This is a genomic window from Acidimicrobiales bacterium, from assembly GCA_040219515.1.
GTDB lineage: Bacteria > Actinomycetota > Acidimicrobiia > Acidimicrobiales > Aldehydirespiratoraceae > JAJRXC01.
In genome coordinates this window covers 115344-230686 of record JAVJSI010000010.1, presented here as the reverse complement: position 1 = coordinate 230686, position 115343 = coordinate 115344, and the positions used below count along the sequence as shown (strand labels likewise).

General features: G+C 68.5%; 109 protein-coding genes, 1 tRNA gene and 1 pseudogene (2 of these 111 cut by a window edge). 47 read left to right on the top strand and 64 right to left on the bottom strand.

Annotation, left to right across the window (positions count from 1 at the left end):
- From rho to RIB98_09545, 3 genes are all read right to left on the bottom strand, one after another.
- Positions 1 to 1005, bottom strand: partial view of a transcription termination factor Rho gene (rho, locus tag RIB98_09555; GenBank protein ID MEQ8841216.1) — the 5' portion only. 603 nt of this gene lie to the left of the window's left edge; 1005 of the gene's 1608 nt are visible here — the first part of the coding sequence; the start codon lies at positions 1003 to 1005; its stop codon lies off the left edge, out of view.
- 164 nt (positions 1006 to 1169) lie between these two features.
- Complete coding sequence (gene thrC / locus RIB98_09550) at positions 1170 to 2561, bottom strand: threonine synthase (protein ID MEQ8841215.1); 1392 nt, start codon at positions 2559 to 2561, stop codon at positions 1170 to 1172.
- Between the two features lie 2 nt (positions 2562 to 2563).
- Positions 2564 to 3865 (bottom strand): homoserine dehydrogenase, encoded by a 1302-nt coding sequence (locus tag RIB98_09545; GenBank protein MEQ8841214.1) that lies wholly within the window; start codon positions 3863 to 3865, stop codon positions 2564 to 2566.
- A 99-nt stretch (positions 3866 to 3964) separates the two neighbouring features.
- On the opposite strand from RIB98_09545, the gene RIB98_09540 reads away from it, so the two are divergent.
- Positions 3965 to 4702 carry a hypothetical protein gene (locus RIB98_09540; GenBank protein ID MEQ8841213.1) on the top strand — a complete coding sequence of 246 codons (738 nt, stop codon included), beginning with the start codon at positions 3965 to 3967 and terminating at the stop codon, positions 4700 to 4702.
- Here RIB98_09540 and RIB98_09535 read toward each other — a convergent pair.
- Genes RIB98_09535 through RIB98_09520 form a run of 4 tightly spaced genes read right to left on the bottom strand, consistent with a single transcriptional unit; the run spans position 4602 to position 8833 of the window.
- A complete protein-coding gene (locus RIB98_09535; GenBank protein ID MEQ8841212.1) occupies positions 4602 to 5675 on the bottom strand; it encodes a nucleotidyltransferase family protein in 1074 nt (357 codons plus the stop codon). The two genes, RIB98_09540 and RIB98_09535, sit on opposite strands and share 101 nt — an antisense overlap.
- Complete coding sequence (locus RIB98_09530; protein ID MEQ8841211.1) at positions 5672 to 5950, bottom strand: PqqD family protein; 279 nt, start codon at positions 5948 to 5950, stop codon at positions 5672 to 5674. The genes RIB98_09535 and RIB98_09530 overlap by 4 nt, the downstream gene beginning before the upstream one ends.
- Positions 5951 to 5954: 4 nt before the next feature.
- The gene (lysA, locus tag RIB98_09525) at positions 5955 to 7220 is read right to left on the bottom strand and encodes a diaminopimelate decarboxylase (protein ID MEQ8841210.1); all 1266 of its coding nucleotides are present in this window, start codon (positions 7218 to 7220) and stop codon (positions 5955 to 5957) included.
- Between the two features lie 5 nt (positions 7221 to 7225).
- Positions 7226 to 8833, bottom strand: a complete 1608-nt coding sequence (locus RIB98_09520; GenBank protein MEQ8841209.1) for an arginine--tRNA ligase — start codon at positions 8831 to 8833, stop codon at positions 7226 to 7228.
- Positions 8834 to 8946: 113 nt separating this feature from the next.
- Between RIB98_09520 and RIB98_09515 the strand changes: the two genes are divergently transcribed.
- The gene (locus RIB98_09515; protein MEQ8841208.1) at positions 8947 to 9807 is read left to right on the top strand and encodes a hypothetical protein; all 861 of its coding nucleotides are present in this window, start codon (positions 8947 to 8949) and stop codon (positions 9805 to 9807) included.
- A gap of 38 nt (positions 9808 to 9845) precedes the next feature.
- Positions 9846 to 9917: transfer RNA gene (locus RIB98_09510), tRNA-Arg, on the top strand.
- Position 9918: 1 nt separating this feature from the next.
- Here RIB98_09510 and RIB98_09505 read toward each other — a convergent pair.
- Complete coding sequence (locus tag RIB98_09505) at positions 9919 to 10398, bottom strand: hypothetical protein (protein ID MEQ8841207.1); 480 nt, start codon at positions 10396 to 10398, stop codon at positions 9919 to 9921.
- Positions 10399 to 10409: 11 nt separating this feature from the next.
- Between RIB98_09505 and RIB98_09500 the strand changes: the two are divergent.
- Positions 10410 to 11189: pseudogene (locus tag RIB98_09500) on the top strand (metal-dependent hydrolase).
- Positions 11190 to 11279: 90 nt separating this feature from the next.
- On the opposite strand, the gene RIB98_09495 reads toward RIB98_09500, so the two are convergent.
- Both RIB98_09495 and RIB98_09490 read right to left on the bottom strand, forming a co-directional pair.
- Positions 11280 to 12158, bottom strand: coding sequence for an RNA polymerase sigma-70 factor (locus RIB98_09495; GenBank protein MEQ8841206.1), 879 nt, complete (start codon positions 12156 to 12158; stop codon positions 11280 to 11282).
- Entirely contained in the window at positions 12155 to 13435 is a 1281-nt protein-coding gene (locus tag RIB98_09490; GenBank protein ID MEQ8841205.1) for an FAD-dependent oxidoreductase, read from the bottom strand. Before RIB98_09490 ends, RIB98_09495 begins: the two co-directional genes overlap by 4 nt.
- Before the next feature lie 93 nt (positions 13436 to 13528).
- Between RIB98_09490 and RIB98_09485 the strand changes: the two genes are divergently transcribed.
- Positions 13529 to 14704: a Coenzyme F420 hydrogenase/dehydrogenase, beta subunit C-terminal domain gene (locus RIB98_09485; GenBank protein ID MEQ8841204.1), complete on the top strand. Its 1176-nt coding sequence runs from the start codon at positions 13529 to 13531 to the stop codon at positions 14702 to 14704.
- Here the strand turns inward: RIB98_09485 and RIB98_09480 are convergent.
- Positions 14688 to 16001, bottom strand: a complete 1314-nt coding sequence (locus tag RIB98_09480) for a cytochrome P450 (protein MEQ8841203.1) — start codon at positions 15999 to 16001, stop codon at positions 14688 to 14690. The genes RIB98_09485 and RIB98_09480 overlap by 17 nt on opposite strands.
- Before the next feature lie 85 nt (positions 16002 to 16086).
- Between RIB98_09480 and RIB98_09475 the strand changes: the two genes are divergently transcribed.
- A complete protein-coding gene (locus RIB98_09475) occupies positions 16087 to 16656 on the top strand; it encodes a hypothetical protein (protein ID MEQ8841202.1) in 570 nt (189 codons plus the stop codon).
- 13 nt (positions 16657 to 16669) lie between these two features.
- Here RIB98_09475 and RIB98_09470 read toward each other — a convergent pair whose 3' ends face one another.
- From RIB98_09470 to RIB98_09455, 4 genes are all read right to left on the bottom strand, one after another.
- Positions 16670 to 17902: an aminotransferase class V-fold PLP-dependent enzyme gene (locus tag RIB98_09470; protein ID MEQ8841201.1), complete on the bottom strand. Its 1233-nt coding sequence runs from the start codon at positions 17900 to 17902 to the stop codon at positions 16670 to 16672.
- Between the two features lie 16 nt (positions 17903 to 17918).
- Positions 17919 to 18278, bottom strand: a complete 360-nt coding sequence (locus RIB98_09465) for a hypothetical protein (protein ID MEQ8841200.1) — start codon at positions 18276 to 18278, stop codon at positions 17919 to 17921.
- A 26-nt stretch (positions 18279 to 18304) separates the two neighbouring features.
- Entirely contained in the window at positions 18305 to 18580 is a 276-nt protein-coding gene (locus RIB98_09460) for a hypothetical protein (GenBank protein ID MEQ8841199.1), read from the bottom strand.
- 102 nt (positions 18581 to 18682) lie between these two features.
- Positions 18683 to 19399 (bottom strand): uracil-DNA glycosylase, encoded by a 717-nt coding sequence (locus RIB98_09455; GenBank protein ID MEQ8841198.1) that lies wholly within the window; start codon positions 19397 to 19399, stop codon positions 18683 to 18685.
- A gap of 27 nt (positions 19400 to 19426) precedes the next feature.
- Here RIB98_09455 and RIB98_09450 point away from each other — a divergent pair, with 27 nt between their 5' ends.
- Genes RIB98_09450 through RIB98_09440 form a run of 3 tightly spaced genes read left to right on the top strand, consistent with a single transcriptional unit; the run spans position 19427 to position 21296 of the window.
- A complete protein-coding gene (locus RIB98_09450; GenBank protein MEQ8841197.1) occupies positions 19427 to 20074 on the top strand; it encodes an MSMEG_4193 family putative phosphomutase in 648 nt (215 codons plus the stop codon).
- Positions 20071 to 20562 (top strand): DUF3090 domain-containing protein, encoded by a 492-nt coding sequence (locus RIB98_09445; protein MEQ8841196.1) that lies wholly within the window; start codon positions 20071 to 20073, stop codon positions 20560 to 20562. The genes RIB98_09450 and RIB98_09445 overlap by 4 nt, the downstream gene beginning before the upstream one ends.
- Positions 20550 to 21296: an SCO1664 family protein gene (locus tag RIB98_09440; GenBank protein ID MEQ8841195.1), complete on the top strand. Its 747-nt coding sequence runs from the start codon at positions 20550 to 20552 to the stop codon at positions 21294 to 21296. Before RIB98_09445 ends, RIB98_09440 begins: the two co-directional genes overlap by 13 nt.
- A gap of 368 nt (positions 21297 to 21664) precedes the next feature.
- Here RIB98_09440 and RIB98_09435 read toward each other — a convergent pair whose 3' ends face one another.
- Complete coding sequence (locus tag RIB98_09435) at positions 21665 to 22639, bottom strand: electron transfer flavoprotein subunit alpha/FixB family protein (GenBank protein MEQ8841194.1); 975 nt, start codon at positions 22637 to 22639, stop codon at positions 21665 to 21667.
- A gap of 11 nt (positions 22640 to 22650) precedes the next feature.
- Positions 22651 to 23430, bottom strand: a complete 780-nt coding sequence (locus RIB98_09430) for an electron transfer flavoprotein subunit beta/FixA family protein (GenBank protein MEQ8841193.1) — start codon at positions 23428 to 23430, stop codon at positions 22651 to 22653.
- 92 nt (positions 23431 to 23522) lie between these two features.
- Here RIB98_09430 and RIB98_09425 point away from each other — a divergent pair, with 92 nt between their 5' ends.
- On the top strand, positions 23523 to 24467 hold the full coding sequence (locus tag RIB98_09425) for a diacylglycerol kinase family protein (GenBank protein MEQ8841192.1): 945 nt from the start codon (positions 23523 to 23525) through the stop codon (positions 24465 to 24467).
- Here RIB98_09425 and RIB98_09420 read toward each other — a convergent pair.
- Positions 24464 to 25147 (bottom strand): glycerophosphodiester phosphodiesterase, encoded by a 684-nt coding sequence (locus tag RIB98_09420; protein ID MEQ8841191.1) that lies wholly within the window; start codon positions 25145 to 25147, stop codon positions 24464 to 24466. The two genes, RIB98_09425 and RIB98_09420, sit on opposite strands and share 4 nt — an antisense overlap.
- Positions 25148 to 25351: 204 nt before the next feature.
- On the opposite strand from RIB98_09420, the gene RIB98_09415 reads away from it, so the two are divergent.
- A complete protein-coding gene (locus RIB98_09415; GenBank protein ID MEQ8841190.1) occupies positions 25352 to 25633 on the top strand; it encodes a WhiB family transcriptional regulator in 282 nt (93 codons plus the stop codon).
- On the opposite strand, the gene RIB98_09410 is transcribed toward RIB98_09415, so the two are convergent.
- Genes RIB98_09410 through RIB98_09400 form a run of 3 tightly spaced genes read right to left on the bottom strand, consistent with a single transcriptional unit; the run spans position 25630 to position 28581 of the window.
- A complete protein-coding gene (locus tag RIB98_09410) occupies positions 25630 to 27156 on the bottom strand; it encodes a histidine kinase N-terminal domain-containing protein (GenBank protein ID MEQ8841189.1) in 1527 nt (508 codons plus the stop codon). The two genes, RIB98_09415 and RIB98_09410, sit on opposite strands and share 4 nt — an antisense overlap.
- Before the next feature lie 30 nt (positions 27157 to 27186).
- Positions 27187 to 27414 carry a DUF3107 domain-containing protein gene (locus RIB98_09405; GenBank protein ID MEQ8841188.1) on the bottom strand — a complete coding sequence of 76 codons (228 nt, stop codon included), beginning with the start codon at positions 27412 to 27414 and terminating at the stop codon, positions 27187 to 27189.
- Positions 27415 to 27441: 27 nt separating this feature from the next.
- The gene (locus RIB98_09400; GenBank protein MEQ8841187.1) at positions 27442 to 28581 is read right to left on the bottom strand and encodes an Mrp/NBP35 family ATP-binding protein; all 1140 of its coding nucleotides are present in this window, start codon (positions 28579 to 28581) and stop codon (positions 27442 to 27444) included.
- 17 nt (positions 28582 to 28598) lie between these two features.
- Between RIB98_09400 and RIB98_09395 the strand changes: the two genes are divergently transcribed.
- The gene (locus RIB98_09395) at positions 28599 to 29333 is read left to right on the top strand and encodes a helix-turn-helix domain-containing protein (GenBank protein MEQ8841186.1); all 735 of its coding nucleotides are present in this window, start codon (positions 28599 to 28601) and stop codon (positions 29331 to 29333) included.
- Here the strand turns inward: RIB98_09395 and RIB98_09390 are convergent.
- The 3 genes from RIB98_09390 to RIB98_09380 all read right to left on the bottom strand — a co-directional run bounded on the left by RIB98_09390 (position 29323) and on the right by RIB98_09380 (position 31431).
- Positions 29323 to 30198 carry a putative capsular polysaccharide synthesis family protein gene (locus RIB98_09390; protein ID MEQ8841185.1) on the bottom strand — a complete coding sequence of 292 codons (876 nt, stop codon included), beginning with the start codon at positions 30196 to 30198 and terminating at the stop codon, positions 29323 to 29325. The genes RIB98_09395 and RIB98_09390 overlap by 11 nt on opposite strands.
- 8 nt (positions 30199 to 30206) lie before the next feature.
- The gene (locus RIB98_09385; GenBank protein ID MEQ8841184.1) at positions 30207 to 30704 is read right to left on the bottom strand and encodes a hypothetical protein; all 498 of its coding nucleotides are present in this window, start codon (positions 30702 to 30704) and stop codon (positions 30207 to 30209) included.
- Between the two features lie 109 nt (positions 30705 to 30813).
- Positions 30814 to 31431: a sulfite oxidase-like oxidoreductase gene (locus tag RIB98_09380; GenBank protein MEQ8841183.1), complete on the bottom strand. Its 618-nt coding sequence runs from the start codon at positions 31429 to 31431 to the stop codon at positions 30814 to 30816.
- A gap of 60 nt (positions 31432 to 31491) precedes the next feature.
- Between RIB98_09380 and RIB98_09375 the strand changes: the two genes are divergently transcribed.
- Positions 31492 to 31956 (top strand): phosphoglycerate mutase family protein, encoded by a 465-nt coding sequence (locus tag RIB98_09375; GenBank protein ID MEQ8841182.1) that lies wholly within the window; start codon positions 31492 to 31494, stop codon positions 31954 to 31956.
- Positions 31957 to 31959: 3 nt separating this feature from the next.
- On the opposite strand, the gene RIB98_09370 is transcribed toward RIB98_09375, so the two are convergent.
- Positions 31960 to 33132 carry a DUF3179 domain-containing protein gene (locus RIB98_09370; protein MEQ8841181.1) on the bottom strand — a complete coding sequence of 391 codons (1173 nt, stop codon included), beginning with the start codon at positions 33130 to 33132 and terminating at the stop codon, positions 31960 to 31962.
- A gap of 72 nt (positions 33133 to 33204) precedes the next feature.
- Here RIB98_09370 and RIB98_09365 point away from each other — a divergent pair, with 72 nt between their 5' ends.
- A complete protein-coding gene (locus tag RIB98_09365) occupies positions 33205 to 34170 on the top strand; it encodes a hypothetical protein (protein ID MEQ8841180.1) in 966 nt (321 codons plus the stop codon).
- Positions 34171 to 34272: 102 nt separating this feature from the next.
- Here the strand turns inward: RIB98_09365 and RIB98_09360 are convergent, their stop codons facing one another.
- The 10 genes from RIB98_09360 to ccmA all read right to left on the bottom strand — a co-directional run bounded on the left by RIB98_09360 (position 34273) and on the right by ccmA (position 43468).
- Positions 34273 to 36429 carry a YceI family protein gene (locus tag RIB98_09360; protein ID MEQ8841179.1) on the bottom strand — a complete coding sequence of 719 codons (2157 nt, stop codon included), beginning with the start codon at positions 36427 to 36429 and terminating at the stop codon, positions 34273 to 34275.
- A gap of 88 nt (positions 36430 to 36517) precedes the next feature.
- Positions 36518 to 37633, bottom strand: coding sequence for a hypothetical protein (locus tag RIB98_09355; GenBank protein MEQ8841178.1), 1116 nt, complete (start codon positions 37631 to 37633; stop codon positions 36518 to 36520).
- Positions 37634 to 37641: 8 nt separating this feature from the next.
- The gene (locus RIB98_09350; GenBank protein ID MEQ8841177.1) at positions 37642 to 38106 is read right to left on the bottom strand and encodes a cytochrome c-type biogenesis protein CcmH; all 465 of its coding nucleotides are present in this window, start codon (positions 38104 to 38106) and stop codon (positions 37642 to 37644) included.
- Complete coding sequence (locus RIB98_09345) at positions 38103 to 38693, bottom strand: redoxin family protein (GenBank protein ID MEQ8841176.1); 591 nt, start codon at positions 38691 to 38693, stop codon at positions 38103 to 38105. The genes RIB98_09350 and RIB98_09345 overlap by 4 nt, the downstream gene beginning before the upstream one ends.
- A complete protein-coding gene (locus RIB98_09340; GenBank protein MEQ8841175.1) occupies positions 38690 to 40696 on the bottom strand; it encodes a heme lyase CcmF/NrfE family subunit in 2007 nt (668 codons plus the stop codon). The genes RIB98_09345 and RIB98_09340 overlap by 4 nt, the downstream gene beginning before the upstream one ends.
- Positions 40693 to 41238, bottom strand: coding sequence for a cytochrome c maturation protein CcmE (locus tag RIB98_09335; protein ID MEQ8841174.1), 546 nt, complete (start codon positions 41236 to 41238; stop codon positions 40693 to 40695). Before RIB98_09335 ends, RIB98_09340 begins: the two co-directional genes overlap by 4 nt.
- Positions 41235 to 41384 carry a hypothetical protein gene (locus RIB98_09330; protein ID MEQ8841173.1) on the bottom strand — a complete coding sequence of 50 codons (150 nt, stop codon included), beginning with the start codon at positions 41382 to 41384 and terminating at the stop codon, positions 41235 to 41237. The genes RIB98_09335 and RIB98_09330 overlap by 4 nt, the downstream gene beginning before the upstream one ends.
- Positions 41381 to 42139 carry a cytochrome c biogenesis protein CcsA gene (gene ccsA, locus RIB98_09325; protein ID MEQ8841172.1) on the bottom strand — a complete coding sequence of 253 codons (759 nt, stop codon included), beginning with the start codon at positions 42137 to 42139 and terminating at the stop codon, positions 41381 to 41383. Before ccsA ends, RIB98_09330 begins: the two co-directional genes overlap by 4 nt.
- Positions 42140 to 42156: 17 nt before the next feature.
- Positions 42157 to 42825, bottom strand: coding sequence for a heme exporter protein CcmB (locus RIB98_09320; GenBank protein ID MEQ8841171.1), 669 nt, complete (start codon positions 42823 to 42825; stop codon positions 42157 to 42159).
- Entirely contained in the window at positions 42815 to 43468 is a 654-nt protein-coding gene (ccmA, locus tag RIB98_09315) for a heme ABC exporter ATP-binding protein CcmA (protein ID MEQ8841170.1), read from the bottom strand. The genes RIB98_09320 and ccmA overlap by 11 nt, the downstream gene beginning before the upstream one ends.
- A 79-nt stretch (positions 43469 to 43547) precedes the next feature.
- On the opposite strand from ccmA, the gene RIB98_09310 reads away from it, so the two are divergent.
- From RIB98_09310 to RIB98_09300, 3 genes are read left to right on the top strand one after another with little or no spacing between them, the layout of a single operon-like run.
- A complete protein-coding gene (locus RIB98_09310) occupies positions 43548 to 44666 on the top strand; it encodes a sortase (protein MEQ8841169.1) in 1119 nt (372 codons plus the stop codon).
- A gap of 18 nt (positions 44667 to 44684) precedes the next feature.
- Positions 44685 to 45305 (top strand): hypothetical protein, encoded by a 621-nt coding sequence (locus tag RIB98_09305; GenBank protein ID MEQ8841168.1) that lies wholly within the window; start codon positions 44685 to 44687, stop codon positions 45303 to 45305.
- A gap of 9 nt (positions 45306 to 45314) precedes the next feature.
- Entirely contained in the window at positions 45315 to 45983 is a 669-nt protein-coding gene (locus tag RIB98_09300; GenBank protein MEQ8841167.1) for a DUF5317 family protein, read from the top strand.
- Here the strand turns inward: RIB98_09300 and RIB98_09295 are convergent.
- The gene (locus tag RIB98_09295) at positions 45956 to 47161 is read right to left on the bottom strand and encodes a hypothetical protein (protein ID MEQ8841166.1); all 1206 of its coding nucleotides are present in this window, start codon (positions 47159 to 47161) and stop codon (positions 45956 to 45958) included. The genes RIB98_09300 and RIB98_09295 overlap by 28 nt on opposite strands.
- On the opposite strand from RIB98_09295, the gene RIB98_09290 reads away from it, so the two are divergent.
- The 3 genes from RIB98_09290 to RIB98_09280 are packed head-to-tail and all read left to right on the top strand — an operon-like array spanning position 47160 to position 49106.
- On the top strand, positions 47160 to 48218 hold the full coding sequence (locus tag RIB98_09290; GenBank protein ID MEQ8841165.1) for a glycosyltransferase family 4 protein: 1059 nt from the start codon (positions 47160 to 47162) through the stop codon (positions 48216 to 48218). The two genes, RIB98_09295 and RIB98_09290, sit on opposite strands and share 2 nt — an antisense overlap.
- A 5-nt stretch (positions 48219 to 48223) precedes the next feature.
- On the top strand, positions 48224 to 48493 hold the full coding sequence (locus RIB98_09285; GenBank protein MEQ8841164.1) for a hypothetical protein: 270 nt from the start codon (positions 48224 to 48226) through the stop codon (positions 48491 to 48493).
- Between the two features lie 28 nt (positions 48494 to 48521).
- Positions 48522 to 49106, top strand: a complete 585-nt coding sequence (locus RIB98_09280) for a TetR/AcrR family transcriptional regulator (protein ID MEQ8841163.1) — start codon at positions 48522 to 48524, stop codon at positions 49104 to 49106.
- On the opposite strand, the gene RIB98_09275 is transcribed toward RIB98_09280, so the two are convergent.
- Positions 49107 to 49619, bottom strand: coding sequence for an NUDIX domain-containing protein (locus tag RIB98_09275; protein ID MEQ8841162.1), 513 nt, complete (start codon positions 49617 to 49619; stop codon positions 49107 to 49109).
- Positions 49620 to 49629: 10 nt separating this feature from the next.
- Complete coding sequence (locus RIB98_09270; GenBank protein ID MEQ8841161.1) at positions 49630 to 50445, bottom strand: thioesterase family protein; 816 nt, start codon at positions 50443 to 50445, stop codon at positions 49630 to 49632.
- 60 nt (positions 50446 to 50505) lie between these two features.
- Here RIB98_09270 and RIB98_09265 point away from each other — a divergent pair, with 60 nt between their 5' ends.
- Complete coding sequence (locus tag RIB98_09265; protein ID MEQ8841160.1) at positions 50506 to 51150, top strand: hypothetical protein; 645 nt, start codon at positions 50506 to 50508, stop codon at positions 51148 to 51150.
- A gap of 20 nt (positions 51151 to 51170) precedes the next feature.
- Here the strand turns inward: RIB98_09265 and RIB98_09260 are convergent, their stop codons facing one another.
- Entirely contained in the window at positions 51171 to 51503 is a 333-nt protein-coding gene (locus RIB98_09260) for a hypothetical protein (protein ID MEQ8841159.1), read from the bottom strand.
- A 59-nt stretch (positions 51504 to 51562) separates the two neighbouring features.
- Between RIB98_09260 and RIB98_09255 the strand changes: the two genes are divergently transcribed.
- Positions 51563 to 52987: a lytic murein transglycosylase gene (locus RIB98_09255; GenBank protein MEQ8841158.1), complete on the top strand. Its 1425-nt coding sequence runs from the start codon at positions 51563 to 51565 to the stop codon at positions 52985 to 52987.
- Here RIB98_09255 and RIB98_09250 read toward each other — a convergent pair.
- Positions 52968 to 54155 (bottom strand): crosslink repair DNA glycosylase YcaQ family protein, encoded by a 1188-nt coding sequence (locus tag RIB98_09250; GenBank protein ID MEQ8841157.1) that lies wholly within the window; start codon positions 54153 to 54155, stop codon positions 52968 to 52970. The two genes, RIB98_09255 and RIB98_09250, sit on opposite strands and share 20 nt — an antisense overlap.
- Positions 54152 to 54880: an HAD family hydrolase gene (locus tag RIB98_09245; GenBank protein MEQ8841156.1), complete on the bottom strand. Its 729-nt coding sequence runs from the start codon at positions 54878 to 54880 to the stop codon at positions 54152 to 54154. The genes RIB98_09250 and RIB98_09245 overlap by 4 nt, the downstream gene beginning before the upstream one ends.
- 54 nt (positions 54881 to 54934) lie before the next feature.
- On the opposite strand from RIB98_09245, the gene RIB98_09240 reads away from it, so the two are divergent.
- Both RIB98_09240 and RIB98_09235 read left to right on the top strand, forming a co-directional pair.
- The gene (locus tag RIB98_09240) at positions 54935 to 56353 is read left to right on the top strand and encodes an MBOAT family O-acyltransferase (GenBank protein ID MEQ8841155.1); all 1419 of its coding nucleotides are present in this window, start codon (positions 54935 to 54937) and stop codon (positions 56351 to 56353) included.
- On the top strand, positions 56353 to 57477 hold the full coding sequence (locus RIB98_09235) for a hypothetical protein (protein MEQ8841154.1): 1125 nt from the start codon (positions 56353 to 56355) through the stop codon (positions 57475 to 57477). Before RIB98_09240 ends, RIB98_09235 begins: the two co-directional genes overlap by 1 nt.
- 14 nt (positions 57478 to 57491) lie before the next feature.
- Here RIB98_09235 and leuS read toward each other — a convergent pair whose 3' ends face one another.
- Entirely contained in the window at positions 57492 to 60320 is a 2829-nt protein-coding gene (gene leuS, locus RIB98_09230; GenBank protein ID MEQ8841153.1) for a leucine--tRNA ligase, read from the bottom strand.
- Between the two features lie 156 nt (positions 60321 to 60476).
- Between leuS and RIB98_09225 the strand changes: the two genes are divergently transcribed.
- The 5 genes from RIB98_09225 to RIB98_09205 are packed head-to-tail and all read left to right on the top strand — an operon-like array spanning position 60477 to position 65093.
- Entirely contained in the window at positions 60477 to 61175 is a 699-nt protein-coding gene (locus RIB98_09225; protein MEQ8841152.1) for a B12-binding domain-containing protein, read from the top strand.
- Entirely contained in the window at positions 61172 to 61783 is a 612-nt protein-coding gene (locus RIB98_09220) for a DUF1638 domain-containing protein (protein MEQ8841151.1), read from the top strand. The genes RIB98_09225 and RIB98_09220 overlap by 4 nt, the downstream gene beginning before the upstream one ends.
- Positions 61780 to 62127: a virulence factor gene (locus RIB98_09215; GenBank protein MEQ8841150.1), complete on the top strand. Its 348-nt coding sequence runs from the start codon at positions 61780 to 61782 to the stop codon at positions 62125 to 62127. Before RIB98_09220 ends, RIB98_09215 begins: the two co-directional genes overlap by 4 nt.
- Positions 62124 to 63035, top strand: a complete 912-nt coding sequence (locus RIB98_09210) for a dihydropteroate synthase (GenBank protein ID MEQ8841149.1) — start codon at positions 62124 to 62126, stop codon at positions 63033 to 63035. Before RIB98_09215 ends, RIB98_09210 begins: the two co-directional genes overlap by 4 nt.
- Before the next feature lie 27 nt (positions 63036 to 63062).
- Positions 63063 to 65093, top strand: a complete 2031-nt coding sequence (locus tag RIB98_09205; GenBank protein MEQ8841148.1) for an ASKHA domain-containing protein — start codon at positions 63063 to 63065, stop codon at positions 65091 to 65093.
- A gap of 104 nt (positions 65094 to 65197) precedes the next feature.
- Here the strand turns inward: RIB98_09205 and RIB98_09200 are convergent, their stop codons facing one another.
- Positions 65198 to 66484: an MFS transporter gene (locus RIB98_09200; protein MEQ8841147.1), complete on the bottom strand. Its 1287-nt coding sequence runs from the start codon at positions 66482 to 66484 to the stop codon at positions 65198 to 65200.
- The gene (locus RIB98_09195) at positions 66481 to 67632 is read right to left on the bottom strand and encodes a glycine cleavage T C-terminal barrel domain-containing protein (GenBank protein MEQ8841146.1); all 1152 of its coding nucleotides are present in this window, start codon (positions 67630 to 67632) and stop codon (positions 66481 to 66483) included. The genes RIB98_09200 and RIB98_09195 overlap by 4 nt, the downstream gene beginning before the upstream one ends.
- A 73-nt stretch (positions 67633 to 67705) precedes the next feature.
- Here RIB98_09195 and pabB point away from each other — a divergent pair, with 73 nt between their 5' ends.
- The gene (gene pabB, locus RIB98_09190) at positions 67706 to 69493 is read left to right on the top strand and encodes an aminodeoxychorismate synthase component I (GenBank protein MEQ8841145.1); all 1788 of its coding nucleotides are present in this window, start codon (positions 67706 to 67708) and stop codon (positions 69491 to 69493) included.
- Between the two features lie 71 nt (positions 69494 to 69564).
- Here the strand turns inward: pabB and betA are convergent, their stop codons facing one another.
- On the bottom strand, positions 69565 to 71211 hold the full coding sequence (betA, locus tag RIB98_09185; GenBank protein MEQ8841144.1) for a choline dehydrogenase: 1647 nt from the start codon (positions 71209 to 71211) through the stop codon (positions 69565 to 69567).
- A gap of 17 nt (positions 71212 to 71228) precedes the next feature.
- Complete coding sequence (locus RIB98_09180) at positions 71229 to 72125, bottom strand: DMT family transporter (GenBank protein ID MEQ8841143.1); 897 nt, start codon at positions 72123 to 72125, stop codon at positions 71229 to 71231.
- A 49-nt stretch (positions 72126 to 72174) separates the two neighbouring features.
- Between RIB98_09180 and RIB98_09175 the strand changes: the two genes are divergently transcribed.
- Both RIB98_09175 and RIB98_09170 read left to right on the top strand, forming a co-directional pair.
- The gene (locus RIB98_09175; GenBank protein ID MEQ8841142.1) at positions 72175 to 73428 is read left to right on the top strand and encodes an MFS transporter; all 1254 of its coding nucleotides are present in this window, start codon (positions 72175 to 72177) and stop codon (positions 73426 to 73428) included.
- Between the two features lie 42 nt (positions 73429 to 73470).
- Entirely contained in the window at positions 73471 to 73962 is a 492-nt protein-coding gene (locus RIB98_09170; GenBank protein MEQ8841141.1) for a VOC family protein, read from the top strand.
- An 8-nt stretch (positions 73963 to 73970) separates the two neighbouring features.
- Here the strand turns inward: RIB98_09170 and alr are convergent, their stop codons facing one another.
- The 6 genes from alr to RIB98_09140 are packed head-to-tail and all read right to left on the bottom strand — an operon-like array spanning position 73971 to position 81561.
- Positions 73971 to 75050: an alanine racemase gene (gene alr / locus RIB98_09165; GenBank protein MEQ8841140.1), complete on the bottom strand. Its 1080-nt coding sequence runs from the start codon at positions 75048 to 75050 to the stop codon at positions 73971 to 73973.
- A gap of 44 nt (positions 75051 to 75094) precedes the next feature.
- The gene (locus RIB98_09160) at positions 75095 to 75922 is read right to left on the bottom strand and encodes an EamA family transporter (GenBank protein ID MEQ8841139.1); all 828 of its coding nucleotides are present in this window, start codon (positions 75920 to 75922) and stop codon (positions 75095 to 75097) included.
- Between the two features lie 8 nt (positions 75923 to 75930).
- Positions 75931 to 77043 carry an acyl-CoA dehydrogenase family protein gene (locus RIB98_09155; protein ID MEQ8841138.1) on the bottom strand — a complete coding sequence of 371 codons (1113 nt, stop codon included), beginning with the start codon at positions 77041 to 77043 and terminating at the stop codon, positions 75931 to 75933.
- A 36-nt stretch (positions 77044 to 77079) separates the two neighbouring features.
- Positions 77080 to 77934, bottom strand: a complete 855-nt coding sequence (locus RIB98_09150; GenBank protein MEQ8841137.1) for a 2Fe-2S iron-sulfur cluster-binding protein — start codon at positions 77932 to 77934, stop codon at positions 77080 to 77082.
- On the bottom strand, positions 77931 to 79685 hold the full coding sequence (locus tag RIB98_09145) for an NAD(P)H-dependent oxidoreductase subunit E (protein MEQ8841136.1): 1755 nt from the start codon (positions 79683 to 79685) through the stop codon (positions 77931 to 77933). The genes RIB98_09150 and RIB98_09145 overlap by 4 nt, the downstream gene beginning before the upstream one ends.
- On the bottom strand, positions 79678 to 81561 hold the full coding sequence (locus tag RIB98_09140; protein ID MEQ8841135.1) for a molybdopterin-dependent oxidoreductase: 1884 nt from the start codon (positions 81559 to 81561) through the stop codon (positions 79678 to 79680). Before RIB98_09140 ends, RIB98_09145 begins: the two co-directional genes overlap by 8 nt.
- 268 nt (positions 81562 to 81829) lie before the next feature.
- Here RIB98_09140 and RIB98_09135 point away from each other — a divergent pair, with 268 nt between their 5' ends.
- The 3 genes from RIB98_09135 to RIB98_09125 all read left to right on the top strand — a co-directional run bounded on the left by RIB98_09135 (position 81830) and on the right by RIB98_09125 (position 86832).
- On the top strand, positions 81830 to 83221 hold the full coding sequence (locus RIB98_09135) for a DUF1800 family protein (protein MEQ8841134.1): 1392 nt from the start codon (positions 81830 to 81832) through the stop codon (positions 83219 to 83221).
- A gap of 71 nt (positions 83222 to 83292) precedes the next feature.
- Positions 83293 to 85098 (top strand): S-layer homology domain-containing protein, encoded by a 1806-nt coding sequence (locus RIB98_09130; GenBank protein ID MEQ8841133.1) that lies wholly within the window; start codon positions 83293 to 83295, stop codon positions 85096 to 85098.
- A 27-nt stretch (positions 85099 to 85125) separates the two neighbouring features.
- Entirely contained in the window at positions 85126 to 86832 is a 1707-nt protein-coding gene (locus RIB98_09125) for a proline--tRNA ligase (protein MEQ8841132.1), read from the top strand.
- Here the strand turns inward: RIB98_09125 and RIB98_09120 are convergent.
- A complete protein-coding gene (locus RIB98_09120; GenBank protein MEQ8841131.1) occupies positions 86829 to 87728 on the bottom strand; it encodes a hypothetical protein in 900 nt (299 codons plus the stop codon). The genes RIB98_09125 and RIB98_09120 overlap by 4 nt on opposite strands.
- A gap of 77 nt (positions 87729 to 87805) precedes the next feature.
- On the opposite strand from RIB98_09120, the gene RIB98_09115 reads away from it, so the two are divergent.
- The 3 genes from RIB98_09115 to RIB98_09105 all read left to right on the top strand — a co-directional run bounded on the left by RIB98_09115 (position 87806) and on the right by RIB98_09105 (position 91710).
- Positions 87806 to 89128 (top strand): phosphotransferase family protein, encoded by a 1323-nt coding sequence (locus RIB98_09115; protein MEQ8841130.1) that lies wholly within the window; start codon positions 87806 to 87808, stop codon positions 89126 to 89128.
- A gap of 132 nt (positions 89129 to 89260) precedes the next feature.
- Complete coding sequence (locus RIB98_09110; GenBank protein ID MEQ8841129.1) at positions 89261 to 90469, top strand: NAD(P)-dependent oxidoreductase; 1209 nt, start codon at positions 89261 to 89263, stop codon at positions 90467 to 90469.
- Positions 90466 to 91710 carry a DUF1015 family protein gene (locus RIB98_09105; protein MEQ8841128.1) on the top strand — a complete coding sequence of 415 codons (1245 nt, stop codon included), beginning with the start codon at positions 90466 to 90468 and terminating at the stop codon, positions 91708 to 91710. The genes RIB98_09110 and RIB98_09105 overlap by 4 nt, the downstream gene beginning before the upstream one ends.
- Before the next feature lie 27 nt (positions 91711 to 91737).
- Here RIB98_09105 and RIB98_09100 read toward each other — a convergent pair whose 3' ends face one another.
- The gene (locus tag RIB98_09100) at positions 91738 to 92628 is read right to left on the bottom strand and encodes a bifunctional 5,10-methylenetetrahydrofolate dehydrogenase/5,10-methenyltetrahydrofolate cyclohydrolase (GenBank protein MEQ8841127.1); all 891 of its coding nucleotides are present in this window, start codon (positions 92626 to 92628) and stop codon (positions 91738 to 91740) included.
- Positions 92629 to 92732: 104 nt separating this feature from the next.
- On the opposite strand from RIB98_09100, the gene RIB98_09095 reads away from it, so the two are divergent.
- Together RIB98_09095 and RIB98_09090 are read left to right on the top strand one after the other, a co-directional pair.
- Complete coding sequence (locus tag RIB98_09095) at positions 92733 to 94478, top strand: ABC transporter ATP-binding protein (GenBank protein ID MEQ8841126.1); 1746 nt, start codon at positions 92733 to 92735, stop codon at positions 94476 to 94478.
- Entirely contained in the window at positions 94475 to 95629 is a 1155-nt protein-coding gene (locus RIB98_09090) for a glycosyltransferase family 4 protein (GenBank protein MEQ8841125.1), read from the top strand. The genes RIB98_09095 and RIB98_09090 overlap by 4 nt, the downstream gene beginning before the upstream one ends.
- Here RIB98_09090 and RIB98_09085 read toward each other — a convergent pair.
- Positions 95575 to 96429: a glycosyltransferase family A protein gene (locus RIB98_09085; GenBank protein MEQ8841124.1), complete on the bottom strand. Its 855-nt coding sequence runs from the start codon at positions 96427 to 96429 to the stop codon at positions 95575 to 95577. The two genes, RIB98_09090 and RIB98_09085, sit on opposite strands and share 55 nt — an antisense overlap.
- A gap of 81 nt (positions 96430 to 96510) precedes the next feature.
- Between RIB98_09085 and RIB98_09080 the strand changes: the two genes are divergently transcribed.
- The 4 genes from RIB98_09080 to RIB98_09065 all read left to right on the top strand — a co-directional run bounded on the left by RIB98_09080 (position 96511) and on the right by RIB98_09065 (position 101932).
- Positions 96511 to 98391, top strand: a complete 1881-nt coding sequence (locus RIB98_09080; protein ID MEQ8841123.1) for a glycosyltransferase — start codon at positions 96511 to 96513, stop codon at positions 98389 to 98391.
- Positions 98388 to 99287 carry a methyltransferase domain-containing protein gene (locus RIB98_09075; protein MEQ8841122.1) on the top strand — a complete coding sequence of 300 codons (900 nt, stop codon included), beginning with the start codon at positions 98388 to 98390 and terminating at the stop codon, positions 99285 to 99287. Before RIB98_09080 ends, RIB98_09075 begins: the two co-directional genes overlap by 4 nt.
- Positions 99288 to 99320: 33 nt before the next feature.
- A complete protein-coding gene (locus tag RIB98_09070) occupies positions 99321 to 100928 on the top strand; it encodes a DEAD/DEAH box helicase (protein MEQ8841121.1) in 1608 nt (535 codons plus the stop codon).
- A 101-nt stretch (positions 100929 to 101029) separates the two neighbouring features.
- The gene (locus RIB98_09065; GenBank protein ID MEQ8841120.1) at positions 101030 to 101932 is read left to right on the top strand and encodes an enoyl-CoA hydratase-related protein; all 903 of its coding nucleotides are present in this window, start codon (positions 101030 to 101032) and stop codon (positions 101930 to 101932) included.
- Between the two features lie 60 nt (positions 101933 to 101992).
- On the opposite strand, the gene RIB98_09060 is transcribed toward RIB98_09065, so the two are convergent.
- On the bottom strand, positions 101993 to 102502 hold the full coding sequence (locus RIB98_09060) for a PPOX class F420-dependent oxidoreductase (protein MEQ8841119.1): 510 nt from the start codon (positions 102500 to 102502) through the stop codon (positions 101993 to 101995).
- A 93-nt stretch (positions 102503 to 102595) separates the two neighbouring features.
- Between RIB98_09060 and RIB98_09055 the strand changes: the two genes are divergently transcribed.
- Positions 102596 to 103441, top strand: a complete 846-nt coding sequence (locus RIB98_09055) for a phosphate/phosphite/phosphonate ABC transporter substrate-binding protein (GenBank protein MEQ8841118.1) — start codon at positions 102596 to 102598, stop codon at positions 103439 to 103441.
- Here RIB98_09055 and RIB98_09050 read toward each other — a convergent pair.
- The 6 genes from RIB98_09050 to RIB98_09025 all read right to left on the bottom strand — a co-directional run bounded on the left by RIB98_09050 (position 103327) and on the right by RIB98_09025 (position 109741).
- On the bottom strand, positions 103327 to 103791 hold the full coding sequence (locus RIB98_09050) for a DUF3293 domain-containing protein (protein ID MEQ8841117.1): 465 nt from the start codon (positions 103789 to 103791) through the stop codon (positions 103327 to 103329). The two genes, RIB98_09055 and RIB98_09050, sit on opposite strands and share 115 nt — an antisense overlap.
- A gap of 32 nt (positions 103792 to 103823) precedes the next feature.
- Complete coding sequence (locus RIB98_09045) at positions 103824 to 104624, bottom strand: hypothetical protein (protein MEQ8841116.1); 801 nt, start codon at positions 104622 to 104624, stop codon at positions 103824 to 103826.
- Positions 104625 to 104674: 50 nt separating this feature from the next.
- Positions 104675 to 107056: a 5'-nucleotidase C-terminal domain-containing protein gene (locus tag RIB98_09040; GenBank protein ID MEQ8841115.1), complete on the bottom strand. Its 2382-nt coding sequence runs from the start codon at positions 107054 to 107056 to the stop codon at positions 104675 to 104677.
- A 129-nt stretch (positions 107057 to 107185) separates the two neighbouring features.
- Positions 107186 to 107602: a GNAT family N-acetyltransferase gene (locus RIB98_09035; protein MEQ8841114.1), complete on the bottom strand. Its 417-nt coding sequence runs from the start codon at positions 107600 to 107602 to the stop codon at positions 107186 to 107188.
- Between the two features lie 13 nt (positions 107603 to 107615).
- A complete protein-coding gene (locus RIB98_09030; protein MEQ8841113.1) occupies positions 107616 to 108335 on the bottom strand; it encodes an alpha/beta hydrolase in 720 nt (239 codons plus the stop codon).
- Positions 108335 to 109741, bottom strand: a complete 1407-nt coding sequence (locus RIB98_09025; GenBank protein MEQ8841112.1) for an ABC transporter substrate-binding protein — start codon at positions 109739 to 109741, stop codon at positions 108335 to 108337. The genes RIB98_09030 and RIB98_09025 overlap by 1 nt, the downstream gene beginning before the upstream one ends.
- A gap of 139 nt (positions 109742 to 109880) precedes the next feature.
- Here RIB98_09025 and RIB98_09020 point away from each other — a divergent pair, with 139 nt between their 5' ends.
- Both RIB98_09020 and RIB98_09015 read left to right on the top strand, forming a co-directional pair.
- Positions 109881 to 110885: a hypothetical protein gene (locus tag RIB98_09020; GenBank protein ID MEQ8841111.1), complete on the top strand. Its 1005-nt coding sequence runs from the start codon at positions 109881 to 109883 to the stop codon at positions 110883 to 110885.
- Between the two features lie 194 nt (positions 110886 to 111079).
- A complete protein-coding gene (locus RIB98_09015; protein ID MEQ8841110.1) occupies positions 111080 to 113398 on the top strand; it encodes an EAL domain-containing protein in 2319 nt (772 codons plus the stop codon).
- Here RIB98_09015 and RIB98_09010 read toward each other — a convergent pair.
- Both RIB98_09010 and RIB98_09005 read right to left on the bottom strand, forming a co-directional pair.
- A complete protein-coding gene (locus tag RIB98_09010) occupies positions 113377 to 114483 on the bottom strand; it encodes a ResA-like WAxxUGC motif-containing protein (protein MEQ8841109.1) in 1107 nt (368 codons plus the stop codon). The genes RIB98_09015 and RIB98_09010 overlap by 22 nt on opposite strands.
- A gap of 272 nt (positions 114484 to 114755) precedes the next feature.
- Positions 114756 to 115343, bottom strand: the end of a protein-coding gene (locus RIB98_09005) for a S9 family peptidase (GenBank protein ID MEQ8841108.1). 1461 nt of this gene lie beyond the right edge of the window; only the last 588 of its 2049 coding nucleotides appear in the window; its start codon lies off the right edge, out of view; the stop codon is at positions 114756 to 114758.

Here is a 115343-nt window from a genome sequence, read left to right as displayed (position 1 = left end):
CTCGTCGAGCAGGAGGACGAGCAGTTCGAGGTCGGGATGGTTCGTCTCGATCGACCGAATGAGGTGCTGGAGGATCGTGGTCTTGCCGCTGCGGGGCGGACCGGCGAGCAGGGCCCGCTGGCCGCGACCGATCGGCGTCAGCAGGTCGATCACCCGAGCGGTGGGATCGGCCGGCTCCTGCGAACCGGCGAACACGATCATCTCGGTCGGGTACACGGCCGGGAGTGCGTCGAAGTCGCCCCGGTCGAGGGTGGCCGCCGGTTCACCACCGTTGACCGATTGGATCTCGATCATCGCCGGGTTCTTCTCGTTGCGGTTGGCGGGACGCGAGGTGCCCGTCAGGTGGTCGCCCTTCCGGAGGCCGAACTGGCGCACCATCTTGACCGGGACGTACGCGTCGTCCTTCGACGGCAGGGCGCCGTCGACGCGCAGGAAGCCGTAGCCCTCGTTGCGCAGCTCGAGGTGGCCGGCGACCGGGATGGGCTCGCCGTCCCATTGCTCGTTGTTCTGACCGTCCCCACGCTCTCGGGTCTCGCGATCGCGATTGTTCTCGCGCTCGCGGCCACGACGGCGACGCTTGCGTCCACCGGACTCGCCGTCGTCGTCGGTGTCGTCACCACTGCCGCCGGAACCGCTGCTGCCGGTCTGCTCGGAACCGCTGCTGCCGGAATCACTCTTGTCGGACCGTGCACGGCCGTTGGTGCCGCGACCGTCGCCGTTCTTGTCGGTATCGCCCTCGGTCGTGTCGGCATCGGTGTCGCTCGAACCCGACTCGTCCGCGCTCGCCTCGCTCGAACCGGTCTCGGTCGTCTCGCTCTCCGTCGCCGCCTCGTCGGTGGTGGCCGTACTACCGTCGCCGCCGGCGGCGAGATCGAGAATCAGGTCGATGATCTCACCCTTCCTCGCACGGGACGCGGGCTTCTTGCCGAGCGTGGTGGCGATCAGCGTGAGTTCTTCGCGGTCCTTGCGTTGCAAGGTGGACCGGCGCATTTCCGCGGTTTCCACGGACGAGCTCCTCGTGTTGGGAGAGTTGGAGGGACTGTCGCGTCACGGAGCGGGACCAGGGTTGACACCCGATCAGGCCGCGCCCCGACACTGACTGGGCGACTGCGGTCAGGCTACGGACAACAATCCCCGTCAGCAACCAATCCCGGGTGCGCAGCGAAGGCTCATCGCCGCACGCCGTCGACATAGTCCTCGACCGCGGCCAGGTCGTTGGACAACACCTCGAAACGCTCGTCACGGGAGAAGAGGCCGTCGAGTCTGCCCGGCAACGACGGCCGCACGCCGGTGGCCTGCTCGACGGCATCGGGGAACTTGGCCGGATGGGCGGTCGACAGGGTCACCACCGTCTCACCGGGCCGACGTAGTCGCCTCGCCGCACCGACGCCGACGGCGGTGTGCGGATCGATCAGCAGACCGTGCTCACGATGGACGTCGGCGATGACCGCCAGGGTCTCCTCGTCGTCGAGTCGGGCGCCGGCGAACTCGTCGCACAGCCGCTCGTGCTGCGCAGGCGACAGCGCCGCACGGCCGGTGGCCCGGAACGTGGCGAGGAGCTCGGCCGTCGCCGGACCGTTGCCGTCGTGGAGTTCGACCAGAAGGCGCTCGAGGTTCGAGGAGATCTGGATGTCCATGCTCGGCGACAGCGTCGGCACGACCTCCTCGGCGACCATCTCACCGGTGTCGATGAGACGGGTGAGGATGTCGTTGCGATTGCTGGCCACGATGAAGCGCTCCACGGGCAGCCCCATCGCCGCGGCGACGTGGCCGGCGAACACGTTGCCGAAATTGCCGGTGGGTACCGAGAACGTGGTGGGCGTCGAACGACTACCGAGCTGTTGCGCGGCCCAGACGTAGTAGACGATCTGCGCCATCACCCGCGCCCAGTTGATCGAGTTCACCGCGGACAGCCGGTTGCGGGCCCGGAACGGCTCGTCGGCGAACATGGCCTTGACGAGATCCTGGCAGTCGTCGAAGGTCCCCTCGATGGCGACCGCGTGCACGTTCTTCGCGCCGAGGGTCGTCATCTGGCGGCGCTGCACGTCGCTGGTGCGACCGTGGGGGAAGAGCACCACGATGTCCACGCGGTCGCTGTCACGGACCGACTCCATCGCCGCCGACCCGGTGTCGCCCGACGTTGCCCCGACGATCATCACCCGCTCGTCGCGCCGCGTGAGTTCGTAGTCGAAGAGGCGGCCGACGAGCTGGAGGGCGATGTCCTTGAACGCGAGCGTGGGACCGTGGAACAGCTCGAGGAGGTGATGTCCTTCCTCGAGCTCGATCATGGGGACGACGTCGGGGTGATCGAACGTCGAGTACGCCGCACCCACCATCTCGGCGAAGTCGTCGGCGGGAATCGAGCCGGCGACGAACGGCGCCATCACCGCCGCCGCGAGCGACGCATACCCGGAGAGGGACCGGTCCTCGGGCGCGGCATCGGTGAGCGACGGCCACGTCGCGGGAAGGTAGAGGCCACCGTCGGGCGCGAGACCGGTCAGCAACACGTCGGCGAACGGCAGGGCCGCCGCCCTCCCCCGCGAGCTGTGATACTCCAGCACGATCAGCTCTCGCCGCCGATGACCCGGATGACCGAGTTGATGTCGGTGACGATGTCGAGGCTGCGGAGTTCGGCCAGCGTCGCCTGCACCTCGGCTTCGAGGGAGACGTGGGTGATGAAGATCAGCACGGCCTCGTCGTCGAGTCCGTGTTGCTCCATCGACCGGATGGAGACGCCGTGGCGCCCGAACACGTCGGTGACCTTCGCCAGCACGCCCGGTCGATCGACGACGGCCACCCGCAGATAGAACGCCGATGACGACTCGGCGATCGGGCGCACCGTGGTGGGGACCAGAGCGCCGATGCGGGCACTGGTGCCACGGACACGATTGACGGCGGCGTCGATGACGTCGCCGAGTACGGCACTGGCCGTCGGGGCGCCGCCCGCACCGCGCCCGTAGAACATGAGGTCGCCGACCGCTTCGCCCTCCACGAAGATCGCGTTGAAGCTGTCGCGTACCGAGGCCAGCGGGTGATCGAGCGGCACGAGGGCGGGATGCACACGCACGGAGATGCGAAGGTCGCGGTCGCTCGTCTCGCCCTCGACGACCGCGATCGCCTTGATGGCGTAGCCGAGTCGCTCGGCCACCTCGATGTCGGCGGGGGTGACCGAGGAGATCCCCTCGTGGTGGACTTCGTCGTGCGCCACGACGGCCCCGTAGACGATGGTGGCGATGATCGCGGCCTTGGCGCCCGCGTCGTAGCCCTCGACATCGGCCGTGGGGTCCTCCTCGGCGTAACCGAGCGCCTGGGCCTCGGCCAGCGCTTCCTCGTAGGACGCACCGGCCTCGGTCATGCGGGTCAGGATGTAGTTCGTCGTGCCGTTGATGATGCCCATCACCCGGGTGACGGGCTCGCCGATCAACGACTCGCGCAGCGGCCGCATCAGGGGGATGCCACCGGCGACCGCGGCCTCGAACAGAAGATCGACGCCCGCGGCGTCGGCGACCGCGTACAGCTCGGCGCCGTGAGCCGCGAGGAGGGCCTTGTTGCCGGTGACGACCGGCTTGCCCAGCTCGAGGGCTCGGCCGATGAGTTCACGGGCCGGGTCGATGCCGCCGATGAGCTCGACGATCACATCGACGTCGGCGGCCTCGACAACCGCTCGGGCGTCGGTGGTGAACGCCTCGATCGGCACGGCGACGTCGCGTGCCTTGGACAGGTCACGCACGGCGATGCGGGTGATCTCCAACCGCACGCCCGTGCGGGCGACGATCGCCTCCCGCTGGTCTTCGAGCAGTCGGGCCAGCGCACTGCCCACGGTGCCGCACCCCAGGAGCCCGAGCTTCACGGTTGTCGTGTCCACGGGCGCCGAGCGTATCCGCCAAACCCGACGAGGGGCGGTGGGTTCCCCGTTCGTGATGTCTTCTTGCGTATCAATGCATTCCAATGCATTCTGTCAATCGTGAGCACCACACCGTCCGAGACACACGACGCTGGCCACCACCGCCATCCGTCGCGACGCCGCGCCCGTTCCGGCGGCCACGGCCTCGCCCTCGTCTCCGAAACAGCCGTGGACGAGTGCAGCAGGGTGTCGGTGGCAGATCTCCTGGCCGCGAACGGACCACTGCCCGAGGCCGAGGCCCGCGGCGTCGGCGCCTGGCTGGCGGCGTCGCTCGCCGCGCTGCACGCCGTCGATGTCGTCCACGGTCGCGTCACGTCGGATGCCATCCGGTTCTCCCCCGACGGCGAGCCGACGCTCACGGGAATCGGTCGGTCCGATGCTCCCAGCCCGGCATCGCCCCGCGTGGAGGGCGAGACCGCCGATGTGATCGCAACCGTCATCGTCGCCGTCGAATGCGCGACCGGCGTCGTCATCGACGGCGCCGCCCGCTGGACCAGCGACGACCTCGTGGTGCTCGGATGCCCGCCGGCGCTGGCGATCGACGTCGCCGCGATCCTGCGCGACAGACCGCACGCCGCCCGGGCGGCCGGGATCCTGCAACGCCACGACGATCGACTCCCGCTGTCGCTCGGGCGAGGGGTCGCCGACGGTCGGCGGGCACCGACGGTGGCCATCCCCTCGGTTGCGATCGCCGGCCTCAGCCCGGTGGGCGACGACCACCCGGGCCCACACCTGTCGACGGCGCCCCGGCCCGAGCGGCGCGGTTGGCGGCGCTGGGCATCAGCAGGGCGCGGGTGAACGCGATGCGGTCCCGCCACCCGAGCACCTGCCACGACGCCACGGCCTGTCGCCGAAACCGTCCGTCCCGACGGGCGTAGGCCTCGAGGCGGCGGCGGTCCACGGCGCTGATCTCGTGGTCGTCGGCCCATCGCTCGACCGCCGTACGCGTGTGGCCCAGGGGGCGGGTGGCCCGCAGCCCCAGGGCGAGGGGGGCCGCACAACCCCAGCGCTCGGCCGTGGCGATCACCCGGTCGACATGGACCGAGGGACGGGCGGCGAGCATCGCGAGGTCCCGGACGTTGCCGAGCCGGGGGGCCACGTCACCCAGGGCGACGTGAATCGCGCCGTGCAGCAGATGGAGTTCGGCCGACAGGGTGTGGACGACGCGACCCGCGAGGATCAGTTCGACCGGATCGGTGAAGAGGTCGTCGAGTCGGATCAGATGTCCGTACGGACCCGGCGCCAGGGTCCGGTGCAGGTCGAGTTCGGTGTTGCCGTGCCAGCCGAGCGTGACCGACTTGGCGAAGCGGCGATCGAACGAGGCCGAGATGGGCGGCACCGGCCGAGTGGCCCCGGCGCCGGCGAGGACGGCCACCGCCGCGTCGACATCGGTGTTCGCCACGAGGATGTCGTTGTCGCCGAACACGCGGGCCGCCGGGTCCGGATACACCATGTGGGCGAGGGCGGCGCCCTTGAGCACACGCCCGTCGATACCGGCGGCGGCCAGCGCCTCGCTGGCCTGCAGCAAGACGTCCTCGAGCAGGAGCACCTCACCCATGGCCTTCTCGTGGCGAGCCGCGACGAGGTCGCGGTCGTCGGCGTCGACCGTCAGCGCCTCGTCGCCGATCGCCATTGCCAGCGTCCCGATGAGCTTGTGCCGGTCGATGTCGCCGAGCAGGTCGCCGAGCGGGGTGGGCGGCGATGCGAGCACCGAGGGCGCGCCGGGCAGGCCGAATCCGGCGAGCGCGGTCAGCCAGTCCGTGTCGTTCATCCCACCTGCTCCACGACACCCCGCTCGACGAGGTCGTCGATCACCGGGGCGAGGTCGGCGGCGACGGTCCCGACTTCGGCGTCGTGCATCTGAGCCAGGGCCGAACACACATCGTCGAAGGACGACGGCTCCTCGAGCGCGGTCCACAGGGCCCCGCCGGTACCGGCCAGCTTCGTCACCTCGTCGGCCCCCGGTGGACGGATCAGCACTCCGTCGAGTGTCGAGCGCCACAACACCTCGGCGCGCCGCAGGATCCGTCCTTCGGGCGACGGCATCGGCTCAGACGTCGAGCCGGGTGAGGTCGTCGTAGGTCTCGCGACGAACCACGAGGCGGGCGTCGCCGTGGGCCGCGAAGACCACCGGCGGACGCAGCACCTTGTTGTAGTTGGAGCCCATGGAGTGACCGTAGGCCCCGGTGACCGCAGTGCCCAGGATGTCGCCCACCTCGAGGTCGTCGGGCAACGACGCGTCGCGGACCAACACATCGCCGGACTCGCAGTGTTTGCCGACGATCGTGGCGGTGGCGGGTCGATCGGCGCCGACCGATCGGGGCAGGAACGCCTCGTAGCCGGAGCCGTAGAGCACCGGGCGGGGGTTGTCGCTCATCCCGCCGTCGACCGACACATAGGTGCGGATGCCGGGGATCGTCTTGATCGTGCCGACCTCGTAGAGGGTGACCGCAGCTGCGGCGGCGATGCATCGACCGGGCTCGGCCGAGACCCGGGCCGTGACGCCGGCGGCCGCGCACGCGTCGAGCACGGCCGTGCCCCATTCGGTGATCGACGGCGCCCGTTCGTCGGCCACGTACGGCACGCCGAGGCCACCGCCCACCGAGATCTCGGCCAGGTCGTAGGGCGCCGCGACATCGGCGATGACGGCCGCGGCCTTGGCGAAGGACGAGACGACGAAGACCTGACTGCCGATGTGGGCGTGGACCCCGACCAACTCGACGGAGTCGGCGTTGCGGGCCCGCTCGATCGCCGCGGCGGCCGCACCCGAGGACACGGTGAAACCGAACTTCGAATCGTCGTGGCCGGTCGAGATGTAGTCGTGGGTCTCGGCCTTGATGCCGGGCGTCAACCGCAGGAGCACCTTCGGGGCCGCACCGGTTTCGCCCGCGAGCGCATCGAGCCGGTCGAGCTCGTCGAACGAATCGACCACGACACGACCCACGCCGGCCTGACGGGCCATGCGCAGCTCGGCCATCGACTTGTTGTTCCCGTGGAGCACCAGGCGGTCGGCCGGCACCCCCGCCCGGAGGGCCACCTGGAGTTCGCCGCCGGTGGCAACGTCGAGGTGCATCCCCTCTTCGTGGGCGAGGCGAGCCATCGCCGTGCACAGGAAGGCCTTGGTTGCGTACGCCACGCCGTCACCGAAGACGGCGACGGCCTCACGGCACCGATCGCGCAGGTGCTGCTCGTCGTAGACGAACAGTGGGGTGCCGAACTCGGCCGCGAGGTCGATCAGGTCGCATCCGCCGATGCGCAGTCGGCCGCCGACGACCTCGGCGGAGTCGGGCAGGAGGCGGAACGGGAACGGCTGCATCAGCGCTACATCGACTCCGGTGCCGAGACACCGAGAAGGTCGAGCGCGATGCGCAGCCCGATCTGCGAGGCCGCCACGAGCGCCAGTCGGGCCTGGGTGAGTTCGTCGCTGACACCATCGCCCATGACGTAGCAGTCGTGGTAGAAGCCGTGCAGCGCCGCGGCCTGCTCGCGCGACCAACCGGCGATGCGATGCGGAGCATCGTCGAGACACGCGATCTCGACGATGTCGGGGAGTTGTTGCAGCGAGCGCAACACCTCGAGTTCGCGCTCGTGGGTGAGCAACGAGAGGTCGACCTCGGCGAGCGGGCGGCGAGCCACACCGGCCTCCGCCGTCTTCGTCATGATCGAGCAGATACGGGCATGGGCGTATTGCACATAGAAGACCGGGTTCTCCATGCCCTGGGTGGCGACCTCGTCGAGATCGAACGTCTGGCGCGAATCGACCGACTGCATGAGGTAGGTGAATCGAGCGGCGTCGGCTCCGACCTCGCCGACCACGTCGTCGATGCTGACGAACTCGCCGCTGCGACCCGACATCGCAACCTCCTCGCCGCCGCGCTTCAGGTCGACCATCTGGGTGATGGCGATGTGGAGTTCCTCGGGGTCATGACCGAGGAGGTACATGGCCGCCTTCATCCTGGGGACATAGCCGTGGTGGTCGGCCCCCCACACGTTGAACAGACGATCGGAGCGCAGGAACTTGTCGCGGTGATAGGCGATGTCGGGCGTGAGATAGGTGAGGTCGCCGTCGGACTTGATCAGCACCCTGTCCTTGTCGTCGCCCTGGTCCGTGCTGCGCAGCCAGGTGGCGCCCTCGGCCTCGTACACCGCGTCGTGGGCACGGAGATCGGCCAGGGTCTCGTCGATCGCGCCCGAGGCCACCATCGACCTCTCACTGAACCAGACATCGTGATGGATGGCGAGCGATTCGAGAGTGGCGCGATGGCTGGCCAGCGCCCGCTCGTAGCCCCACTCGAGCGGGTCGGCGTCGGCCGGCATCTCGGCGGCCCATTCGATCAGGTACTCGCCCTTGTAGCCGTCGTCGGGGGGTTCCTCTCCCCGCTTGCGGGCCGCGAGCGACTCGGCGTACTTCGTCATCTGCACGCCGCGATCGTTGATGTAGTACTCGCGGGTGACGCGATAGCCGCACCGCTCGCGGAGGCGGGCGATCGAATCGCCGTAGCACGCGCCACGACCATGTCCGGCGTGGAGCGGCTTGTTCGGGTTGGCCGAGACGAACTCGACGTTGACGTGGAGTCCCTGGCCGAGATCAGGGCGGGCGAAACCGTCGATTCCGGCCTCGACCACGTCGACCAACACGTCGTGGAGCCAGGTGTCGGCCAAGTGGAAGTTGACGAAGCCGGGCCCGGCGATCTCGATCGCGGTGACATGGGCGGGCGGGCGGTCCCGCAGATGGTCGACCAGTTGCTGCCCGAGTTCGCGTGGGTTGCGGCCCGCGGACTTCGCCGTGGCCAGCGCCACATTGGACGACCAGTCGCCGTGCTCGGGGTTGGCGGGTCGCTCGAGCGAGATCTCGTGAGGGATCGAGTCGACGCCGACCACGGTCAACGCCGTCGCCAGGGCCGACCGAAGGTGTTCGCGAACATCCATGTTGTGCAGAGCCTCGGCCGGGAGAGTGCGAGCGGGAAGGGAGGGGCGAGCGACCGAGCCTACCGTCTCGTCAGACTCCTCAGAGTCGGATCGAGTCGGCCGATGAGTCCAACATGCGTTCTCGCGGACTGATCCTCGCACTCCTGGTTCTCGCCCTCTTCGGCACCGCCTGCGGGGGGGCCGACCCCGCCCCTCCGGCAGCCGATCGCGCCGTCGGCGAGAACGATCCGAACTGGGACGTGGAACAGGCGATCCTGCGCACCGTGCTCATCGAGGCCAACATGCAAGACGGTCTCAGCCGCGACGCCGCCGGCTGCATGGTCGATGCCGTGACCGCCGAGGACGCGTTCACGCTCGCCGAACTCGAGGGTGTGGACATGACCGCACGTGTCGGCTCGGGTGTCAGCAGCGACCTCGCCGCGGCCTTGGCCGATGCCCTGGTCGACTGTGGTCCCAGCCTGCGCGACCACCTCGAAACCGACATTCCTGGCGCCCTCGCCATCCCCGGCACCCATTCGGTCGAGGCCGACTGCGTCACCAACGCCTACGTGGAAGCATGGCGGGAGGCCTACGCGGCGCGTTTCCAGTCCCGGGTCGACACCGATGAGGAGCCCGTGGCCCCCGACGTGAGCGACCGTGTGGTCGGGATCATCGCCGGCTGCGACGCCGGCGGTGCTGTCATTCTCGGCGCGTCCAACGACGGTGACCTCGACACCTTCGCGCTCAGCACGCTCGAGTGGGAGTGCCTCGACTCCCGTATCACCCCCGACGAGTTCCTCCCGGCTTTCCCCTTCCCGGATGAGCCGGGCGACGCGCTCGACCGCATGGGCGGCGGCGTGCTCGCCGATGTCGCGTTCTGCGAAGCATGGGTGAGCGGCGACGACGTCCCCGACGGATCCGCCGACACCGACACCGGCAACGGCAACGGCAACGGCAACGAGAACTTCGACGAACCCGACGACGCGAACAGCTGATCGTCGGTAGTGTGACGGCCTGCCCGCTCGCGGGCATTGCCCTCGTAGCTCAGCGGATAGAGCATCGCCCTCCGGAGGCGTGAGCGCAGGTTCGAGTCCTGCCGAGGGCGCTCAGCGGCCGGTCGTGGCGTGAAACGCGTCGACGAACGGGCCCGGCTTGGCCGTCTTCACCACATCGAAGTCGATCGAGGTGCCGTCGGCGAACGACACCAGCAGCTTGCCGGTGAGCTTGCCGCTCTCGTGGGTGACGCCGGCGACCTGGTCGAGCGGGATCGCGGCGTTGAGTCCCTTCGGTCGGCCGGTCATGGCGCTGTGTCCGAACACCAACAGCCGTCGATCGGTGAGCCCGAGCACCGCCTTGCCCGGCGGGATGTCGATGACGATGCCCTCCTCGGCAGTGGGGGTCTCGTTGGCCCGCTTCTCGCCCGCCTTCTGGCTGACGACCGCGCCGATCACACCGCCGATCGCGCCATAGGCGACCTGGCGGCGGATCGCGCCGGCCGGCTGCACGAAGGTGCCGGCCAGGACGGTCTCGCCCGGTTCGAGGTCGTCGCCACAGCTCTTGGTGATCTTCTTGCCGAAATCGATCATGGGGAGATCGTATGGGTCGTCCGACCTACAGATCGGCGATACCCGGCCGATGGGGTGAGATGGCGCAGCCGACCCATCGCCGCATTCGTCTCGAATGGCCCGACGACACACGCGCCGCGTGGCAACCGGTCAAGCCGGAGTTCGCCGCGGCCGTCAATGCGCTCAGCCTGGGCATGCCCAGCGGCGAGCCCTACGTGATGGCGGCCGTGCGCGATGCCGCCGCCGGCATCGACGACCCCGTTCTCGCCGAGCGGGTGCGGGCCTACCTGGCCCAGGAGGGCGAACACGCCCGCCAGCACCGCCGCTTCAACGACATCCTCATCGCCCAGCACCCGGCGTTGCGCAGGGTCGAACGATGGCTGGCGGCGTCCTACGGATTCCTGCGACGGCGGGCCGGATCCCGTTTCGCCATCGCCTACGCGGCCGGGTTCGAGGCCACCGCGTTCGCCGCCGCCCGGTGGATGGACGCCCATCGCCACGAACTGTTCCGGGGCGCCGACGAGGTTCCGTCGACACTGATCCTCTGGCACCTGGCCGAGGAGGTCGAGCACAAGACCGTGGCCCACGACGTGTGGGCGGCGACCGGCGGGAGCCGTCTGCGCTACGCCGCCGCGATGGCGACCTGCTTCGCGATGCTGGTCTGGTTCATCTTCCTCGGAACGGTGGTGCAGCTCACGGCATGGCGTCGCATCCTGAGCCCGGTCGCCTGGTTCCGGCTCTGGAAGTGGGGCATCGGATTCGCGTTCGAGGTGCTGCCGACGATCGCCATCACCGCGCTGCCGAACCATCACCCGTCGCGCCAGGCCGACCCGTCGTGGATGACCCAGTGGCTCACGGGCTACGACCCGGCGACCGACACGATCCCCGCCTGGAACGCACCGCTAGCGGATGTGTTCGAGCTTGTCGGGATTGAGCACGGAATGGATCGCCCGGATGCCGTCGGGGCCGAGGTCGAAGGCCATCGTCATGAAGATCTCGCCGTCGGCGTAGGCGACGAACCCGGGCCCTCCGTTGACGCGGACGTGGTCCACCCGCACGTCTGAGTTCATGGCGTCGCGTCGGCCGGCGATGCCCTTCGCGAAGAGCGCCACCCGCTGACGGCCGAGAACCGGCCGGCGCGCCGCGTGCTGGTTGGCTCCCCCATCGCTCCACGCCACGACGTCCTCGGCGAGCACGTCGTGCAACCCGTCGAGGTCTCCGGTGATCGCGGCGGCCAGGAAGGAATCCAGCAGGCGCCGCTCCTCGTCGGGCCCCGGGTCGAAGCGGACCGGCCGGTCGGGACCGAGCCGGGCCTTGGCCCGGTGCACGATCTGGCGACAGTTGGTCGGCGAGCGGTCGATGGTGGCGGCCACCTCGTCATAGTCGTGGCCGAACACCTCGCGCAGGAGGAACGCAGCCCGTTCGACCGGGTCGAGGCGCTCGAGCATGACGAGAAAAGCGATCGACAACGACTCGGCCAGCACGGCGTGGTCGGCGGGTTCGTCGATCGACGTCACGATCGGCTCGGGCAGCCACGGGCCGACATAGGCCTCGCGGCGGACCTGGGCCGAGCGGAGCCGATCGATCGCGATCCGGCTCACCACCGTCGTCAGCCAGGCCCGGGGCCGATCGATGGCGGCGCGGTCGGTGCCGTCCCACCGTAGCCACGCCTCCTGCACGGCGTCCTCGGCCTCGGCGACGCCACCGAGCATCCGGTAGGCCACGCCGAAGAGATGGTGACGGTGCTCCTCGAACCGGGCCGAGTGGTCGAGCGCGGTCATACGATCGCCGCCCGCCCGGCGGCGCGACCGCTCGCCACCGACGCATCCACCAGCGTGCCGGTGGGGCCGACCCAGTCGCCGGCGACGAAGCGCCCGGGGGCGCCCGGAACGCTCACCGATGGCCGCGCCACGAGGCCACCACGTGCGGCCGACGGCTGGTCGGTCGCCGCGACGAGGTGAGGGCTGAACGACACGTGGTCGGCCGCATGTCGCCAGCCGGGTCGCACCCGTTCGAGCAGGGCTTCGCATTCGGCGCGGTCACGATCGCGGTCGGGCTCCTCGTCGTTCGGGAGGTAGCGCATCACGTGCACGAGGGTGTGGCCATCGGGCGCCAAGTCTGCCACCGGCGCGTGCACCGAGAGATACGTGGGCGTGTCGATGCCGAGCGCAAACGGGCGCAGACCCGACCAGGGGTCGGGAAAACCGACATCGAGCGACGCCACCGCGGCCGGGCGGGCGTCCTCGGCCCACGTCCGCACATCGGGTACGGCGGCACCGAGTAGCTCCGCCGCGAGTGCCGGTGACCCCGCGACGATCACCCGTCGCGCCCGCAGCTCGCCACCGGTGTGGACGACCACGTGATCGGACCCCTCGGTTCGGACCGAGGTGACCTTCGATCCGGGCCGGATCTCGACGCCCCGGTCGCGGTTCGCTGTCGCCAGTGTGTCGACCATCTGCTGCCATCCGCCGTCGAGGTAGAGGACCCCGCCTCGCAGCGACATCTGGAGTTGGGTCAGGCCGGCGTCGGCGCTCGTTCTCACCGGATCGTTGCCGTAGGTTCCGAGCCGAAAGAGCGCGTGGCCGAGTCGAGCGGCTCGCCCCGAACCCAGCCGTTCGCGGATGAGCGTGTCGACCGACCGGTCGGCGAAGCGGCCCGGACGCATTCGGGGCAGCACCGCGAGCAGCCGCGCCATCCGCAGACGGTCACCCTCGAGCAGACTCGTGCGCAGCAACGAGTGGGCCGACACCGGGAACACACCCTCGAGCTCGCCGTCGACGCCGATCCCTGCGCCCGCGTCAGGCACTCCCCCGGTGGGTTCGCGACCGAGCTCGCGCAGGAACGCCATCGCGGCGCCGTCGACATAGAGCGCGTGGGCCCCCTCGTTCAGCGAGTACCCACTGCGGTGCCGGGTGCGGGCCCGACCGCCGATGTCCCGGCGGGCATCGAGCAGCCTGACCGCGCCGCCGCGCGCCGCTTCGATCGCAGCGCTCAGGCCGGCGATCCCGGCACCGATCACCGCGACGTCGCACCGGTCCTCGTGAGCGTCGTCGTTCATCGTCATCCTCCTCGTCTGATTGCGGCGTGGTGCCGTCGCCCACATGACGAGACAGGTCGCTGGTTCGTGACAGTGGCGACTAGGTTCGGCGTCATGGCCGTCACCGACTCCACCCCCACCGCTCCGGCGAAGAAGGAACGTTGGACCTACCAGTGGAAAGAGCTGTTCGACGAGGTGATCACGAGTGGGCTGTGCACCGGCTGCGCCGGCTGTGTCATCTCGTGCCCCCACGACGTCATCGGCTACGAACACGAACCCGGCGCCTACACCCCGTTCCATCTCGAGGAGGAGCTCGGGCTGGATGATTGCGTCCACGGGCAGAAGGGCTGCACGTCGTGCACCCGGGCCTGCCCCCGGTTCCGGGCGTGGGAACCGGAAGCCGACCTCCACCTCTTCGGCCGCGAGCGCGAGCCCGAGGAGATGGCCGGGGTCTATTCCGACATCCTCCTCACGCGGGCCAGCGACGACTTCGTCTACGACATCGGCCAGGACGGTGGCCTCGTCTCGGCCATCCTCATCTGGTGCCTCGAGAACGACATCGTCGACGGGGCCCTCACATCCGGCGTGGAGAACCTGCCCAACGGCGACCCCGGATGGAAGGCGTTCCCCATGGTCGCCACCAATCGCGATGAGGTGCTCCGGGGCGCCGGCAGTCGCTACACGTATTCGGCCAACACGATGGGCTTCGACGAGGCCATGGAGAAGGGACTCGAACGTCTCGCACTGGTGGGCATGAGCTGTCAGACCTCGGTGGCGCCGGTCATGTGGCATCGCAAGATCGGCAAGGTCTCCAAGCCGATCAAGCTCAACATCGGGCTCCTGTGTTCCAAGTCGTTCGACGATTCGCTCTTCGATGAACTCTTCGAGGTCAAGTACGGCCTGAAGAAGGAGAACATCGCCAAGATGAACATCAAGGGTGTGTTCCAGGTGTGGACCAAGGACGGCGGCTACCACGAGATCAACCTCAAGGAATGCCACGCCTGGACCCGCGAGGGCTGTCACCACTGCCCCGACTTCGCGGCCGAGCACGCCGACATCTCCACGGGTGGGATCGGCGACGCCACCGACTGGACGCTCACGATCGTGCGCACCGAACTCGGTCGGGCGATCATCGACGCAATGGTGAAGGACGGCGTCATCGAGACCCGCCCCGGCGACGACGACCCCGGCGCCATCGCGCTCATGCACAAGCTCGCGCAGAAGAGCCGCGAGCGTTGGCCCGAATGGGCGGCCCCCGCCGCCCGAGTGGGTATCACCGCGAAGGCGTGACCGGGAGCACCACTGGCCCTCGCAGGACGGGATGCGCCTTCCAGACCACGGTCGACTCGTCGATCGTGTAGTCGCCGAACCGCTCGAGGAACGCTCGGAGTCCGATCCGCATCTGCATCCGGGCGAGCGCCGCACCGATGCAGTGGTGAATCCCGTGACCGAACGAGATCGGCCGGGGGTCGTCGCGGTCGAGGCGAAGGGTGTTGGCGTCGGGCCAGCGTCGCGGATCGCGGTTTGCCGCCCCGAGCACCACCATGATCCGCCGTCCGGCTTCGATGGTCTGTCCGCCGACCTCGAAGTCCTCGCGTGCGGCGCGGGGGTCGAGTTGCAGCGGCGCATCCCAGCGCAGGAGCTCCTCGACGGCGTTGGGCCACAAGGCCGGGTCGTCGCGGATCAGCGCGCGCTGGTCCGGAAATCGAGCGAGCGCCACCATCGCGTTGCCGAGCGATCCGCTGGTGGTCTCGTGACCGGCGAACATCAGGAACATCGCCATTGCGATCGTCTCGAAGCGCGACAGGCGGTCGTCGTCGTCCTCCACCGCGACCAGGGCGGAGATCAGGTCGTCTTGCGGCGACACACGCCGTTCCTCGATGAGGTCGTCGAAGAACTGCACGCCCCGGTTCAGGATCGCATCGGTCTCCACCGGATCGAAGTCGGGGAAGGGGTCGAGGTACGCGATGAGGGCGGCCGACAACTCGACGGTGAACGGCCAACGTTCCTCGGGGATCCCGAGCAGCACCGAGATGACGTGGATCGGGAGCGGTGCGTTGAATCCGGCGAAGAGGTCGGGCGCGGGCTGATCAGCGAGATCATCGAGCAGTTGCGCCGCGAGACGTTCGACCTCGGGCTCGATGCGCTCCATCTGCTTCGGCGTGAACGCCCGGCTCACCAACGAGCGCAGCCGCGTGTGGTCGGGCGGGTCGACGAAGAGCAGGAAGTGCCGGAACAGTTCCTTCGAGTTCCGGCTCATCGCCGAATGCGGCTTCACCGCGAGCATCACTTCGCGCTGGGTGGCCACCTCGACGGCAGGTGACGACAGCACCTCGCGAGCCTCGTCGTAGCCCGTCACGAACCACTGCTGGAACCACGGGTTCCAGGCCACCTCACCGTCGGCCCGCATCGGCTCGTAGGACGGGTACGGCCACGGTCGGTGCTCGAGCGCGAAGGAGTTGCCCCAGCGCGTCCGGCCGAACAGCGCTTCGGTCAACCGCGGTCGCCGGACGATGCTGCGCACCACCGGCAGCGAATACCGGTCGCTCGCCCGCACCCTGACCTCGGACGTTCCCGGAACAGCCACGGGGCAAGGCTCCCACATCGCGGCGGTACGCTGCCGAGTCATGGATCTCGAGTTCTGGGTCGACCCCATTTGACCGTGGTGCTGGGTGACGGCCCGTTGGGTCGTCGACGAGGTGGCACCGGCCCGTGACCTGAACATCACGTGGCAGCCCATCAGCCTCAAGCTGAAGAACGCACCCGAGCCCGACAGTTCGTTCTACGAACCCGTGGATCGGACCTACCGCCTCCTGCGGGTCATGGAGTCGGTGCGCGCCACCGAAGGCGAAGATGCCGTGTTTCGCCTCTACTGGGAGTACGGGCGCCGCATCCATCACGACAAGGCGTTGGACTTCGAGGTCGCCGAGGCCCTCGCAGCCGTGGGCCTTCCCGCCTCTCACGCCGTCGCCTTCGACACCGACGAATTCGATACCGAGATCCAGCGGCGTCACGATGCGGGTCTCGCCCTCACCGGCGACGACGTCGGCACCCCGATCATCGCGTTCGACGATCGCGACGGGGTCAAGCGGGGCTACTTCGGCCCGGTCATCACGAAGGTGCCGAACACCGAGGACTCCCTTGCGATGTGGGATGCGCTGGTGGCGATGATGAACGTCGACGGCTTCTGGGAACTGAAGCGCACGCGCACCGAAGGGCCGTCGGTCGGCGAACGTCCCTGACCTACGGAACGACTCAGACGAGCGGATCGAGCACTGAGAGGGCGCGGGCCACGTCCTCGGTCGAGTTGTAGTGCACGACCGACAGCCGGACGACGCCATCGTCGGGATCGAGCCCGAGCGCGGTGACCAGGCGATGGGCATAGAAGTGGCCGTGCCCACACGAGACCCCGGCGGCGATCAGCGCGTCGTAGACGGCGGCCGATGAGTGACGTTCGCTGGCGAACGCGATCGTGGGGGCCCGCACTGCGGCGTCGGCCTCGGTTGCGCCGATCACCCGCACCCCGTCCCGCTGAGCGAGCAGGCCGAGGAGCGGCGCGATGATCTCGGTCTCGTGCTCGCGGAACCGTCGACCCACGTCGCCGATGCGGGCGAGCGGGTCCATGGCTTCCCCACCGTGATGGGCGTGGACCGCGTCGTAGTAGTCGACGATGCCGGCCGAGGCGCCGATCACGGCGTGATCGGGGCCTGCGGGGGTCACGCGGGTCGAGAGTTTCGCTTCGTTGAAGAAGTGGCCCTGGTGCGCGAGCTGCGGCAGCAGCGCGCGGTCCACGTACATGAGACCGAGATGAGGGCCGTAGGTCTTGTAGCCGCTGTAGAGGTAGACATCGCAGCCGAGCGCACCGACGTCGACGCCGCCGTGCGGTGCGTAGGACACCCCATCGACCACCAGGTGTCCGCCGACGGCGTGCACCTTGTCGGCGACCTCGCGCACGGGGTTGATGGTCGCCGCGACGTTGGAGGCGTGGGTCATCGTCACGAGTCGGGTCCGCTCGGTGATCAGCGAGTCGAGCATCGCGGGGTCGAGCAGGCCGGTGGCCGGGTCGACGGTCCAGTCGCGCACGACGATGCCGGTGGCGGCCAGTCGTCGCCAGACGCCCGAGTTCGCCTCGTGATCCTGCTCGGTCACGACGATCTCGTCGCCCTCGTCCCACATCGGTCGCATCGCGTGCGCGAGGACGTAGGTGTTCTGACTCGTCGAGGGACCGAAGTGGACCTCGTCGGGCTGGGCGGCGAACGTCGACGCCATCGCCGTGCGGGCCCGGTCCATCGCCGCGGTGGCGACCTGCGACGGACCGAACGCCCAGGACGGCTGCACCTTGGCCGTGGAGAACAGCGAGGTCAACAGATCGATGACCTGACCGGCGGCGTAGCTCCCACCGGCGTTCTCGAGATGCGCCCACCGGCTCGTCTCGGGGTCGGCGAAGGCCGGGAACTGGGATCGGACGAACTCGAGATCGAGCGCCATCACCGGTGACCGGGGTTCAGGTGGCGAGATGGGTGGCGGCGCAGGCGACGATGATGGCGCTCACGTTGGGCGGTATCGCAGTCGGCTCGCTGCCCAGATCGCTGTTGACGGCGACGAAGCCGTCGAAGTCGTCGTCGTATTCCTCGCGCAGATCGTCGTAGCTGCACTGGCAGTACGCCTCGAGCGCATCGGCGTCGGCGGTGGCGCCGTCGTCGGCCTCGGCGCAGGCCCGAAGGAAGTTCTCTTCGATCTTGCCGGTTTCGTCGGCCTGTTCCCAGGTGTTGGGGTCGCTGCTCGAGCTACAGCCCGCACCGACGAGTGCCAACACGATCACACCCGCGGCAGCCGCGGAACGGAGATTCTTTCGAAGAGCCATGCGACGCCGACCTTATCGGCCCCGGGTCAGCCAGCGGTGCCGAAGATGGTGGCGAGGTGCCGATCGCCCGTCGCCCGGTACACGGCCAGATCGAACACGTCGCCCTTGGGCGTGTCGACCATCGGGCCGCTCACCGGCTTCAGCTGCAACGCCGACAGCAGATCGCGGACCCCACGCAGGTCCAGTCCGCCATCGCGCCGGTACGCCTCGTCCTGATCCGAACGCGCCGTGGCCGCCGCGGCAGCCATGCCGTCGAGGAGGGCGAGTTCGTCGGTGAGGTCGAGTACGTGCTGGGGGGCCATGTGAAGAGTGTCGTCGGCGACGGGAACCCGGCCAAGAGTCGATCGACCCAACCCGCCGGATTCGGTGCGCACGGCCCAGATTCGCAGGACAAAACCAGGCCATCAGTCCCGGTTTCTCGTGCGTGAACTGGTTCGACCGGCCCCCAACACCCTCGCCCGGGCGAACACCGCATCGAGCATCTCCTCGGTCAGCCGCCCCGTGAAGGTGTTCTGCTGGCTCACGTGGAAGCTGCACAACAGCGTGCGGTCGTCGTCCAACGGCACCTCGACCCCGTGGCCGAACTTCGGTCGGGGCGACACCCCGAGTTCCTGGCACGCAACCTGATAGCCGAACCCACCCAGCACCACGATCACCGTCACGTTCGTGAGCGCCTCGAGTTCGCGCGCCAGAAACGGGCGGCAGGCATCACGCTCGGCGGTCGTCGGCTTGTTGGCCGGGGGCGCGCACTTCACCGGCGAGGTGATCCACGCACCGTCGAGCGCGAGACCGTCATCGAGACCGGTCGACTCGGCTTGCGACGAGTACCCGGCCCGATGAAGAGCGCGGTACAGCCAGTCGCCTGATCGATCACCGGTGAACATCCGACCGGTCCGGTTGGCGCCGTGGGCGGCAGGAGCCAGACCCACGACCAGAAGGTGGGCGGCAGGGTCGCCGAACCCGGGCACCGCCCTGGCCCAGTACGTCTCGTCACGGTAGGCCGCCCGTTTCTCCCGCCCGATCTGCTCACGCCACTCGACCAGCCGCGGACAGGCCCGGCACGCCACCACGTCCTTCTCCAGCTTCGCCAGCAGGCGACGAGACCGATCGGGGTTTCCCATCGTCTGCAGGGTACGTTGGCGATCACGATGGCACGACGAAACGATCCGCCGAAGCCGACCCTCGTGCTCCTGGTTCGCCACGGGCAGACCCCGACCACGGGCGCCTCGTTGCCGGGACGAGCGCCGAATCTGCATCTCGCCGACAAGGGTGTCGCCCAAGCCGAGGCCGTGGCCGCCCGCATCGCGAAACTCGGCTCCGTCGCGGCGATCTACGCATCACCGATGGAGCGCACCCGCGAAACCGCGGCGCCGATCGCGAAAGCCCGCAAGCTCCGGGTTCGCCAGGCGAAGGGTCTCATCGAATGCGATTTCGGTGAGTGGACCGGCGAGAAGCTGGCCAAGCTGCGCAAGCTCCCCGAATGGCGCACGGTGCAGCGCTACCCCAGCGGGTTTCGCTTCCCCGGCGGCGAATCGTTCGCCGAGATGCAGAGCCGTTCGGTCGACGCCGTACACGATCTCGTTGCCGCACACCCGGGCGAAACCATCGTTGGGGTGTCCCACGCCGACGTGATCAAGGCCATCGTCGCGGCAGCCGCCGGCACCCACCTCGACCTGTTCCAGCGCATCGTCGTGTCGCCGTGCTCGATCACGGCCGTGCTCTACACCGCCGAGGGACCAGTCGTCCTCACCGTGAATTCCACCGGCGACGACCTGAGCGGATTGGCCCCGTCATGAGCGAATCGTTCGACTTCCGCGAGCCCGACTTCTTGACCGTCGGCACCCTCGGGCCGAAGGGCCAGCGCGAGTTCTACCTCCAGGCCCGGGCCGAGGGTCGACTCGTGTCCCTCAAGGTCGAGAAGCAGCAGGTGGCCGCCCTCGCCGATTATCTCGACCAGGTGCTCGACGATCTCCCGGCCGCTGAACCCGGGCCCGTTCCCGAAGACCTCGGCCTTCGCGAACCGGTGGTCCCGGCGTTCACCGTCGGCTCGCTCGGTATCGCGTACGCCCAGGACATCGATCGGCTGATCGTGATGGCCGAGGCGGCACCCGAAGGCGACGATGACGACGACCTCTCACAGGCTCGCTTCTCGCTGTCACGGGCGCAGGTCTTCGGATTGATCGAGCGGGCACGCGATCTCGTCGCCGCCGGCCGGCCGCCGTGTCCCTTTTGCAGCCGTCCCCTCGAGCCCCGCAATCGCGACTGGTGTCCGTGTCACAACTGAGTCCCTTCCGCGACCGTCCGCCGATCGCGACCGCCCGAGCACTCGATCTACTCCGGCACGGCACGCTCGACACGCTCGGCCGCATGCCCTATTCGTCGAACGCGACGTTCCTGATGGACGTGGAACACGACGGCCTCCGTGCGCAGGCGATCTACAAACCGCATCGCGGCGAGCGACCGTTGTGGGATTTCCCCAGTGGGCTCTACCAGCGCGAGGTGGCGGCATTCCTCGTCGCCGACGATCTGGGGTGGGACGTGGTGCCGCCCACCGTGGTACGCGAGGATGCCCCGCTCGACATCGGATCACTCCAGCTCTTCATGCCGGCGGCGTTCGAGGAGCACTACTTCACGATCCACGAGCAAAGTGACGAGCACGATGACGAGTTCCGCCGGATCTGCGCCCTCGACATCGTGATCAACAACACCGACCGGAAGTCGGGCCACTGTCTGCTCGGCAACGACGGCTCCATCTGGGCCATCGACCACGGCGTCGCGTTCCACCAACAGTTCAAGCTCCGCACGGTGCTCTGGGACTTCGAGGACGAGCCACTCCCCGATGACGTCCAGGAGACACTCTGGCGATTTCTCGAGCGCGGCCTCTCCGCCGCCGTCACCGAGTTGCTCGACCCGTTCGAGCGGGATGCGCTGCTCGCTCGCACCACTGCGCTCGCCACAGCAGGCCGGTTTCCGCGTGACGATTCCGGGGGGCACCGCTACCCCTGGCCCCTGGTCTGACGGCGTAACCAGCCGTTTGCCCGCCGTTCATCACGGCTTGGCGTTTTCTCGTCACCCTTCGTGTTCAACAGGTGTGGATGAACCTGTGGATAACTTCCGAAGGGTCGTTCGGGCTGGGGACAAGCTGCCGCTCGGGCCAGATTTTGGGGCGATTTCGAAGAAATTCCGAAATAACCCTCGTTTGCCCAGCATGGAAAAATCATCTGTGCTATGTTGGTTGTTAACGCATCGCCTCACCGGATCACCCGGTCGAGGCGATTTCTCGTTTTGTCCTCCCTGACATCGGTCCAGGGATACAACGAGAAAGGCCCCAGGGCGAACCCCGGGGCCTCTCCTCTGTACGTCGGTGTGTCAAGAGTGACGAAGGGTCAGCCCTTCGCCTTGAGTGCATCGATCAACTTCGGCAGCACCTTGTGGACGTCGCCCACGACGCCGAGGTCGGCGACCGCGAAGATCGGCGCCTCCGGATCCTTGTTGATCGCGATGATGTTCTTCGAGCCCTTCATGCCGACCAGATGCTGGGTGGCGCCCGAGATGCCGGCGGCGATGTAGACGGTCGGCTTGACGACCTTGCCGGTCTGGCCCACCTGCATCGAATAGGGCACCCATCCGGCATCGACGATCGCACGGCTGGCACCGGCGGCGCCGCCGACGGTCTTGGCCAGATCCTCGATCATGGCGAAGGCATCCTTCTCGCCGAGGCCACGACCACCAGAGACCACGATGGTCGCCTCGTCGATCTTCGGGCCGTCGGATTCCTCGACGAATCGATCGGTGACCTTGGCCGAACCCATCGCGCCGAGATCCGGCACGTCGAGGTCCTCGACGTCGGCTTCGGCCCCGCCCACGGAAGCAGCCGCGAACGACTTGGGGCGCACGAGGAAGATGCCGGGCTTGCCGGAGGTGTTCTTGGTCTTCACGTCGACCGTGCCACCGAAGATCGGCTCGTTGCCGAGCAGGCTGTCACCGTCGAGCTCGAGGCCGACCACGTTGGTGATGACCGGTGCGTCGAGCTTGACCGACAGGCGGGCGGCGACGTCGCGACCGTCCTGGGTGGTGCCGAGCATGAATGCGGATGGCCCATCGCCCTCGGCGACGACGGCAGCGACCGCGGACGCCACGGCGACGCCCTGCATGCCGCCGTCGAGATCACCGGTGGCGTAGACGGTTTCGGCGCCATGATCGCCGAGCTCTTCGGCGAAGTCGTCGCCGTCGCCCGCCATGAACACCTCGACGGTGTCGGCGAGTTCGCGAGCCTTGGCCAGCATTTCCAGGGTGATGGTGGCGACGGCATCGCCGTCGGCGTTGGATTCGCCGAACACCCAGATCTTGTCGAGTCCCATGTCAGCCTTCCTCAGAGAACCTTGAGCTCTTCGAGGAAGGAGACGATGCGCTCGTGCGCGTCGCCCTCGTCCTCGATGACTTCACCGGCTTCGCGGGCAGGAGCGTCGGCAACCGACACGATCTCCTGGCCACCGCCGGCCCATCCGACCGCACCGGCATCGATGCCGAGATCCGCGATGCCGACCTCGTCGACGGGCTTGGACTTGGCCGCCATGATCCCCTTGAAGGAGGGGTAGCGGGGCTCGACCACGCCGGCGGTGACGGACACCAGGGCGGGGAGCGGACATTCGACGTCGTCGTAGCCGGCTTCGGTCTGGCGCTGCACTTTGGCGGTGCCGGCGTCGATGGCGATCGACTTGGCGAACGTGACCGACGGGAGACCGAGGAGTTCGGCCACCATCTCGGGGACCGTGCCGGTGTAACCGTCGGACGATTCGGTCGCCGCGAGCACCAGGTCGGGCTCGGAACGGGCGATCGCAGCGGCGAGCACCTTGGCGGTGCCGAGGGCGTCGGTGCCCTTGAGGGCCTCGTCGCTCACCAGGGTCGCGCTCTCGGCGCCCATCGCGAGCGCCGTGCGGAGACCGCCGACCTCGTTGTTCGGGGCCATCGAGACGAGGTGAACGGAACCTTCACCTGCGGTATCGACGAGCTGGAGGGCCATTTCGACCCCGTAACTGTCCGACTCGTCGAGGATGAGCTTGGTGTCCCGCTTGAGCGTCTTGCTCTCGGGATCAAGCGCACCAGGATCAGCCGGGTCCGGGATCTGCTTTACACAGACGACAACCTTCATAGCTGAGGAGTCTGCCAGCGGGACCGGCGAATGCCTATTCGGGCGCACCAGATAGTTCCCGATACTTCGAGGGCGCTTATAGGTTGAAGTTCTTGCGCATTCTCTTCGTGGTGAACTCGGTGGCGTCGTCGGTCACCGCCCGTCGCCGGGTGGTGATCCACAAGGCACTGTCCGCGGACCACGACGTCACGCTGGCCGAGACGAGCCGCCGGGGCCACGCCACCCGGCTGGCCCAGAGCGCGGCCCGCGAGAACTACGACCTCGTCGTCGTGCTCGGCGGCGACGGCACGCTCAACGAGGCGGCCAACGGGCTGGCCGGGTCCGCGACGGCCCTCGCCACCCTGCCGGGTGGTTCGACCAACGTCTTCGCCCGCATCCTCGGGCTCCCCGACGATTCCGTCGATGCCGCCGGCGTCCTCCTCGAGGCCATCGATGCCGGCTCGATACGACGGATCGGGCTCGGCTCGGTCGAAGGCCGCTACTTCCTTTTCCACTGCGGCATCGGCTTCGACGCCGCCGTCGTCGAGCAGGTCGAGCGGCGCGGGCCATGGAAGCGCTGGGCCGGCCATCCCCTGTTCGTCTACTGCGCGATCGACACCTGGTTGCGCCGAACCGATCGCTCGCGTCCGCCGCTGCGGGTGCTCGACGGACAGGGCACCGAGCTCACCCACGGCTACTTCACGATCGTGATGAACGCGAACCCCTACACGTTCCTCGGCAACCGACCGTTCGATCTGGTCCCCGACCTGACGCTCGACGACCCGTTGGCCGTGGTCACCCTCGAGGAGATCCGGTTGCGCAGTCTGCTGCCGGTCGCCGCCGCCGCCATGGGTCCCGGCGATGTGCGCAAGAAGCGCGATCTGGACATCCGCACCGACGTCCGCTCGCTCGTCGTCGAGTCCGACCCGCCCGCCCCGTACCAGGTCGACGGCGATCATCTCGGGGCGAGCAAGCGGCTGCGTTTCACCTGGACACCCGCCCATCTGGCCCTGGTGATCCCCCTCGCCGGCGACATCGGCGCCGTCGCCGGCCGTTAGCCCTCGACCATCCGGCGGGCGACGTCGGGGACGTTGGTGCAGATGCCGTCGACCCCGATCTCGATCAGGGTGGCCATCCGGTCCGGATCATCGACGGTCCACACGTTGACCCGAAGCCCTTCCTCGTGGGCCCGCCGGACCATCGCCCGGTCGACGAGATTGTCGAACGGGTGAATCGCCGCCATCTCGTGGGCCACGGCCCGAGCGACAACACTCGCGGGATCGGTCATCTGGAAGAACAGCCAGGCACACGGCAGTGACGGGTCGACCCGATGCATGCGGTCGACGCTGTCCATGTTGAACGACGAGATCAGGGTCCGCTCAGGGCCGAGATAGGCCTGGGCCAGACCCGCGACCGCATCGACCACCGCGTGATCCGCGTCGTAGTCGGGCTCGTCGGGCAGGTTCTTGATCTCGATGTTGACGCCCATCCCGTCGCAGGCCTCGAGCGCTTCGGCCAACGACGCGATGCCGCCGGGCATCTCGTCGAGGGTGAGATCGGCGAGCATCCTGCCGTCGGACAGGTGCGCGTCGTGGTGCACCACCACCACTCCGTCGGCGGAGAGACGGGCGTCGAGTTCGACCCAATCGGCCCCCATCTCGCGGGCAAGCCGAAACGCCTCGACGGTGTTCTCGGGAGCCGCTGCGCTGGCGCCCCGGTGGGCTATCACGTTCGTCACATCCAGAGTCTCGCAGGCGCACGGTCACATCGTGGAGTGACCGGTCGAAACCCGCCGCCGGGAGACCCGAAAGAAAATCAGAACTGGTTTCAAGAAACCCTTGCGCAAAAGGAGAACCGGTTCCTATTATCAGGGCGGCCCTTGGGGACGGGGGCCGATCACGGCCGGGATTTCCACCCGGACCACCGACTACCTGGGGGAAATGTGGCACTGACCGCCGACGCATTCGAGACAGCTGCCGAATGGCAGGACAAGGCCGCGTGCAGAGACACCGACCCGGCGCTCTTCTTTCCCATCGGCACCACCGGTCTCGCCGTCGACCAGATCGCCTCGGCCAAAGAGGTCTGCCTGACCTGCATGAGCCGCGATGCCTGCCTCGAGTTCGCCCTCACCACCAATCAGGACACCGGCGTCTGGGGCGGAACCTCCGAAGAGGAGCGTCGAGTCATCCGCCGCCGTATGCGCGCCGCCTCCGGTCGCCCCTAGCCGATCGGTAGCCCCGGCCCCCGCCGAGGCACCCGGATCTCCACCACAGTGCCGAAAGGCGGCGTCGGCGTGGCCCTCGCCAGGCTGATCGACCCGCCGAGATCGTGCACGACGAACGTGCGCACGATGGTCAGGCCCAGCTGCGCGTCGCGATCGAGGGCAAAGCCGTCGGGCACCCCGCGGCCGGCATCCTCGACGCGGATCTCCAACTCCTTGGCGGTGGCCGCGAAGCGCACCGTCACGTCGCCCGCCCCGTCGCCCGAATGATCGATCGCGTTCTGGACGAGCTCGGTCAGGACCACTGCGAGCGGCATCGCGACATCGCCGGCAAGCTCCCCCAGACTGCCCTCGATCTGCACCCGTACCGGTCGCTCCACCGATCCGAGACCTTCCTCGACCATGCCGATCACCCGGCGGACGACCGCATCGAAGTCGACGACATCGGCGGTCTCCACCGACAGCGTCTCGTGGACGATGGCGATCGATCCGATCCGCCGAGCCGACTGCTCGATGGCGGCCCGGGCCTCGTCGGAATCGAGCCGACGGGACTGCAGGCGCAGGAGCGATTGGATGGTCTGGAGGTTGTTCTTCACTCGATGGTGGATCTCACGGATCGTCGCGTCCTTCGAGACCAGCAACTTGTCGCGGCTGCGGAGTTCCGAGATGTCGCGTAGCAACAGCACGGCGCCGCTGACCCGTCCGTCCTCGAGCAGCGGATGGCAGCGAGCGATGACCGCCACCGTGTCGCCCCGCTCGAGTTCCTCGACCGTGCTGCGGCGGGACGCGAACGCCCGGCGGACCGGCCGATCATCGGCGCCGATCTCGCCCAGCACCTGACCGATCACATTGGCCGTGACCCCGAGTCGACGGAGAGCCGACACCGCATTGGGCGACGCGTACTCGACCCGCTGTTGGCGGTCGAGGATCACGATGCCGTCACCCACCCGCGGTTCACGAAACTCACCGACCCGTTCCGAGAGGTGCAGCGGGAATTCACCGGCCGCCACCATCGCCGCGAATCGTTCCCAGGCCTCGCGATAGCGGCGTTCGATCGCGCTCGGTTGGCGCAGCTGGCGGGGATCGAACTCGCGGGCGAGCACGGCGATCGCCTCTCCGCCGCTCATGACCGGGATGTAGTCCACGGTCAGCCGATTGCCGATACCGCCGACGTCCTCTTCGACGAGGGGGTCATCGCCCATCGGCGCGACGGCACCGTCGGGTCGGGGGACGAGTCCCTCGGCCCGTCGGCGATCCAGCAACGCCCGAGCCAGCAGGGGTCGCGTCGCGGTGGAGACGACCATGCCGATCGGATCGGTCTGGTACACGGTCGCACCGGTGACCGGTCTCGTGTGGCCGAGAACGACGAAGGCCGAGGCCTCCTCGTCGGTCGCCGCGTAGAGCAGGAGATCCGATGACGACAGGTCGCTCAGCAGCGACCATGCACTGACCAGACGCTGAAGATTCTCGATCGAACCGTGGGGCAGCGACGTGTGGTCGCGGGCGAGCTCTGCCAGTCCGGCCATGACCTTGGTGACCGACGACGTCGCCCCGGGTCAGCCGAAGCCGATGGGGCTGCCGCCCTCCGGACCGATCTCGACGAAGGCGAGCTTCGCGGACGGAATGCCGACCTCGCCGCCCTTCTCGTCGGTCAGCCACAGGGTGGATGACGAGCCGCTCAGCGCGGACTCGATCTCTGCCCTCACGGCTGCCCGATCAGCGTCGTCGGGCAGGCGGACGCCGATCTCACGGGGATGGTCGGTGACACCGATACGGACGTCCACAGCAGGCTCTTTCTCTCGGAATTCGGATCAGTTGATCTTGAGTTCGGGGTGGGTGCGCTTCGACGGCTTGTGCGCTTCGATCCACTCTGCCATCTCGACGAACACCAGCGACGACTCGTTGGTCGGATCGACCGCCATGACCGGCTCACCCTGATCGGAGCCTTCGCGCAGCGCGATGGTCATCGGCACCTGGCCGATGAGGTCGACCTCGAGGCGGTTGGCGAGTTCGGCACCGCCGCCCGCGCCGAACAGGTAGTAGCGCTTGTCGTCGTCGCCGGTGAACCAGGACATGTTCTCGATGACGCCCTTCACCTCGATGTTGACCTGATCGAACATGAAGGCGGACCGCTGGGCCACCCGCTGGGCCGCCGGGTTGGGCGTGGTGACCACATAGGCCTCGGCCGTCGGGAGGAACTGGGCCAGCGACAACGAGATGTCGCCGGTGCCGGGCGGCAGGTCGACGAGCAGGAAGTCGGGGTCGTCCCAGAAGACGTCGGTGAGGAACTGCTCGAGCGCCTTGTGGAGCATGGGTCCACGCCAGATGACCGGCTGATCCTCCTTGGCGAAGAACCCCATCGAGATGCAGCGCACGCCGTGGGTCTCGGGCGGGATGATCATGTCGTCGATGACGGTGGGAGCATGGGCCACACCCAGCATGCGCGGGATCGAGAAGCCCCACACGTCGGCGTCGACCACGGCGACCTTGTGCCCACGCTGGGCCAGGGCGATGCCGAGGTTGGCGGTGACCGAAGATTTGCCCACGCCGCCCTTGCCCGAGGCGATGAGCAGGGTTCGGGTGCGGTTGCCGGCCTGTGCGAATGGAATCGCCCGACCTTCGGCGTGACCGTGAGCAGGTTGTGAACCAGCCGTCGCGGCCGGGTCGCCGTGGAGCATCTCGCGCACCGCGGCGCGCTGCTCGTCGGACATGACACCGAAGTCGATCGTGACGAGGTTCACACCGTCGAGCGCGGTGACGGCATCGGTGACGGTCGTCTGGATCTCGTTGCGCAGCGGACACCCGGCAATGGTGAGATCGATGCCGATCTCGACGTGGGCGCCGTCGATCGTGGTGGACCGCACCATGCCCAGGTCCACGATGCTGCGATGGAGCTCCGGATCCTGCACGGGGCGCAGCGCGTCGATGAGCTCGGCCTCGGTGACGGTCATGCCGGTAGAATACCGGCGTGGATGAAGCTTCCCCGCAGTCGGCGCTCGGCGAACTGAGCCCGACCGAGTTCGCCTCGGCGGTCACGGCGATCACCACCGCGTTCGGTGATCCGACCCGCCGAGAGATCTATCTCTTCGCCCACGAGAGCGATGCGGGCATCACCGCAAGCGACGCGGCGAGGCGTTTCGAACTCCACGCCAACGTCGCGCGGCACCATCTCGACAAGCTCGCGGCCGGCGGATATCTCGAGATCGACCTGGCCAAACCGTCCGGCGGCGTGGGCCGTCCGTCGAAGCGGTACCGGGCCACGAGCCCCCACGTCCGTCTCGAGGTCTCGATCCGTCACGATGACATCCTCGTGTCCCTCTTGGGTCGAGCGCTCGCGCTGCTCCCCGCCGAAGCCGCCGAGCTGATGGCCGAGGAAGTCGGCATCGAGTACGGCAAGGCGATGGCCGCGGCCATCGATCCGTCGGAGACCCACCGCTCCTACCAGGGTGCGCTCCACGCCGTCGCCGATGCCCTCTCCGCCCACGGCTTCGCGGCCCGGGCCGAGTCCGACGGCGACGAGTACCAGATCGTCGCCCAGAACTGCCCGTTCGGTGATGCCGTGGTCGAACATCCCGTCATCTGCGCCGTCGATCGCGGCATCGTGCGAGGAATGCTCGGCTCGCTCCATGGGCCCGCCGGGGCCGACACAGGGTCGTCGAAGTCCAAGGGCGACGACATCTGCGTCACCCACGTCACTCTCTGACGGACCACCGCCTCCGTACCTCGTCGCGCTCCGCCGCCGAGTAGAAGTGGGTTGCGTAGATGCTCCCGAGCTTCCGGTCGAGAAACGCCTCCGGGAGCACGGCGGCACTTCGGAAGCGCTCGTACACCGCGCCATAGTCCTTCTCGGCACCGACGTTGGCGCTCGCCAACCGGAAGTCGGTCTCGCCGAGGAATGCCGCGATGGCGGCCTCCTTGTCGTCGTCGGAGGTCTCGAGCCGCAGCACGAGTACCTCGCCCCTCTCGCCTCGGCCGGCCCGGAGTCGTTGCACCCCTTCGTCGTGCGGGAACGGATGGGCATAGAGGTCGATGCCCAGCGCCGGCTCGAACTCGCGCTGGAACCATCGCGATTCGTCGAACTGCTTCTCGTGCTCCACCAGCAGTTGCACGAGCTCCTCGGTGGTGTGTGTCGAATCGGTCAACGGCACGCCCACGAAGCGCTCGAAGTTGTGGAAGAAGTTCGACACCGAACGCCCCACCGGTTCGCGCACGAGTGTGATCAGCTTGAACGGACGTCCTCTGTCGACCACGCGACGGGCCACCGCGTCGGCGTGGAAGAAGTGGGCCCGCACCGGCAGTCCCCTGGCGCGCGACCATTCCTTCGCCGCCTCGACGCGCGGCCGGTGGAGGTGGTGCGTCTGGACCGACACCGGATGCCGCCCGGTGGGAAACGACGACGCAACCGACGTCGAACCGACCTTGCCCATCTGGAAAACGATCACGGCTTCACCGCCGCGGACCGCGAGCAGATCGAGCCGGCGGGCGAGACGCCAGCCTTCGAGCGCCATCACCTGCTCATGAAGACGGGGATACTGCTCGAGACGGCGGGTCAGGTGGTGAAGCTGCACTCTCGCAATCATGCAGCACGCCGCTGTGCGGCGCGCCGTTCCCAGCCGACCTGGGCCCAGTCCTGATGGATTCGCCGATCACGGCCGTGGCGACGATCGTTGTCGATCGATGTCGCGGCCTGATCGGCGATCCACCGGTCGACGCCGTCGAGCTCGGTCACCAGCTCGCCGAGCCGGCTCCTTGTCACGACGGCGAAGGCACCACTCGACCCCATGTCACGGGGAGTCCAATCCTCATTGACCACCAGGAGAACCTGGGTTGTGGGGCTCGCGGTACGCAGGTTGGGCATGGAAGCCCAACCGCTCGGGCCCACGAGGTCGTTCTCGATGACGACCACGTCGGGCACTCGATTCTTCTGTACCCAGTGTCGAAGGATCATCTCGCCGTTGACGGCGGTGGCGGCTGCGCCCACCACCGTGTAGCCGGCCGACTCCACGAGGGATTCGATGAGACCCAGGTTCGTGGCGACCACCACCGCAGTACGCCCGGTCGGTACGGGTTCCACGCCCATCGCCCTTCGCCTCCTCCACTCACGCCCTTCGCCACTCAGCCCATTGCTAATGGCGGAAGGGCTCGGGCGCATGGGCCGGATGGCCCATTCTGTGACGGACGTCTCAATCGCCCCGAAAGCGCTGCTCGGCGAACGGGTCACCCAGGTCGTGGTACCCGTTCTGCTCCCAGAAGCCGGGCCGATCCCCGACGACCAGCTCGATGCCCCGCAGCCACTTCACCGACTTCCAGAAGTAGAGGTGGGGCACGAGGGTGCGCACGGGGTACCCGTGCGCGACCTCGATCGGTTGGCCGTCGTACGCCCATGTGACCAGTGCGTCGTCGCCGAGCGTGTGCTCGATCGGAAGATTGGCCGAGTAGCCGTGCTCGCCGTGCATCACGACATGGGTTGCGTACTGATCGACGCCGGCGATGTCGTAGAGGTCACGCATGCGCACCCCCGTCCACCGGGTGTCGAACTTCGACCACTTCGTCACGCAATGGATGTCCGTGACCACCTCGACCGGGGCCAGCGCGGTCAGCTCGGCGAACGTGAACACGAGCTCGTCGGCGACACGACCGAATACCCGGAGATCCCAGTCGGACAGGTCCTCGGCGTAGGTCGCGGGTGACCCGACCTGGAGCACCGGAAACCGGTCGGTGTGATACTGGCCGGGCGGGAGTCGGGCCGGGTCGATGCCGGCCTCCTCCAGCGCCTTGCGGTTTCGATCGAAGAACCCCATCGGCATCGAGTCTGCCCGAGCATGCGTCGGGTCGCACCGCCGCCCTACACTCCGGATCCGGTGACCCTCTACCTCGTCCGTCATGCCGCGGCGCTCGATCGCAGTCGTTGGAATCTCGACGACCTCGAGCGGCCGCTCGACGATCGGGGAAGGCGGCAGGCGATCTCCATCGCCGCGCACTTCGCCGACTGCCGCCTGCGGGGTGTCTGGTCGTCGCGTGCGACGCGCTGTGTCGACACCGTATCGGCAACGGCCGCGGCCCACGGTCTCGAGGTCGAGACCCGGGCCGAACTCACCGAAGGGGCTCGGCCGAACGACCTGCTCGAGCTCCTACGGGCCGAAGCGGATACCGAGGACGACCTGATCCTCTGCAGCCACGGCGACCTGATCCCCGAGGTGGTGAACCGGCTGCTGCGCGAGGGCATGTCCGTTCTCGGTCCTCGGGGCTGCGAGAAGGGCAGTATCTGGACCCTCGAGACGCGGGGCCGCGATATCACCCGGGGTCGCTACACCGCCGCACCCTGAGCGTCAGCCGGCGAGAACCTCGGCGTCGCGGTCGAACGCGGCGATCGCGAACCAGAAAGTGTCGAGATGCTCGACCGGCGCGAGACGAGCGGGACCCGCGCCGACCTGCCTCCCGAAGACGTCGAACGTCCTGCCGCTCTGCCTGTCGAGGAAACCCTCGTCGCCGCGGACGAGCTCGAGTCGCTCACCGTCGAGCTCGTTCTCGAACACGCCGACCGCACCCTGGTCATAGCCGGCGGCGACCTCACTGCCGTCGAGTGGGCTGGCCGTGCCCGGGTCGAGCACCGCGACAAGGGATCGATCGTGCGCCTCGAACTCGATGACTCCGTCGGCGAGCAGCGTCGAGAGCTCGAGCACGACCGCGGGCCCGGCGTCGTCTCGCACCACCACCACACGGGTCTTGGCGTCGAGACGGTCATCGAGCTCACCGTCGAAGAGGAACGGCTGGGTCGAGGCGTCGTCGTACCCCTCGTAGGGATTCCGCCCGTAGTCACGACTGAACCCGGTGTCGCGGCTGAGCACCGGCGAGTCCGGGTGGGCCGTCCGGAAGTCCTCCCATGACACCGTGGAGATCGGGTACGTGTCGAGCTCGGCACCAGTGAGCGCGCCGGCGACGGCACGGCCGTCGAAATGGGTCCAGAGGCTCTCGGTCTGACGGTCGTACATGACCAACGACGAGTTGAAGAGTCGGCCCGATGTCCCGAAGTCGAGGATGCGATCGCCGAGTCGCCGGTCGTACGCCAGCGCGGAATTGCACAGCGGGCAGTACGAGACGGTGATCGGCGTGTCGCCGATCGTGTCGTTGACGAGCTCGTGCCAGATCAGAATCTGGACCGGGTAGGCCCGGGCCTCTCCACCGATCTCGACCGCGATGACGGCCTCGGTGGGCGAGAGCCAGTCCACCGACGCGGCGGGCTGGAAGCTCGGCTCGTCGATCGGCGGGATCCCATCGGGTGGGGGCCCGCCCGACACGATCCGCTCGACGTCGACCAGCGGCTCGGGTAGCCCGGGCTGGAGTGCGTCGTCGAGTCCCGAGGGCACGTCCTCGCGTGCGGTCGACGCGATCTGCTCCACCTCGAACGTCGCGTCGTCGACCTCCACAACCGGGTCACCGCCGCACGCGGTCGTGACGAGGACCAGTCCGACGAACGCAGCGGTGAGGCGAGACGATGGCATGGTGTGTGAACCCACGAGTGCCGCCACGACTTCCCGACCACCAGCCGGCCTCGCGACAGGGAGAGAGCCGACATGTCGATCACCGCCCACAGCCCCACCGCCGAAGCGAACGCGTTGCTCGGTGACGGGTTCGTCGCACGGACGCTGGAGCCCGGTCGCCCGGCCGACACCGATCCCGAGTTCTTCGCCGACGACCCGGCGCTCGCCGGTGACGGCGGCGGCGCCCGCGTGGTCACCCCGACGAGCGGGGGCGACATCACCTGGGCCGAGATCGTCGATCAGCGGCCGGAGCTCGCTGGGTGGGCGGCCGAGCGCTGGCTGGCGAACCGGCCCCCGTTGCCACCGGTTCCTGCGGGATACCCGGCCGCTCGCGACGGCTACCACCGACTCGCCTACGGCGTCGTCGCCGAAGCCCGACGATTGGCGAACACCAAGTTCGGGCTCCGTTTCACGCGGGGTGGGTTCGGTACGCCGTTCTTCGGCGACGACGAACAGGTACGCGTCGAGCACGGCGTGTTGGTCTGGCAGCGAGGCAACACGGTCGACAGCACGGCCATCACCACGCTGCGGGCCGCAGGCGACTTCCTCGGGTTCGAGCCGGGCACCACCGCCGCGGAACACGACTCTCCCCCGCTCGGCGACCCCGACACCGATCTCGGCGCGACGGACGCCACGGGCGAGTTTCTCGCCGCATGGTTCGGCTTCGCGTGGTCGGTGCTCGAGGAACTCCGGCTCACGGACGGTGCCGTCGACGTGGATCGCACCCAGCTGTGGCCCGGGCACTTCGACCCGGCGATCGCCATGGGTGACGCCGATACCGGCGGGCGGGCGACGTATGGCGCATCGCCCGGCGACGCCGGCCACGCCGAGCCCTACCTCTACATCGGCGCCTGGGGCGACGTCGACCGCAGCGACCCGTTCTGGAACGAGACCGATTTCAACGGCGCCTCGATGTCCTACGCCGCACTGCGGACCGCCGACGACCCTGTCGCCCACGCGCTCGCCTTCTTGCGCGACGCCCACCACCGCCTCCCCTGAGTTGGGACACCGGGGTCAGACCCCCGTCCCAACCCGTCCCAACTTCCGGCAGGGACAGGTGTCTGACACCGCAGGGACAGGTGTCTGACACCGCAGGGACGGTTACTCGGCGTCGGGTTTGTCGGGGAGGACGGAGACGGACGAGAAGCACATCTCGTCGACGGTGCCCTCGTTCCAGGTGATGTAGCGGGGTTCGGGCATGTACATGCGGGTGCGATCCCACCAGCACTCGAAGCGGATCACGTCGGAGCGGTCGATGCGGACGTCCTCGACCAGGTCGTAGTTGAGCTGCCATTCGAAGTCCCAGTTCGGGATGTCGAGCAGCACCATCTCCTCGGGCGTGTCGGGGTTGAGCGTCATCTTGTAGGCGTCGCCGAACTCGTGCATGTGACCGAGCACGGTGTAGATCGTGCCCGGGTTGCGGGCCTGCATGTCGCAGGAGCTGTGGCCGATCGAGCCATCGAGGTCGTCGTAGTCGTCGACGGTGCCGCCACAACCGAGAATCAGGGCGTTGGGGATGAACGTGGCGAAGACGTCGTACTTCTCGCCGATCTCCTCGAGCACGTTCTCGCGGATGCACAGGTTGCGGTAGCCATCGATCGTCGCCTCACGTTCGGCCGCGATCGCCTCTTCCTCCGGTGTGCACGGCACTTCTGCCGGGGTGAGGTAGCTCGATCCGGCGACGGAGGTGATGCCCACCATCTGCTGGTCGGTCGCCTCGTCGAGGATGATCTGCGATCCGTCGGCCTCGGCCGCGTGGTCGAAGTGGTAGTGGGTCTGGTTGATCACGACGTAGCCGGGCGGGATGAAGAGCCCGTAACCGTCGGGGTACGTGGTGGGGGCCTGACCGGGCGCCCACCCACCCATGTTGCGCACACCATCGGTGCGCAGGTTCGAGGTGCCGAAACAGGTCCAGCCGGGGCGGTCGTCCTCGGCTGACTTCACGGCGATCTCGTCGAGGGCTTCGGGCGGCGCCAGGTAGATGATGGAGTGATGCACGACCGTCGTGACGTCGGGACGGAACTCATAGCCCTTGATCCAGGTGCCGTCGCCCTCGGGATCGGCGACCTCGTGGACCTGGCAGCGATAGTCGTCCTTGAGCACCGGTTCGCCCGCATCGTCGAGCAGTGGCGGATACTTGCCGTCACGAGGATCGATGATCTGGTCCTCCTCGATCGGGATGATCGCCGGATCGCCGGCCACCAGTGGCGTGTCCGGGGGGACGTCGAGTCCGCCACCGTCGTCGGCCCAGGTGCGGAGCGTGGCGATCTCGTCGTCGGTCAGCTCCCAGGAGTGTTCGAACTCGGGGCTGTCGCCGCCCGGCAGCCACGGGGGCATGAATCGAATCTCGGTGACGAGTGCGATGTCGTCGGCGATCTCGGCGGCATCGGCGGCGGTGTCGAAGGCGAGGGTCTCCCATCCCGGCCCGCCCGTGGTGTGGCACGACACGCAGTTCTGTTCGAGGATCGGCTGGACTTCGGCGGCGAACGCGCCACCGGCCACCGCGAACTCGGGCACGTCGGTGTCGAGATCCGGATCGGCGTCGGTGCCGAGCTCGACCCGGTCGGCGACCAGCGAGAACGAGAGCGTGACCTCGTCGGCAGTGTGGGCGAGGCGGGCGACGTTGATCGGACCGACCCCGTAGGTGGAGCTGAGCACGACGGCCGACACGTCGGCGGTGAGCTGGTCGCCGTCGACGGTGACCGTACCGCTGAAGGTCTCCTCGCTCGTCGTCTCCTTGACGGTGAGGTCGCCGGTGAGGGCGATGTCGTACGTGGAGCCGTCGGCGAACTCGGCGTCGAGCCCGTCGATCGACGTGGTCTCGAACCGGGCGAACGGGAAGTGGTTGGACTCGAGGAAGTCGTGGCGCAGCCGCTTGTCGCGCAGGTTGGAGTCGGAGTCGAACATCTCGACATTGACCACGACCTCGCCGATCCGGCTCTGGGTCGGGTCCTCGGTGTTGATGACGATGTCGCCGGCCACCACGGTGGTGACGCCCACGGCCTGGCCTTCACTCCCCGCCAGCCGTTCCTCGACGGCGTAGCTCACCTGCGAACCGTTGTTCGGCGCCACGCGATAGAGCCGTTCGGTGGCGTCGTCGACGTCGTCGATGGTCTCGGCGGACACTCCCTGCTCCTCGGCCTCGTCGCTCGCGAAGACCCAGTCCCACTGGTCCTTGGTCACCATGGCCACCGTGCCCAGAAGTATCACCGCCAGGATGGAGAGACGGCCGAGATCGAGCTTGCGCAGGCGTGCCATGACGTCAGTATTGCGAACCATGTGCCGGTTGGCACATCAAACGCCAGATTCCTACTCGCGAGTAACCAGCGATCACCGAGCGCCGGGCTCAGGACAACTCGTCGCGCAACCCGGTCTCGGTCAGCAGGAGTTCGAGATCATCGCGGCCGGCATCGACCGCGTCGAAGGCCGCGAGGTCGGCTCGGGCGCCCGCATCGTCGGCCAACCAGAAGCGCACGAATGCGCGATACACGAGGGCGGGCGGGTGAGCCGGATCGGTTTCCAGCGCCTCGGTCAACAGGTCGTCCGCCGCGTCCAGGGAGGACGCGACCTCGTCGCCACCGCCCAGCGCCAGGCGGGCCAGGAACCAGCCGACCTCGGTGAGCACGTCGATGTCGTCTCGGGCCTCGTTGATGAGCACATCGTGCAAAGCCAGTCCCCGCGTGACCTCGCCGGCGTCGAGAAGATCGTCGGCGGCGCGGGCGACCTCGGCCACCCTGAGACCCGACGCGGCGAACGCATCGGGCTCGCCGGTCAGCAGACGAACCTCGACGAGCCGCGCCCGCAGGAGCTGGCCGCGTACGAGCTGATCGATGAACGGTGGCACATCGATCTCGTCGAGTGCGTCGATGTGGGCTTCCGCAGCCTCGATGTCGTCGAGGTCGAGTGCGATCGCCGCGCCGAACACCCGGGCATCGGGGTAATCGGGGTCGGCCAGGATGGCATCCTCGACGAACGGCTGCGCCGCCTCCGGGTCGCCACCCAGCCGGGTGAGCCAGCCGCGGTAGGCCAGGGCCTCGGCATCGGAGGGGGCGTCCTCGAGGACGCCGTCGTAGATCTCGAGCGCCCGTTCGGGGTCGGTGCCAAGCAGCTGGCCGGCCTCGAACTTGCGCTGGCGTACCGTCTCGCGGATGTCGCCGGTGACCGTGCCGTCGCCTCGGCTGCCCGTGTAGTCGGCCAGCAGCACGCCGGCCAGTCCGGCCACGATCACCACCAGCGCCGTCCACATCGCGACTCGCCGCCACGATCTCGCGGCCGCGGGCTCGGACGGGCGACTGTCCTCGGCGGCTCGCAGCAACCGGGCCGCGCGGGTCGTGTAGTCCGACTTGAGCGCCGCGTAGTCGTGATCGTCGAGATCGCCGGCCGCACGCTCGGCCTCGAGATCGTCCAGAGAGGCCAGGACGAAGCTCAGCTCCTCGGCGTGCGAGTCGGCGGGGTCAGCCATCGGACAACTCATTCATCGGACAAGGCGGCGCGGGCCGCCTCGACCAGCGCGGTGTCGGCCTCGCTCGCCTCGAGATCGCCCTCCTGCTTCCAGCGGCGGAAGACGATCGCCAGACCGGTCAGGGCACCGGCCCCGAACACCACCGGGAGGATCCAGACGAGACTCGTGATGCCATCGGCCGACGGCGTGTAGTCGACGTCGTCGCCGAAGGCGGCGCGAAGTTCGGCGCGGATGAACTCGTCGCTGCGGCCCTCGTCGATCCACGTGGCGATCGAGATCCGGATGTTCTTGGCCACCGTGGCGTTGGACTCGGCCACCGACTGGCCGTCGCACACGGGACAACCGATGGTCTTCGACACCGCGTAGGCCCGATCGGCGTCGGTGCGCGGCTCGCCCTCGTCGATGGCGGCGTAGAGAAGAGCCGACGTGGCGACGACGGCCATCGCGATCCAGAGTGCGAGGCGGCGGGTCACGAGTCGCCCTCCGGCTCGGCCAGGACGGTTTGTTCTTCCTGCCAGGACTGGATGACCGCCTCGAGCTCGGCGCGCCGGATGCCACCGAGGAGCTTGGTGATGACCTCACCGTCGGGGGCGATCAGCACCGACTCGGGTACCAGCGGCACGCCGTAGTCCACCGCGATCGATGCGGTGTCGGTGGCGATGATCGGCCAGTCACCGCCGTACTCGGTGAAGAAATCCCGGATGTTCTCCGGACGGTCGTCGAAGGCGACCGAGACGATGGTGGCGAATCCCGACGGTCCGTAGGCCTCCTGGAACGACACGAGTTCCGGATGTTCCTGCACGCACGGGATGCACGTGGTCTGGAAGAAGTTCACGATCACGAAGCCGCCGCGGTAATCGTCGAGGTCGAACGTGTCGCCGTCGATCGTCGTACCCACGATGGCCGGCGCCACCTCGCCCTCGAGATCGAAACTGTCGAACGCGGGACCGCCCGAGTCACGGGTGGCGAGCAGGGCGATGAACACCACCATCACCAGCGCAACGGGGGCCACGATCCAGACCGCACGGCGGGGGACTTCGGGGGTCGTCGACTCGCTCACACCAACTCCTCGAGCGGTCGTTGGGCAGGGTCGTCGTCAGGGTCGTCGTCAGGGTCGTCGTGAGGGTCGGGCAGCGGGGCGCTCACCGGCATGGTCGGATTGCGGCGTTTGCCCGGCACGACGGCGAGCAGGGTGCCGACGGCCATGATGAGGCCGCCGATCCACAACCACACGATCAGCGGCTGCACCGTCACCCGGATGACGACGGCGTCGCTGTCGTCGGGGAAGCTGTCGACCGAGAGCGCAACATCGTCGAACAGGGTCGATCGCACGGACGCGATGCCGATGTTGCGGCCCGCGAACGGGTAGTTGGCGATGCCGGGTTCGTACACCTGCCCTCCGTCGATGCGGATGGCCACCCGCCGCTCGGTGCGGTTTGGGAACTCCCGGAAGTCGTCGCCCTCGTACGTCAGTTCATGGCCGGCGAACGTGGCGGTCTGGCCGGGTTCGAGCAGGAAGGTGTCCTGACGGACATACGCGTTGCTGGCCGCGAACGCCACGGCGATCAGCACCACACCGAAGTGGACCACCATGCCGCCGTTGGTGCGGCCGATGAGCCCGCGCCAACCCTGTCGCCGGGTGGCCAGTACCACCTGACGCAGCGCCGCGCCCCCGGCGAATCCGCCGAGACCGAAGGCGAGCGTGGGCGCCCACCCGCGAGCACCGACGAGCACCGACAGCACCATTGCGCCGGCACCGATCCAGGCCGGCCAGATGAGCCGGTCGCCGAGCACGCCCGACGACGCCTTGCGCCAGGGCAGCACCGGGGCCACGGCCATGAGGAACAACAGGGTGAACCCGATCGGCATCGTCATGGTGTCGAAGTAGGGGTTGCCCACCGAGATGCGATCGTCGTTGACCGCTTCGACGACGAGCGGGAAGACGGTGCCCAGCAGAACGACGAACGCGAACGCGGCGAACAGGACGTTGTTGGCCAGGAACGCGCCCTCACGCGAGATCGGCGAATCGATCCGCCCCGGGGATCGCAACTGATCGCCCCTCCACGCGATGAGGCCGAGCGAGACCACCACGATCAGCGTGAAGAAGCCGAGCAACGCCGGGCCGATGGAGGATTCCGAGAATGCGTGGACCGACTCGACCACACCGGACCGGGTGAGGAAGGTGCCCAGGATCGTGAGGGCGAAGGTGGCGACCACCAGCGACAGGTTCCACACTCGCAACATGCCACGCCGCTCCTGCACCATCACCGAATGGATGAAGGCGGTACCGGTGAGCCACGGCAGGAACGACGCGTTCTCGACCGGGTCCCACGCCCAGTAGCCACCCCAACCGAGCGTCTCGTAGCTCCACCACGCACCGAGGACGATGCCGAGGGTGAGGAAACCCCAGGCGATGACGGTCCAGCGCCGGGTGGCGAGCAGCCACCCCTCCCCCACCCGCCCGGTGACCAGGGCACCGATCGCGAATGCGAACGGCACGGTGAAGCCGACGAAGCCGAGGTAGAGGATCGGCGGATGGAACGCCATCAGTATGTGGCTCTGGAGCAGCGGGTTGGGGCCCGGGCCGTCGTAGCCCGGCGGCGGATCGAAGGAGCGGAACGGGTTCGACGGCCCCACCATCAGCAGGAAGAAGAAGGCGCAGACCACGAACAGGGTGAGCAGCACCCACGCCATCATCGGGTCGTCCCGCTTGTCGCGGAACTTCACGACCACGGCCGCGACATAGCCGGTGAGGACGAAGGTCCAGAGCAGGATCGAGCCCTCCAGCGCGGACCACAGGGTGGCCACGTTGAAGATCGACGAGGTCTGACGCGAGCCGTGGTTGGCAACGAACTCGATCGTGAAGTCACGGTTGATCAGCGCCCGTTCCATCCAGATGATGGCGAGCGCAGCCATCGCGGCCATCACCCAGACGAGCGCACGGGCCTCACGCCACCAGTTCGGTCGTCGACCGAACAGACCGAGGGTGACGACACCGATGCCGGTCAACGACGCAGCGGCGCCGAGCGCGACGACGACCGCACCGAAGGCGGCGCTGCTCATACCGAGCAGACCTCAGCCGCGGCTTCCCCCTGGATGTTGCTTTCCTCGAGGCGCTCGTCATAGCCCTCGTCGTTGATGTAGTCCTCGTCGTGCTTCACCCGCATGCGATCCGACGAGTAGTACCAACCGTCGGCGGCCAACCCCGCGAAGCCGTCGACCCCGGGAGATCCCTCGACCCAACTGCCGTCGAGAACGACCGGCGTGCCGCCCTCGAACAGTTCCGCGGGTTCACCGCGATGAACGACATCGACGAGCACGCCATCGAAGGCGACGGTGAACGCGGTGACGACATCCTCCCCCTGGTTGCCGGAGGTGATGGTGCACCCGACCGGCGTGCCCTGGAGGGTGAAGCGGTCATCGCCCAGTTCGGCCCGCTCCGCCACCGCTTCGTCGGCGTTGTAGAAGAAGAGCGCCCCGGTGAACAGGCGCCAGACCAGCACGATCACGGCGATGACCACGGCGATGCCGATGAGCGCGGGAATCCAGCGCCGCTGGCGGCTGCGACCGGCGCGAGGCGCCTGTGGGGCGAGAGTGTCGGTCATGTCTCGTCGGCCTGCATCCAACGGCGACGATCGGCCGGCACGCGGGTCGACAACCGCCGACCGCGTTGCAGCAGGCTCACGGTGTAGGCGAGGCCGACACCGATCGTGACGCCCCAACCCACGAGGAGATATCCGAGATGCGTCATGCGTCCGCTCCCATCTGTTCGCCTTCGGCCCGTCGTTCGACGAGCGCCCGGTCGAGGTCGGCCACCCGGAGCTGGCGTTCGAGCCAGCTGATCCGGAATCGGTGGATCACCGCCCAGGCGAAGAACAGGCCCCACACGACGAGACCGAGCACCAGGGTGAACAGCGTCATGTCCTCGAGCTTGCCGTCGGTGAGCGACGACTTCTGGTGGAGCGTGTTGTTCTCCCACCATTCGACCGAGCGGTTGATGATCGGCATGAGTGCCGCAGCGAGCACACCGACGACCGCGGCGCGGGTTGCCGTGGCGGTCTCGGGCCCACCGAGCGAACGCACCGACAGGTAGCCGATCATCATCAGGAACAGGATCAGGGTGGTGACGAGGCGCACATCGCCCCAGTCCCAGTAGGTGTTCCAGGTGGGTCGGCCCCAGATCGAGCCGGTGAAGAGCGTGAGGCCGCAGAAGAGGACGCCGATCTCCGCCGCCGCGCCGGCCACGGTGTCCCACCAGACGGAGCGACGCAGGAGCCACATGACCGAGCCGACGGCGGTGGTGAGAAAGGCGACGTAGGTGAGAATGGCCGACGGGACGTGGACGAAGATCATGCGCACGGCGTCCTGCTGTTCGTCGTCCTCGGGGGCCACGAACCAACCGAGCAGGAAAAGGGCGGCAAGACCGACGATGACCGCGATGCCGAGAACGCGCGTGGTGCGACTGCCCGTGTGCGGGGGTCCGGTGCGTTGGAGTTCCTGTGTCATCTCGTCTCCTTCGACCCTCAGGTCTCCTCGAGCAACACGCCGTAGGCCAATGCTCCCAGGACAATGTTGATCGCGCCGAACCCGGCGAGAAGGCCGAGCCAGGCCCAACCATCCACAGCGACCGTGCCGAGGGCGTCGTCAAACGCCCGGGTGGCACCGATGAGCACCGGCGCCAGCACCGGGAGCAGGAGGATCGGCAACACCGTCTCTCGCGCCCGAACACCGGCCACCAGTGCGCCCAGGAGCGTACCTGCCGCCGCGATCCCAACCGTCGCGACCACGCAGGTGGCCGCCAACAGCGGCACCGACTCCACCGAGGCGTCGAACAGCACGATCACCCCGCCGACGAGCACGACCTCCACGAACAGCAACTGCACGGCCACGGCCAGCGCCTTGCCGAGAAAGACGGCGGCCGGTTCGACGCCGGCCAGCAACAGCGCCCGGCGGGCACCGTCGGTGGTCTCGATCGCCGTGGCCCGCTGGACCGACATCAGTCCGACGAACAGCACCGTGATCCAGTAGAGCCCGCTCGTGGCCGCGTCGAGCACCGGCCGGTTGGCGTCGAGGGCGAACCCGAACAGCACGAGAACCAGCAGGGCGAAGGGCAGCACCTGTGAGAGCGTGATGCGTGAGCGCCACTCGATCCGGAGATCCTTCGCCGCAACCAGGCGGATGTCAGCGAGCATAGGTGACATCCCCCGCGATCGTGCCGCCGGCGACGGTGATCCGGCGAGTCGCGAGATCGAGCGTACGATCCACCTCGTGCGAGGAGAGCAACACGGTCGCGCCGGCCGACGCGGCGTCGGCCACCAGCTCGTCGACCAGGTCGCGACCCGACGGGTCGAGACCGGCGTGCGGCTCGTCGAGCAGCCAGAGTTGCGGCCGCCGCACCACCACGGCGGCGAGCGCGACCCGGCGGCGCTGCCCGGCGGAGAGCAGACCGACACCCACATCGTGGAGTCGCTCGGCGACGCCGAGTCGATCCATGGCGGGTCGCACGGCAGTCGGGTCGACCCGCGACGCCTTGGCCCAGAAGTCGAGGTTCTCGCGCACGGTCAGGTCGTCGTAGAGAGCGGTGTCGTGGCCGAGCAGGCCGACCGAACGGCGGATCGCCGGTCGGGCCGACGCAAGGTCGTGGCCGAGCACGGTGCCCTCGCCGGATTCGAGACGCAGCAGCCCCGCGCAGAGACGCAGCAGGGTGGACTTGCCGGCGCCGTTGGGCCCCTGGACGAGCACGACTTCGCCCTCGCCGACCTCGAGGTCGACGCCTGCCAGCGCAGGAAAGCGACCGATCAGGGCGACTGCGGCACGCAGCCGGATGATGGACACATCGAAAACGGTATCCGTCGATGGCCCTCAGATGGCTCCTGCCACCGCCGATGGGTTCGGCAATGTGCAGGTTTCTCACATGAGTGAGGTCCCGACGAGCGCCCGCGTCCTCGGTGCCATCGGTCGCGGCCTCATCACGGCCGGCATCGTCATCCTGCTCTTCGTGCTGTTCCAACTCTGGGGGACCAATGTCCAGGAGTCGAGGGCCCAGGATGACCTCCGCGACGAATTCGGCAACATCGAGGTCAGCGTCGCCGACGCCCTCGCCCAACTCGACGCCCTCCAGAACCCCGACGGCGGTCAGGTGATCGATGCGGGTGACCGCGACCTCGGTCAACTACCGGCCCCGACCACGACGACCACGCTGCCGGGCGGACTCACCACGGAGCTACTGCGCTACTTCTTCCCCGAGGACGGCGACGCCGTCGCCCGCATCGAGATCCCGGCGATCGACGTCGACAAGATCGTGGTGAACGGTGTCCAGGTGGCGGACCTGCGCAAGGGTCCCGGCCACTACGCGACCACCGCCACGGCCGGCACCGTGGGCAACACTGCGATCGCCGGTCACCGCACCACCTACGGTGCGCCGTTCAACCGCATCGACGAACTCGCGCCGGGCGACGAGATCCGGGTCACCAGCGTGCTCGGCACGTTCACGTATCGGGTGATGGAGCCGAGCGTGGCCTTCCCCGACGAGCTCGCGACCGTCGACGACGCCGACGACGGCCACATCATCGTCCGGCCGGCCGACACCTGGGTGCTCGGCGACTTCGGCGACAACCGTGTCACCCTCACGGCGTGCCACCCGAAACTGTCGAGCCGCCAGCGCATCATCGTCGCTGCGGCGCTCGTCGAGGACCCGGTCGAATCGCCCGCACTCGATCCCGATGTCGTCGCCGCGCTCGGCGGCGACCCGACCGACGCCACGCTTCCCGGCGAGACGACCGGGGCGCCGGACAGCGACGCCGAACCCGCCAACCTCGACGAGGGTCTCAACGGTGAACGAGACGCGATCCCCGGTGCGGTCGTGTGGATGCTCGCCGCCACCACGATCTGGGTCCTCGCCGGTCACCTCGGACGACACCTCTTCTCCGACCGACTCCGTCGCGTGGCCGTGCGGGCGGTCAGCCTCGTGCCGGTCGCACTCTGCTTGTGGTTCTCGTTCGAATTGCTCGATCGGGCACTCCCGGCCGGCTGACCCCCTAGCCTCCACGGCGTGAACCATCGTCTCGCCGCACTCGCTGCGACCATGATGCTGCTCCTCGTCGTCGGCTCGGTCCTCGTCGCCTGCACTGATTCGCCTGCGGCCGAGAGCCCGTCCGTCGACGGTTCCGACGGGGCCGATCTCGAGGCCGACGGCACGGACGAGGACGGCGGATCGTCCGACGACGCCGCCACGACGACGACCGAGGTGGCGCCCCTCGACCCCACCGAGATTCCGGGTGAACCGATCAACCAGTACAGCCTCGCCGTGCGCGACTGCTTCGACCAGATCGAGGACCGTCGCGACGGCCAGCCGGTGACGATCACCACGAGGCTGCCCTGTGACGAACCACACCATCTCCAGGTGTACGCGATCCTCGACTACCCCGCCGGCCATCCGACGCCCTATCCGGGCGACGAGACCATTCGGAACTTCGCAGTGCGTTCCTGCTACCGCGAATTCGTACCGTGGGTGGGCACCGACTACGAGACGTCCGAGCTCGACATCGGTGTGATCATCCCCAACCGGGAGAACTTCGAGGACGACGCGGCGCGCTATCGCGGGATCCATTGTTGGGTCCGCCGCGTCGACGGAGAAGCGATGATCGGCACCTCAGAGGGCTCCGGCTGGTAATTTCCGCGTGTGGCACTGGCTCCGATCCTCCTCGCGGTGTGTGCCGGCCTCGTCGTCGGACTCGTCCGCCGCGGTCGACTGACCGCCATTGCCCGCACCCGCATCCGTCATCCCGAGTTCCTCGCGGTGGCGATCGGCGCCAGCCTCTTCGTCGATCTGACCGAGGCGGGCCCGTCCGGGGCGATCGCCGTGCTCGGCCTCCTCGGCGGTCTCGCCTTCGCCATCGTCAACCTGCACCTGGTGGGGATGACGGTGATCGTCGTCGGCATCGCCGCCAACCTTCTCCCGGTCGCCCTCAACGGGGCGATGCCCGTGCGCCCCGAGGCACTGGTCGAGGCCGAGATGGTCACGGTCGACGAACTCGACCGCGTGAGCCTCACCGGCGCACGCGAACTCGCCGACGACGACACCGTCCTCGCCGGACTCGGCGACACGTTCCCGGTTCGTTGGACCAATCAGGTCGTCTCGATCGGTGACCTGATCATGATGGTCGGACTCGCCGACCTCGTCGCGAACCTGATGCTGCAACGCCGCCGACGACGCCTTCATCCGAGTGCGCTACCGGCGCTCGAAGCGCTCGGTTGGCACGAGGAGATCGACCTCACCGTCGAGCAATCGACCATCGATCTTCGCCACCGGGTCGAGCCCGATCACGCCGAGGCGTCGCCGCCGGTCTGAGCAGCGGCCATCACGACCGCCAAACCGGTCCACGACTGCGGGATCGCGCCGAGGCCCCGGCCGGTGTCGCCGTTCCAGTACTCGGCCAGTCCCGACTCGACGGCGCCGTCGACGGTCGTCGTGCGAACGACCTCGGCCGCGTCGGACTCGCCGCTGTTGCGCAGCGCGACCCAGAGCAGATAGGCGAGCTGAGGCCACACCGGTCCACGCCAGTAGGTCGATGCCGCGTAGGTGGCCTCGCCGACATGCACGCCGCGAGGTCCGAACGCCGACGCGTACGCGTCCTCGTCGAGGAGTTCCTCGACGACCCGGTGGCGCGCCGAGGGGTTACGGGACACGAGCAGCGGGAGCAAGCCGTCGGCGGTTCGCGCCCGGCCCGACCCGGTCGCGGTGGGACCCGAATCGATCCAGGTGCGCAGCTCGGGGTCGAACCGGGCGTCGAGCGCGGTGACCAGATCGTCGACGAGCGGGGTCAGCGACTCGTCGCCGGTGACCGACTGGAGCTCCAGGGTGTTGAACGCCACCAGCGCGTTGAACCCGACCGAGCCCACCGCGAAGGCGGGGTTGTGACGCGGCGCCCCGTCGTCGCTGCGCTCCACCGACCCGAGCAGGTCGACCTTGTGGGACCGCCATCGTTCGAGATCGAAGCCGGCACCGGGACAGAGGTCGTCCCAGCGGGGCGAGTCGTCGCACCCGGTCTCCCAGGGGTGGACGACCTCGATGAGTCCTGCGTTGCGGGTCCGGTGCTCGAGCAGGTGGCGCAGTGCCCGAGCGGCATCATCGACGAGCATCGTTGGCACATCGATGCCCCGGCGCGACAGCGACGCGATGGTGTGGCCGAACATGGGCGGCTGGGTGATCGAGGACGCGCCCCGGCGACCCCAGAGTTCGACGGACCGCTCGGGATCGAGCTGATAGCCCATGTGAGCGACGAACCCGGCCGCGTCGATCGTCGACAGGGCGGCGGTCAGTTCGGTGATCGCCCGGCGTTCGTCACCCAACTCGGCCCACACGAGCGAGTGGAAACAGCTGTCCCACAACCAGAGCCACGGGTAGACGTCCGTGTTGGGAGCCGTGTAGCCCGGCTCGGCGACCCAGGCGGACGCCAACGCGGCCTCTACATCACGCCGTAGTTCGGGGGTGCGGTCGGGCGGATCTCCCGGCATCGTGTCGTGCATGGCCAGCGCTGCGTTCGTCTCGTTCCGACTCGGAGTGACCGACGGTGTGTCGGTCGTCGCCCGCAACTGGCAACGAGCGTTCGAGCAGCTGGGCTACCGCGTCCACACCGTGGCCGGCGACGGGCCGGTCGACCGGACCGTACCCGGCCTGGCCATCGACGCCACGGACCCGCCGGACGCCGACGAGGTGAGCGCCGCGATCGGTGACGTCGACGTCGTCGTGGTCGAGAATCTGTGCACGATTCCTCTCAACCTCCCGGCCGCTCGGGTCGTCGCCGAGGTGCTCGCCGGCCGACCGGCGATCCTCCACCATCACGACCCGCCGTGGCAGCGGGCGCACTGGGCCAATGTCACGGAGCTGCCCCCGCGTGATCCGGCGTGGCGGCACGTGACCATCAATCAGCTGACCCGGCGGGAGATGGAGGACCGGGGCTACGCAGCCGTGTGCATCTACAACGGTTTCCCGACCGCGACCGGCACGGCCGACCGTGCCGGCGTCCGCCGCCGTCTCGGCATCGACGCCGACACACTGCTGCTGGCCCATCCCGTCCGGGCGATTCCTCGCAAGGACATCCCCACGGCGATCTGGCTGGCCGAGCAGCTCGGCGGCACCTACTGGCTCTGGGGCCCGGCCGAGGACGGCTACGACGACGAGCTCGCCCGCATCCTGGCCGATGCCCGCTGCCCGGTCGTGCGGGGCACCAGCGACGAGTCCGCCGTCGACCTCTACGGCGCGGCCGACGCGGTGCTGTTCCCGAGCACGTGGGAGGGATTCGGCAACCCACCGGTCGAAGCGGCGATCCACCGCGTGCCGTGTGCCGTCGGCCCCTACCCGGTGGCCGATGAGCTCCGCGCCCTCGGACTCGAGTGGTACCCGTCGGACGATCCCGAGCCACTCCGCGCCGCCATCGAGCGACCCGACCTCGAGCGTCTCGAACACAATCGCCGGGTCGCCGTCGAGCGGCTCTCGCTCGAGGCGATGCGGGATGAGATCGCGATCCTCCTCGCCGAACCGGGTTGGCTCGGCGACGGCCCGGCACCGACAACCGTAGGGTGAGCGCCGTGCCCGCCGAACCCGACCCGATCCTCGTGCAACGGGCCAAGGCCCTGCGGATCGCGACGTTGGGGCAACGCATCGGCTACCTGCTCTATGCGGTGGCGATCGTGGTCTTCATGATCGGTCTGGCGACCGACTTCAACAGCACGGTCTCGGCGATCGTCACCTTCGGCGTGATCGCCGGTTCGGTCGTCTTGGCCCCCGCGATCCTCGCCGGCTACGCCGTGAAGGCCGCGGTGCGCGACGACATCGAGCACGGGCGCGACATCGGCTGACCGCAGAAGAGCTGGGTAGGGTTCCCGGGTGACCGTCCGACTTCCTGCCGCAGAGCGAAGAGTGCAACTGCTCGAGGCGGCCCGCTCGGTCTTCGCCGTCGAGGGCTTCCAGAACGCCACGATGGAAACGGTCGCCAGCGAGGCCGGCGTCACCAAGCCGGTGCTCTACCAGCACTTCTCGTCGAAGCGCGAGCTGTTCCTCGAGCTGTTGCGCGACGTCGGCGACCGGCTCACCACCGTCGTGGGCGAGGCAGCCACCGCCGCGCCCACCGGCGAGGCCAAGGTGGTCGACGGCTTCGCGGCCTATTTTCGCTTCGCCGCCCAGGCGCCCGACGACTTTCGGCTGCTGTTCGGCGAGGGCGTCCGCATCGATGTCGAGTTCGCCCGCGCCGTCGCCGACGTCGAGAGCGAACTGGCGCTCTTCATCGCCGCGCTGATCGAGATCGACGACCTCGCCGACGCCGACCGACTCGTCCTCGCCCACGGCATCCTCGGCCTGGCCGAGGCCACCGGACGGCATTGGATCGCCGCCGGCATGAAGGGCGACGTCGACGCGCTGGCCACCAGGGTCGCCGACCTGGCCTGGCTCGGTCTTCGCGGCCGACGCCGCTGATCAGCCGACCCGACCGCCCTGTTCGGGCGACGGCGTGATGTCGACGGGCTCGATCGGCACCTTCCCCGCCACGAGGTCGGGCAGGAACTCGCGGAGGCGCACCGGCACGGTCGGTTCTTCGTTGGCGAGCAGGTCGTCGAGCGTCCACCATTGCGCTCCCTGGAACGCGGCGGCCTCGAGCGCCTCGAGACCCTTGGGGTCGTACTCGCCGCCGTCGCACCAGGCGACATGGATGAAGTCGTCGGACTCGAAGTGGTAGCCGGCGAACGTGTACTCGGTCTGCTGGGTCCACACGCAGGGGCCCATCTCGACGTTCGGGATACCGGTCTCCTCGTGGAGTTCACGCAGCGCTGCGTGGCCTGATTCCTCGCCTCGACCCATGCCGCCACCGGGGATCTCCCACCATTCGGGCTTGTAGGGATCGACCGGGTCCTCGGCGCGGATCAGGAAGATTCGACCCTCGCGATCGAGGAGCACCGTGCGGGCGCAGGGGCGCCGGAAGCTGAACGACATTCGGGGGAACCTAACCCTTCGGGGTTGCCTCTCGTAAAAGCACTTCCTGGGCGATCGTGGCCACGTGAACACCGTCACGTGACCAGATCTCGCCGAAAGCGATGCCCCTCGACCCGTAGACCCCGGAGGACCGCAGGTCATGGAGGCACCACTCGTCGGCCCGAGCGGGCCGGTGGAACCAGATGGTGTGGTCGAGGCTCGCACCCATGTAGGGGTAGTCCTGCTCGAAGCCCGGCTCGGGATGCACGCGGCCGACGGGATGCTCGATCTCGACGGCATCGGTGGGCAGGTCATCGCTGGCGAACGCGTGGGCCAGGACATGCATCAGCGGGTCGTCGCCCACGTCGGGCACCCGCAGCCACCCACGCGATCGCTGTTGGTCGAAGGGCACCATTCGCCGTTCGAGCAGTCTCGACCAGCCGGCCTCGGGCAGGTCCTCTGGCTGCTCGACCGGCGACGGCATGACGACGGCCGTGACATCGGGTGCGTCCTCGTGGATGTGGAACGACGCCGACAGGTTCAGGATGGCGCCACTCGACTGACGGGCGACGACCCGGCGGGTGACGAACGAACGCCCGTCACGAATGCGATCGACCTCGAAGCGAATCGGCTCGTCGGACTCCCCACCGCGGATGAAGTAGGTGTGCAACGAGTGCGGCATGTAGCCCTCGGGCACGGTCTGGGCCGCGGCCCAGAGTCCCTGCGCGGCCACCTGGCCGCCGTAGACCCGCCCCCACGGGTAGCGGGCGCTGGCGCCGACCCACACATCCGGGCCGTGCGCGGCCATCTCGAAGAACTCGGGGAATCGAGTGATGTCGCTGCTCACGGTCAGCGACCCTACCGAGCCGTCGTGCCCCGGCGGCCGGTCACGTGCCACGATCACCCGATGACGACGCGTCCGCATCAGGTCCACTCGATCGTGATCGGCGACGCACCCGAGGCGTGGGCGGCGGCCGGATTCGCGGTCGAAGAGTCGACGGTGACCATCGCGAACACCGCACTCGTCCTCGCCGGGACCGGTCGGGGCCGGGGAATCCTCGAGGCGCACGTCGAGGGAATCGGGCGTGACGTCGACGGGATGCCCTTCGCGGCCAGGACCGACGCGGCGGCCGCCGTGAGTCCGGCAGCGAGTCCGGCCGGAGAACACCCCAACGGCATCGTCGACCTCGATCATCTCGTGGCGATGAGCCCCGACATGGACCGGACCATCGCCGCGCTCGTCGACGCCGGCCTCGACCATCGCCGGTCGCGCACGTTCGCGGCGGGCGAACACATCCGTCGGCAGGCTTTCTTCTGGCTGGGCGACGTGATCCTCGAACTCGCCGGCGACGACGGGGCGCACGACCCGGGGCCCGCCTCGCTCTGGGGTCTGGCCTTCACGAGCCACGACCTGACCGCGACCGCCGGGCGTCTCGGCGAGCTTCTCGGCGCGCCGAAACCCGCAGTCCAACCGGCTCGCGAGATCGCGACGCTGCGCACCGGCGAACTCGACATCTCGGTGCCGATCGTCGTGATGTCGCCCCAGCCCTGAGCCGTTACTGCTCGGCGCCGCTACTGCGATGCGGGGCGGTGACGCACGGCGCCGGTCGGTTCGATGGCCACCGTGCCGCCCTCGTCGTCGATCGGATCGACGACCACGCCGTCGACGATGAGACTCATCGATTGGGAGGCGTCGGCCGGCCAGAGCACCGACACCGAGGAGTTCGTCGCCAACGCGGCGGCCGATCGCCGCCCGATGGAGACCCGGAGTCGGCTCGACTCGAACCGGACGAAGGAGTGGGTGACCCGAGGCGGACCGTCGATCGACGACACCAGCACGAACGCCGACCCCCCATAGGCCGCCGCTGCGGCTTCGATCTCGTCGAGGGGTACCGGCACGCTCATGGAAGAAACCTAGCAATAGGGCTTTTGGCCAGGGGAAGAAGTGCCGATGGAACGAGATCGTGCGCACCTCGAAACGGGCCATCGCCATGGCCATAGGACTCTCCGTCATGGCGTCGACCACCACTGTCGACGCCCAGACCCAACCGGAAGTGAGGTTTCCCGAGGCGGAAGTCCTCGCGAGCGACGGCCTCGCGGTCCAGAGCATTCTCGCGGATGTCGGCCTCGACGCCGCCTGGCGCTCCACGCTCGACCTCCACCCGGGCGTCCGCCCGCTCACCGTCCAGTACCGCGACGGCTCGGAGTCGAAGGTGGCCGATCTGATCCGCACCACACTCGAACTCTCGGCGACCACCGCCGAACGCGACGAGACGGTGACGGAGCTGCGCTCGACCGCCGTCGAACTCGACGAGGCATTCGAACGCGAACGGCGCCGCGAGATCGCCCGCAACCAGGCCGACGCCTACTTCCAGGGCATCCATGCCCTCACCCAGGCGGTCGCCATCGACTCGTTCACCGGTGACGACCCGGCCGCGGCCGCGCTTCTCGGTCTCGACGGGAAGGCACTCACCATCGCGCAGCGCAACTTCGAGCTGACCAACACCACGCTCGAGGAGATGTTCTCCCAGCGGACGCAAGCGGAGGAGGACCTCGACGAGGCGATCGTCGCCTATGACGCCGCCGTTGCCCGTCGAGTCGAAGTCGAATCGGCGCACGAGGCCCTGGTCGAACAGGCTGCGTCCCTGAACGCACAACGACGCACGCTCGACGCTGCGGCCCGGACAATGCTCCCCGACGCGGCTGAGGCATTCACCGTCGCTGCGGTTCCGGGTCAGACGGGCCTGACCCCGAAGGCGCTCAGCGCCTATCTCACCGCCGAGGCCACCAGCGCCGAGATCAATCCCGGTTGCCACATCTCGTGGCGGACCCTCGCGGCAATCGGCTCGGTCGAGGGCCTCCACGGCGAGTACGGCAACACGCGAATGGGCGTCGACGGGCGCCCCGCCGACCTCATCGTCGGGATCGCGCTCAACGGCCAGGTCGACAACTTCGGGGAAGCCACGGCGAACCTCCGCGACACCGACGGCGGCCGATACGACGGCGATCCCATCTTCGACCGTGCGGTCGGGCCGATGCAGTTCATCCCCCAGACCTGGGCGACCTGGGGTCGCGACGGTGACGGTGACGGCGAGCGCGACCCACACGACATCGACGACGCGGCCCTCGCCGCCGCGGCCTATCTCTGCAACTACGGATCGCTGCGCGACTGGGGCAGCTGGTCGGCGGCGATCTTCGGCTACAACCACTCGGCGGCCTACGTGAACTCGGTGAAGGCGTCACTGGACCGGGCGCTGCAGTTACGTCTGCCCGACTTCGAGGGCGACGAGCAGCTGCGCCAGTCCACGCCGTACGGGGCCTGGGTCCCCATCCCCGAACCGGAACCGGAACCGGAACCCGAGGCGCCGGTCAGCGAAGGTACGGGGTGACGTCGCCCGACTGACCGTCGACGACCCAGCCGTCGGTTCCCACGAACGTCGCCAGATCGTCGAGCGCACCACGCAACGCCTCGGCCACCGCAACCGGTTCACGACCGGGCTCGGCGAACGCCGCCTTGACGCGTAGCACCCGCTCGGCCCGGTCGGTCTTGAGATCGACCCGCCCGACGAGCTCGTCACCGAGCAGGAACGGGAGCACGTAGTAGCCGTAGACGCGCTTGGGGGCCGGTGTGTAGATCTCGATCCGGTAGTCGAAGCCGAACAGGCGCGACGCTCGCTCGCGAAACCACACCACCGGGTCGAAGGGCGACACCAGTGTGCAGGCGTCGATGGCCCGGGGCCGGGCCGCCTCCGGATGTAGCAACGCAGGCCGATTCCAGCCTTCGACCTCCGCCTCGACGAGGAGCCCGTCCTCGACCAGTTCGGCCACGCGCACCTTGGCCGGAACCTTGGGCAACCGGTGGTAGTCGACGAGATCGGGCACCGCGGCGATGCCGAGGCTGGCCGCCGCCCGCATCAGCAGTGTCCGGTGCGCGTCCTCCTCGGTCGGTGTCGGTTGCCGGCGGATCGACTCGGGGACGATCCGCTCGAGGAGGTCGAACTCCTTCACGAAGCCGGGCCGCCGCCGGATGCCGACCTCGCCGACGCGGAAGAGCCAGTCGAGTGCGACGGCGCCGTGTGACCGGTCGCCCCACCACTCCCCTTCCTGACGCCGGGGCTCGTCGAGCTCGCCCGGGGCCAGCGGACGCTCCCGCACCTGGGCGAGCACGTCGGCGACATAGGCGGGGTCGTCCTCGGCGAGCCGGGCGAGATGGCCCCACGTCTCGCCCCGACGAGCGCGGGCCTTCGACCAGCGCAGCAGGGGCTCGTCCTCCATCGGGACGAGCGAGGCCTCGTGACACCAGGCCTCGAGCCATTCGTCGTGTCCGTAGGCGATGCGGTCGTGCAGGTCCGGCTCGTAGGGCCCGAGACGAGAGAACGCGGGCATGTACTGCGTTCGCATGACGACGGGGACGGAGTCGAGTTGGAGCAGCTGCACACGGCCCATCACCCGCCGGAGGTGCCGGCGGTCGACGGTGCCCTTCGGCCGGGGATCCCGGAAGCCCTGCGCCCCGAGCGCGATCCGACGGGCCGCCGCCGCGGAGATCGCGACGGTCACGACAGGTGGGCGGCCAGCGCGACCAGATCGGGGAGGCGCCAGTGATCGTGATCGGCGTGATGATCGAACGGATCGAGCTGCACCACCGGCATGCCGGCGGCGTCGGCCCCGCGCACATCGGCGTGGACCGTGTCACCGACGTAGAGCGTGCGTGCCGCCTCGGTGCCGAGGGCCTCGAGCGCCGGCCCGAAGATCCGCGGGTCGGGTTTGGCGATCCCCAGCACCCCGGAGTCGACGATGGCCGCCACGGTCGGGAGTAGTCCCTCGCCGATCTGGCACAGTCCGAGGTCGGTGCACTGGGCGATCGCGGTGCCGTTGTTGTTCGTGACCACCGCGACCGGCCGCCGCGTCGCGATGTCGTGGAACGCGTCGCGGTTCTCTTCGAGGACGTGGGTCCAGATCACGGTGCTGTCGCCGTTCACGCGGGCGTGTCGACGGGCATCGACCGCGATCTCCAGTGACTCTCCGGCCAGGCCAACCGCCGAGAAGTAGGCGCGGTCGTAGGCCTCCCACACGAGCGGGTCGGACTCCGACACCGCCATGTGGGCCAGGGCACCGGTCATCGCGGCCACGCCGGCGTAGTGGCCTCGCCGAACCGCGGCGTCGTCGAGCGCGAGGGTGACGCCCTCCGCTCGCACGATGGCGGCGATCGGCTCCGGCGCCGGGACCACGAAGACCCCGCCCATGTCGAACACCACGGCGTCGATCCGGTCCGGGGAGATCATGGGCGGACCGTATCGGCTTCGCACGGTCGGAGCGACCACGTACTGTGCGAGTCGATGCCGTTCAACACCATCACGTTCGCGGTGTTCTTCGTGGGGGTACTGGTCCTGTACTGGGGCGCGCGACCGAACGCTCGCAATGTGGTGCTGGTCGTCTCGTCCTACGTCTTCTACGGCTGGTGGGACTGGCGATTCCTGTCCCTGCTCGCCATCTCGACCGTCGTCGACTACTCACTCGGCCTCGGCATGGCCGCGAGCGACGACGACCGGCGGCGCAAGCGGCTCATGCTCACGAGCGTCGCCGTCAATCTCGGCATCCTCGGCGTCTTCAAGTACCTGAACTTCTTCGCCGACAGCCTCACCGAGATGTTCGACGGACTCGGGTGGCAGGCCGACCCGTTCACGCTCACCGTGATTCTTCCGGTCGGCATCAGCTTCTACACGTTCCAGACGATGTCCTACAGCCTCGACGTCTACCGCCGCCGCATCGAGCCGACGCGAGACGTCGTCGCCTTCGCCACCTATGTCGCCTACTTCCCGCAACTCGTGGCCGGGCCCATCGAACGAGCCCAGAACCTGCTCCCCGCGATCCTCGACACCGACCGTCGGTTCCCGGTCGACGCCGAACGCCGAGACGCCATCCGCCTCATCCTGGTCGGGCTCGCCAAGAAGGTGGTGCTCGCCGATGGCGTCGCCGAGATCGCCAACCGGGCCTTCGCCGAATCCGACACCTCGTCGGCCGTCGCCCTCACGACGGGTGTGGTGGCGTTCGCAATCCAGATCTACGGCGACTTCTCGGGCTACACCGACATCGCCCGAGGCGTCTCGAAGCTTCTGGGTATCGATCTCGTCGTCAACTTCACCGAGCCCTATCTCTCGCGCAACATCACCGAGTTCTGGCGCCGCTGGCACATCTCGCTGTCCAACTGGCTCCGCGACTATCTCTACATCTCCCTCGGCGGCAATCGGAAGGGCACCCTCACGACCTACCGAAACCTCATGCTCACCATGCTGCTCGGCGGTCTCTGGCACGGCGCCTCGTGGAACTTCGTCATCTGGGGCGGGCTCCACGGCCTCTATCTCGTGATCCACAAACTCACCCGAGGCGGCAAGGAAGCAACCCACGAACCATGCCTCCGCGACCTCCCCGCCATCATCGTCACCAACGTCGCCGTGCTCTTCGCCTGGATCTTCTTCCGGGCCAACGGGTTGGGTGAGGCCTGGGACGTCATCAGCGGCATCGCGACCCTGCGCGGCGGCTCGATCCGGCCCGCTGACGTGGCCACCGTCGCGCTGTTCACCGCCATCATGATCGGGGGCGACCTCTGGCAACGCAGCCACATGGACCGGCTGTCCCGCGGCACCACGGTGTCGGTGTCGCCGGTGCTGCAGGGGGCCGGCGCCGGCTTCCTCGTTGCCGCCGTGGTGCTCTTCTCCGGCGGGACCCCGGTCCCCTTCATCTACTTCCAGTTCTGATGCGCCGCTTCCGCCGTTCCTTGCTGCTGATCGCCGGCCTGCTGATCGCCGCGCTGGCGAGCGAAGGCGCGGCCCGGGTCGTGGCGTCGTCGACGCCTGAGGCGGTGCGCTGGTACGACGAGTTCGCCCAGCACAAGATCGAACAGATGGACGACCTCGGCGACGTCGACGTGGTCTTCGCCGGCACCTCCATGGCGTGGCAGGCATTCGTCCCGTCGGTGTTCGACGAGGAGGCGGCCACCACCAGCTACAACGCCGGACTCAACGGCGGCACCCCCGAGGTCATGCAGCGATGGCTCCTCGAAGAAGTGATCCCCCGCACCCGGCCCGACACGGTGGTGTGGGGCCTGAGCAGCTACGACTTCGCCCCGGGCTACGGCACCCAACAACGCGATGTCTACGACAATGCGCTCGCCACCCGCAACGGCTGGCTCGCGTCCGTAGAGCAACAGGCGTCGCAATGGTCGGTGCTCGTGCGCGAGCGAACCGTGCTCCGATCGCTCAACGACATCGCCGGCGCCCGCGCCGACGAACGCGAAGCGAACCGCGACGACGCCGTGATGCACACCGGCAACGGCGGCGAGCGGCTCTTGTTCGAACGCAACGTGACCCCCGAGGTCCAGCTCGTCACCGAGGCCCGCCTGGCCGACTACCGCATCGATCCCGACGACCGCGCCCTGATCGTCGCCACGATCGAAACGCTTCGGACGCAGGGCATCGAGGTCGTCCTCGTCAACCTTCCGGTGCCGGATCGTTTCATCGACGCCCACCCTCGCGGGCTCATCGACTACCGCCGCGTCGCGCCCGCCGTCGACGAGATCGCCACCGAACTCGACGTCCGGTTCCTCGATCTCAGCGGCGGGTTCACCGACGACGACTTCGTCGACTTCACCCACCTCATCGAACGGGCCACCCGGACGTTCTCGGTCGTGGCAGCGACCGCATTCGCCTCCGACCGCGACGACCGCGGCACCACCGAGACACCGCTCGAAGCCGCCGGCGCCACGGGCTCGGAGGACACGGACTGCACCACCCGAACCGTCATCGACGAGTACGGCTTCGAGGTCGAGGTGATCGACTGCACCGGCGACCCCGACACACCATCGGGTGGCGGGCCCCCATAGCGGCGGGTTCCTCGTCAGACGACGAGGGTGACCATGCGGCCGGGGACGTAGATCGTCTTGCGGAGCTCCTTCCCGCCGATGTGCGCCTGCACATTGGCCTCGGCCAGGGCGGCGGCGATGGCGGTCGCCTCGTCGGCATCGGCGGCGATCATGATCTTGCCTCGCACCTTGCCGTTGACCTGCACCGGCACCTCGACGGTGTCGTCGACCAGCATCGACGGGTCGGCCTCGGGGAACCGGGCCCGGGTGACGGAACCCTCGCCGCCCATGCGATGCCACAGCTCTTCGGTCACGTGGGGAACGAGCGGCGACAGCATGCGCACGATGGCGTCGGCCACCTCACGGGGGGTCCCGGCGTCGCGCTTGGTCAGCTCGTTGTTGAGCTCGGTCACCTTGGCGATCGCCGTGTTGAACCGCAGACCGTCCATGTCGGCCCGCACGCCGTCGATCGTGCGGTGCAGCAGCTTGCGGAGTTCGTCGTCGGCCGGCTCGTCGACAACGGTGAGCTCGCCGGTCTCCTCGTCGACCAGATTGCGCCAGACCCGCTGCAACAGACGATGGGAACCCACCACGGAGCGGGTCTCCCACGGGCGATCCTGGTCGATCGGACCCATGGCCATCTCGTAGAGGCGCAGGGTGTCGGCGCCATAGACGGCGTACATGTCGTCGGGGGTCACCGAGTTCTTCAGCGACTTGCCCATCTTCCCGAAGCTGCGGGTGACCGGCTTGCCGTCGTGGGTGAAGCCCGCATCCTGGTCACCCTCGACCTCCTCGGCGGGGACGTAGGCACCGCGGTCGTCCTGGAACGCGGCGGCCTGGATGTAGCCCTGGTTGATGAGGCGCTTGAACGGCTCGGGGCCCGAGACATGGCCGAGGTCGAAGAGGACCTTGTGCCAGAAGCGCGAATAGAGCAGGTGCAGCACGGCGTGCTCCACGCCGCCCACGTAGAGATCGACGCCCCCGACACCGTCGGCATCGGCGTCGCCCATCCAGTACTGCTCCACGGCCGGGTCGACCATGGCGTTCTCGTTGGTCGGGTCGAGATAGCGCAGGTAGTACCAACACGAGCCCGCCCACTGCGGCATCGTGTTGAGCTCGCGACGGTAGGCACGGGGCCCGTCGCCGAGGTCGAGCTCGACCTCGCGCCACTCCTCGACGCGTCCGAGCGGCGGCTCCGGCTCGGAGTCTTCGTCGAGCTCTCTCGGCGCCCAGTCCATGAGGTCGGGCAGGAGCACCGGCAGCTCCTCGTCGGGCACGGCGCGGGGCAGGTCGTCGTCGCCGTAGACGATCGGAAACGGCTCGCCCCAGTAGCGCTGGCGGCTGAAGAGCCAGTCACGCAGCTTGTAGGTGACGGTGCGCTCCCCATGGCCCTCCGCCTCGAGCCACTCGATGATCCGCGTCTTGGCTGCGTCGACCCCCAACCCGTCGAGGAACGACGAGTTGATGGCCGGCCCCTCACCCACGTAGGCCTCGCCACCATCGTCCTCCCACCCATCGGGCGGCTGCACGGTGCGGACGATCGGAAGCCCGAACAGCTCGGCGAACTCCCAGTCGCGAGTGTCCTGGGCCGGCACGGCCATGATCGCGCCCGTTCCGTAGCCCATGAGCACATAGTCGGCGATGAAGACCGGGATCGGCTTCCCGGTCGTGGGGTTGACGGCGGTCGAACCGAGGAAGACACCCGTCTTCTCCTTGGTCTCCTGGCGGTCGAGGTCGGTCATCTGCTCGACTCGGGCGCGATAGATCGCGACGGCGTCGGCCGGCGTCCGTGCGCCGGAGGTCCACCGGGGATCGGTGTTCTCGGGCCACACGTCGGCGATCAGTTCGTCGACGAGCGGGTGTTCGGGAGCGAGCACCATGTAGGTGGCGCCGAAGAGCGTGTCGGGCCGGGTCGTGAACACCCGCAGCGGACCGGCGTCGCTGGCAAAGTCGACGAACGCGCCCTCGCTGCGACCGATCCAGTTGCGTTGCATCGTCTTGATCGAGTCGGTCCAGTCGAGCAGCTCGAGATCGGCGAGCAACCGATCGGCATAGGCCGTGATGCGCATCATCCACTGGCGCAACGGTCGCCGGAAAACCGGGAAGTTGCCCCGCTCGGAACGACCCTCGGCGGTGACCTCCTCATTGGCCAGCACGGTGCCGAGACCGGGGCACCAGTTCACCGGGGCATCGTCGACATAGGCGAGCCGGTACTGCTGCACGATCTCCCGACGGGTCGACTCGTCGGCCGAGGCCCAGTTCTCGCCCCCCTTCGGTGTGCGAGACCCTGCGTCGAACTCGGCCACCAGTTCGTCGATCGGGCGGCCCTTCTGCTGATCCTCGTCGAACCACGCGTCGAAGAGTTGCAGGAAGATCCACTGTGTCCACCGGTAGAACGCAGGATCGGTGGTGGCGACCGAGCGGCGCTCGTCGTGGCCGAGACCCAGTCGCTCCAGCTGGCGAGTCATGTTCGCGATGTTGCGCTCGGTGTTGACCCGGGGGTGCTCACCGGTCTGACGGGCGTGCTCTTCGGCCGGAAGGCCGAAGGCGTCGTAGCCCATGGCGTGGAGCACGTTGTAGCCGGTCATCCGCTTGAACCGGGCGTAGACGTCGGTGGAGATGTAGCCCAACGGGTGCCCCACGTGGAGTCCGGTACCCGAGGGGTACGGGAACATGTCCATGATGAAGAGCTTCGGCTGGTCGGTCAGGCCCGAATCGGCATTCTCGAGCGGGCCGGCGGGATTCGGCGCGTGATACGTGCCCTCGGCCCGCCAGGCCTCCTGCCAGCGGGTCTCGATCTCGTCGGCGCGGCTCGCGTCGTAGCGATGGAGCGGGCGATCGTCGGGTCCGGTTTCCTCTGACACCCGGGCCAGGATAGGTGCCGATTGGGCCGAACGGCCGTGGTCAGCGTTCCGCGAACGCGGCACTCTTGGCCCTAACCTGACCGGAACGCCGCGCTCGTCGCGGAACAGTGCGAGAAGAACAGCACGAGAAGAACAGAGCGAGAAGAACAGAATCCCTTGACTGATCAACCCGACGACGAAGAGATCGATCTCAACGCGCTCAGCGACGAGGATCTCACCGCCCAGATGCACGACGACCTCTACGACGGCCTGGCCGACGAGATCGCCGAGGGCACCAACATTCTCCTCGGCCGTGGCTGGTCGGCCGACAAGGTGCTCAACGACGCATTGGTCGAGGCCATGCGCATCGTCGGCATCGACTTCCGCGACGGCATTCTCTTCGTCCCCGAGGTGCTACTCGCCGCCAACGCGATGAAGGCCGGCATGGCGATCCTGCGGCCGCTCCTGGCCGAGACGGGCGCCGAGCCCATCGGTTCCGTGGTGATCGGTACCGTCAAGGGCGACATCCACGACATCGGCAAGAACCTGGTCGGCATGATGCTCGAGGGCGCCGGTTTCGAGGTCCACAACCTGGGCATCAACACCGACGTCGACGAGTTCCTGGCGGCCATCGAGGAGCACAAGCCCGACATCATCGGCATGTCGGCGCTGCTCACCACCACCATGCCCTACATGAAGGTCGTGATCGACACGCTCGTCGAGAAGGGCATGCGAGACGACTACATCGTGCTCGTCGGCGGCGCCCCGCTCAACGAAGAGTTCGCCGAGGCCATCGGTGCCGACGCGTACTGCCGCGACGCCGCGGTCGCCTCCGAAACCGCCTCGTCTCTGGTCGCCGCCCGCCGAGCGGCATGAGCCCCTCGCCGCGCGTGTTGATCCTCGCGTGCGGCGCGCTGGCCCGCGAGATCCGCGACGTCGCCCGGCTCCACGAGCTCGACAACGTCACCCTCGAGTGTCTGCCGGCCTCGCTGCACATGACACCGCAGCACATCACCCCCGCCGTTCGGGATCGGCTGTCCCGCCATGGCGACGAGTTCGATCGGGTGCTGATCGGCTACGCCGACTGCGGTACCGGCGGACATCTCGCCGACCTCTGCGGGGAGCTCTCCACCGAGTCGCGCCCCGTCGAGATGATGCCGGGGGCGCACTGCTACCAGTTCTTCACCGGGGCCGACGCGTTCCTCGCCATGCACGATGCCGACCCGACTGCCTTCTACCTGACCGACTATCTCGTGAAACACTTCGAGCGCATCATCATCGGTGGTCTCGGGATCGCCGCTCATCCGGAGCTCGAAGAGATGTATTTCGGCAACTACACCAAGATGATCTATCTCGCGCAGACCGACGACCCCATTCTCGACGAGAAGGCCAAGGCCGCAGCGGCTCGCCTCGATCTCGTCTTCGAACGCATCGCCACCGGCTACGGCCAGCTCGAGTCCGAGATCCTGGAGGTCGCCCGATGACCCGCGCGGGCCGCCGTCGGGCCGCCTCGCCCGGCATCGTCACCATCTTCTGGCGCGACATCCCCGCCCAGATCACCGTCACCACCCCTGACGGCGCCAACGAGAAGGTGCTGCTCGAGCCCCGCTTCCAGCACGCCATCGACCGCGCCGCACACGTTGCGGGCCTCACCGAGACCCAGAGCTATGTCGAGCAGTGGCGACGCGTCGCGGCGCCGCTCGAGGGCGACCCGACCGAACTCGCGCAGGCCACCGCCGACGCGATCCATTCCGACTACCCCCGAGACCGCCTGGAAGCCCTTGTGGCCGCCGGCGGGATCGAGCCCGATGGAGGGCCAGACCAGTGACCGACACCGTCATCAGCTCCGCAACCAAAGAGGTCGTCATCGGCTTCGATCGTCCCTTCGTGATGATCGGTGAGCGCATCAACCCCACGGGCCGCAAGCTCCTCGCCGAAGAGATGAAGAACGGCGACTTCAGCCGGGTCGAGGCCGACGCCCTCGCACAGGTCGCCGCCGGTGCCCACATGCTCGACGTCAACGCCGGCATCCCGCTGGCCGACGAGCCGGCACTGCTCGCCCAGGCGATCCAGCTGGTGCAGTCGGTCACCGACGTGCCCCTCGCCATCGACTCGTCGATCATCGAAGCGCTCGAGGCCGGCATCGCCGTCTATCAGGGCAAGCCGCTGATCAACTCGGTCACCGGTGAGAACGAGGTGATGGAGCGTGTCCTCCCGCTGGTCGCGAAGCACGGTGCCGCCGTCGTCGCCATCTCCAACGACGAAACCGGTATCAGCGAAGACCCCGACGTGCGTTTCGAGGTGGCCAAGAAGATCGTGCTCGCCGCGGCCGACTACGGCATCCCGAAGGAGGACGTGATCGTCGATCCCCTGGTGATGCCGATCGGCGCGATGGGCACGGCCGGCCAGCAGGTGTTCGCGCTCGTCCGTCGCCTCCGCGAGGAATTGGGCGTCAACACAACGTGCGGCGCCTCCAACGTCAGTTTCGGCCTGCCCAACCGCCATGCCATCACCGGCACCTACCTGGCCATGGCCATCGGTGCCGGAATGACGTCGGCCATCATGAGTCCCCTTCACGACGAGGTGAAGACCGCGATCATGGCCGCGGATGTGCTCGCCGGTCAGGACAAGGACTGCTCGGCGTGGATTCAACAGTTCCGCGACCCCAACGCCGGCACCGGGGCCGGCGGCGCGCGTCGTCGGGGTGGACGCCGCCGCGGCGGCGCGGCGACCTGAGCACGGCGGCCGCATGACCGAGCCCGCATGACCGACGCCGATGTCACCGTGGTCTTCACCCCCTCGGGGGTGAAGACCCGCGTCCCGGCCGGCACCACCCTGCTCGACGCCGCCCGTTCGGTGGCCGTCGACCTCGACTCCACCTGCGGAGGCCGGGGCCTCTGCGGCCGGTGCCAGGTCCGGCCCGCGTTCGGCGAGTTCGCGAAGTGGAAGATCGCCTCGACCCCCGACGACGTGAGCGAGTGGACCTCGAGCGAGACGAACTATCGCGGCCGCCGCCCCATCGCCGACGGCAACCGGCTCGGTTGCCAGGCGCTGGTGTGCGGCGACCTCGTCGTCGACGTACCGGCCGAGAGCCAGGTTCACCGTCCCGTCGTGCGCAAGAAGATCGACCTCACCGGGCTCACACTCGACCCGTTGGTCGTGGCCCGCTACGTCGAACTACCGTCCCTCGACCTCGGTGACGAGCGGACCGACGCCGAGCTGCTCGCCACCGCGCTCGAGGCCGACTGGGGCATCACCGACGCCATCGTCGACGCCCGCTCCCTGCCCGACCTCCAGCTCGCCATCCGCACCGGCAAGCGCGCGGTCACCGCGATCGTCCACACCGACGGCACGGTCATGCACGTGCGACCCGGTTTCGACGAGACCGTGCTCGGCCTGGCGATCGATGTCGGGTCGACCACCATCGCCGGCTACCTCGTCGACCTCGCCACCGGCGAGGTCATCGCCGGCGGCGGCGCGATGAACCCGCAGATCCGCTTCGGTGAAGACCTCATGAGCCGGGTGTCCTACGTGATGATGAACCCGGGGGGCGAGCGAGAACTCACCGCCGCGGTCCGAGCCGCCCTCGACGGCATGGTCGACGAGCTCGCGGCCGACCTGAGCGAGGAGTCGGTCGACCTGCGCCGCCGCATCCACGATGTGGTGCTGGTCGGCAATCCGGTCATGCACCATCTGCTGTTGGGCATCGACCCCACCCCGCTCGGCGCCGCCCCGTTCACCCTCACCGTCGGCGCGCCCGTCGACCTCCGTGCCGACGAACTCGATCTCGACCTCCCGTTCGCCCGAGCCCATGTCGGCCCCTGCATCGCCGGCCATGTCGGCGCCGATGCCGCCGCAGCGACGCTGAACGAGGGCACCCACCGCAGCGACCACCCGCAACTGATGGTCGATGTGGGGACCAACGCCGAGATCGTCCTCGGCACCGCCCGCGCCACGTATGCCGCGTCCTCCCCCACCGGCCCGGCGTTCGAGGGCGCCCAGATCAGTTGCGGCATGCGGGCCACCGCCGGGGCCATCGAGCGCATCCGCATCGACCGGGCGACCTTCGCACCGCGCTACAAGGTCATCGGATCCGATCTCTGGAGCGACGAACCCGGATTCGCGGAGGAGACGGCGAAGCTCGATGTCGCCGGCCTCTGTGGCTCGGCGATCATCGAGATCATCGGCGAGATGTACCTGGCCGGCGTGTGTGACCAGAACGGTGTCGTCCAGGGCGCACTCGCCGCGGTCACGGACCGGGTGAAGCCCGACCATCGCACGTTCCGCTACGTCATCCGAGCCGCCGAGGGCGACGACCCCGAACTCGCCATCACGCAGGACGACGTGCGCCAGATCCAGCTCGCCGGGTCGGCGCTGCGGGCCGGCATCGATCTGCTGATGGAACACGCCGGGATCGACGAGGTGCACGACGTCCGGCTCGCCGGTGCGTTCGGCGCCCACATCGATCCGCTGTACGCGCTGGTCCTCGGCCTCGTCCCCGACTGTCCGGTCGAGGGTGTCCGTGCCGTGGGCAACTCGTCGGGAGCCGGCGCCGTGCGGATGCTCGTATCGGCTGCCCAGCGGGCCGAGATCGCCGCCGCCGTCGACGGCATCGAGAAGATCGAGACGGCGACCGAACCCCGCTTCCAGGAACTCTTCGTCGCCGCCATGGCGTTCCCGCACGACACGGCACCCAGCCCCCATCTGGCCGGCATCGTCGATCTGCCGCCGCGCCTCGCCGAGTCGGCATCCGGCCGCCCGAAGCGGCGGCGACGACGACCGCCACCGACCTAGCGTTCGAGACGGCGGGCCGGGCCACGCCACCACCGCCTCCTCGATCGTCTGATGGCCATCGGGGAGCACCAGCCTCTTCCTCACCCGTCTGGTGAAGTCGGGCCTCAGTCGGCTCCCGGCGGGCGCCGTCGGCCGATGAGATTCGCGGCCACCGCCGACGCCCGAGCCGGATACGCGATGAACGGGCCCTGCCGCTCGACCGGCAACGCGTCCCGGAACAGCACCCGCCACGCGATGTAGACGACGATCACGCCGTGGGTGACCGCCATCATCCAGAAGAACATCCGCGGCGAGCCTGCGGCCATGAGCGGCGCAGCAATGAGTGGCCCGAAGACCGCACCCACGCCGTTGACCCGCACCAGCGCGGCCGAGGCGGAGGTGAGCTGTGACTGCGGCAGCCAGTCCGCGGTGAACGCGATCGTCAGCGAGTAGAGCGGGAAGATCACGCCGCCGAGCATGACCATCATGACGATGGCTGCCCAGCTCCCGGCCGGCAGCAGGGCGAGCGCCGCCGAAAGGGCCGAGGCCGAGGCCGCCACCCACCACATCACCGTGCGTCGCGAGATGCGGTCCGAGATCCAACCGATCGGGAACTGGAACACCAGCGACCCGACCAGCGGGGCGGCGAGGAAGAGCGAGATCCGTGAATCGGGCACGTCGGCCACGGCCGCATAGACCGCGCTGAGGCCCAGCAACACGCCCGCCGAGGTCCCGACCCAGAACGAACTGATCACCCCGGTGGGCACTTGACGCAACAACTCTCGAAAGGACAGCGGCTCGGGAATCCCCATCGGCGGTGCGCTCGAGGCCGACAGCGTGACCGGCAGCACCGACGACGACACCAGCACCGAGGTGAGCACGAACAGCTCGAACCCGTCGGGGTCGGCCACCTCGAGGAGGAGCTGGCCGATGGTGAGACCACCCATCGAGGCCATCATGTAGGCCGAGAGCAGGCGACCCCGGTTGGCGTTCGTGGCGATGTCGTTGAGCCATGACTCGGCGACCACGTAGAGACCCGCCATGCACATGCCGGTGGCGAAGCGCATCAGCCCCCAGGAGACCGGCGAGATGAAAACGGCGTGCACCAACACCGCCCCCGACGCCGTCGACGCGAGAGCCGAGAACACCCGGATGTGACCGACCTTCGCCAGCAGAAGCTCGGCCGAACGACTCCCGACGAGGAAGCCGGCGAAGTACATCGCCATCACCACACCGATCGCGCCGAGGGAGAAGCCTTCGGACTCACTACGGACACCGATGAGCGAACCCTGCAGGCCGTTGCCCGCCATGAGCAGCGCGATACCGACCAGCAGGCCGCGCGCAGCGGCGGTCGGATTCCCCTCGACGTAGGGTCCCCCCTCGAGCGCGGTGTCGTCCTCGGTGTTGCTCACTTCAGATGCGGCTTCCGTGTCACCGTGGCAGTCAAACAGCGGTGGGTGGGATGGGGAACCGAGAACCGGTCGCCGGGCCCGACCTCGCCGGCGGCGACTCGTAGGAACCCGATGTTGCGACGCAGTCGCGGTGAGTGACAGGCCGACGTGAGCGTACCGACCTCGATGCCGTTCCGCAGTGCCGGAAGCACACGTGGCATGTCCCCGTCGGTGAACGTGCCGAGGTCCGGACCGTCGAGATCGACGCCCACGATCTGCGTTCGCGGTCCCGCGGTCCGCTGGATGGTCAGCGCGGCCTTCCCGATGAAGTCGTCGGGCTGATCGAGATCCACCATCCAGCCGAAGCCGCTGCCGACCTCGAGCGGCGTGGTGGCAGCGTCGATGTCACAGCCCAACGAGAGCATTCCCGCCTCGATCCGTCGGACATGGTTCGGGGCCGCGGCGACGATGTCGTGACGCTCGCCGGCCCGCATCACCGTGTCCCACCATCGCTCGGCCCGTGCGTTGTCCTCGGCTCGTGCGTCGAGAACGTAGACCTCGAAGCCGTCGGTGCCACCCCACCCGGTGCGGGCGATCACCAGATCGAGGTCGTCGCGATGCCGCCGAGCCAGTCGGTAGTAGCCGAGGTCGGGGAGCTCGTCGCCGAAGATGTCCTCCATCACGGCCGCAGCGTGCGGGCCCTGGATCTGCACCGGTGCGACGTCGGGGACACGCACCGTCACGTCGAAGGGCCCGGCCAGGGCGAGTGCCTGGCACCAGAGATGAACGTCGGCATCGGCGGCCCCGAGCCAGAAACGATCCTCGTCGAGCCGCAGCACCACGGGATCGCAGATGATGCCGCCCTCGGCGTTGGTCATGAACGCGTACTTGGCCTGGCCGACCTCGTGGCTGGAGAGATCACGAGTGACGATCGACTGCATGAACGCCATCGCGTCGGGACCGGCGATCTCGACCTGACGTTCGTGGGCGACGTCCCAGAGCGTGACCCCGTCGACGAGGGCCCAGTACTCGGCCACGGGGTCGCCGTAGTGCAGCAGGTGGTACGTCTGGTTGGCCACGCTGAGCGCAGCTCGCGTCGGGTCGGCGATCTCCAGGGCACGTCGCAAGAACGGGGATTCCTCTATGCGGGCGTATCGGGTCAGAGGCAACAGCCGCTCCTCACCGAAAAAGCGTAGCGTCAGGCTCTGCGGGCCGCGAGGGCCGTTGGCATACTTCTTCGGCATGATCCGTGTCGAACGGGCGCTCGTCCGCCACGCCAGCCCACAGGGCCGCCGGTGGTTGTCCTTCGTCGACCCGGTCCGACAGTTCCTGGCGAACGATCTCGACGAGGTCGGGCCGGTCCTCGATGCCGCCGAGGCGGCCGCACACGAAGGCTGCTGGGTCGCGGGGTTCGTCAGCTATGACGCGGGCCCGGCGTTCGACTCGGCCATCCGGTCACATCGCGATCCCGGTGTGCCGCTGGTCGCGTTGGCCGCCTTTGCCGATGCGAAGCCTTCGCGCGGACCTGCCGGACGGGTTTTCACCACCGGCGAGTGGACCGCGTCGAACACCCAGGATCGATTCGAGTCGTCCGTGCGTTCCATCCGCGAACGCATCGCCGCCGGCGACACCTACCAGGTCAACTACACGATGCGCCTCCACGCTCGGTTCGAGGGCGACCCGGAAGGATTGTTCGCCGCACTGTGCCGTGCCCAGCGGGCCGATCACCTTGCCTTCATCGACCTCGGCGACGCCGCCGTGTGCTCGGCGTCGCCCGAACTCTTCGTCCGCCGTTCCGGACGCATGGTCGAGACGCGCCCGATGAAGGGCACCCGGCCGCGCCACCCCGACCCGACCGTCGATCGTGACCTGGCCGACGAGCTGGTCGCGAGCGAGAAGGACCGGGCCGAGAACACGATGATCGTCGACATGGCCCGCAACGACCTCGGCCGCATCGCCGACGTCGGCTCTGTCGACACCACTGCGCTCCACACGGTGGAGAGCTATCCGACCGTCCATCAACTCACCTCCACGGTGACCGCCACCACCGATGCATCGCTGCGGGAACTGTTCGCCGCCACCTTCCCCGGTGCCTCGATCACCGGCGCGCCGAAGGTCGCCACGTCGAAGATCATCACCGAACTGGAATCCGAACCACGCGGCATCTACACCGGCGCGGTCGGCGTGATCGAGCCCGGGGGCGACGCCGAGTTCAACATCGCGATCCGCACGGCATGGGTCGACCGCCGCCGGGACCGGGCCGTCTACGGCGTGGGCGGGGGCATCGTGTGGGACAGCGACGAGACCGCCGAGTGGAACGAGGCGCACGACAAGGCTCGCGTCCTCCATCGGGCCACCCGCCCGTTCCGGCTGCTCGAGACACTCGGGTGGGACCCGGGGGCCGGCCCGATCCTCCTCGACCGCCACCTCCAGCGCCTGGCCGCATCGGCCGCCCACTTCGGCTTCGACTGCGACATCGACGAGGTCAACCGTCGCCTCGGCGCCGTGCGGGCCGACACGGCCCGCCGAATCCGGGTACTGCTCTCCCCCGACGGCGCGCTCGAGGTGCAGGTGCTCGACCCGCCACCGGCGCGGCACGAGCCCTGGGTGCTCACGCTCGACTCCGAGCCGGTGAGGAGCGACGACGAGTTCCTCCGCCACAAAACCACCCGCCGAGACCGCTACGAGGCGGCAACCGCTCGGGCCCGCAAAGCCGACGATGTCGTGCTCTGGAACGAGCGAGGCGAGGTGACCGAGACGACCGTCGCCAACCTCGTGGTGGAGCTCGGCGGCGAGGCCGTGACTCCACCCGAGTCGAGCGGACTCCTACCGGGCACATTCCGCGCCGAACTCCTCGCCAACGGCCGCATCCGTGAAGCCGTGGTCACCATCGACGATCTCGCCCGGGCCGAGGCCATCTGGGCCATCAACTCCCTCCGCGGCTGGATTCCGGCCACGCTTCGCGTTGCGTCGAGTTCGGCTGGCGCCGAACTCGCCGGCCCTGAAGCCAAAGGTGGGACGGGGGTCTGACCCCACTGTCCCAACCAGAAGGGACGCTGGGGTCAGACCCCTGTCCCACCCTGGTCCGACCTCGGCCGAGCTCAGAGGCGGTGACGGTGGAAGGCGACGGGTTCGGGGGCGAGCGGCGTGTTGCCGAGGATGAGGTCGGCGGCCTTCTCGGCGAGCATCATCACCGGGGCGTAGATGTTGCCGTTGGTGACGTAGGGCATCGCCGATGCGTCGACGACGCGAAGGCCGTCGACGCCGCGGACCTCCATCGATGTCGGGTCGAGCACGGCGTCGGGGCCCACGCCCATCTTCGCCGTGCACGAGGGGTGCAAGGCGGTCTCGGCGTCGTTGCGTACCCACTCGAGGATCTCTTCGTCGGTCTCGACGCCGGGACCCGGCGACACCTCACCACCGTTGAACGACGCCATCGCCGGTTGACCGAGGATGCGACGAGCGTGACGTACCGCCTCGACCCACTCGCGCCGATCGTTCTCGGTGGACAGATAGTTGAACCGCAGGGCCGGCTTCTCACGCGGATCACGGCTCTTGATCTCGACGGAACCACGGGTGTCGGCGTACATCGGGCCGACATGGACCTGATAGCCGTGACCGCCCTCCGGCGTCGACCCGTCGTAACGAATGGCGATCGGCAGGAAATGGAACATGAGGTTCGGATAGTCGACGTCGTCATTGCTGCGGATGAACCCACCGGCCTCGAAGTGGTTCGATGCCCCGGGGCCTCGTCGGAACAGCCACTGCAGCCCGATCCAGGGGCGTCTCCAGAAGGCGAGGTTCGGCTGCAGCGAGACGGGCTGGGTGCAGGCGTACTGCACGTACACCTCGAGATGGTCCTGCAGGTTCCGGCCCACACCGGCGACATCGGCCACCACGGGAATCCCGTGGCGTTCGAGCAACTCGGCCGGGCCGACGCCCGACAGCTGCATCACCTGCGGCGTGTTGATCGCACCCCCGCAGAGGATCACCTCGCCGGCCTCGACGACCCGGGTCCGACCCCGGCGGCGGTACCCGACGCCGGTGGCCCGCGTGCCGGTGAACCGCACCTTGTCGACCATCGCCCCGGTGACGAGATCGAGATTCGGTCGCGGGAGTGCCGGGTGGAGGTAGGCGCGGGCCGCGCTCAGCCGCCGGCCCCGATGGACGTTGCGGTCGAACGCGTTGAACCCTTCCTGGCGATGGCCGTTGACATCGCTCGTTCGGGGATGACCCGCCTCGACGGTCGCGTCGAGGAATGCCTCGAAGAGCGGATTGGTCGCCGGCCCTCGTTCGAGGATCAACGGGCCGTCGTCGCCCCGATGATCCGGGCCGTCATCGGGCGCGAGGCAGTTCTCCATGCGCTTGAAGTAGGGCAGGCAATGGGCGTAGTCCCAGGTGGCCATGCCCGCGTCGGTGGCCCAGCGCTCGTAGTCGAGCGGGTTGCCGCGCTGAAAGATCATTCCGTTGATGCTCGACGATCCGCCGAGCACCTTGCCCCGGGCGTGGTGGATCCGCCGTCCGTTCATGTGGGGCTCGGGTTCGGATTCGTACTTCCAGTCGTAGAACCGATTGCCGATACCGAACGACAGCGCGGCGGGCATGTGGATGTAGACGTCGAACTTCCAGTCTCGGCGGCCCGCCTCGAGCACGAGAACCGACACCGACGGGTCGGCCGACAGGCGGTTCGCCATCGCACAGCCGGCGGAGCCCCCGCCGACGATCACGTAGTCGTAGCGATTCCCCACTCGATCCCCTGTTTCGTTCAATCACCCACGGCCCGCATGAGTTGCGCCTCACGGCGAACCACCATAGAGAGCGCGCCGAGTACCACCGCGATGCCGATCACCTGGACTGCACCCACGGACTGATCGAGGAAGATGACGCCACCGATCGTGGTGAGCACCGGAACCGCGAGCGTGAGCATGGAGCTCACCGACAGGCGCACCCGCGCGTGGGACCAGTTCATGAGCAGATGCCCGGTGCCGGGCACCGCGAGGAGCGCAGCCAGCCACACCCAGTTCGACGCGCTCGGCACGTCGACACCGCCGGCATCGACCAGCGAGACCGGGAACAGCACGACCACGCCCACGATCCAGATGCAGGCCTGGAACTCGAGCGCCGGCACCTCGGTGCGAGCCTCCTTGCCCAGCGCGAAATAGGCGGCGAAGAACACCAGGGCGACGACCGAGAGCAGGTCGCCGCGCAGGCTCCACGAGTTCGACGATGACGCGCCCGACATCACGAGGCCCACGCCGAGAAGGCAGACCACGGTCACTCCCACCAGAAATCGGGTGACCTGTTCGCCGAATCGTCGGGCGGCCACACCCATCAGCAGCAGCGGCACGAGTGAGCCGATGACGGTGGCACTGGCCACGGTCGTGGACTTGAGCGCCACGAAGAAGACGGCGATCTCCAGCGCGATGGCCGCCCCGGTGGGTGCAGACCTGATCACGTGGCGCACCGTGAGACGGCGTCCGCTCACGTACACGGCCGCCGTGTAGACCACGGCGCCGAGCAGGATCCGCCAGAACGCGATCTGGATACCCGGCATCGGCACCTTGGTCACCATGATGTTGCCGGCGGCCCAGGCCGCGACGGCCACCGACGAAGCGCCCAGTCCGAGCCTGAGCTCCCGTGGTGAGAGTGCAACCGCCGTCATCGGGACAATCTCGCACGATCCCCCGCCGGGAAGCGGCATGATTGCGGCCGTGACCGCGCCGAACGACCGGGCCCGCCTCCAGCGACGCACCCTGCTCACCCTGATCGCGTCGGTGGGACCGGCGGGTATGGGAATGGCGGGCGGCTTCGCGGCCACCACACTCGCGGCGAAGGAGATCGTGGAGAACGAGAGTCTGGCGACGCTCGCAGCCACGATGATCAGCATCGGCGCCGCGCTCGTCGCCGTGCCCCTGGCCCGCTTCATGGGTCGTCGAGGTCGTCGCCCGGGCCTGCGGATCGGCTGGACCATCGCCGGCATCGGGGCGTTGCTCGCCGTGATCGCAGTGGAGACCACGGCCTATCCGCTCCTCGTGCTGGGCACCCTCGGCATCGGCGCCGGCAACGGCACGAACCTCGCCGCTCGCTACGCCGCCGCCGACCTCGCCGATGACGACCGTCGCGCCCGTTCGATCGGCGTGCTCGTCTGGGCCGCCTCCATCGGCTCGATCCTCGGCCCCACGGTGGCCCTCGGCGCCACCGAGCCGTTCGCCGAGGCATTCGGCCTGAAGGCACTGTCCGGGCCGTACCTGATGGCCATGACGGTCTTTGCTCTCGCCGCGCTGATCGTCGAGATTTTCCTTCGCCCCGATCCGTTGTTGACCGCGACCGGCGGCGATGGCATCACGGCCGTGCGCGGGCCATCGCTGCGGCAATCGTTCGCCCACATCGCCACCAACCGCGTCGCGGTGATCGCGGTCGGCGCAATGGCCGTGGGCCAGGCCGTGATGGTGGCCGTGATGACAGTCACCCCGCTCCACATGGAGGACGGCGCCCACCAGAAGCGGATCATCGGCCTCGTGATCTCGTTGCACATCGTCGGCATGTATCTGTTCGCGCCGGTCGTCGGCTGGCTGGTCGATCATCTCCCGAGCAGCCTCATCGTGGGCACGGCCGGGATCACGCTCTTCCTCGGTGGCGAGCTGGCATCGCACACCGATGCCGAAGATCGTCTCGGCGTGTTCACCGGGCTCTTCCTGATCGGACTCGGCTGGTCGTTCGCCATGATCTCGGGCAGCTCGCTGCTGACCGGCGCCTTCGCTGTCGCCGAACGGGCTGCGGTGCAGGGCGCCGCCGACTTCACGATGACCGCCTCCGGTGCCGCGGCCGGGCTCGCGTCGGGCGTGGTCGTCGAGGCGTTCAGCTACCACGCGCTCAGCCACTGGGCCGGCGTGGCCGCCCTGACGCTGGTGGCGGCCGCGCTCTATCCGACGGTCACCCGCGTCCGCACGCCCTCGGCGGTCTGAGCTCGCGGGAACAGAGCACCGCCGGTCTCGGTTGCACCGGTCATGACCGAACCCACCTCTCCCACCATCGGGCTCCGCCACGCGGTGCTCTGGGTCAGCGACCCCGCCGCGTCGGCGGCCTTCTACACCGAGGCGCTGGGCCTCGTGATCGCCGCCGAGATGGGCGGCGCCGTTTTCATGACCTCGCCGGGAAGCGCCACCGACCACGACCTCGGGCTGTTCCAAGCCGCCACCGTCGCCCGCCCCGCAGCTCGCCAGATCGGCCTGTACCACCTGAGCTGGGAGGTGTCGACGCTCGAGGAACTGCGTTCTGCTCGCGAACGACTGCGGGCGATGGGCGCCTATGTCGGTGAGAACAATCACGGCGTCAGCCGCTCGGTCTACGCCCAGGATCCCGACGGGCTCGAGTTCGAGGTGATGTGGGAGGTGCCGGTCGAACTGCTGGCCGAGGACGAGCCGGCCAACATCCCCCTCGATCTCGATGCCGACGATGCCCGGTTCGGCGCCACGACCCCCGGGCGCGGGGCCCGCTGAACGGCGAGCTACCCGGTGTACAGGCGCTCGTAGCGAGGGCCGAGCGACGTGAGCAGCTCGTAGGAGATCGTGCCGGCGGCAGTGGCCACCTCGTCGATCGGGCAGTGGTCACCGATCAGTTCCACCGCGTCACCCGGTTCGACGGGCAGACCGGTCACGTCGACCACGATCAGATCCATCGAGACCCGCCCTACGATCGGCGCCGCGACCCCGGCAACGTGGGCGATTGCCCGGTTCGACGCAGCACGATGGAAGCCGTCGGCGTAACCGACCGGCACCACTGCGTGTCGCTCAGGTTTCGTCACCTCGTATGTGGCCCCGTAGCCCACCCGGTCGCCGACGCCCACGTCGCGCAGCTGCATCACCGGCGCCTCGAGCACCACTGTCTGACGGAGCGGACTCGGTCGACCGGCGATCGGCCATCCGCCGTAGAGCGCCACACCGGGCCGCACCAGATCGAGGTGGAACGACGGGTCTCGGAAGGTCCCGGCCGAGTTCGCCAACGAAGCCACGCCACCCGGAAATCGGCGTCGGACCTCGCGAAATCTCGCCAGCTGCTCCTCGGACTGCGGACTCTCCGGGTCGTCGGCGCTCGCGAGATGGCTGAGCACGTGGCGAAGCTCGAGGCCGTCCAACGCGGACGGATCGGCGGCGACGGCGTCGACCTCGACCGGCGTGAGGCCGGTGCGGTTGATGCCGGTGTCCACATGGAGCCCGACGGGCAGCGCGGTGCCGTGTGCGGCGCTGGCCGTGCGCCAGCCGGCGAGCTGGTCGCCACTGATCACCAGCGGGACGAGCCGATGCGCGATCAAGTCGCCCTCGGTTCCCGGCATCGCACCGTTGAAGACATTCACGACCGCGTCCGGAAGCGCGGCCCGCAGCGCGATGCCCTCCTCGACACTGGCGACGAAGAACTCCCGGCAGCCCACGTCCCACAGTCGGCTGACCACCGGCACCAGGCCGAGCCCGTACGCATCGGCCTTCACCGCCGCCCCCACGGCGGCACCGGCGGCCACGTCCACGAGGTGGCGATAGTTGTCGGCGACCGCATCGAGGCGAATCGTCAGCCGGGGGCGGGTCAGCGGCACCGCCCCAGTCTGCCCTACCCGTCGACGAGCGAGGTCCCGCACCCTCAGCCGACGCCGATGAGGACCACGCCGGTCACCACCGTGACCAGTCCGCCGAGCTGCCACCAGCGCAACGGGTGCTGCTCGAAGAGCGCCGCGAGCACCACGGTCACCGCCGGGAACATCGAGGCCGTCACCGTGATCTCGCTGAGCGATCCCCGCTGTGCGCCGGCGACGAAGGCACCGACCCCCGACCCGGCGAGGATGCCACCCACGATCCCGACACGAGCCAGCGAACGCGGCACCAACAGCGGCACGCTGCGGCCGAGAGCGATCATCGCCAGCACGAGGAGCGCCACCGCTCGCTGCGCGACGGTCGTCCACATCCCGCTCTCGGCATCGGCCTGACCGATGAACGTCAGCGACACACCGAAGCAGGTACCGGACGCCAGGCCCCACCCGACGCCGGCGATCGCGCGGTCACCGAGCTCCGGCGAGAACGTCGTCGCGGTGAGCCCCACGAGCGCCACCACGATTCCCACCACGACGAACCCGGTGAGGGACTCGCCCGTGGCGATGCTCCAGCCGACCGGGATGGTTGCGGTCAGTACGCCGGTGACGGGTGAGACGACGGAGGCCGATGCCACTGTCATCCCGTGATAGAGCAGCACCAACGCGAAGCCGACCGTGAGTCCGCCCAGGGCGCCGAAGCCGACGTCACGCCACAGCAGTTCGCTCGGCACGAAAGTCATCATGGACGCGGCGGTCAGGGTGCCGACACAGAGGAACGTGACGACGGCGGTGAAGGAATCGACGCGTCGGGCCAGATACCCCCCGAGGAAGTCGCTGGTTCCGATCGCGAGCGAGAAGTAGACCCCCAGCGCCAAGACCACGGTGGGTGCTAGTTCCGGGGCTCGCGGGGAAGGCCGAGGATACGCTCGCCGAGGATGTTGCGCATGACGTTCGAGGTACCGCCCATGATCGTGTAGGCGGGCGCGTAGTTGATCGCCCGGGCGAGCTCGGGATCGGCCGTGGCCGCCATGCCCAGCTGGCGGGCGGCGAAGTCGGCCACCCGCTGCTCGTGCTCGGTGCAGAAGCACTTGGTCGCGGCGCTGAACCCGGCCGGCGCCTGCTTGAGCGCTTCCCGATAGACGAGGATGCGGCCGATGCGGTAGCCGATCTCGAGCTGCGCGATCTCCTGACGCACGCGAGGATCGTCGGTGTCAGCCACTTCGAGTGCACGGTCGTAGAGCGGCTGGTTGCTCACCAACCGGTCGATGCCACCCCGCTCGTGCTCGAGCTGCGCCATCGTCTGCTTGAAGGCGTCGCCCTCGACGCCGACCAGGTTCTCGACCGGCACCCGCACGTCGGTGAAGTACACCTCGCAGAAGTGGGCGTTGGTCGTCATGTCCTTGATCGGTCGCACCTCGATACCGGGCAGATCCATCGGCACGATGATCTCGCTGACTCCACGGTGAGGTGGGCCCTCGTTCGACGTGCGACCGATCAGGTAGCAGTAGTCGGCCACCGCGGCGAACGACGTCCAGATCTTCTGTCCGTTGATCACGAACTCGTTGCCGTCGCGCACCGCCGATGTCGTCAGGCTGGCCAGGTCCGAGCCGGAGTCTGGCTCACTCATACCGATGCACCACGTGGTCTCGCCGCTGAGCATGCCGGGCAGGAACTCGGCCTGCTGGTCCGCCGTGCCGTAGGCGATCAGTCCGGGGCCCATCTGGCGATCGGCGAACCAGCTCGCCGCGATCGGCGCGCCGACCTTGATCATCTCCTCGCCCATGACGATGCGTTCGATGTTGGGCCGGCCACCGCCGCCGAACTCGGTGGGCCAGGTCATCCCGATCCAGCCGTTGGCGGCGAGCACCCTGGAGAACTCCTCGGAGTACCCGTTGATCCACGAGTCGGTGTGCGCCCCGAACTGCGCCACCCCCTCGAGCGCGACCGCGCGCACGCGAGCCCGCAGATCCTCCAGTTCCGGCGGCAGCGAGAAGTCCAACATCGCCGCTCAGACTACGCCCCGTGGGCGGGAGCCGGGTCAGCGGCGGGTGGGCGGCTGGACGTATTGCCAGCCGAAGCGACCCTTGATGCAGAGATGTCCGTGGGTGACCGAATGATCGGCCGGCGAGGTGACCTTGACGATCGTGTCGTCCTGGGTGTGGAGTTCGAGGTTGCAGCCGACGCCGCAGAACGAACAGACGGTGGTGGTCACCGCTTGTTCCTCGGGCCGCCACTCCCCCATCTGACGCAGGTCGAACTCGGTCTTGAACTGGATCGCGCCGGTGGGACACACGCCGATGCAGTTGCCACAGTAGACACACGCCGAGTCGGGCAACGTGACGTCGAACTCGGTCGAGATGCGAGCTTCGAAGCCGCGCCCGCTCACGGCGATCGCGAACGTGTACTGCGCATCGTCGCCGCAGGCTTGGACGCACTTGTAGCAGAGCACGCACTTGTCGTAGTCGCGGATGTAGAGGTCGTCCTGCACCAACACCGGCTCGTCGATGCGCTCGGCCGGAAGCTCGGGCTGGTCGTAGCGCTCGGGGTCGGCACCGTACTCGTCGATCCAGCGGGCGAGGTCGTCGGTCTGGCTCAGATCGACGCCCGAACCGAGGAACTCGAGCACCATCCTGCGGCTGTGGCGCACCCGTTCGGAGTCGGTGTCGACGACCATGCCGTCCTCCACCGCCCGCGCACACGACGGCACCAGCGCCCTGGATCCCTCGACGTCGACGACGCAGACGCGACACACATTGACCGGCGTGAGGTTCTCGGCCCAACACAACGTGGGCGTGTCGATCCCCGCCGCCTCGCACGCCCTGTGGATCGACGTCCCCTCGGGGACGTCGACGGTCGCGCCGTCGATCGTCAGGGTCACCGGCACCTCGCTCACGCGTCGCTGCCGATCAGTCCGAGGGCGAGGGCCGAGTCGATGGCCGATGCGGCGGTGTGGCCGAGGCCACAGATCGAGGCATCGACCATCACCCGACCGATGTCGTCGACGAGGGCGCGGCGGGCCGGCGTGAGCACGCCCGTGCGCTGGATCTGGATCAGCGTCTCGTGCTGCCGCACGGTGCCGACCCGGCACGGCACGCATTGCCCGCAGCTCTCGTCGCGGAAGAACTCGGCGAGGCGCACGCAGACGTCGGTCATGTCGATCTCGTCGGTGAAGGCCATCACCACGCCGGACCCCAGCGTGGTGCCCCGCTCGCGGGTGTCCTCCAGTGTCAGCGGCAGGTCGAGGGCGTCGGGGCCGACGAACGAGCCGGCAGCGCCGCCCATGAGTACGGCCTGCAACCGGCCGCTGCCGGTGAGGCCGCCGGCGAGGTCGAGCACTTCGCCCAGGGTCGTGCCGAACTCGACCTCGTAGACGCCGGGTCGCGCGACCCGACCCGAGAGGCACAGCAGTTTGGTGCCCGGCGATCGGTCGGTGCCCCGTGCCCGGTAGGCCTCAACTCCGTGGCGCACGATGTCGAGCGTGTTGAGCAGGGTCTCCGGATTGTTGACCGCCGTCGGCTCCCGGAAGAGACCGTGGGTCGTGGGGAACGGCGGCTTGCTGCGCGGCTCGCCCCGGAACCCCTCGATCGACGCGAACAGGGCCGTCTCCTCGCCACAGATGTAGGCCCCCGCGCCGCGACGGATCTCGATGTCGAACGTTTGTCCCGATCCTGCCGCATCGGGACCGAGCAGACCGGCCGCTCGGCACTGATCGACGGCGTGGCGAAGGCGGGCGGTGGCCATCGGATACTCGCCCCGGATGTAGATCCAGCCGTTCTCGGCCCCGGTGGCGAACCCGGCCAGGGTGAGCGATTCGACGACCGCGAAGGGGTCGTTCTCCATCACGACGCGGTCCTTGAACGTGCCCGGCTCGCTCTCGTCGCCGTTGGCCACGACGTGCTTCGGTCGGCCGTGCTCGGCCGCGACCGCCTTCCACTTCACGCCGGTGGGGAACGCGGCGCCGCCGCGTCCGGACAGCCCCGAGTCGGCGACGGCGTCACACACCGCTTCGGGCCCCAGCTCGATCGCCCGGGCCAGCGCCTCGTAGCCGCCGTGGGCCCGGTAGGAGTCGAGCGAGGTCGGGTCGACCACACCGACGCGGGCCAGCAGCCTCAGCGAAGGGTCGCCCCGCTGAGGGATCACCGGGCCGTTCGCCGAGGTATCGGCCGGTACGTGATCGGGCCCGCCCACGCCCTGCACGAACCGAGCCGGTGCCCGTTCGCACTGGCCGAGGCACGGCGAGCGATGAACGTGGCCGCCAGCCGCCTCGATGTCGGCGACGAGTTCCTCGTTCGCGGCGATCTGACACGCTGCGTCGACGCACACGTGGGTGACGGCGCCGCCGTGATCGGGCTCGTCGACCCGGAACATCTCGTAGAAGGTGGCGACGCCATGGGCCTCGGCCGGCGGCACCTGGAGGAGATCGCAGACGTGGTTGAGCCCGCCCGGCGAGATCCATCCCTTGGCGTTCTGGAGTGCGTGCAGCGCCGGCAGCAGCAGGTGACGCCGCTCGTGGCGTCGTCGACCGCCGCCGATGACGAGACGTTCGGTCTCGTGCACCACGGCGGGATCGTCGCCGATCGCCTGGTTGACCGCCGCGACCTCGATGTCGTCGGGGTCGTCGGGGCCGATGAACAGGTCAGCCACCGGCACCCAGCTTCTCGACGCGTACCGCGGCAGCCTTGAACTCGGCGGTGCCCGAGCGGCGGTCCCATTCGTCGTTGGTCAGTGTGTTGACGTCGACCAGCTCGGGGAAGTGGAACGTGGTGAAGGCCAGCCCCACCGGCAGGTCCACCTGGACCCGGACATGCATCTCCACGGCCCCGCGAGGCGAGGTCACGCGAACCCGTTCGCCGTCGCCGATGCCCAGTCGGGCCGCGTCGTCGGGGTTCAGGTCGATCTCGTCGCCATAGCGGATGGGCGACGCATACGCGTTGGACTGCACCCCTGTGTTGTAGCTGTCGAGCGCCCGGCCGGTGGTGAGCCGCAGCGGAAACTCGTCGGTCAGCTCTTCCTTCGGCCCTTCGAAGTCGGTGATGCTGAACGGCGCGGGGTCCCGGCCGCCCAGGTCCGCCTCCCACAGCCAGCCGTGGAGGAAGGGCGAGCCCGGGTGGTCGAGGTCGGGGCACGGCCATTGCAGACCGCCCTCGGCCTCGAGCCGGGCGTAGCTCATTCCGGCGTGCAGCGGCGAGAGCGTCCGCAACTCGTCCCACAGGTCCTCCGGCGACGGCGTGCCCCAGTCGACCCCGAGTCGGGTGGCCAGATCGCCGAGGATCTCGTGATCGTGACGGCACTCACCGGGCGGTGTCACCGCAGCTCGCACCCGTTGCACGCGCCGCTCCGACGAGGTCACCGTGCCCTCCCCCTCGGCCCAGCCGACCGAGGCGGGGAGGACCACGTCGGCCATTTCCGCGGTGCGGGTCATGAAGATGTCCTGCACCACCAGGATGTCGAGGCCGCGCAGGAGGGCGCGGGCGTGTTCGACATCGGCCTCGCTGTCGGCCGGGTTCTCGCCGATCACGTAGACGCCCTTCAGCGAGCCGGTCTCCATCGCTTCGAACATGAGGGTCAGGTGCTTGCCCGGTTCGTGCGGCAGTGTCATTCCGTAGGCGGCCTCGAACTTGGCCTGCGCGACCGGATCGCCGACGTCCTGGAAGCCGGGGAACTTGTCGGGCAGGGCGCCCATGTCGCCGCCGCCCTGGACGTTGTTCTGACCGCGCAACGGCACCAGCCCGGAACCCCAGCGACCGATGTGGCCGGTGAGCAGCGCGAGGTTGCACAACGACAACACGTTCTCGACCGCGTTGTGGTGCTCGGTGATGCCGAGCGTCCACAGGATCTGGGCCTTCTCCGCGGTGGCGTAGGCGTGGGCCATGTCACGGATGGCGTCGGCGGGTACGCCGGTGCGGCGTTCGGCCTCGTCGAGCGTGTAGGGCTCGACATGGTCGCGATAGGCGGCGAAACCCGACGTCGAGTGGGCGATGAAATCCTCGTCGTGGAGCCCCGCCGCGATGATCTCGCGACCGACCGCATTGGCCAGCGCGATGTCGCTGCCGACGTCGATACCCATCCACACATCGGCGAACTTCGACGAGCTGCTGCGTCGCGGATCGATGGCGTACATCCGGGCGCCGCCGTCGAGCCCCTTCAGCAGATGATGGAAGAAGATCGGATGGGCCTCGCGGGCGTTCGATCCCCACAGGAGTACGACATCGACCTCTTCGATCTCCTCGTAGGAACAGGTGCCACCGCCCGCTCCGAACACTGTCGCCAGACCGACGACGGAAGGAGCATGTCAAGTGCGATTGCAGGAATCGATGTTGTTCGACCCCATCGCCGTGCGGATGAACTTCTGCGCGGCGTAGTTCATCTCGTTGGTCGATTTCGAGCAGCTGAACATGCCGAACGCACCCGGCCCGTGCCCGTCGCGGATCGCGGCGAAGCCGGCGGCGGCGCGAGAAAGCGCCTCGTCCCAGGTGGCTTCGCGGAGGGTGCCATCGTCTCGAACCATCGGCGTGGTCAGTCGATCGAGCGGCGCTGCGTAGGTCTTGCCCTTGCGGCGACGTCGAGCGGTCGACCCCTGCGTGCGGTTGTCCATGCTGCGAACGTACCGCAACGAGAAACGTCGTGGCCGACGCCCGAGATCGTGATTTCTGTGGATCCACGCTCATGCCGGCGCCCGAACGTGCCGAACGGAAGGGGGTCGAACGGATCACTCCGGTGAGACCTTCGACCCACGGGTGCGCGCTGCGCTCGTGACCAACCCTCTCTCGAGTCCAGGAGGAGACCCCGTGGTCCCGTCGACATTGTCCCGCGCGGACGCCGCCCATCTCTTGCGCCGCGCCGGCTACGGCGGCACCAGCGCCGAGATCAACGCCTTCACCGGGAAGTCGCTGACGTCGGCCGTCGATGCGGTCCTCGGTCACCGAAAGACGAACCCCATCCCGTCCGGGCCCAGTGTCAGCAGGCCCTCTTTCGTGACCCAGTCGAACGGCTACCAGGCCCGCCAGGATTCAGTGAACTGGTGGCTTCACCGGATGGCGACGATCGCCCAGCCCAGCAGCGTCTCGACCGGTGCCCTGCCGATCCACGAGCGCATGGCGTTCTTCTGGCACGACCACTTCGCCTGCGGCGTCGACAAGGTCGGCTCGATGAGGACGATGTGGGACCACGTCGCGCTGTTCCGCAAGTACGGATTGTTCAGCTTCGACACGATCCTGCGTCGAGCGAGCCTCAGCCCGGCGATGCTGATCTATCTCGACAACCACACCAACCACTACTTCGCCGAACAGGAGAACTTCGCCCGCGAACTCATGGAGTTGTACACCTGTGGGGTCGGCAACTTCGACGAATCCGACGTGGTCGCAATGGCCAGGGCGTGGACCGGGCACAGCATCGTCGGCTGGAACGGCAGCTCCTACGACCACACGTACGAGTACCGCGCCGTCGAGCACAATCACAACAACAAGACCCTGTTCGGCATCACCGCCAACTGGAACGGGGTGAAGGTCGGAAGCGGCGAGCGCGACACGATCACCGAACTGGTCAACGGGGTCCGACGCTTCGAGACGTCGCGCTTCATCGTTCGCAAGTTGTTCCACTACTTCGCCAACTACTGGCCGTCAGAGGCGGCGGTGGATTCCCTCGCTGCAGTGATGCGGGCCGACTCGATGCGGATCTCCCCCGTCCTTCGTGCGATCTTCCAGCACGAGGAATTCTGGGCACCGACCACCCGCTATGCCTTGATCAAGAGTCCGGCGGACTTCGTGGCGACATGGCTGAAGCGTGTCGAGCCGACGAACATGGCCGAGGTCGAGTCCTTGAACCTGCCGTCACGTCTTCGCAGCATGGATCAGGATCTGTTCGAACCACCGAGCGTCGCCGGCTGGGGCCAGGGTACGAAATGGCTGTCGTCGGCCGGCGCCTGGGCCCGTGGCGAGTTCCTCGAATCCGTCCGCCATCAGTCTGTCGTCGACAACGCCATCCCCTCGATCCACGCCGGACACGACCCCAACTGGGTCGTGAACAAACTCACCGGCTTCCTCGGCCTCGAGGACGTGTCGAACAACACCAAGATCGCCATCCGCGAGTGGTTCCAGGACGCGGCGTTCACCGCCTCGTGGTCCATCGAGCGCAACCGGGGGGTCATCGCCGCGATGTGCCCCGAGTTCCACGTCTACTGATCGCCGGAGGACCCACCATGACCCCGAAACACTCCTTGCTCACACCGCGCGGGATCCAGCATCCGGCAACCATGCCCGAGAACAGAGGCCTCGGACGGCGCGCCTTCCTCCAGGGTTCGCTCGCCGTCGGTGGGGCGTTCGCGCTCCTGCCGACATGGATGGACGAGTTCGCTGCGGCGGCGACACCGATCGGCTCGTCGGACCGGATCCTCGTGAGCGTCTTCCTCAACGGCGGCAACGACGCACTTCACACCCTGATCCCTGCGGAGAACAGCGCCTACCAAGCGGCCCGCGGTGGCATCGCCTACCAACTCGGCGGCGGCGCCAACGATCTGTCGGCCGCCAACCGTGTGGGCAGCGGTCTGTACCTGAATCCGCGGATGCCCAACCTCAAGACGCGGTTCGACGCCGGTGAGGTCGCCTTCGTACAGGGCATCGGCGAGGAGTCCGACGACCACAGCCACTTCACCTCCACCGCCACCTGGATGGCCGGTATCCCGCAGATGTCCTCGCCCACCGGATGGCTCGGCCGGCTACGCGAGGCTCGCGCCTTCGGCGAGTTCGGGCTGGTCTCGGTCGGCGCCGGTGCGCCCCTGTTGCTACGCGGGCCCGGGACCTCGCCGGTCGCGATGCCGAGCGGCGGAGGGTTGTTCGGCGCCTACGACCTCGACGACAATGCCGATCGAGCCCTCTTCCAGGGCGTCGCCGCCTACCAGTACGCCGGCATCGGTCCCTACGCGGGCACGATAGGGAACGCCTGGTCCTCGGCGGTCAACTCGGCCAACGACCTGGCCGTCGCGTACGACAACTCCCTACCGGGCAACAGTCTGTCTCGTGACATGGCCGTCGCCGCGGAACTGATCAACCTCAACGTGGGCGTCCGCGTCGCCCACGTCCAGCAAGGCGGCTACGACACCCACGCCGGTCAGCGTCCCGGCCACGACAACCTCCTGGGCGATCTCGACGCGGCGATCGAGGAGCTCTTCTCCCGGCTCGACCCGGCGTTCGCCGCTCGCACGGCGGTCATGGTGTGGTCGGAGTTCGGTCGTCGCGTCGAGTCCAACAACTCCAACGGCACCGACCATGGTGCCGCAGGCCTGCTCACGATGGTCGGCCCGAACGTGAAGGGTGGCCTCAAGGGCGCCGCTCCGTCCCTGACCAGTCTCGACAACCGTGGTGACCTGAAACACCAGGTCGACTTCCGGCAGGTCTACACGTCCGTTTGCGAGCAATGGTTCGACGTCGACGGGTTCGACATCCTCCAGACCCATTGGGAGCCGCTCGACCTGCTGGACAATTCGGGATTCGCCGGCGCCGGCGTGTCGACGAGTTTCCAACCCGGCAACATGGTCTTCGACGACGTCCCGCCCGCGAAGTACTACACGACCGCGGTCGGGTGGCTCGCCCACAAGGGCATCACGACCGGCACTGCGCCTCGTCGCTTCTCGCCGTTCGATCCGGTGACCCGTGGGCAGATGGCGACGTTCCTCTGGCGGTTCCGCCAGAGCCCCACGCCCCTGTCGCCGTCGGGCTTCTCGGACATTCCCTCCGGCGTGTACTACGAGGACGCGGTCTCGTGGCTGCTCGAGTCCGGCATCACCACCGGCGTCGGCGGCAACCGGTTCGCGCCGGACGACTTCGTCACCCGAGCACAGATGGCCACGTTCCTCTGGCGTCTCGAAGGAAGCCCGCCCGGGTCGCCCGCGGCCGGCTTCGGCGACGTTCCTGCCGGGCAGTACTACAGCGACGCGGTCGATTGGCTCCTCCATCGAGGGATCACAACCGGCACCGGGCCGGGGGTGTACTCCCCGAACGACCAGGTGTCGCGCGCCCAGATGGCGACGTTCCTCTGGCGCTTGGCCGGCGAGCCCACCTGAGGGTCCCACCCGGTACGGTGGCGGCTCATGCGCTGGTCGAACCTGTTCATCCCCACACTGCGAGACGCTCCGGCCGACGCGGAAGCCGCGAGCCACAAACTGCTCGTGCGCGGCGGCTTCATCCGCCAGCTCCATGCAGGGCACTATTCGATGCTGCCCCTCGGGCTCAAGGTCCACGAGAAGGTGGCCAACATCGTTCGCGAGGAGATCGACGCGATCGGCGGTCAGGAGTTCCTGCTGCCGGCCATGCATCCCGCATCGCTGTGGAAGAAGTCGGGGCGATGGGAGGTCATGGGCGATGAGATGTTCCGCCTCACCGACCGCAAGGGTGCCGAGAACGCGCTGGGCATGACCCATGAAGAGGTCTTCACCGAGCTGGCCCTCGAGATCACCTCCTACAAGTCGCTCCCGCAGATCTGGTATCAGATCCAATGGAAGTTCCGCGACGAGCCGCGTCCCAAGAGCGGCCTGCTGCGCGTCCGTGAGTTCGCGATGAAGGACTCGTACTCGTTCGACCTCGACCAGGCCGGCCTCGACACCAGCTACCAACGCCACCACGACGCCTACGTCCGCATCTTCGAGCGCTTGTCGCTCCCGGCCATGCCGGTCGAGGCCTCGTCGGGTGCGATGGGCGGTTCCGGCTCGACCGAGTTCATGGTGCCCTCCCCGGCGGGTGAAGACGACGTCGTCCGCTGCCCCACCGGCGACTACGCGGCCAATGTCGAGCGGGCCACCTCGGCCCTCGACCCGGTGGAGGACCGCGACCTCGTCGCCCTCACCCGCTTCGCCACCCCCGGGGTGCGCACCATCAAGGCCCTCGAAGAGGTCGACGGTGGCGCACCGGCCGTGCACCAGATCAAGAGCATGATCATGGTGCTCGACGGCGAGATCGTCCTGGCGCTCGTGCGCGGCGATCATCAGCTCAACATCCAGAAGCTCCAGGACCACACCGGCGCCATCGAGATTCGACCGGCCACGCCCGAGGAGACACTCGAACACCTCGGGGCGCAGCCGGGATCGCTCGGCGCGGTCCACGTCGAGGGCTTCCGGATCATCGCCGACCTCGCCCTCGAGGGTCGCGCCGGTCTCGCCACGGGGGCCAACGAGGACGACTGGCACTGGAGTGGCGTCGACATCGCCCGCGACATCAATGTCGAGTCGTTCACCGACCTCCGAGAGGTCCGCGCGGGCGAGCCGTGCGTCAACTGCGGCACCGCACTCGAGATCGTGCGCTGCATCGAGGCCGGCCACATCTTCAAGCTGGGCACGAAGTACTCCGACGCGCTCGGTGCCCAGGTCGTCGATGCCGACGGTGAGCAGGTGCCGCTGGTGATGGGCAGCTACGGAATCGGCATCGGGCGCAACATGGCCGCCGCGGCCGAGACCTACCACGACGACAACGGGCTGATCTGGCCGGTGGCGATCGCTCCCTACGAAGCCGTCGTCACGATCGTGAGTCTGAAGGACGACGCCTCGGTCACCGCCGGCGAGCGGCTCTACACCGATCTCCGGGATCGCGGCATCGACGTCATCCTCGATGACCGCGACGCTCGCGCCGGGGTGAAGTTCGCCGACGCCGAGCTGATCGGCATCCCCTATCGCATCACCATCGGCCCAAAGGCGCTGGCCGAGGGCGAGGTCGAGTTCACCTCGCGCGCCACCGGCGACACCACCCGCGTCCCCCTCGACGCCATCGCCGACCAGGTCACCGCGACCATCACCGCTGCCCGCTAGTCGGCCTTCACGGCCGGATACGGCTCGATGCCGAAGTCTTCCGCGAGTCGCGCCACGGCGTCGTTGATGCGGGCTGCGCTCGCCGCGTCGATCGGCGGGCGCGAGAGATCCCGCCGGCCCGGCAGTCGCGTGAGCAGGCCGCGCACGGGCCTCGCGACCTTCACCGCCACGATGCCCGGCCGCTCACGGGGCACCGCGCGGTTCCACCACCGAAGGGCCCACACCGCTGCGGAGGAGAGCCCCTCGTTTCGCACGTCGCCAACCAGTCGAGCATCGTCGATGTCGAGGAAACGCCGGCACCACTGGCGAACGATGTCAGGGGCCAGCAGGTCCTCGAAGCGGGCAACCGCCACGCGATCCCGTCCGAACGCGGCGCCGAAGCGCTGGGGAACGCGGGCGTAGCGGCCGGTTATCGCCACCGCCCGAAATCGGTCGGCCCGCCCCTCGCCGGACCGGAGCAGCTGGTGATGGATCGATCGCACCAGCGCTTCCGGCTCGCGAACGACGTACACGACCTTCACGTCGTCGAAGTGGTCGTTGCAGAAGGCGGCGAGGTCGTCGAGGTCGTCACCTTCGAGCCCGCCGATGTCCTCGCCCGAGATGACCAACGTCCCGTCGCCGATCGCCTCGATCTCGGCCCGCAGTGCGGACCGGTCGGCCTCGATCGCGGCCGCGAGCCGCAACGGGGGCAGTGCCTGACGGGCAACGTGCCTGTACGAGAGCGGGTCACGTAGGAACATCCGCATGATCGGCACACTGTGAGGCCGATCACCGAACGCCTGTGAATAGTGCACACCGTGGGACTCGAGAAGCGGTCGGTTGGCGGCGAGCGCGTGCTGAATCGTCGTCGTCCCGGTCTTGTGTGACCCGATGTGGAGAACGAGCCGTGGGGCCATCCGACAGAATGCCACGTGCGCATCTGTGGAACCATGCGAGCGACGCGCACGACCGCCGACTGACTGCGACACGCAAGATGACCGACCACGACCAGACCGTCCGGAACTGGGTCGAGGACGAACTCGGTCCGGTTGTCACGCTGCGTCGCCAACCCCGATGGCGACCGGTGTGGTTCGCCACCGTCGAGGGCCTCGGCGAGGTGGTGGTCCGAGGCGACCGCACCGACATGGAGCTCATCTTCCCACTTGACCACGAGATGCGGTTCCAACAGATCGCCCACGCCCACGGCATCCCCGTGCCGGCCGTCCACGGCTGGATCGATGACATACCCGCCTACGTGATGGACGTGGTGCCGGGCGCGCCCTATCTCCTCGGTGCCGGTGAGCGCGTCCGGGCCACGGTGATGCGCGAGTACATGACCGCCCTCGCCGATCTGCACCGACTGCCGGTCGATCCGTTCGTCGAAGCAGGCATCGTGCGCGCCGAATCACCGGCCGAGTCCGGAACCATCGGGATGGCGCGCTACGAGGAGCGCTACCGGCGGGCCAAACGATTCCCCGATCCGCTGCTCGAGTTCGGCTTGGCCTGGCTCCGTCGCAATCCACCCGAATCGAGAGGACGAGAGGCACCGATCACGTGGGACAGCGGCCAGTTCCATCACGCCGACGGCCACCTCGTCGCGTTGCTCGACCTCGAACTCGGCCACATCGGCGACCCGATGATGGATCTTGCGGCCTTCCGCATGCGCGACACGATCGGTGGATTCGGCGACTTCGACGAGCTCTACGGCTGGTACGAGTCGGCGTCCGGGACGACGATCGACGTCGAGGCGATCCAACGCCACCACGTGGCCTTCACACTCTCGAACCGGCTCGCATTCTCCTCGGAGCTCTGCGATCCGTCGCCCGGTAGTGACCTGATGACCAACCTCCAGTGGTGCCGCGAGACCGATCTGTTCACCACCGAGGCACTCGCCGAGATCATCGGCATCGACCTGCCCGAGATCGACCTTCCGGCATCACAGCCCACCCGTGCTCGCCCCGCCCAGGAACAGCTGACGCAGATCCTTCGCAGCCTCACGGTCGACGACGAGTACCAGGCCTACGAGGTTCGCAAGGCGTTCCGGCTCTCACGCCACATCCAGCGCAGTGACGAGATCGCCGCCGAACTCGAACACCAGAACCTGAACGACCTCGCGTGGCTGCTCGGCACACGTCCAACGGACTGGCGAGCCGGCGACGCCGCGCTCGAACGGTTCGTTCTCCAGGACCACGGTGCCCACGACGAGTACCTCGTGGAGCTGTTCCACAAGCGCGGTCTGCGCGCCCAGGCCCTGCTCGGGCCGGACGGATCAGCGATGGCGACCCACAACCAGATCCAGCCGCTCCCGCAGCCGTAGCCTGAGACCCGTGCCCTCGAGCAGTCGTCTCCTGACTCGGGTCCGGGCTCCGGCTCGTCGTACGACCGGTGGCGCCCACGGCGGAGTCGGGCTACGACTTGTCATCCCGACGATTCCGAGGAGTTGCCCGAGATGAAGATCCTTCTTGCCGATGCACTACCGGCGTCAGCGGTCGCGCGACTCGAGGCCGCCGGTGACGATGTCCTGGTCGACCCTTCGCTGACCGAAACCAGCTTGGGCGGGGCACTCGCCGGGGTCGAGGTGCTCGTCGTGCGCTCGACCCGGGTGACCGCCGAGGCACTCGCCGCGGCCGATGAACTCGCACTGATCGTGCGGGCCGGCGCCGGCACCAACACCATCGACACGGCAGCGGCCGCCGCGCTCGGCATCTTCGTGTGCAACGTGCCCGGTCAGAATGCGCTCGCCGTGGCCGAGCTGGCGATGGGGCTGCTGATCTCGGTCGACCGCCACATCGCCTCGGCCACCGCCGATCTTCGCGACGGCAAGTGGAACAAGTCGGCCTATTCCAAGGCCGACGGCCTCTACGGGAAGTCCCTGGGCATCATCGGCCTGGGCGACATCGGTCTCGCCATGGCCGAACGGGCCACGGGCTTCGGCATCGACGTCATCGCCGTCGACAAGCCCGATCGGGCGGCCGCCACGGTCGAACAAGCCGAGCGGGCGGGCGTGCGCTTCGTCCCCACCCTCGATGAACTCCTGTCATCGGTCGACATCGTCTCTCTCCACGTCCCGGGCGGTGCCGACACCAAGGGAATGGTCGACGCCGGGTTCCTCGCGAAGATGAGGGACCGGGCGATCCTGATCAACACCTCGCGTGGCGACGTCGTCGACGAAGCAGCGCTGATCGACGCCATGACGACACGCGGTCTGCGGGCCGGACTCGACGTGTTCGCCGACGAACCCGGCTCGGGCACCGCCGAGTTCACGTCCGCCCTGGCCGGCCACCCCTCGGTGGTCGCCACCCACCACGTGGGGGCATCGACCGAGCAGGCCCAGCAGGCGGTGGCCGACGGGACCATCGACGTGATCGACGAGTACCGGGCCGGCGGCGTGCCGGTGAACTGCGTCAACATGCAGGCCGTCCCCGACCGCGCGGCAACGATCTCGATCCGGCACCAGGACCGCGTGGGGGTGCTCGCCGCGGTGCTCGCCATCCTCCGGGCGTCCGATCTCAACGTGTCCACGATGTCCAACAAGGTCTTCGCAGGGGCCAAGGCGGCGGTCGCGACGATCGATGTCGCCGCCGTGCCCGACGCCGAGATCCTCGACCAGATCCGGTCACACGAACATGTGATCAACGTCGCCGTCACCCTCGCATGACCCGACCGCTCTTCGCCCCGTTCACGGGCTGGCTGATCCGACCGGAGTGGGCGAGCCGTGTGGTCGCCGGCGCCTACGACGCCAAGACCCCCGCCGAGCGACGGGCGATCATCGAGGCCGACCCCTACAGCTTCTTCGGTGTCACCCGCTCGGCCGGCGACCTCGGCCCCGGCCAGGTCGCGGACGACGACGATCTCCTCCGGCTCGGGGCGCAAACGCTCAGCCGCATCCTCGCCGCCGGCGCATTCGCTCGCTCCGACCATGCCGCCTACTACGCCTATCGACTCGTCTTCGGCAACCACACGCAGACCGGGATCGTCGGGGCCCTCGACATCGAGGGTCTCCGTGACGGCCGGGTCCTGACCCACGAGAACGTCCGGCCTGAACGGGCGACGTTGCTCAGCCGACATCTCGAGACGGTGGGCGCCACGTCATCGCCGATCGCCCTCACCCATGAGCCCGACCCGGCGCTTCGTGATCTCCTGACCGCCGCCGCCCGACGCACCGCCGACGTCGACCACGTCGTCGAGGACGTGCACCATCTCATCTGGACGTTGACCGTCGACGAGAGTCACACGGTGACGGCCCTGCTGGCCGACGCCCGGGTCTACGTCACCGACGGGCACCATCGATCCGCGGCTGCGCTCGCCGGTCGGGACGCCCACCCCGACGACGACGCCTTCCGACGCACCCTGGCGGTGCTGTTCCCGGCCGACGAGTTGCGGGTCGAAGCGTTCCACCGCCGGGCCGACGACGTCGACCGGCGATCCCGTGACGAGCTCCGGGCCTCACTCGCCACCGTGGGTGTGGTGACCCCCGCGGACGACGCCGTTCACGCCGCGCCGCACGCCCGCGGCGAGATCGGCGTGTACCACCACGGCAGCTGGTCGAAGCTGGTGCTCGACCCACAGGAACGACCCTCTCCCCTCGCCTCGCTCGACGTCGAACGGCTTCGTCGAGATGTGCTCGGTCACGTGCTGGGCATCGACGAACTCGCGCCCGACAGTGGCGTGGACTACGTCCCGGGCCCGTCGGGGGTGGACGAACTCGTGGCTCGCTGTGACGCCGACGGCATGCTCGGCTTCGTCGTCCATCCCACCGACATCCACGACCTGATGGCCGTCGCCGCGGCCGGCGAACTGATGCCGCCGAAGTCGTCCTACTTCGCGCCGAAACCCCGTTCGGGCGTGTTTCTCCGCGTGCTCGGCACCGGTGCCACATCGCACCTTCCCGTGAGCTGAGGGCGCAGCAACGGGGAGCCCGCGAGTTCAGCCGGCGACGGCGCCGAGCATCCGCGCCGCGGCGAGGGTGTTCTCCATCAGGCAACCGATGGTCATCGGTCCCGTACCGCCCGGCATCGGCGTGATGGCGCCGGCCACCGCCTGCACGCTGTCGAAGTCGACGTCACCGACGATGCCGGCCTCGGTGCGGGAAATGCCCACGTCGAGCACCGCGGCCCCGGGCTTGACGAAGTCGGCCGTGACCAGGCCGGCCATGCCGGCGGCCGCCACGATGATGTCGGCACGTCGACACACCGACGCGAGGTCGGCGGTGCGGCTGTGGGCCAGCGTCGGCGTGGCATCGCAGCCCTTGCGGCCGAGCAGGAGCACCTGGGGCAGGCCGACGAGGGTCGAGCGTCCGATCACCACCGCCTGCTTTCCCGAGGTCGCCACGCCGTAGCGGTCGAGCAGCCGCATCACGCCCAGCGGCGTACACGGGGCGTGTCCGGGACGGCCACGGACGAGCCGGCCCATCGACCGCTCGGTCAGACCGTCGACGTCCTTCTCCGGCGGCACGAGCTGCAGCACTGCTTCCTCGTCGAGCCCCTCGGGCAACGGCAGCTGCACGAGGATGCCGTGAACCGCCGGGTCGTCGACCAGGTCGCGCACGGCGGCCTCGACATCGTCCTGGGTCGCATCTTCGGGCAGCTCGACGTGGCGGGAAACCAGTCCAGCCTCCTCGGCCTTGCGGTGCTTGTTGCGCACGTAGATCTGGCTGGGCTTGTCGCTCCCGACCAGCACGGTCGCGAGACAGACGGCCGGATTGCCGAGCGCGTCGATCTCCGCGCGGACACCGGCCACGATTTCGTCGCGCAGCCTGTTGCCGTTCATCAGCACCGCGCCACCGGGTGAACGCTCGAAATCGTCGTTGGGATTCACGCGAGCACGGTACCCCCGAAACTCAGTTCCCCCGGGCATCGGCCGACCTGGGAGACGTGAGGAACCAGGCGACCAGACCCGTGCGGAAGCGGGGCCAACTGACGATGCTGCTTCCCGCGCTCCGTGCGCTTCCTCTGCCGGGCCGACGGGTACTTCTCCTCGCGTTCTTCGCGTTCCTGTCGGGCCTCGGTTCGGTGGCAACGCTGGTGCTTCTGCTCAATGTCGGGCTGCGCTTCACGGGGGCCACCGATGCGACATCGGTGCTCGGCCTCGACCTGGTCGCTCTCTCGACCGGTGAGCTGTTCGGCGGCGCGCTGTTTGCAGCCGCCGTGGTCTTCGTCGTCGATCTCCTGGCGGCGCGCCAGGGTGCGCGCATCCTGGCGATCGTCCAGCTCCGCCTGCGGACCTCACTCTTCGATGCGTACAACGAGGCGGACTGGGTCACCCAGACCGCCGACCCTCCCGGCCATCTGCAGGACGTCGTGTCCACGAACGTCGGCCAGGCGCTCATCCTCACCACCGCCATCAACCTCGGTCTCGTCGCCACGCTCAACCTGGCCGCGATCGTCGGGGTCGCCGCGGTCATCAACCCGCTCACAACGGGTGTCCTGATCGCGTCGTTGGCCGCGCTCGTGGCGATCCTCAGCCCGCTCGCGGGCCGACTCGGTACCGCGGCCGAACGGATGCGCGCCGCGAATCACCGCTATGCACTCGGTCTGGCCGAGATCACCGGAGTCCCCACGGAGATCCGAACCTTCGGCGTCGACGCCGCCGCCCGCGAACGACACCGGGCCTCGGCCGACGAGACGGCGACCACGCTCGCTCGCCTGACCTGGCTGGAGAAGGCGATTCCCTCGGGTCAGCGAAACCTCTCGCTCATCACCGTTCTCGCCGCCCTCGCGGTCCTCCACCGGAGCGGCGTGGCCAGCCCCGAGGAGCTCGGCGCCGTGGTCGTTCTGCTCGGTCGCTCGATCACCTACGTCCATGCGCTCCAGCAGACGGTCAACCGGTTCGCCAGCGCCGGCCCGTTCGTGTTCGCCCTCGAGGACGAGATCACCCGCTACGGCGATGACCAGACCGCCTCGGCGAGCGAGACCACGGGAGCGTTCACGGGCGCCGCCGACGTGAAACTGCGAGGTGTCGAGTATCGCCATCCCGGCGCCGACCGACGCGCCCTGCACGACATCGAGCTGGACATCGAGGCCGGAACCTACGTCGCGCTGGTCGGGCCCTCGGGCAGCGGGAAGACCACCACCGCCGAACTGGTCCTCGGCCTCCGCCGCCCCTCGGCCGGCACCTGCACGGTCGGCGATTCGGCCCCCGCCGATCTCGACCCGGCCGTCCGAGCCGGTGTGATCGCGTTCGTGCCGCAGAGGCCGGCGCTCATCGGCGGCACCCTCGCCGAGAACGTACGGTTCCTTCGCGACGACATCGACGACGAGGAGGTCATCGAGGCTCTCCGCGGCGCCGGCCTGACGAATGCGGACGGCGAACCACTGCTCGCGCTGACCACGATGCTCGGCGGGGACGGTCGCATGCTGTCGGGCGGGCAGCTACAGCGACTCGCCATCGCCAGGGCGCTGGCCGGAGGACCCCGGGTCCTCGTTCTGGACGAGCCGACGAGCGCGCTCGACCCCGATGCCGAGGCCGCCATCAGCGAGACCCTCGGACGTCTCGCCGGGACCGTCACCCTCATCGTGATCGCGCACCGGCCCGCCACGATCGAGGGTTGCGACCGCGTCGTGGTCCTCGACCAGGGAACGATCGCCGCCGATGGGCCACCGGCGACGATCGCGGCCAGTAGCGACTTCTGGCAGCGGGGCTTCGTGAACGCGGGTGCTCGTCCGTGACCACCGCGCCCCACATCGTTTTCGTGTCCTCCACCACCGGCGGGGGCTCCGGACGAAGCCAGCGCGAGCTCTCACGCCTCCTCGTCGATCGAGGCATCGACGTGACGATGCTGGTCGACGACGGCAGCGGCGCAACGTGGCGTCGACGACTCGACGAGAAGCTGCTCGATGCCACGGTCCGCTTCGCTCATCGCGGCCCGAGCAGACTGGTCACCCGTGTCCGGTCCATGGTGGCCGGCCCGGTCCGGTCGAGAACCATCGACGGCGTCGAGCACCAAGTGTCGATCGAGCCCGAACTGCACATCGACGACATCCTCGCGACCGGCACCGATCTCGTCGTCGGATCGAGCATCAGCCGGCCGACCTGGCGGCTCGTCACCGCAACCGCCCGTCGCCACGGGGTACCGACCGCGCTCTACCTGCGAGAGGCATCGGCGATCGCCCACCTCGAACGAACGGGTGCCGACCTCGTACTCGCGAACTCACACTCCCTGGTCGACGAGGCCGAGTCCATCGGCCACGTCGCCCACTTCCTCCCGTCCACCGTCACGGTGCCGGTACTCGACCAGCCGTCGACACAGGCGGTCGCCCTCCTCGTCAACCCGATCGAGACCCACGGACTCCGTCGGGTCGCGGCACTGGCCACCGCTCGGCCCGACGTGCCGATCGTGCTCCAGGAGTCATGGCCGCTGAGCGGCGAGCAGGCCCGAGCGGTCGCCGACCTGACCGCCCGGTTCGAGAACGTCACGCTTCGACGTCGGGTCGAGGACAATGCCGCGCTCTTCCGCGACGCCCGCGTGCTGCTCGCGCCCCATGACATCGACAATCGGCCCCGCACGGTGCTCGAGGCCCAGGCCAACGCGATTCCCGTCATCGCGTCCGACCAGCCCGGTATCCGCGAACTGGTCGGTGACACGGGCGTGCTGCTCCCTCCGGCCGCCCCGGACACCGCCTGGGTCGACGCCGTCACATCACTGTGGGACGACGAGGCGCGCCGCCGCTCGCTCGCCGCCGCAGGGAAGTCCCACGCCGGTCGGGCCGAGATCCGACCCGATACCGTCGCCGACCGCTTCCTCGCCATCGCCGGGACGGTCGCTCAGTTGGACCGCACCCGCGCCTCGGCCCGGCCGAGCAGCGTCCCGCAGACATAGAGCCAACGGGCCCGTGCGGCCCGGTCGACGATCCGGGGAAGCGACCGGATCAACCAGGCCAGTCGACGCAGCGTCCGTCGTGGCGGCGTCGCATCGACCTGCAGCTCCCGCATCCGCTGTTCGATCGCCGCCTGGGCACGACCGAAGGCCCGGGCCTGGCCGAACACACCTCGCATCGTGGCCCGGTAGCGGTAGTGCACCGTGGCCGCCGGCGCGAAGTGCAGCGCGACGCCGGCGCACCAGAGACGGAGCGAGAGCTCCGTGTCCTGGCCGATCCGGAACGACTCGTCGAATCCGCCGTGCGCGTCGAACAGCTCCCGGTGGATGGCGAGATTGCACGACGACGCGATCGGGAAGACGCCCTCGAACATCGGCTGCCCACTCGAGATCGCCGTGCCCCGCGAACCTGCGAGCCAGCCCTCGTTGAGCGCGGACGTATCGAGTGGTCCGGTGACGAAGGGGTGCGTGGCCAGCGCACCGACGATCGCGTCGACCCAGTCGACGCCCACCACGTCGTCGGCGTCGCAGAACGCGATCCAGGGCGCGGTCGTCTCTGCCACACCGACGTTGCGGGCGTAGCCGGCGCCCCGGCCGTCGGTCGCGGCGACGCGTCGCACCCGTGCGTCGCGACGCGCCGCCGTCTCGATCACCGCGGCCGTGTCGTCGGTCGACCCGTTGTCGACGACCACGATCTCGATCCGGGTGTCGCTTTGTTGGACGGCGAGTGCGTCGAGCTGGGCGCCGAGGGTCTCGTCTGCGTTGTACGCAGCGATCACGATGGCCATCGCCGGTGCGGACATACCTGCATTGTGACGGGGCGGCCCCCGCGGCCGGAGGATCCTGCGACCTTCAACCGAACCCGCAAGTGCCGATGGAGACGGGTGAAGTGCGACACGGACCTGGAATCCGGCGAGACCACGCCCCAGATCATCGAGACACCGGCCGCTTCGGTGCAGGTTTGTCGCGCCACCGATCTCTCCGTGGTCATCCCGTGCCACAACGAGAGTGCGACCCTTCCCACCCAGCTCGCGGCGCTCGGCGCCGAACGGTGGCACGGCGACTGGGAGATCATCGTGGTCGACAACGCCTCCACCGACGACACGGCCGAGATCGCACGTACCTTCGTCAGTCCGATCCCGATCCGTGTCGTCGCCGCCCACCACGGCCGCGGCGTCGCCTACGCCCGCAATGCCGGCATCGCCGCGAGCAGCGCCCGCTCGATCGCGATCTGCGACGGCGACGACCTCATCGCACCGGGCTGGGTCGCCGCCATCGGTGACGCCCTCGAGCAGTACCCGCTGGTCTCGAGCCGGCTCGACACGACGCGTCTCAACCCGACATGGCTCGCGTCGACCCGGCCGCTGCCCGACGATGGCCTCCCCGTCTTCGGCGGAGTCCGATTCGCCCACGGTGGTGCCTGCGGCATGCACCGGACCGTGTGGGAGTCCCTCGGCGGCTACGACTCTGCCTTCGACGGCGTCGAGGACATCGAGTTCGGCCTTCGCGCCCAAGCGGCCGGTTTCACACCGGTTCGGGCCGGCGACGCCACCGTGCACTACCGGCTTCGGCAAGGCCTCGGCCAGGTGTGGTGTCAAGGGGTCGGCTATGGCCGCCGCCGGTTCGACCTGATCGCACGAGCCCGCAGCCTCGGCATCGCTCCCCCGCCCCGCTCGGCCGGGTGGAAGTCGATCGCCTGGCTCGCACTGCGACTTCCGACCATCGTGACCCGACGCGGTCGCTACTCGTGGACCTGGACGCTGGCGTCACGAGTCGGCGTCGTTCGCGGCGCGCTCGAAGCCCGTCCGCTCTCCGCCCCGCGACGAGGCATCGCCACGACCCCGTCCTCGCCGGCGCGGAGCCACGCCGTGCTGGTGACCTTCCGGCGCCCCGATCTACTCATCGACCACCTCAGCCGTCTGGCCGGCCAGACCGCCCCACTCGACACGTTGGTGGTCGTGGACAACGGCGCCGACCCGGAGATCCGTCGTCTCGTCGAGACCGCCGATCCCGTTCCCGCGGAGACCGTTCTCTACCTCCCGCTGGCCGGCAATCCCGGCCCGGCGGGAGGCTTCACCGCCGGCCTCGCCGAACTGCTCCCCGTCATCGACGACCACGACCTCGTCGTCCTCCTCGACGACAACGATCCGCCGCACCGCGACGAGACCTTCGCCGAGGTGCAGGCCGTCTTCCGTGAGCTCCAGTCGACCCACGGTAACGTCGGCGGCGTCGGCACGTGGGGGGCGTCCCTGCGGCGCGGCGGTCGCCTCCGCACCGAGACCAGCCGAGACCCGATGCCGGTCGACTACCTCTCCGGCAACGGTTGTCCGCACTATCTCGCCGGTGCGCTGCGCGCGGTCGACGGTCCGGACCCCGCGCTCTTCTTCGGCTTCGAGGAACTCGACCTCGGGCTGGCCCTCAAACGAGCCGGCTACCGGATCTGGTCGAGTGGGATCGCCCGTGAACACGGACTTGCCGCGATGGTCGCGCCGACGACCGCCCGGGCCGGTGTCCAGCCGCCGAGCTGGCGGCGCTACTACAGCTTCCGCAACCTGGTCATCGTCCTGCGCAAGGACGGCCGACGTTTCGACGCCGTGTGCGTCTCCGCACTCGCGGGTCTGGCCAAACCGCTGGTCAACCTCGCGGTCTCGCCGCGCGTCGCGTGGACCAACCTCCGCGTGAACAGCGCTGCGCTCCGCGACGGCTGGTGCGGCCGACTCGGCAAACGCGTCGACCCCGTGGACCTCCCGAGGCACCTCCGATGAACGCCGCGATCCCGTCGAGAACCATGCGCCACAGCCGCCGTCACCAGTACGACGACGCCATCCGCGACCATGTGCCGAACAGCCGGTGGACGGATCGCACGGACGACCCCAACGACCCCGTCGCCGTCGCCCAACGGGCCGCCACCCTCGGCGCCGCATGGCGAGACGAGATCCCCGACCGCGTCACGTTCCTCGAACAACGCGTCCGTGGTCGACGTGTGCTCGATGTCGGCTGTGTCGCCCACGACAAGGCCCGGATGGATGCGTCGAACTGGCTGCACGCCCGCATCGCTGGCTCAGCCGCAGCGTGCCTGGGCGTCGACATCCTCGACGACGGCGTCGCCGCGATGCAGCGACGCGGCTTCGACGCGATCGCCCACGACCTCTCCTGCGGTCTCGGCCCTGTCGCCGATCACGGACCCTTCGACGTCATCGTCGCCGGTGAGCTCGTCGAGCACGTCGCCGATCTCGGGATGCTGTTCCGGACCGCGGCGGACGGCCTCGCTCCGACCGGCGAGATGATCCTCACCACGCCGAACCCGTTCTCGCCTCGCCGGGTACGGGCCGGCCAGCTCGGCATCGCCTGGGAGAACGTCGACCACATCGTCTACGCATTCCCGAGCGGCATCGCCGAACTCGCCGAACGCCACGGACTCGTCCTCGCGGAAGCAGCGACTACCGACACCCCTGTGTCTCGCTCGACGCCGCGGCAATGGCTGGCCCGCACGGTGCGGGGCAGCCACTGGCGCACCGTCGGACTCGACACCAGTGGCCCGGTGCGGCAGGTGCCCCCGGACGCCGGCCCGGTCGGTCGTGCGTTGCGCAACCTCGCCCGCCCGAAACGGCGGTTCGTCGGGGAGACGTTCGTCTATGTCATCCGCCGGGCGGCGGAGTGACGGCACCGGCCGCCCTCTAGCCTCCTAGTCACGATGCGCGACCTCTACCGCTGGCAGCACGATGCCCTGACCGCCTGGCACCGGTGCGGCCGCAGGGGCGTCATCGAGGCGGTCACCGGATCGGGCAAGACCGACGTGGCCATCACCGCCATCGGCGATGCGCTCGAACGAGGCCTCTTCGTCCTGGTGATCGTGCCCTCGCGAGTGCTGATGGAGCAGTGGAACGAGCGGCTGCTCGAGCTGCTGCCCGACCACACCATCGGCCGACTGGGCGACGGCTACCGCGACCGTCCGGCCGACTGCGACGTGCTCGTCACCACTCGCCACAGCGCGGCGAGCCGGGTTCCCCTGCCCAAGACCGACGCAGGTGGCCTGCTCGTGGCCGACGAGTGCCACGGCTTCGGCGGCGCGGTGCTGCGAAAGTCGTTGCTGCCCGAGTACCAGGAACGCCTCGGACTCACCGCCACTCTCGAGCGGTCCGACGACGCCGTCGAGTCGATCCTGCTCCCCTACTTCGGGGGCATCTGCTACCGCTACGACTTCGGTGCGGCCATCGACGACGGTGTGTGCGCCCAGCCGCGCGTCGCCTTCGTCGCCGTGCCCCTCACCGCCGAGGAGCGCAGCGAATACGACGCCACCGAGGGCGCCATCGTGGCCGCCCGCCGGGCCCTGAAGAACATCCCCGGCGTACCCCACACGCCGTTCGGCGACTTCCTCGCCGCCGTGCACCACCTCGCCGAGAACGACGGTGGCCCCGACGGCAAGGCCGCCAACGACTACCTCGAAGCGTTCTCGGCCCGCCGTGAGATCGTGGCGACGAGCTCGGCGAAGTACGAGTCGCTCGGCACGTTCGCCGAGGTGATCAAGGACGCCGACGGCGCCCTGATCTTCACCGAGACGGTGCGAGCCGCCAACCACGCCATCGTCCGTCTCGACCCTCACGTCGACATCGAGATCATCACCGGCGGCACCGGACGAACCGACCGGGGCCAGATCCTCGACGATCTCCGCGACGGAACGCTCGATGCGGTCGCCGCCCCGCGCGTGCTCGACGAGGGCGTCGACGTGCCCAACGCCAACCTGGGCATCGTGGTGAGCGCCAGCCGCACCCGTCGCCAGATGATCCAGCGCATGGGCCGCATCCTGCGACGCAAGCCCCAGGGCAGCGGCGCCCGGTTCGTCATCATCTTCTCGGCCGACACCCTCGAGGACCCGCGCTACTCCGACGGCGGCGACGGCTTCCTCGACGAGATCGAGAACATCTCCGAGTCGTCGTTCATCTTCGGCCCCGAGCAGACCGACAAGCTCTCCGAGTTCCTCGACTACAACGGCCCGGCCGAAGTGATCGTGCCCGACACGGTCGGCTACTTCACGGCCCCCGTTCTCTCCCCCGACGAGATCACCGAATGGGCCGACTCCGCGCCCTACCTCGAGATCCGCAGCCCCGAGCTGCCGATGATCTCGCAGCCGAAGATCGTCAAGGAGAAGCCCCGTCTCTCCACCGGCGAACACCCCGTCCGTCTCGAAGCCGTGGGCAAGGAATGGGTGCTGCGCTGCACCGGATGCGGCGTCGCCTCCGAGCCCCGCGCCTTCAAGTGGCAGGCTCTCGACGACAAGGTCGACTGCACCTGCCTCCGCTGACTCCCCCCTCCCCTCCTGCAAATTGAGGCGGGGCGGCCACCCGAGCGGTGGTCAACTCCATCAATTTCGGGGTTGGAGGGGATCGGTCATAGGGTCCGGGCATGAGCGAATACGGAGAAGTCACACCCAACCCGAGCGCCGGCGCGACAGTCGACGACGACCACCAGTGGGTGATCCTCGACGATCCCATCCCTGGCGTTCGACGAGTCACGTTCAACCGCGCCGCGAAGCGCAACTCGATGATCCATCCGCTGCGGGGGGCCATCCTCCAGGCGCTGCGCGACGCGGACGACGACCCGACCGTGAAGGTGTCGATCATCCGCGGCGACGGCCCGTCGTTCTCCGCCGGCTACGACCTCGCCGGCGGCAACGAGGGCTACGAACTCCCGTTCTTCACCGCCAGCGGTGAAGGCCAGTGGCCCCGCCACGTCACCGACGGATGGATGAGCATCTGGGACCTCGCCAAGCCGGTGATCGCCCAGGTGCACGGCTACTGCCTCGCCGGCGGCTCCGAGCTCGCCACCTGTTGTGACCTCGTCTACATGGCCGAAGACGCGCAGATGGGGTATCCGGCCACCCGGTTCGGCGTGCCCGACATGCACTTCCATGCGTGGTTCATGGGTATGCGCAAAGCCATGGAGATGATGATGACCGGCGACTCGGTCACCGGCCTCGAGGCCGTGCAGTACGGCTGGGCCAACCAGGCATTCCCGGCCGAGGACCTGACCGACGAGGTGTTGAAGATCGCGTCGCGGATCGCGCAGACACCGTCCGACGTGGTCGCGCTGAACAAGCGGGTCGTCCACCGCCAGATGGAGGTGATGGGCCTGCGCACGGGTATCCGTCAGGGCACAGAGCTGTGTGCGCTCGGCACCCACACCGAGTCGATGCGCGTCTTCATCCAGGGCGTGCAGGAGAAGGGCCTCACCGCCACGCTCACCGAGCGCGACGAGCCCTACGACGACTACCGCACCGCCGCCGAGCAACCCAAGATCGCCGAGTAGCCGTCCCCGGGACAGGTGTCAGACACCGGCGGGACAGGTGTCTGACACCGGGGGGACGGGTCAGCCGGGGTTGGCGATGTGGGGGGCGGTCGTGCCGGCGAGGTCCATGGGGGCCATGCCGAGCTTGCGGTGGTCCCACGTGCGGACGCGCTCGATCTCGAGTTTCACGGCCACCCGCTTCTGCAACATGATCTCGACGAAGGGCTTCATCTCTTCGCTGTACGGACCGTTGTAGCGCTCGAACACGTTGACGCCCATCCGCCAGATCTCGTCGGGATCCTCGATCACGATGCCGCGCCCTTCGAGCGCCACGCCGCGGAGCTGATCGTAGGTCGTCCCGCCTTCGATCATCACGGAGAGGCGGTCGTTGCGGCGCAGGTTGACCACCTTCTGCGCCTTGGCCTTGGTCTCGAACCAGACGGTGTCGTCGAGCCAGGCGTACCACATGGCCACCAGGTGCGGGGCGCCGTTGGCCCCGACCGTCGCCATCGTGGCGGTGCGGCTCTGCTCGATGAAGACGTCGATCTCTTCCTCGGTCATGGTGATCTGCGAGCGCTGGTTCTGTCCCATGAGGGCTCCTGTCGTTCGGCGTCCAGAGCGGGGCCGACAGTAGCGGCCGGCCCACCGGTCGCCCCATTTCCACCCGCCCGGTAGGTTGCCGGGGTGCAGCTCGTGTCGTACTTGTCGCCCGGTTTCCCCGCGTTGCTGTTCGAGCTGCTGGCCGACCGTCTGGGCGCCGAGGTGACCTTCGAGACGGCCACCTCCGGGCCGCCCGCCGACCAGGACCCGTTCCGCGACGGCACCTATGACCTCGGCTGGATCTGTTCCACGTCCTTTGTCGACCTGGCGCTGCGCCCACCCGACCCGTCGGTGGTGCTGGCCGGTGTGGCATGGGTGCCCGACGACCCCGACTCGCTCGGCCGTCCCGTCTACTTCGGCGACCTGGTCGTCCCGATCGGTTCGGACATCCAGGCCCTGTCGGACCTGGCCGGTCGCCGGATCGGCTGCAACGATGTCGTGAGCCTGAGCGGTCACCACGCACTTCGTTTCGCGCTGGCCGACCTCGGTGAGGACCCGAGCGACTTCGCCGAGCTGGTCTTCACCGGCGGCCACCACCGCTCGCTCGACGCGTTGCTGGCCGGCGACCTCGACGCCTGTGTCGTCGATTCGGTGGTCCGTACCCGCCGGGCTCGCCACGACCCCGCGGTGGCCGAGCTGCCCGTGATCGAACGGCTCGGTCCCTGGCCGGTGCAGCCCCTCGTCGCCCGCGCCGGCCTCGACGCCACGCGGCTCGCAGACGTTCGCCGTACCCTGCTCGCCGCCGACGACCCCGACGTGGGCGCCGCGCTGCACGACGCCGGACTCAGTCGGCTGGTCGAGGTCGACGAGCACCACTACGCATCGGTTCGCGAGGCTCTCGCCCGGGCATCGACCAACGCCCAGCCCGACTCGATCCGTCGAGCCTCGTCGATGCCGACGATCTCCAACGCCTCGGCCGTCCATCGGTAGATGGCGAGTTGCCCGAAGCGGCGACCGAGTTCGATCGCCACTCGATCGTCGAGTCCGATGACGCCGAGACCCGGTTCGGCCATCGTGCCGTCCACGGCACTGCCGACGGTGGCCATCATCCGGTGGCCGACGAGATGCTCGGTCAGCTCCCGGTGCCGTCGCTCGTTCGCAACCGGGTCGTCGGGCTCACCGGCGGGATTGTGGGCGGTGATGATGTGCACCGGTGTGGCGAAGGGAAAGACGCCCACCTCCCCGACCGGCCGGGGCTCGAGACGGCGCGGCCCCTCGGGCATCTCGATGGTGACGACCGCCTGTGCGAATGCGTCCCAGATGTCGTCGTCTCGTTGCATCGACCGAGACACTGCCACACGGTGGCCGGGTGTCAGCTCAGGTCGTCGGGATCGGTCGACGTGGAGCCGTAGGCATCGGGCGCGACCTCGCAGATCTCGCCACCGTCGTTGACCTCGAAGTCGTAGCCACCGATCACGGTCTCGTCATCGATCGACCCGCCGAAATCGGGCGTGCCGTGGATCGTGACCTCAATGTCGTCGGCGTCGAAGCCCTGCTCGACCATCTGGTCGCGATAGGCGTCGATCATGGCCTGCGTCGTCAGGTCGTAGGCCTGGGCCATGCAGTCGCTGCTCCCGACCACGGCCTGGGCGTAGGCGTAGGCGGCCGGGGTCAGCCCGCTGTTGTCGCTCACCCAGGGGAACAGGTCGGTGAACTTGCCGACCAGACCCCGGTCGTAGTCGACGCTGCCGACCGTGGCCTCGGCGTCGATGCGAGGGCGGACGAACTGGATCGCCTCGGCCGGCACCCGCACGCTGGCCGTGCCGTCGTCGTTGTTGGTGACCTGCACCTGGTCGCTGTCGACGCAGGTGTCGATGTCACCGATCGCCGTCATCTCGACGGTGTCGGTGCGATACACCTGGCCCAGGACCCGATGCTCACGCCGTCCCTCGATCGGGACGGTCGTGTGGATACGGGCCCGGCAATCCAGCGAGATCGGCTCGATCTCGGTGATCGTGGCCGGCTTGGGCTGGTACATCGTCTCGGTGGTGCTGGACACATGGAGGTTCTTCCACGGCGCCGTGATGTCGGCGAAACCGAGCTGGGAGAACGCCAGCAGGCCGCCGACGGCGATGGCCAGCAGGGCAAGTGAGGATCGAAGGAGGGATCGCATACCTTTCCCGACGCCGCAGCGCCGGGAAAGGTCGCGAAAAACCCTGCGTGCTACGGGACCGGGATCGGCGTGTAGGACTGGGTGGAGTACTCGGTCGGGCGCGCGACCGGGCTCTCGTCGATCAGCCAGTCGATCCAGGACTGGGCGTAGTCGAGGAACGTGTCGACGCTGCGGCCGTCGTTCACGACGTCGGCCATCACCTGATAGCCGTCGCCGCCGGTGGCCATGAAGCTGTTGGCCACGACGACATAGGTGGCGTCGAGGTCGATCGCCGTCCACGTCGCGGTGCCCTTCGGGCGCACCTCGATGTCGGTGAAGCGTTCACCGAAGTCGGCGCTGACATCGACATTCCAGCGAATGCCGGAGCCGTAGGGATAGGCACCGCTCGAGCCCTCGGCGTCGATGACGTTGCCGAGGCCCTGTTCGAGCGCCAGCACCACTTCGGCGCCGGTCATCTCCAGCTCGTAGAGGGTGTTCGCGAACGGCAGGAGCTCGTAGGCGTCGGCGATCGTGATGTCGCCGGCCGGGATGTCGTTGCGGACACCGCCCGAATTCTGGAGGGCGATGTCGGCCCGGAAGGCCCGGTCGAGGAACGCGTCGGTGACCTGCTGGGAGATGTGGCCGCCGTTCGGTAGCTCATCCGGTGTACACAGCGTGCTTCGGCCACTGTTCTGGAACTCGCCGACCCCCTCGTCCTGGTACGGGAACCGGGCCAGGCACAGGTCTTCCGTGGACGAGCCGATCACTTCCATGGCGAGCACGTCGACTTCCTCGGCGAAGTCGTCGAGTACGCCCTGCGCCGCAGCGTCGGGCAAGAAGGTCAACAGACCCGCCGCGCTGAGGGCCGCATCCACTTGGGCCTGCGAAGGCGAGACGGTGTTCTCGTCGGCGTCGAAGTCGTCCACCGCGCCGAGCAGCAGGTGCGGCGTGCCGCCACACGAGGTGACGTTGCCATCGGCATCGAAGGCGATGTTGAACTCACCGACGACCTGGGCGTATTCCCACGCCTGCACGATGCAGGTCGTGTTCCCGCCCATGTCGGTTGCCATCGTCGGGTAGTCGGGATTGCCCTCGAGGCCGAGCGCCGGCATGTTGCCGAGCAGGGTGTGCGAATCGCCGCCCACGATGAAGTCGACGCCGTCGACCATCGTCGTCAGGTCGAGATCGTTCGTGAACCCGTAGTGCGTGACGAGCCCGATCTTGTCGAAGCCCATCCCCGACAACTCGTCGATCGTCGCCTGCGCGGTCTCGACCTCGTCGAGGAACACCGTCGTGTCGAGCGGCTGCGACGACACCTGCGTCTTCTGGGCGATGTCGATGCCGACGAAGGCGACCTGCTCGTCGCCGAACTGCTGGACCGAATAGGGCTGGAAGTACTCGGTGGCCGCGTCGGGCCGGAGGGGCGTGCCGATCTCCGGCACGACGTTCGCAGCGACGACGTCGGTCTCGCAGTCCGGGTCGGCCGCGAGGAAGTCGAGGAACGTGACGAGTCCGGCATCTCCGCCGTCGAACTCGTGGTTGCCGAGGGCGAACACGTCGAAGCAGACCTCGTTCATCAGCGCGGCATCCGCCTCACCTTCGAACAGGGTGTAGAAGAGCGTGCCGGTGATGGCGTCGCCTGCGTGCACCGTGACGTTGTTCTCACCCTCGTTGGCGCTGCGGAGCTGGTCGATGGCGCTGACGACTCGGGGGAAGCCACCGAGCTCGATCGCAACCTCGTCGCCGGCATCGCCGACGGCCAGGTCGATGCTCCCTGCCTGGAGATGCGAGTGATGATCGTTGATGTGGAAAATGTTCATGGAGAAGACGGGCGAACCAACACGACGCCACAGGAAGGTGACCCCCATGGCCCGGGTGATGGTCTCGTCGGGTCCGAACACACCGGGGGCAATGCCGGTGGTGAGTCCCTCGGCCTTCAGCCAGCGAATGGCCTCGGTGAAGTAGCGAGCGGTCGCCACGTCGCCGAACCCTGAGTCAGGATTGCCCGTCGGTGCGCCGGCGGCGCGCCACAGCATGGTTGCGTACATCGCGCGGGTCATCGGAAGGTCGGGGCCGAACTCGGTGGCCGAGACGCCGGTGGTGATGCCCGCCGCCTTGGCGTAGTTGACGGCTTCCTCCCAGTAGACGCCGGTGGGGACGTCGCTGAAGCCGCTGTCGGGCGACCCGGTCGGCGAGCCGAGGGCACGCCAGAGCAGGGTGAGTCCCTGCTTGCGATCGAGAGTGTCATCGGGTGAGAAGGTCGTCGGCGAAGTGCCGGTGGTGACGTCGGCATCCTCGGCCCAGGCAACCGCGTCCTCGTACCAGCTCCCGGGCACGACGTCGGTGAAACTCGTGGCCTGGGGTTCGAGTTCGACCGCGCCCGACCCGGGGGCGAACGCCAGCAGCGGTCCCAGCATCAGCGCCACAACAGCGGCCATGAATGGCTTTCTCATCATCGTCTCCTCGTCGCGCGACACCGGCGCCGCGGTCGACACGCAGTTGTCTATGGGACCGACCGTAACTCCTTCCCCTCCTCGCGTCGATGGCAAGTTGCGCGAGCGCGAACGAGAGGTGAACGTCGGTCAGGTCGGTGAGGCCCAGACGACCTCACCCTCGTCATCCACCTCGTCGGTGACGACCAGACCGATGCGCTCGGCCACCATCTGGGACGCCACATGGTCGGGGTGGATGTGGGCCCGGATCCGCGGGACCCCATTGGCCACGAGCCAGTCGCTCATCGCAGTCGCGGCCTCCGCCGCCAGCCCCCGTCCCTGATGGGCCGGTTCGATGAGCCACGCCACCTCGGCAACCTCTCCGGTCACGGTGGCCTGCACGTACCCGATTTCGGCCCCGTCGTCGCGGGTGCGAACGATCCAGTTGAGCCACGTCTGGTGAGCATCACCCGACCCCCGCACCATCGCATCGGCATCGGCCACCACGAGCGGTGCCATCCCGAGTCGTTCGGTGAGGAGATCGGTTGACGGCGTCAAACTGGTCACAGATCGCGGAAGCTCACGCAGCCGAGAGCGACGGCCCGGCGAGTCCGAGCAGGAGGGCCACGAGCTCGCCGGTGCGCTCGCCGAGCACGTTGTGTCCGCAGTCCATCTCCACGATCGTCCAGTCCGGTCGACCCCGCAGCTCCGCCGCCTGGCGATGGTGGTATCGGTGGTTCCCGGTGTTGTCGGTGGCGAGCACGAGCACTCGGGGCACGCCCGCCGGCAACGGAACGCCCAGCCGCACCGGCGTCTCCATCGACGACACTGCGAGCGGGAACGACGGCGTGTCGCGATTCGGCGCCGGCAACATGCCACCGTTGGCGGCTGCGATCTCACGTGTCACTGCGGCGATCTCGGGACCCAGCAGATCGAACTGGGACTCGCCGTTCTCGGCCACGCCGGCATCGACGTAGACCACCGCTCGTACACGATCACGAAGTGCGTCCCATGCCTGGGTGACCGGCATACCCCCGTAGCTGTGGCCGACGAGCATGATGTTGTCCAGACCGTTGGCTTGCACATGCTCGACCACCGCGCTCGCGTGGGCGTAGAGGTCGATATCAGGTCCGGCCTCGTCGATGCGGTGACCGTGGCCGGGGAGCGTGACGGTGTGCGGCTCGAGCCCCCCGGCCCGCAGGCCGGGAAGCACCGGGTCCCATGACGCGGCCGACGAGAACGACCCGTGCACGAGCACGGCATCGGAGATCGGAGGGCGGCCCATGGCGGGGACGGACATCAGCCGATCTGCTCGAGCGGGCCGTAGGGCACGGCGCCGCCCTTCTCGCCCACGGTGGGATCGAACACTGTCAGCCGGAGACCGTCGGCTGCGCCGTACTTGTCCGGACCCATGCTGGCGAAGACCTGGCCGGGGATGTCGATGTCACCGAGGCTCTCGGCACCGGCGAGGAACGACTCGTGGGTGAGTTCGGGACCGGCCGCGTTCGCGGCCAGCTCGAAGAGCCGCAGCGGGGCGCAGAAGATCAGTATGTTCTCGTACCAGTTCGACTCACCCGGGGCGAGCTCCGACGTCGGCTTGATGGTGATCTCCGGGTTTGCCTCTTCGAAGACCCGCACGCAGTCCTGGGTCGCCTCGAGTTCCCAGGCCTCCTGTTCGGACGCGAGACCCGAGCCGATGATGCCGGCCAGATCCTCGGGCACGGCGCCCTCGAGCGCACCGATGCCGCCGAGCAGCTGGGCCGAGTCGACCACGAGGAAGTTTGCGTCCAGGCCCGTCCGCACGAGCTGCGTGGCCCCGAACGTGGCGGTGTTCTCGACGAGGATGACGCTGTCGACCCCCTCGGTTCGGAAGAGCTCGCCGAAGACCTCGAACTGCGCTTCACCGGCGAGGATGTCGCCGTTGTTGGTCTCGAACACGACATCGACGACGTTCTTGCCGAGGTCTTCGAGCGCGGGAATCACGATGTCGCGGGCAGCCGGCTCCTCTTCGCCGGTGACGATCACGGCGACGGTGTCGCCGAGCAGTCCGTCGTCTTCCATGAGCTGGATCACACCGGCGAGCCGACGATCCGAGAACATCGTGTTGCTGATCCACGGAGCGTTCGAGATCTCGAGTTGCTCGGGTGTGGGCTGGCCGCCGACGACGATCGTCGAGTTGCGACTGTTGAAGCACGGGTTGAGATCGGTGTTCGGACCGGTGAACGGTGCGAGCACCGCAAAGACGCCGATGTCCTCGGTGAGGCGAACGCATGCCGCGTCACCCTGCGTCGCGTCGAGCGGGACCACGAGCTCGAGGTGGGCTTCGAGCATGCGGCCGTGGATGCCGCCGCGGGCGTTCACGTCGGCGATCAATGTGTCGAGCATGAGGTTCGGGTCGCCACGGTCGAGATCGACGAGGCCCAGCGACTTCAGCTCCTCGAGGTCCGAAGTGGTGAAGCCCAGCCGGATCGTGTCCTCGGTGACACCGCTCCACGACGCGGTCAGCTCGACCGGCTCGGTCGTGGTTGCCTCGTCGCCGGCGTCATCGTCGTCGACGGCGTCGCTCTCGTCTGCATCAGCGGCCTCGGTCGTCGACGATGCACCGTCGTCGACGTCTGCCGCGTCGCTGCCGGCGTCATCGCCTCCGCAGGCGCTCGCGAACAGGCCGAAGGCCAGAAGTAGGGCAAGAAGTTGGCGACGAAACATGAATGTCCTCGAATACTGACAGGCGGATGCGACGCGCAGTCTGGAACATATTCTCATGTGAGACCAATTTGTACCGAGCGGCCGTCACGGCGAGGCGGGTCTAGGCTCGAGGATCGAGGTCCAGACGGACGGAGGGCACGTGACCGGGAGCGACACCACCGAGAGCGCCGAGCTGAAGGCGACGCTGAATCTGCAGCGCAAGGCGGCGATCACGGTCGGTGGTGCCGTCGACCACACCGGACAGGTCCGGGTCACCCGCATGGCCGATTTCGACATGGGCCGGACGATCTTCGGGGGCCTCGAGGGTCTCGCCCGCAAGTTCATGGACGAGAAGCTCGCCAAGGAGGCGACCTGGGACGCCGACGCGGCGGCCGAGGTCGAGGCCGCCTACGCCGCCGCCGAGACCGCCCAGCCGGCACCACCGATCGATCAGCGCCTGATCGACTTCATGGTGCGCGAGTGCGACTTCAGCATGGAACACGCCGACGGCACCTTCCTCGAGCACCTCGTCTTCTGTCACGACTATTCCGCCCGCCACTACCCGGAACACTCGCCCAACGTGGCCCTTCTCCACTCGATTCTGGGCACCGCGACCAACACCTTCGCCATGGACGCTGCCAAGATCCCCGAGTTGAGGGAACTCCTCACCGAGTTCGAGGCGCGCCACGTGGAGGCGTTCCCGTCGATCCTCCGGCTGTTCTACGACGGGGACCTTCTCGACGAGCTGGAGGAGAACCTCCACCGGCTCGACGACCTCGAGGCCCTCCACTGCCACCGGGTCATCGACAACGAGCCGCTGTCGCTCGACGCCGAGAGCCTCTGGATCAATCTCAACTACCACCTGATGCACTTCGTCGACTTCGTGCCGCCGGCCAACTGGTCGACCCATCGGGCCGATCCTCTCGTTCAGATGTTCGAGCGACTCTCGAAGCTGTTGGACCAGGCCGGCCACCGCCAGGCTCGCGTCGACGTCACGTTCGCGACGGGGAACGCTGCTCCGATCGGTGAGCGCCGCACGCTCTTCGGCCGGGTCAGCGGATTGCTCCCCGCCGCAGTGACGCTGAAGCTCGCCCGCAAATCGATTCGCGAGTACTCGGAGAAGGCGGGACACGACCTCTCCTATCGCATCGAATGGGTCAGCTAGCGCCCGCACGTTCCTCCCGCCGGGAACGCTGCGCAAACGCCGTCTGAACCTGCCCCTGCTCAAGATCTCTCTCCGCACGCCGATTGGAGTGCACGTCGGAGTTCGGCGATCACTTCGCTCACGGCCCCTGGTTGTCGGCTTCGACGAGACGGACACCATCAGGTCGAGGACGGAGCACATGAAGGCCACGGCGAATGAAGAGTGAATCGTTCCCGGGAGCGGAGTACCCGCCGTCGCCCGCGCCATGGACGATTCGTACGCTGCGCGGCGGGTCCCTCGATGGCGACACGATCGCCTCGACCTCGGGCCTGCGTATCTCCGCTGTGGTCGGGGCGTTGTGCATCGTGCTCAGCCTGACGGTCGTCTGGCGGGGTGACGTCACCACCACGTCCGCGGGATTCTGGCCGGCGGCGGGGTTGGCGGTCGTGGCAATGCTGGTCGTTCCGGTGCGCCGGTGGGGATGGGTGATCGCCGGCATCGTGTCGCCGACCGCCCTCGCGTTCGCGCTGGGCATGATGCCGCTCGTTCCGGCGATCTGGTGGGCAGTGGCGAACGTCGTCGAGCCCGCCTTGGGCGCAACGATCCTGCGCCGCTACGGCAATTCCCGTGACTCCCGTCAGGACGGCATGACGGCGATCTTCTTTCTCGGCGCAGTCGTGTTGGCCCCGGTCGTCGGCGCGACGATCGGTACGGCGGGCACCCTGAGCGCCTACGACCGGTCATGGAGCAGCACCTGGCTCGAATGGGTCGTCGGCGACGGCCTGGGCGTACTCGTGATGGTCCCGCTCCTCATGACGTACACGAGTCGGCGGGGTACCCCCCGCAACGGCCGTGAGCGATTCGCCCTCGGCACCCTGATGGTGTCCGCTGTGGCTCTCAGCTTCGCGAACCTCGGCCCGACGGGTTCGGCCCTGGTGCCCTATCTCGTCCTGGTCGTCCTCCTGTGGACCGGGATGCGATTCGGCCTGCGGTCGGCGGCCGGGGCAGGTTTCATCGTCTCACTCGCCGCGAACATCGCGACCTCGCACGGCTGGGGACCGTTCGCAGCCGGTGACGGCGAACCCCACGTGATCTCGATCCAGTTCTTTCTCGCGATCGCCCTCGTCACCAGCTTCGTGGTCGCCTCGACGATGAGCGAACTCGCTGACCGGGAGGAGGTGAACACCCTTCTGACCGTGCAGGCCACCCACGACGGACTGACCGGTCTCCCCAACCGCGTGTTGTTCGGTGATCGACTTCGCCAGGCGTTCGAGCGGCGACAGTCGGACGGGTCCGGCGTCGGGATCGTGCTGATCGACCTGGACGATTTCAAGAAGATCAACGACCGCCATGGTCACCCTGCGGGGGACGGTGTTCTCGGGGTTGTCGCGCGCCGGATGGCGTCCTGCGTGGGTTCCGACGGCCTCATCGCCCGGATGGGTGGCGATGAGTTCGCCGTGCTCTGCGACCGGGTCGAGAGCAGGGAACCCCTCACCGCAATCGCGGCCCAGGTGGCGCAGGCGCTCGAACTACCGGTCGAGATCGACGGGTTGGAGCACCACCTCTCGGCGAGCGTCGGCGTTGCGTGGGCGGTCGGCGACGACACCGTGTCGGCGACGGAGTTGTTCCGTCGTTCCGACGTTGCGCTCTACGAGAGCAAACGACGTCCCGAGTTGATGGCGGTGCTGTTCGACGACGAACTCGAAATCCGCACCAGACGCCGCACCGAGATCGAGGTGGAGCTCCGCGGGGCGATCGCTCGCGACGAACTCTCCGTCGTCTACCAGCCCATCGTTTCGCTTCCCGCTCAGAACCCGGTCGGGTGCGAGGCCTTGGTGCGCTGGACCAACCGGCGGCTGGGCACCGTCGGACCCGATGAGTTCATCTCGATCGCGGAGCGAGCGGGATTGATCGGTCTGATCGGCGACTGGGTCCTGGAGGTCGCATGTCGTCAGCTCGCTGAATGGCGCAGCGGCGACAGCACCGACGCCGACCAACCAGGTCTGTACATCAGCGTGAACGTCTCCCCGCGACAGCTGAGCGACCAACTGTTCCCGGCCCGCGTGCGCCGCATCCTCGAGTCGGTTTCGCTACCGCCGGACGCGCTGGTTCTCGAGATCACCGAGACCGCCATCATCGACGACCTGGACGTGTCTCTCCACGCGTTGGCCGAACTGCGCCAACTCGGGGTGCGGCTCTCGATGGATGACTTCGGCACTGGATACTCGTCGCTCACGTATCTGCGAATGCTCCCGGTCGACAGCCTGAAGATCGACCGCAGCTTCGTGGCTGAGATCGGTGGCGCCAGCAACAACATCGCCATCGTCCGCACGATTCTCTCCCTGGCGGCGGAGCTCGACCTCGACGTGATCGCCGAGGGAATCGAGACCGCGGAGCAGGCACAGACCCTGTCGCAGTTGGGTTGCCGGCTCGGGCAGGGGTACTTCTTCGCGAGGCCGACACCGAACCCCGACCTCGGCCGGCCGGAGCGGCGGGACGTGGGACCCGCTCGTCAGAGATCGACCTTGGGGTAGTAGTTGGCCGGGCCCATCGCTCGCACGTCGCTCAGCCACTCGCTGTCGTAGGGCCAGTCGTCTTCCGCTCCCTCGACCGGGCCCTGCCAGAAGCGCTGGATCGGGCCCTCGGGCGCCGGTTCGAGCGACCAGGCCTGGCGGCGGTAGGCGAAGTTGTCGGGCACCAGCCGATGCGCCTCGCGGAAGTGACCGATGGCAGCCTCGTGGTCACCCGCCTGCTCGAGGTGACAGGCCAGCTCGAAGTGGGCCTGCCCCTTCGAGGTGTCGGCGCTGCGAGGCCGTGAACGCTCGACGACCTCGGCGGGGCCGAGCGCGAAGCGGCTGGCCGAACCGTGCTCGATCCAGTCCCGCAGCGCGGCCTCGTAGGCGGCCGGGTCGGCCTCGAACTGCATCGCTTCGGTGAAGATGTCCATCATCCGCGCCGGGATCTCGGTCATCCCCGCCATCGGATTCTTGCGGTCGTTGCTGATCGACGGCGGTGCCGTCGCGAGCTCGGCCGGACGCACGATGATCCCTTCTTCGTCGATCCACACCGCGTTGGGAATGTTGATCACGCCGAACTGCTCGGCCATGCGGTGCGTGGTGTCGATCAGCGACGGGTGGGCGGGCGACGCCGCCTCGATGAACGGACGGCAGGCCTCCGCGCCGGCGGCATCCATGCCCACGGTGACGATCTCGACGCCCTTGTCCTTCACCTGCTCGCGGAATGCCTGCCACACGGGCAGGTCACCGGAGCAACCTCAATACGGTGCCCAGGCGTAGAGGACGACCTTCTTTCCCCGCAGCGAATCCAGCTCGAACGTGGATCCGTCGAGGCCGGGGAGCGTGAGGTTGGGGGCCTGGGCGGTGGCGAGGGCCCGAGCGCCGATGGTCTCGGGACCGGTGGCCCAGAGCCCGACGTCGGGATCGTGGACGAGCGCCAGGCCGAGCTGGTCCGCGATCACATCGAGCTGGACCGTGTCCCCCACCGACGGCTCGACCAACGGAATGCAGAGCTCCCCCTTGCACGCGCCTTCCGGCTTGAGCTGCCAACCGGTGCGCGCCTCGAAGGCCCGGCGATCCACGGTGAGGTCATCGACGATCATGGAGGCACCGTAGTGGAGGCATATCCACAGCCATTCATCCACGTTCTGGTCCCTGGGGATGAGAGGTGCACGCCGCGTCACCTGGCGGCGAAGTGAGCGCGTTCCGTCGTGTCTGCGAGGTCATGTGTGGCCTCGGTGCGTGTCACGATGTTCGAGGTGACCATCGGGGTCATCGATGGTCGCGACGCGATCGTCATCGAACACGTCAACCGAATGAGCCGTGACATCGCCCCCGACCCGGCCCACCGCAGATCGCGACGGCACCTGCCGGCTCAGCCGAGGGCATCCAGCAGGAACGCGATGACCTTGGCCTCGTCACGCCAGGCGTCGTAGCGCCCGCTCGGGCCGGCGTGGCCGGCGCCCATCTCGGTGTGCAACAGCACGAGTGCGTCGTTGGTCCGCGCCGAGCGCAGCTTCGCGGTCCACTTCGCCGGCTCGTGGAAGCTCACCCGCGGGTCGTTGAGCCCGGCCGTCACGTACACGGCCGGATAGTCGGCCGCCACCGTGTTGTCGTAGGGCGAGTACCCGGCGATGTAGGACGCGTGCGGCTCGTCGCGAGGGTCGCCCCATTCCTCCCACTCGGTGACCGTCAGCGGAAGGGTCGGGTCGCTCATCGTCGTCGTCACGTCGACGAACGGCACCTCGGCCACCGCGGCGGCGTAGCGCTCGGGGCGCATCGTGATGCAGGCACCGACCAGCAGCCCGCCCGCGCTCCCGCCGCGAATGGCCAGCCGCTCGGGATGAGCGACGCCGACGTCGACCAGGTGGTCGGTCGCCGCCAGCGTGTCGGTGAACGTGTTGCGTTTCGAGAGCAGCTTGCCGTCGAGGTACCACTGCCGACCGAGTTCGCCGCCGCCGCG

What these genes read in the sequence shown, in the direction of transcription:
- RIB98_09215 (MEQ8841150.1), top strand. Translation starts at nt 61,780, where the DNA reads ATGACCCGCGCGGGCCGCCGTCGGGCCGCCTCGCCCGGCATCGTCACC.
- RIB98_09170 (MEQ8841141.1), top strand. Translation starts at nt 73,471, where the DNA reads ATGACCGAACCCACCTCTCCCACCATCGGGCTCCGCCACGCGGTGCTC.
- RIB98_09355 (MEQ8841178.1), bottom strand. Translation starts at nt 37,633, where the DNA reads ATGGCTGACCCCGCCGACTCGCACGCCGAGGAGCTGAGCTTCGTCCTG.
- RIB98_09535 (MEQ8841212.1), bottom strand. Translation starts at nt 5,675, where the DNA reads ATGAACGACACGGACTGGCTGACCGCGCTCGCCGGATTCGGCCTGCCC.
- RIB98_09370 (MEQ8841181.1), bottom strand. Translation starts at nt 33,132, where the DNA reads ATGCCATCGTCTCGCCTCACCGCTGCGTTCGTCGGACTGGTCCTCGTC.
- RIB98_09075 (MEQ8841122.1), top strand. Translation starts at nt 98,388, where the DNA reads ATGAACGCCGCGATCCCGTCGAGAACCATGCGCCACAGCCGCCGTCAC.
- RIB98_09410 (MEQ8841189.1), bottom strand. Translation starts at nt 27,156, where the DNA reads ATGGCCGGACTGGCAGAGCTCGCCCGCGACCACACGTCGCTGCCCCAC.
- RIB98_09335 (MEQ8841174.1), bottom strand. Translation starts at nt 41,238, where the DNA reads ATGACCGACACTCTCGCCCCACAGGCGCCTCGCGCCGGTCGCAGCCGC.
- RIB98_09365 (MEQ8841180.1), top strand. Translation starts at nt 33,205, where the DNA reads ATGTCGATCACCGCCCACAGCCCCACCGCCGAAGCGAACGCGTTGCTC.
- RIB98_09220 (MEQ8841151.1), top strand. Translation starts at nt 61,172, where the DNA reads ATGAGCCCCTCGCCGCGCGTGTTGATCCTCGCGTGCGGCGCGCTGGCC.
- RIB98_09015 (MEQ8841110.1), top strand. Translation starts at nt 111,080, where the DNA reads ATGAAGAGTGAATCGTTCCCGGGAGCGGAGTACCCGCCGTCGCCCGCG.
- RIB98_09030 (MEQ8841113.1), bottom strand. Translation starts at nt 108,335, where the DNA reads ATGTCCGTCCCCGCCATGGGCCGCCCTCCGATCTCCGATGCCGTGCTC.
- RIB98_09490 (MEQ8841205.1), bottom strand. Translation starts at nt 13,435, where the DNA reads ATGAACGACGACGCTCACGAGGACCGGTGCGACGTCGCGGTGATCGGT.
- RIB98_09085 (MEQ8841124.1), bottom strand. Translation starts at nt 96,429, where the DNA reads ATGTCCGCACCGGCGATGGCCATCGTGATCGCTGCGTACAACGCAGAC.
- RIB98_09320 (MEQ8841171.1), bottom strand. Translation starts at nt 42,825, where the DNA reads ATGCTCGCTGACATCCGCCTGGTTGCGGCGAAGGATCTCCGGATCGAG.
- RIB98_09095 (MEQ8841126.1), top strand. Translation starts at nt 92,733, where the DNA reads ATGCTGCTTCCCGCGCTCCGTGCGCTTCCTCTGCCGGGCCGACGGGTA.
- RIB98_09245 (MEQ8841156.1), bottom strand. Translation starts at nt 54,880, where the DNA reads ATGATCTCCCCGGACCGGATCGACGCCGTGGTGTTCGACATGGGCGGG.
- RIB98_09260 (MEQ8841159.1), bottom strand. Translation starts at nt 51,503, where the DNA reads ATGAGCGTGCCGGTACCCCTCGACGAGATCGAAGCCGCAGCGGCGGCC.
- RIB98_09435 (MEQ8841194.1), bottom strand. Translation starts at nt 22,639, where the DNA reads ATGGGACTCGACAAGATCTGGGTGTTCGGCGAATCCAACGCCGACGGC.
- RIB98_09240 (MEQ8841155.1), top strand. Translation starts at nt 54,935, where the DNA reads ATGCCGTTCAACACCATCACGTTCGCGGTGTTCTTCGTGGGGGTACTG.
- RIB98_09310 (MEQ8841169.1), top strand. Translation starts at nt 43,548, where the DNA reads ATGAGTGAGGTCCCGACGAGCGCCCGCGTCCTCGGTGCCATCGGTCGC.
- RIB98_09485 (MEQ8841204.1), top strand. Translation starts at nt 13,529, where the DNA reads ATGGCCGTCACCGACTCCACCCCCACCGCTCCGGCGAAGAAGGAACGT.
- RIB98_09115 (MEQ8841130.1), top strand. Translation starts at nt 87,806, where the DNA reads ATGACCGACCACGACCAGACCGTCCGGAACTGGGTCGAGGACGAACTC.
- RIB98_09445 (MEQ8841196.1), top strand. Translation starts at nt 20,071, where the DNA reads ATGAGCGAATCGTTCGACTTCCGCGAGCCCGACTTCTTGACCGTCGGC.
- RIB98_09050 (MEQ8841117.1), bottom strand. Translation starts at nt 103,791, where the DNA reads ATGCAACGAGACGACGACATCTGGGACGCATTCGCACAGGCGGTCGTC.
- RIB98_09290 (MEQ8841165.1), top strand. Translation starts at nt 47,160, where the DNA reads ATGGCCAGCGCTGCGTTCGTCTCGTTCCGACTCGGAGTGACCGACGGT.
- RIB98_09530 (MEQ8841211.1), bottom strand. Translation starts at nt 5,950, where the DNA reads ATGCCGTCGCCCGAAGGACGGATCCTGCGGCGCGCCGAGGTGTTGTGG.
- RIB98_09045 (MEQ8841116.1), bottom strand. Translation starts at nt 104,624, where the DNA reads ATGCGATCCCTCCTTCGATCCTCACTTGCCCTGCTGGCCATCGCCGTC.
- RIB98_09205 (MEQ8841148.1), top strand. Translation starts at nt 63,063, where the DNA reads ATGACCGACGCCGATGTCACCGTGGTCTTCACCCCCTCGGGGGTGAAG.
- RIB98_09505 (MEQ8841207.1), bottom strand. Translation starts at nt 10,398, where the DNA reads ATGATCGATTTCGGCAAGAAGATCACCAAGAGCTGTGGCGACGACCTC.
- RIB98_09400 (MEQ8841187.1), bottom strand. Translation starts at nt 28,581, where the DNA reads ATGACCGTCACCGAGGCCGAGCTCATCGACGCGCTGCGCCCCGTGCAG.
- RIB98_09110 (MEQ8841129.1), top strand. Translation starts at nt 89,261, where the DNA reads ATGAAGATCCTTCTTGCCGATGCACTACCGGCGTCAGCGGTCGCGCGA.
- RIB98_09125 (MEQ8841132.1), top strand. Translation starts at nt 85,126, where the DNA reads ATGCGCTGGTCGAACCTGTTCATCCCCACACTGCGAGACGCTCCGGCC.
- RIB98_09360 (MEQ8841179.1), bottom strand. Translation starts at nt 36,429, where the DNA reads ATGGCACGCCTGCGCAAGCTCGATCTCGGCCGTCTCTCCATCCTGGCG.
- RIB98_09330 (MEQ8841173.1), bottom strand. Translation starts at nt 41,384, where the DNA reads ATGACGCATCTCGGATATCTCCTCGTGGGTTGGGGCGTCACGATCGGT.
- RIB98_09155 (MEQ8841138.1), bottom strand. Translation starts at nt 77,043, where the DNA reads ATGTTGGACTTCTCGCTGCCGCCGGAACTGGAGGATCTGCGGGCTCGC.
- RIB98_09070 (MEQ8841121.1), top strand. Translation starts at nt 99,321, where the DNA reads ATGCGCGACCTCTACCGCTGGCAGCACGATGCCCTGACCGCCTGGCAC.
- RIB98_09065 (MEQ8841120.1), top strand. Translation starts at nt 101,030, where the DNA reads ATGAGCGAATACGGAGAAGTCACACCCAACCCGAGCGCCGGCGCGACA.
- RIB98_09120 (MEQ8841131.1), bottom strand. Translation starts at nt 87,728, where the DNA reads ATGGCCCCACGGCTCGTTCTCCACATCGGGTCACACAAGACCGGGACG.
- RIB98_09465 (MEQ8841200.1), bottom strand. Translation starts at nt 18,278, where the DNA reads ATGGCTCTTCGAAAGAATCTCCGTTCCGCGGCTGCCGCGGGTGTGATC.
- RIB98_09275 (MEQ8841162.1), bottom strand. Translation starts at nt 49,619, where the DNA reads ATGTCGTTCAGCTTCCGGCGCCCCTGCGCCCGCACGGTGCTCCTCGAT.
- RIB98_09265 (MEQ8841160.1), top strand. Translation starts at nt 50,506, where the DNA reads ATGACGACGCGTCCGCATCAGGTCCACTCGATCGTGATCGGCGACGCA.
- RIB98_09340 (MEQ8841175.1), bottom strand. Translation starts at nt 40,696, where the DNA reads ATGAGCAGCGCCGCCTTCGGTGCGGTCGTCGTCGCGCTCGGCGCCGCT.
- RIB98_09380 (MEQ8841183.1), bottom strand. Translation starts at nt 31,431, where the DNA reads ATGGGGTTCTTCGATCGAAACCGCAAGGCGCTGGAGGAGGCCGGCATC.
- RIB98_09060 (MEQ8841119.1), bottom strand. Translation starts at nt 102,502, where the DNA reads ATGGGACAGAACCAGCGCTCGCAGATCACCATGACCGAGGAAGAGATC.
- RIB98_09455 (MEQ8841198.1), bottom strand. Translation starts at nt 19,399, where the DNA reads ATGGGAAACCCCGATCGGTCTCGTCGCCTGCTGGCGAAGCTGGAGAAG.
- RIB98_09450 (MEQ8841197.1), top strand. Translation starts at nt 19,427, where the DNA reads ATGGCACGACGAAACGATCCGCCGAAGCCGACCCTCGTGCTCCTGGTT.
- RIB98_09470 (MEQ8841201.1), bottom strand. Translation starts at nt 17,902, where the DNA reads ATGGCGCTCGATCTCGAGTTCGTCCGATCCCAGTTCCCGGCCTTCGCC.
- RIB98_09430 (MEQ8841193.1), bottom strand. Translation starts at nt 23,430, where the DNA reads ATGAAGGTTGTCGTCTGTGTAAAGCAGATCCCGGACCCGGCTGATCCT.
- RIB98_09495 (MEQ8841206.1), bottom strand. Translation starts at nt 12,158, where the DNA reads ATGACCGCGCTCGACCACTCGGCCCGGTTCGAGGAGCACCGTCACCAT.
- pabB (MEQ8841145.1), top strand. Translation starts at nt 67,706, where the DNA reads ATGATCCGTGTCGAACGGGCGCTCGTCCGCCACGCCAGCCCACAGGGC.
- RIB98_09040 (MEQ8841115.1), bottom strand. Translation starts at nt 107,056, where the DNA reads ATGAGAAAGCCATTCATGGCCGCTGTTGTGGCGCTGATGCTGGGACCG.
- RIB98_09180 (MEQ8841143.1), bottom strand. Translation starts at nt 72,125, where the DNA reads ATGACGGCGGTTGCACTCTCACCACGGGAGCTCAGGCTCGGACTGGGC.
- RIB98_09235 (MEQ8841154.1), top strand. Translation starts at nt 56,353, where the DNA reads ATGCGCCGCTTCCGCCGTTCCTTGCTGCTGATCGCCGGCCTGCTGATC.
- RIB98_09515 (MEQ8841208.1), top strand. Translation starts at nt 8,947, where the DNA reads ATGCGTTCTCGCGGACTGATCCTCGCACTCCTGGTTCTCGCCCTCTTC.
- ccsA (MEQ8841172.1), bottom strand. Translation starts at nt 42,139, where the DNA reads ATGACACAGGAACTCCAACGCACCGGACCCCCGCACACGGGCAGTCGC.
- RIB98_09105 (MEQ8841128.1), top strand. Translation starts at nt 90,466, where the DNA reads ATGACCCGACCGCTCTTCGCCCCGTTCACGGGCTGGCTGATCCGACCG.
- RIB98_09130 (MEQ8841133.1), top strand. Translation starts at nt 83,293, where the DNA reads ATGCCCGAGAACAGAGGCCTCGGACGGCGCGCCTTCCTCCAGGGTTCG.
- RIB98_09460 (MEQ8841199.1), bottom strand. Translation starts at nt 18,580, where the DNA reads ATGGCCCCCCAGCACGTACTCGACCTCACCGACGAACTCGCCCTCCTC.
- RIB98_09520 (MEQ8841209.1), bottom strand. Translation starts at nt 8,833, where the DNA reads ATGGATGTTCGCGAACACCTTCGGTCGGCCCTGGCGACGGCGTTGACC.
- lysA (MEQ8841210.1), bottom strand. Translation starts at nt 7,220, where the DNA reads ATGCAGCCGTTCCCGTTCCGCCTCCTGCCCGACTCCGCCGAGGTCGTC.
- RIB98_09025 (MEQ8841112.1), bottom strand. Translation starts at nt 109,741, where the DNA reads ATGTTTCGTCGCCAACTTCTTGCCCTACTTCTGGCCTTCGGCCTGTTC.
- RIB98_09295 (MEQ8841166.1), bottom strand. Translation starts at nt 47,161, where the DNA reads ATGCACGACACGATGCCGGGAGATCCGCCCGACCGCACCCCCGAACTA.